This is a genomic window from Sphingopyxis sp. H115 (assembly GCF_001468465.1).
Lineage (GTDB): Bacteria > Pseudomonadota > Alphaproteobacteria > Sphingomonadales > Sphingomonadaceae > Sphingopyxis.
This window is the reverse complement of record NZ_LNSA01000006.1, coordinates 1-113,374: the sequence shown is the minus strand read 5'-3', so window position 1 is coordinate 113,374 and position 113,374 is coordinate 1. Positions and strand designations below refer to the sequence as shown.

At 66.3% G+C, this 113,374-nt stretch carries 107 protein-coding genes and 2 tRNA genes (1 of these 109 cut by a window edge); 66 read left to right on the top strand and 43 right to left on the bottom strand.

Annotated elements, in window-relative coordinates; genetic code table 11:
- Positions 1-283, top strand: partial view of a hypothetical protein gene (locus tag ATE71_RS06660; RefSeq protein WP_058802646.1) — the 3' portion only. It extends 131 nt beyond the left edge of the window; only the last 283 of its 414 coding nucleotides appear in the window; its start codon lies off the left edge, out of view; the stop codon is at positions 281-283.
- A 74-nt stretch (positions 284-357) separates the two neighbouring features.
- Positions 358-816, top strand: coding sequence for a MarR family winged helix-turn-helix transcriptional regulator (locus tag ATE71_RS06655; RefSeq protein ID WP_235587933.1), 459 nt, complete (start codon positions 358-360; stop codon positions 814-816).
- An 18-nt stretch (positions 817-834) separates the two neighbouring features.
- Here ATE71_RS06655 and ATE71_RS06650 read toward each other — a convergent pair whose 3' ends face one another.
- The 6 genes from ATE71_RS06650 to ATE71_RS06625 form a co-directional block, all read right to left on the bottom strand.
- Positions 835-1,581: a sigma-70 family RNA polymerase sigma factor gene (locus ATE71_RS06650; protein ID WP_058802644.1), complete on the bottom strand. Its 747-nt coding sequence runs from the start codon at positions 1,579-1,581 to the stop codon at positions 835-837.
- Positions 1,571-3,694, bottom strand: coding sequence for a flagellar biosynthesis protein FlhA (flhA, locus tag ATE71_RS06645; RefSeq protein ID WP_058802643.1), 2,124 nt, complete (start codon positions 3,692-3,694; stop codon positions 1,571-1,573). The genes ATE71_RS06650 and flhA overlap by 11 nt, the downstream gene beginning before the upstream one ends.
- A complete protein-coding gene (locus ATE71_RS06640; RefSeq protein WP_058802642.1) occupies positions 3,691-4,518 on the bottom strand; it encodes a transglycosylase SLT domain-containing protein in 828 nt (275 codons plus the stop codon). The genes flhA and ATE71_RS06640 overlap by 4 nt, the downstream gene beginning before the upstream one ends.
- Positions 4,519-4,597: 79 nt before the next feature.
- Positions 4,598-4,897, bottom strand: coding sequence for a hypothetical protein (locus tag ATE71_RS06635; RefSeq protein WP_058802641.1), 300 nt, complete (start codon positions 4,895-4,897; stop codon positions 4,598-4,600).
- Positions 4,894-5,193: a flagellar biosynthesis anti-sigma factor FlgM gene (flgM, locus tag ATE71_RS06630; RefSeq protein WP_058802640.1), complete on the bottom strand. Its 300-nt coding sequence runs from the start codon at positions 5,191-5,193 to the stop codon at positions 4,894-4,896. Before flgM ends, ATE71_RS06635 begins: the two co-directional genes overlap by 4 nt.
- A 190-nt stretch (positions 5,194-5,383) precedes the next feature.
- Positions 5,384-5,890 carry a flagella basal body P-ring formation protein FlgA gene (locus tag ATE71_RS06625; protein ID WP_058802639.1) on the bottom strand — a complete coding sequence of 169 codons (507 nt, stop codon included), beginning with the start codon at positions 5,888-5,890 and terminating at the stop codon, positions 5,384-5,386.
- Positions 5,891-6,177: 287 nt separating this feature from the next.
- Here ATE71_RS06625 and ATE71_RS06620 point away from each other — a divergent pair, with 287 nt between their 5' ends.
- The 14 genes from ATE71_RS06620 to ATE71_RS06555 all read left to right on the top strand — a co-directional run bounded on the left by ATE71_RS06620 (position 6,178) and on the right by ATE71_RS06555 (position 16,946).
- On the top strand, positions 6,178-6,516 hold the full coding sequence (locus tag ATE71_RS06620) for a flagellar basal body rod protein FlgB (protein ID WP_058802638.1): 339 nt from the start codon (positions 6,178-6,180) through the stop codon (positions 6,514-6,516).
- A gap of 2 nt (positions 6,517-6,518) precedes the next feature.
- Positions 6,519-6,923, top strand: a complete 405-nt coding sequence (gene flgC, locus ATE71_RS06615; protein WP_414892583.1) for a flagellar basal body rod protein FlgC — start codon at positions 6,519-6,521, stop codon at positions 6,921-6,923.
- Between the two features lies 1 nt (position 6,924).
- Positions 6,925-7,224: a flagellar hook assembly protein FlgD gene (locus ATE71_RS06610; protein WP_058802636.1), complete on the top strand. Its 300-nt coding sequence runs from the start codon at positions 6,925-6,927 to the stop codon at positions 7,222-7,224.
- A gap of 4 nt (positions 7,225-7,228) precedes the next feature.
- Complete coding sequence (locus ATE71_RS06605; RefSeq protein WP_058802635.1) at positions 7,229-8,056, top strand: flagellar hook-basal body complex protein; 828 nt, start codon at positions 7,229-7,231, stop codon at positions 8,054-8,056.
- 35 nt (positions 8,057-8,091) lie between these two features.
- Complete coding sequence (flgF, locus tag ATE71_RS06600) at positions 8,092-8,835, top strand: flagellar basal-body rod protein FlgF (RefSeq protein ID WP_058802634.1); 744 nt, start codon at positions 8,092-8,094, stop codon at positions 8,833-8,835.
- Between the two features lie 12 nt (positions 8,836-8,847).
- Positions 8,848-9,633: a flagellar basal-body rod protein FlgG gene (gene flgG, locus ATE71_RS06595; protein WP_058802633.1), complete on the top strand. Its 786-nt coding sequence runs from the start codon at positions 8,848-8,850 to the stop codon at positions 9,631-9,633.
- Positions 9,614-10,273: a flagellar basal body L-ring protein FlgH gene (locus ATE71_RS06590; protein ID WP_058802632.1), complete on the top strand. Its 660-nt coding sequence runs from the start codon at positions 9,614-9,616 to the stop codon at positions 10,271-10,273. Before flgG ends, ATE71_RS06590 begins: the two co-directional genes overlap by 20 nt.
- Positions 10,274-10,330: 57 nt before the next feature.
- Complete coding sequence (locus ATE71_RS06585) at positions 10,331-11,398, top strand: flagellar basal body P-ring protein FlgI (RefSeq protein ID WP_235587938.1); 1,068 nt, start codon at positions 10,331-10,333, stop codon at positions 11,396-11,398.
- On the top strand, positions 11,395-11,691 hold the full coding sequence (locus ATE71_RS06580; protein ID WP_082665115.1) for a rod-binding protein: 297 nt from the start codon (positions 11,395-11,397) through the stop codon (positions 11,689-11,691). The genes ATE71_RS06585 and ATE71_RS06580 overlap by 4 nt, the downstream gene beginning before the upstream one ends.
- Positions 11,688-13,013, top strand: a complete 1,326-nt coding sequence (flgK, locus tag ATE71_RS06575) for a flagellar hook-associated protein FlgK (protein WP_058802631.1) — start codon at positions 11,688-11,690, stop codon at positions 13,011-13,013. The genes ATE71_RS06580 and flgK overlap by 4 nt, the downstream gene beginning before the upstream one ends.
- Before the next feature lie 15 nt (positions 13,014-13,028).
- Positions 13,029-13,859, top strand: a complete 831-nt coding sequence (locus tag ATE71_RS06570) for a flagellin (RefSeq protein ID WP_058802630.1) — start codon at positions 13,029-13,031, stop codon at positions 13,857-13,859.
- A gap of 102 nt (positions 13,860-13,961) precedes the next feature.
- Positions 13,962-14,825, top strand: coding sequence for a flagellar motor stator protein MotA (gene motA / locus ATE71_RS06565; RefSeq protein WP_058802629.1), 864 nt, complete (start codon positions 13,962-13,964; stop codon positions 14,823-14,825).
- The gene (locus tag ATE71_RS06560) at positions 14,825-15,691 is read left to right on the top strand and encodes a flagellar motor protein MotB (RefSeq protein WP_058802628.1); all 867 of its coding nucleotides are present in this window, start codon (positions 14,825-14,827) and stop codon (positions 15,689-15,691) included. Before motA ends, ATE71_RS06560 begins: the two co-directional genes overlap by 1 nt.
- 181 nt (positions 15,692-15,872) lie before the next feature.
- Complete coding sequence (locus ATE71_RS06555) at positions 15,873-16,946, top strand: sigma-54 interaction domain-containing protein (RefSeq protein WP_058802696.1); 1,074 nt, start codon at positions 15,873-15,875, stop codon at positions 16,944-16,946.
- Between the two features lie 157 nt (positions 16,947-17,103).
- Here the strand turns inward: ATE71_RS06555 and ATE71_RS06550 are convergent, their stop codons facing one another.
- Complete coding sequence (locus ATE71_RS06550; RefSeq protein WP_058802627.1) at positions 17,104-17,466, bottom strand: response regulator; 363 nt, start codon at positions 17,464-17,466, stop codon at positions 17,104-17,106.
- Positions 17,467-17,553: 87 nt separating this feature from the next.
- Between ATE71_RS06550 and ATE71_RS06545 the strand changes: the two genes are divergently transcribed.
- Genes ATE71_RS06545 through ATE71_RS06530 form a run of 4 tightly spaced genes read left to right on the top strand, consistent with a single transcriptional unit; the run spans position 17,554 to position 20,088 of the window.
- Positions 17,554-17,817 (top strand): DUF3572 family protein, encoded by a 264-nt coding sequence (locus tag ATE71_RS06545; protein ID WP_082665114.1) that lies wholly within the window; start codon positions 17,554-17,556, stop codon positions 17,815-17,817.
- Positions 17,814-18,455 (top strand): HAD family hydrolase, encoded by a 642-nt coding sequence (locus tag ATE71_RS06540; protein WP_058802626.1) that lies wholly within the window; start codon positions 17,814-17,816, stop codon positions 18,453-18,455. The genes ATE71_RS06545 and ATE71_RS06540 overlap by 4 nt, the downstream gene beginning before the upstream one ends.
- Positions 18,456-18,468: 13 nt before the next feature.
- Positions 18,469-18,933: a RidA family protein gene (locus ATE71_RS06535; protein WP_058802625.1), complete on the top strand. Its 465-nt coding sequence runs from the start codon at positions 18,469-18,471 to the stop codon at positions 18,931-18,933.
- A 3-nt stretch (positions 18,934-18,936) separates the two neighbouring features.
- Entirely contained in the window at positions 18,937-20,088 is a 1,152-nt protein-coding gene (locus ATE71_RS06530) for a GNAT family N-acetyltransferase (protein WP_058802624.1), read from the top strand.
- A 157-nt stretch (positions 20,089-20,245) separates the two neighbouring features.
- On the opposite strand, the gene ATE71_RS06525 is transcribed toward ATE71_RS06530, so the two are convergent.
- Both ATE71_RS06525 and panC read right to left on the bottom strand, forming a co-directional pair.
- Complete coding sequence (locus ATE71_RS06525) at positions 20,246-20,560, bottom strand: sel1 repeat family protein (RefSeq protein ID WP_058802694.1); 315 nt, start codon at positions 20,558-20,560, stop codon at positions 20,246-20,248.
- 136 nt (positions 20,561-20,696) lie between these two features.
- Entirely contained in the window at positions 20,697-21,539 is an 843-nt protein-coding gene (gene panC / locus ATE71_RS06520; protein ID WP_058802623.1) for a pantoate--beta-alanine ligase, read from the bottom strand.
- An 86-nt stretch (positions 21,540-21,625) separates the two neighbouring features.
- Here panC and ATE71_RS06515 point away from each other — a divergent pair, with 86 nt between their 5' ends.
- The 7 genes from ATE71_RS06515 to ATE71_RS06485 all read left to right on the top strand — a co-directional run bounded on the left by ATE71_RS06515 (position 21,626) and on the right by ATE71_RS06485 (position 28,014).
- A complete protein-coding gene (locus ATE71_RS06515; RefSeq protein ID WP_058802622.1) occupies positions 21,626-22,435 on the top strand; it encodes a division plane positioning ATPase MipZ in 810 nt (269 codons plus the stop codon).
- Between the two features lie 30 nt (positions 22,436-22,465).
- Entirely contained in the window at positions 22,466-23,848 is a 1,383-nt protein-coding gene (gene pgmG, locus ATE71_RS06510) for a phosphoglucomutase/phosphomannomutase PgmG (RefSeq protein ID WP_058802621.1), read from the top strand.
- A gap of 118 nt (positions 23,849-23,966) precedes the next feature.
- Positions 23,967-24,782 carry an LPS export ABC transporter ATP-binding protein gene (gene lptB / locus ATE71_RS06505; RefSeq protein ID WP_058802620.1) on the top strand — a complete coding sequence of 272 codons (816 nt, stop codon included), beginning with the start codon at positions 23,967-23,969 and terminating at the stop codon, positions 24,780-24,782.
- 14 nt (positions 24,783-24,796) lie between these two features.
- Complete coding sequence (gene rpoN / locus ATE71_RS06500; RefSeq protein ID WP_058802619.1) at positions 24,797-26,254, top strand: RNA polymerase factor sigma-54; 1,458 nt, start codon at positions 24,797-24,799, stop codon at positions 26,252-26,254.
- Between the two features lie 245 nt (positions 26,255-26,499).
- Positions 26,500-26,625 carry a type B 50S ribosomal protein L36 gene (gene ykgO, locus ATE71_RS06495; protein ID WP_003046794.1) on the top strand — a complete coding sequence of 42 codons (126 nt, stop codon included), beginning with the start codon at positions 26,500-26,502 and terminating at the stop codon, positions 26,623-26,625.
- 97 nt (positions 26,626-26,722) lie between these two features.
- The gene (locus ATE71_RS06490; protein ID WP_058802618.1) at positions 26,723-27,334 is read left to right on the top strand and encodes an HAD family hydrolase; all 612 of its coding nucleotides are present in this window, start codon (positions 26,723-26,725) and stop codon (positions 27,332-27,334) included.
- Between the two features lie 62 nt (positions 27,335-27,396).
- Complete coding sequence (locus ATE71_RS06485) at positions 27,397-28,014, top strand: phytanoyl-CoA dioxygenase family protein (RefSeq protein WP_235587932.1); 618 nt, start codon at positions 27,397-27,399, stop codon at positions 28,012-28,014.
- A gap of 16 nt (positions 28,015-28,030) precedes the next feature.
- On the opposite strand, the gene ATE71_RS06480 is transcribed toward ATE71_RS06485, so the two are convergent.
- Positions 28,031-30,193: a S9 family peptidase gene (locus ATE71_RS06480; RefSeq protein ID WP_082665121.1), complete on the bottom strand. Its 2,163-nt coding sequence runs from the start codon at positions 30,191-30,193 to the stop codon at positions 28,031-28,033.
- A gap of 82 nt (positions 30,194-30,275) precedes the next feature.
- Here ATE71_RS06480 and ATE71_RS06475 point away from each other — a divergent pair, with 82 nt between their 5' ends.
- The 5 genes from ATE71_RS06475 to ATE71_RS06455 all read left to right on the top strand — a co-directional run bounded on the left by ATE71_RS06475 (position 30,276) and on the right by ATE71_RS06455 (position 34,960).
- Positions 30,276-32,102 carry an aminopeptidase P family protein gene (locus ATE71_RS06475; protein ID WP_058802616.1) on the top strand — a complete coding sequence of 609 codons (1,827 nt, stop codon included), beginning with the start codon at positions 30,276-30,278 and terminating at the stop codon, positions 32,100-32,102.
- A gap of 8 nt (positions 32,103-32,110) precedes the next feature.
- Positions 32,111-32,572 (top strand): acyl-CoA thioesterase, encoded by a 462-nt coding sequence (locus ATE71_RS06470; protein ID WP_058802615.1) that lies wholly within the window; start codon positions 32,111-32,113, stop codon positions 32,570-32,572.
- 315 nt (positions 32,573-32,887) lie between these two features.
- The gene (locus tag ATE71_RS06465) at positions 32,888-33,355 is read left to right on the top strand and encodes a hypothetical protein (protein WP_058802614.1); all 468 of its coding nucleotides are present in this window, start codon (positions 32,888-32,890) and stop codon (positions 33,353-33,355) included.
- A gap of 35 nt (positions 33,356-33,390) precedes the next feature.
- Positions 33,391-34,335 carry a bifunctional diaminohydroxyphosphoribosylaminopyrimidine deaminase/5-amino-6-(5-phosphoribosylamino)uracil reductase RibD gene (gene ribD, locus ATE71_RS06460; protein WP_058802692.1) on the top strand — a complete coding sequence of 315 codons (945 nt, stop codon included), beginning with the start codon at positions 33,391-33,393 and terminating at the stop codon, positions 34,333-34,335.
- A 7-nt stretch (positions 34,336-34,342) separates the two neighbouring features.
- Positions 34,343-34,960 (top strand): riboflavin synthase, encoded by a 618-nt coding sequence (locus ATE71_RS06455; protein WP_058802613.1) that lies wholly within the window; start codon positions 34,343-34,345, stop codon positions 34,958-34,960.
- 3 nt (positions 34,961-34,963) lie between these two features.
- Here ATE71_RS06455 and ATE71_RS06450 read toward each other — a convergent pair whose 3' ends face one another.
- From ATE71_RS06450 to ATE71_RS06425, 6 genes are read right to left on the bottom strand one after another with little or no spacing between them, the layout of a single operon-like run.
- Positions 34,964-35,434 (bottom strand): MmcB family DNA repair protein, encoded by a 471-nt coding sequence (locus ATE71_RS06450; protein ID WP_058802612.1) that lies wholly within the window; start codon positions 35,432-35,434, stop codon positions 34,964-34,966.
- Positions 35,435-35,448: 14 nt separating this feature from the next.
- On the bottom strand, positions 35,449-35,988 hold the full coding sequence (gene ssb / locus ATE71_RS06445) for a single-stranded DNA-binding protein (RefSeq protein WP_058802611.1): 540 nt from the start codon (positions 35,986-35,988) through the stop codon (positions 35,449-35,451).
- 32 nt (positions 35,989-36,020) lie between these two features.
- Positions 36,021-37,880, bottom strand: coding sequence for a ferrous iron transporter B (feoB, locus tag ATE71_RS06440; RefSeq protein ID WP_058802610.1), 1,860 nt, complete (start codon positions 37,878-37,880; stop codon positions 36,021-36,023).
- Entirely contained in the window at positions 37,877-38,125 is a 249-nt protein-coding gene (locus ATE71_RS06435; protein ID WP_058802609.1) for a FeoA family protein, read from the bottom strand. Before ATE71_RS06435 ends, feoB begins: the two co-directional genes overlap by 4 nt.
- 53 nt (positions 38,126-38,178) lie before the next feature.
- Positions 38,179-38,844 (bottom strand): COQ9 family protein, encoded by a 666-nt coding sequence (locus tag ATE71_RS06430; protein WP_058802608.1) that lies wholly within the window; start codon positions 38,842-38,844, stop codon positions 38,179-38,181.
- Between the two features lie 5 nt (positions 38,845-38,849).
- A complete protein-coding gene (locus ATE71_RS06425; RefSeq protein WP_235587931.1) occupies positions 38,850-39,755 on the bottom strand; it encodes a DMT family transporter in 906 nt (301 codons plus the stop codon).
- Positions 39,756-39,868: 113 nt separating this feature from the next.
- Between ATE71_RS06425 and ATE71_RS06420 the strand changes: the two genes are divergently transcribed.
- A complete protein-coding gene (locus tag ATE71_RS06420) occupies positions 39,869-40,954 on the top strand; it encodes an alkene reductase (RefSeq protein ID WP_058802606.1) in 1,086 nt (361 codons plus the stop codon).
- A 39-nt stretch (positions 40,955-40,993) separates the two neighbouring features.
- Here ATE71_RS06420 and ATE71_RS06415 read toward each other — a convergent pair whose 3' ends face one another.
- The 4 genes from ATE71_RS06415 to ATE71_RS06400 are packed head-to-tail and all read right to left on the bottom strand — an operon-like array spanning position 40,994 to position 43,990.
- Entirely contained in the window at positions 40,994-41,620 is a 627-nt protein-coding gene (locus ATE71_RS06415) for a hypothetical protein (RefSeq protein WP_058802605.1), read from the bottom strand.
- On the bottom strand, positions 41,613-42,038 hold the full coding sequence (gene ribH, locus ATE71_RS06410; RefSeq protein ID WP_058802604.1) for a 6,7-dimethyl-8-ribityllumazine synthase: 426 nt from the start codon (positions 42,036-42,038) through the stop codon (positions 41,613-41,615). The genes ATE71_RS06415 and ribH overlap by 8 nt, the downstream gene beginning before the upstream one ends.
- A complete protein-coding gene (ribB, locus tag ATE71_RS06405; RefSeq protein WP_058802691.1) occupies positions 42,038-43,312 on the bottom strand; it encodes a 3,4-dihydroxy-2-butanone-4-phosphate synthase in 1,275 nt (424 codons plus the stop codon). Before ribB ends, ribH begins: the two co-directional genes overlap by 1 nt.
- Before the next feature lie 57 nt (positions 43,313-43,369).
- Positions 43,370-43,990, bottom strand: a complete 621-nt coding sequence (locus tag ATE71_RS06400; protein WP_058802603.1) for an ankyrin repeat domain-containing protein — start codon at positions 43,988-43,990, stop codon at positions 43,370-43,372.
- Positions 43,991-44,077: 87 nt separating this feature from the next.
- On the opposite strand from ATE71_RS06400, the gene ATE71_RS06395 reads away from it, so the two are divergent.
- From ATE71_RS06395 to ATE71_RS06385, 3 genes are read left to right on the top strand one after another with little or no spacing between them, the layout of a single operon-like run.
- Positions 44,078-44,722: an SCO family protein gene (locus ATE71_RS06395; RefSeq protein ID WP_082665113.1), complete on the top strand. Its 645-nt coding sequence runs from the start codon at positions 44,078-44,080 to the stop codon at positions 44,720-44,722.
- A complete protein-coding gene (locus ATE71_RS06390; RefSeq protein ID WP_058802602.1) occupies positions 44,719-45,171 on the top strand; it encodes a YcgN family cysteine cluster protein in 453 nt (150 codons plus the stop codon). The genes ATE71_RS06395 and ATE71_RS06390 overlap by 4 nt, the downstream gene beginning before the upstream one ends.
- Positions 45,152-45,883 carry a M48 family metallopeptidase gene (locus tag ATE71_RS06385; protein WP_235587930.1) on the top strand — a complete coding sequence of 244 codons (732 nt, stop codon included), beginning with the start codon at positions 45,152-45,154 and terminating at the stop codon, positions 45,881-45,883. The genes ATE71_RS06390 and ATE71_RS06385 overlap by 20 nt, the downstream gene beginning before the upstream one ends.
- On the opposite strand, the gene ATE71_RS06380 is transcribed toward ATE71_RS06385, so the two are convergent.
- The 5 genes from ATE71_RS06380 to ATE71_RS06360 form a co-directional block, all read right to left on the bottom strand.
- Positions 45,880-48,069 carry a transglycosylase domain-containing protein gene (locus ATE71_RS06380; RefSeq protein ID WP_058802601.1) on the bottom strand — a complete coding sequence of 730 codons (2,190 nt, stop codon included), beginning with the start codon at positions 48,067-48,069 and terminating at the stop codon, positions 45,880-45,882. The two genes, ATE71_RS06385 and ATE71_RS06380, sit on opposite strands and share 4 nt — an antisense overlap.
- A gap of 54 nt (positions 48,070-48,123) precedes the next feature.
- Positions 48,124-48,531, bottom strand: coding sequence for a peptide-methionine (R)-S-oxide reductase MsrB (gene msrB / locus ATE71_RS06375; protein ID WP_058802600.1), 408 nt, complete (start codon positions 48,529-48,531; stop codon positions 48,124-48,126).
- A gap of 95 nt (positions 48,532-48,626) precedes the next feature.
- The gene (locus ATE71_RS06370) at positions 48,627-49,724 is read right to left on the bottom strand and encodes an NAD(P)/FAD-dependent oxidoreductase (protein ID WP_201022927.1); all 1,098 of its coding nucleotides are present in this window, start codon (positions 49,722-49,724) and stop codon (positions 48,627-48,629) included.
- Positions 49,721-50,434, bottom strand: coding sequence for a methyltransferase domain-containing protein (locus ATE71_RS06365; RefSeq protein ID WP_058802598.1), 714 nt, complete (start codon positions 50,432-50,434; stop codon positions 49,721-49,723). Before ATE71_RS06365 ends, ATE71_RS06370 begins: the two co-directional genes overlap by 4 nt.
- Entirely contained in the window at positions 50,431-51,498 is a 1,068-nt protein-coding gene (locus ATE71_RS06360) for a type III polyketide synthase (RefSeq protein WP_058802597.1), read from the bottom strand. Before ATE71_RS06360 ends, ATE71_RS06365 begins: the two co-directional genes overlap by 4 nt.
- A 95-nt stretch (positions 51,499-51,593) precedes the next feature.
- Between ATE71_RS06360 and ATE71_RS06355 the strand changes: the two genes are divergently transcribed.
- Positions 51,594-52,106, top strand: coding sequence for a DUF4402 domain-containing protein (locus ATE71_RS06355; protein WP_235587929.1), 513 nt, complete (start codon positions 51,594-51,596; stop codon positions 52,104-52,106).
- Positions 52,107-52,262: 156 nt separating this feature from the next.
- Here ATE71_RS06355 and ATE71_RS06350 read toward each other — a convergent pair whose 3' ends face one another.
- Positions 52,263-53,465: a M24 family metallopeptidase gene (locus ATE71_RS06350; RefSeq protein WP_058802596.1), complete on the bottom strand. Its 1,203-nt coding sequence runs from the start codon at positions 53,463-53,465 to the stop codon at positions 52,263-52,265.
- 1 nt (position 53,466) lies between these two features.
- Positions 53,467-54,744 (bottom strand): NAD(P)/FAD-dependent oxidoreductase, encoded by a 1,278-nt coding sequence (locus ATE71_RS06345; protein ID WP_235587928.1) that lies wholly within the window; start codon positions 54,742-54,744, stop codon positions 53,467-53,469.
- A gap of 44 nt (positions 54,745-54,788) precedes the next feature.
- Between ATE71_RS06345 and ATE71_RS06340 the strand changes: the two genes are divergently transcribed.
- From ATE71_RS06340 to ATE71_RS06330, 3 genes are read left to right on the top strand one after another with little or no spacing between them, the layout of a single operon-like run.
- On the top strand, positions 54,789-55,703 hold the full coding sequence (locus ATE71_RS06340; protein WP_058802595.1) for a dihydrodipicolinate synthase family protein: 915 nt from the start codon (positions 54,789-54,791) through the stop codon (positions 55,701-55,703).
- A gap of 17 nt (positions 55,704-55,720) precedes the next feature.
- Positions 55,721-56,719, top strand: coding sequence for a 4-hydroxyproline epimerase (locus ATE71_RS06335; RefSeq protein WP_058802594.1), 999 nt, complete (start codon positions 55,721-55,723; stop codon positions 56,717-56,719).
- A 7-nt stretch (positions 56,720-56,726) separates the two neighbouring features.
- Positions 56,727-57,374 (top strand): GntR family transcriptional regulator, encoded by a 648-nt coding sequence (locus ATE71_RS06330; RefSeq protein ID WP_058802593.1) that lies wholly within the window; start codon positions 56,727-56,729, stop codon positions 57,372-57,374.
- 282 nt (positions 57,375-57,656) lie between these two features.
- On the opposite strand, the gene ATE71_RS06325 is transcribed toward ATE71_RS06330, so the two are convergent.
- The 4 genes from ATE71_RS06325 to ATE71_RS06310 form a co-directional block, all read right to left on the bottom strand.
- A complete protein-coding gene (locus tag ATE71_RS06325) occupies positions 57,657-58,172 on the bottom strand; it encodes a hypothetical protein (RefSeq protein ID WP_058802592.1) in 516 nt (171 codons plus the stop codon).
- A gap of 182 nt (positions 58,173-58,354) precedes the next feature.
- Positions 58,355-58,879, bottom strand: coding sequence for a hypothetical protein (locus ATE71_RS06320; protein ID WP_058802591.1), 525 nt, complete (start codon positions 58,877-58,879; stop codon positions 58,355-58,357).
- A 190-nt stretch (positions 58,880-59,069) separates the two neighbouring features.
- Positions 59,070-59,891, bottom strand: coding sequence for a glycine zipper 2TM domain-containing protein (locus ATE71_RS06315; RefSeq protein WP_058802590.1), 822 nt, complete (start codon positions 59,889-59,891; stop codon positions 59,070-59,072).
- A gap of 120 nt (positions 59,892-60,011) precedes the next feature.
- Positions 60,012-60,701, bottom strand: a complete 690-nt coding sequence (locus tag ATE71_RS06310) for a YggS family pyridoxal phosphate-dependent enzyme (RefSeq protein WP_058802589.1) — start codon at positions 60,699-60,701, stop codon at positions 60,012-60,014.
- Between the two features lie 56 nt (positions 60,702-60,757).
- On the opposite strand from ATE71_RS06310, the gene ATE71_RS06305 reads away from it, so the two are divergent.
- Complete coding sequence (locus tag ATE71_RS06305) at positions 60,758-61,384, top strand: thiamine phosphate synthase (protein WP_058802588.1); 627 nt, start codon at positions 60,758-60,760, stop codon at positions 61,382-61,384.
- Here the strand turns inward: ATE71_RS06305 and ATE71_RS06300 are convergent.
- A complete protein-coding gene (locus ATE71_RS06300; protein WP_235587927.1) occupies positions 61,357-61,983 on the bottom strand; it encodes a hypothetical protein in 627 nt (208 codons plus the stop codon). The genes ATE71_RS06305 and ATE71_RS06300 overlap by 28 nt on opposite strands.
- A 364-nt stretch (positions 61,984-62,347) precedes the next feature.
- On the opposite strand from ATE71_RS06300, the gene ATE71_RS06295 reads away from it, so the two are divergent.
- The 4 genes from ATE71_RS06295 (at position 62,348) to holA (ending at position 67,122) form a co-directional block, all read left to right on the top strand.
- On the top strand, positions 62,348-62,818 hold the full coding sequence (locus tag ATE71_RS06295) for a DUF3576 domain-containing protein (RefSeq protein ID WP_082665110.1): 471 nt from the start codon (positions 62,348-62,350) through the stop codon (positions 62,816-62,818).
- Between the two features lie 53 nt (positions 62,819-62,871).
- Positions 62,872-65,421 carry a leucine--tRNA ligase gene (gene leuS / locus ATE71_RS06290; RefSeq protein ID WP_058802586.1) on the top strand — a complete coding sequence of 850 codons (2,550 nt, stop codon included), beginning with the start codon at positions 62,872-62,874 and terminating at the stop codon, positions 65,419-65,421.
- Between the two features lie 118 nt (positions 65,422-65,539).
- Positions 65,540-66,085, top strand: a complete 546-nt coding sequence (gene lptE, locus ATE71_RS06285; RefSeq protein ID WP_058802585.1) for an LPS assembly lipoprotein LptE — start codon at positions 65,540-65,542, stop codon at positions 66,083-66,085.
- Positions 66,086-66,090: 5 nt separating this feature from the next.
- Positions 66,091-67,122, top strand: a complete 1,032-nt coding sequence (holA, locus tag ATE71_RS06280) for a DNA polymerase III subunit delta (protein ID WP_058802584.1) — start codon at positions 66,091-66,093, stop codon at positions 67,120-67,122.
- A gap of 141 nt (positions 67,123-67,263) precedes the next feature.
- On the opposite strand, the gene ATE71_RS06275 is transcribed toward holA, so the two are convergent.
- From ATE71_RS06275 to ATE71_RS06250, 6 genes are all read right to left on the bottom strand, one after another.
- Positions 67,264-69,993, bottom strand: coding sequence for a TonB-dependent receptor (locus ATE71_RS06275; protein ID WP_082665109.1), 2,730 nt, complete (start codon positions 69,991-69,993; stop codon positions 67,264-67,266).
- 210 nt (positions 69,994-70,203) lie between these two features.
- Positions 70,204-73,035, bottom strand: coding sequence for a TonB-dependent receptor (locus tag ATE71_RS06270; protein ID WP_152998659.1), 2,832 nt, complete (start codon positions 73,033-73,035; stop codon positions 70,204-70,206).
- A gap of 153 nt (positions 73,036-73,188) precedes the next feature.
- A complete protein-coding gene (gene pdeM / locus ATE71_RS06265) occupies positions 73,189-73,911 on the bottom strand; it encodes a ligase-associated DNA damage response endonuclease PdeM (RefSeq protein ID WP_058802583.1) in 723 nt (240 codons plus the stop codon).
- A 50-nt stretch (positions 73,912-73,961) separates the two neighbouring features.
- Positions 73,962-74,999, bottom strand: coding sequence for a retroviral-like aspartic protease family protein (locus tag ATE71_RS06260; RefSeq protein ID WP_058802683.1), 1,038 nt, complete (start codon positions 74,997-74,999; stop codon positions 73,962-73,964).
- A 69-nt stretch (positions 75,000-75,068) separates the two neighbouring features.
- The gene (locus ATE71_RS06255) at positions 75,069-77,480 is read right to left on the bottom strand and encodes a ligase-associated DNA damage response DEXH box helicase (RefSeq protein ID WP_058802582.1); all 2,412 of its coding nucleotides are present in this window, start codon (positions 77,478-77,480) and stop codon (positions 75,069-75,071) included.
- A 279-nt stretch (positions 77,481-77,759) separates the two neighbouring features.
- Positions 77,760-80,852: a TonB-dependent receptor plug domain-containing protein gene (locus ATE71_RS06250; RefSeq protein WP_082665108.1), complete on the bottom strand. Its 3,093-nt coding sequence runs from the start codon at positions 80,850-80,852 to the stop codon at positions 77,760-77,762.
- Positions 80,853-81,015: 163 nt separating this feature from the next.
- Here ATE71_RS06250 and ATE71_RS06245 point away from each other — a divergent pair, with 163 nt between their 5' ends.
- The 5 genes from ATE71_RS06245 (at position 81,016) to ATE71_RS06225 (ending at position 91,678) form a co-directional block, all read left to right on the top strand.
- Positions 81,016-81,348 carry a phosphoribosyl-ATP diphosphatase gene (locus tag ATE71_RS06245; protein WP_058802580.1) on the top strand — a complete coding sequence of 111 codons (333 nt, stop codon included), beginning with the start codon at positions 81,016-81,018 and terminating at the stop codon, positions 81,346-81,348.
- Positions 81,349-81,358: 10 nt separating this feature from the next.
- Positions 81,359-81,736 carry a histidine triad nucleotide-binding protein gene (locus ATE71_RS06240; protein ID WP_058802579.1) on the top strand — a complete coding sequence of 126 codons (378 nt, stop codon included), beginning with the start codon at positions 81,359-81,361 and terminating at the stop codon, positions 81,734-81,736.
- 139 nt (positions 81,737-81,875) lie between these two features.
- Positions 81,876-87,731: an alpha-2-macroglobulin family protein gene (locus ATE71_RS06235; RefSeq protein ID WP_082665107.1), complete on the top strand. Its 5,856-nt coding sequence runs from the start codon at positions 81,876-81,878 to the stop codon at positions 87,729-87,731.
- 145 nt (positions 87,732-87,876) lie between these two features.
- Positions 87,877-90,018 carry a penicillin-binding protein 1C gene (pbpC, locus tag ATE71_RS06230; RefSeq protein WP_058802578.1) on the top strand — a complete coding sequence of 714 codons (2,142 nt, stop codon included), beginning with the start codon at positions 87,877-87,879 and terminating at the stop codon, positions 90,016-90,018.
- A gap of 103 nt (positions 90,019-90,121) precedes the next feature.
- Positions 90,122-91,678 carry an amino acid permease gene (locus ATE71_RS06225; RefSeq protein ID WP_058802577.1) on the top strand — a complete coding sequence of 519 codons (1,557 nt, stop codon included), beginning with the start codon at positions 90,122-90,124 and terminating at the stop codon, positions 91,676-91,678.
- A gap of 180 nt (positions 91,679-91,858) precedes the next feature.
- Here ATE71_RS06225 and ATE71_RS06220 read toward each other — a convergent pair whose 3' ends face one another.
- Entirely contained in the window at positions 91,859-92,341 is a 483-nt protein-coding gene (locus tag ATE71_RS06220) for a flavodoxin family protein (protein WP_058802576.1), read from the bottom strand.
- 99 nt (positions 92,342-92,440) lie between these two features.
- On the opposite strand from ATE71_RS06220, the gene ATE71_RS06215 reads away from it, so the two are divergent.
- From ATE71_RS06215 to ATE71_RS06190, 7 genes are all read left to right on the top strand, one after another.
- Positions 92,441-94,402 carry an alkyl/aryl-sulfatase gene (locus ATE71_RS06215; RefSeq protein ID WP_058802575.1) on the top strand — a complete coding sequence of 654 codons (1,962 nt, stop codon included), beginning with the start codon at positions 92,441-92,443 and terminating at the stop codon, positions 94,400-94,402.
- A gap of 142 nt (positions 94,403-94,544) precedes the next feature.
- Positions 94,545-95,078, top strand: a complete 534-nt coding sequence (locus tag ATE71_RS22820; RefSeq protein WP_235587926.1) for a PH domain-containing protein — start codon at positions 94,545-94,547, stop codon at positions 95,076-95,078.
- Positions 95,075-96,592 (top strand): PH domain-containing protein, encoded by a 1,518-nt coding sequence (locus ATE71_RS06210; RefSeq protein WP_235587925.1) that lies wholly within the window; start codon positions 95,075-95,077, stop codon positions 96,590-96,592. Before ATE71_RS22820 ends, ATE71_RS06210 begins: the two co-directional genes overlap by 4 nt.
- A complete protein-coding gene (gene recJ / locus ATE71_RS06205; protein WP_058802573.1) occupies positions 96,589-98,355 on the top strand; it encodes a single-stranded-DNA-specific exonuclease RecJ in 1,767 nt (588 codons plus the stop codon). The genes ATE71_RS06210 and recJ overlap by 4 nt, the downstream gene beginning before the upstream one ends.
- 114 nt (positions 98,356-98,469) lie before the next feature.
- Positions 98,470-98,545, top strand: a tRNA-Glu gene (locus ATE71_RS06200).
- Between the two features lie 51 nt (positions 98,546-98,596).
- Positions 98,597-98,671 (top strand) — tRNA-Glu (locus ATE71_RS06195).
- A 141-nt stretch (positions 98,672-98,812) separates the two neighbouring features.
- Positions 98,813-99,895, top strand: coding sequence for an alpha/beta fold hydrolase (locus tag ATE71_RS06190; protein ID WP_058802572.1), 1,083 nt, complete (start codon positions 98,813-98,815; stop codon positions 99,893-99,895).
- A gap of 31 nt (positions 99,896-99,926) precedes the next feature.
- Here ATE71_RS06190 and ATE71_RS22040 read toward each other — a convergent pair whose 3' ends face one another.
- Positions 99,927-100,205, bottom strand: coding sequence for a hypothetical protein (locus ATE71_RS22040; RefSeq protein WP_152998658.1), 279 nt, complete (start codon positions 100,203-100,205; stop codon positions 99,927-99,929).
- Positions 100,206-100,277: 72 nt separating this feature from the next.
- Here ATE71_RS22040 and ATE71_RS22455 point away from each other — a divergent pair, with 72 nt between their 5' ends.
- The gene (locus ATE71_RS22455; protein WP_160328016.1) at positions 100,278-100,415 is read left to right on the top strand and encodes a hypothetical protein; all 138 of its coding nucleotides are present in this window, start codon (positions 100,278-100,280) and stop codon (positions 100,413-100,415) included.
- Positions 100,416-100,489: 74 nt separating this feature from the next.
- On the opposite strand, the gene ATE71_RS06185 is transcribed toward ATE71_RS22455, so the two are convergent.
- Positions 100,490-102,058 (bottom strand): aldehyde dehydrogenase (NADP(+)), encoded by a 1,569-nt coding sequence (locus ATE71_RS06185; RefSeq protein WP_058802571.1) that lies wholly within the window; start codon positions 102,056-102,058, stop codon positions 100,490-100,492.
- A gap of 200 nt (positions 102,059-102,258) precedes the next feature.
- On the opposite strand from ATE71_RS06185, the gene ATE71_RS06180 reads away from it, so the two are divergent.
- Positions 102,259-102,912, top strand: a complete 654-nt coding sequence (locus ATE71_RS06180; RefSeq protein ID WP_058802570.1) for a response regulator transcription factor — start codon at positions 102,259-102,261, stop codon at positions 102,910-102,912.
- Positions 102,913-103,080: 168 nt separating this feature from the next.
- On the opposite strand, the gene ATE71_RS06175 is transcribed toward ATE71_RS06180, so the two are convergent.
- Together ATE71_RS06175 and ATE71_RS06170 are read right to left on the bottom strand one after the other, a co-directional pair.
- Entirely contained in the window at positions 103,081-104,133 is a 1,053-nt protein-coding gene (locus ATE71_RS06175; protein ID WP_058802569.1) for a hypothetical protein, read from the bottom strand.
- Positions 104,130-106,331: a dehydrogenase E1 component subunit alpha/beta gene (locus tag ATE71_RS06170; protein WP_058802568.1), complete on the bottom strand. Its 2,202-nt coding sequence runs from the start codon at positions 106,329-106,331 to the stop codon at positions 104,130-104,132. Before ATE71_RS06170 ends, ATE71_RS06175 begins: the two co-directional genes overlap by 4 nt.
- 165 nt (positions 106,332-106,496) lie before the next feature.
- On the opposite strand from ATE71_RS06170, the gene ATE71_RS06165 reads away from it, so the two are divergent.
- The 7 genes from ATE71_RS06165 to ATE71_RS06135 are packed head-to-tail and all read left to right on the top strand — an operon-like array spanning position 106,497 to position 113,268.
- Positions 106,497-107,192 carry a DUF4129 domain-containing protein gene (locus ATE71_RS06165; protein WP_058802567.1) on the top strand — a complete coding sequence of 232 codons (696 nt, stop codon included), beginning with the start codon at positions 106,497-106,499 and terminating at the stop codon, positions 107,190-107,192.
- Positions 107,189-108,424 (top strand): DUF4350 domain-containing protein, encoded by a 1,236-nt coding sequence (locus ATE71_RS06160; RefSeq protein WP_058802681.1) that lies wholly within the window; start codon positions 107,189-107,191, stop codon positions 108,422-108,424. Before ATE71_RS06165 ends, ATE71_RS06160 begins: the two co-directional genes overlap by 4 nt.
- A complete protein-coding gene (locus ATE71_RS06155; protein WP_082665106.1) occupies positions 108,414-109,376 on the top strand; it encodes an AAA family ATPase in 963 nt (320 codons plus the stop codon). The genes ATE71_RS06160 and ATE71_RS06155 overlap by 11 nt, the downstream gene beginning before the upstream one ends.
- Positions 109,373-110,689, top strand: a complete 1,317-nt coding sequence (locus ATE71_RS06150) for a DUF58 domain-containing protein (RefSeq protein ID WP_058802565.1) — start codon at positions 109,373-109,375, stop codon at positions 110,687-110,689. Before ATE71_RS06155 ends, ATE71_RS06150 begins: the two co-directional genes overlap by 4 nt.
- The gene (locus tag ATE71_RS06145) at positions 110,686-111,726 is read left to right on the top strand and encodes a stage II sporulation protein M (RefSeq protein ID WP_235587924.1); all 1,041 of its coding nucleotides are present in this window, start codon (positions 110,686-110,688) and stop codon (positions 111,724-111,726) included. Before ATE71_RS06150 ends, ATE71_RS06145 begins: the two co-directional genes overlap by 4 nt.
- Complete coding sequence (locus ATE71_RS06140) at positions 111,723-112,592, top strand: RDD family protein (protein ID WP_058802564.1); 870 nt, start codon at positions 111,723-111,725, stop codon at positions 112,590-112,592. Before ATE71_RS06145 ends, ATE71_RS06140 begins: the two co-directional genes overlap by 4 nt.
- Positions 112,579-113,268 (top strand): nitroreductase, encoded by a 690-nt coding sequence (locus ATE71_RS06135; protein WP_058802563.1) that lies wholly within the window; start codon positions 112,579-112,581, stop codon positions 113,266-113,268. The genes ATE71_RS06140 and ATE71_RS06135 overlap by 14 nt, the downstream gene beginning before the upstream one ends.
- Positions 113,269-113,374: the final 106 nt, after the last annotated feature.

Below are 113,374 nucleotides of genomic sequence, written 5' to 3'. Positions count from 1 at the left end.
TCCTTTTCCGACCTGGACCGATATTGAACTGAATATCTTCGTCATCGACTTGCTGGTCCTGCTGAGCTTCTGGTTCATCGCCCTGAAGACGCAGAGTTTCTGGCCTTACTGGATTACCGGATGGCAGCTCATCGCCATTTTCGGCCATATCCAGAAATATATGTTCTCGGAGATATTGGCGCGGCCCTATTCGCTCCTTTCAGTTTATATATCCTATCCGATCCTGTTGCTGATCATCTATGCGTCGGGATCGTCCAGCCGTCAGAAGGATATTGCGGCCTAGTGCGTGGCTCTCCTTGGGGGCATCGTCACATGCAGCAATTTTCGAACCAAGAAATTGCCGAACTGAAATCGCGCGTGGATCAGATCCACGACCTGCTGGCGAGCCGCGGCGATGCCGTACCGCCGGCCGCCCCGCGCCCTGCAGCGGCGGCCCAGGGCGACGCATCGCCCAAGCCGGCGTTGCTCGATCAGGTGTCGTTCAGCATCCAGATGCGGCGAATGCGCCGCAGCCATTTCGGCAGCGCCGAATTGTCTGGGCCAGTGTGGGACATGATGCTCGACCTGATGCTGGCGAATACCCACGGCCGTTCGCTCAGCGCAAGCGACCTTGCGACGGGGGCCGCAGTCCCTCTGTCGTCGGGACTTCGCATGATTGCTGCGCTCGAACGGCTCGGCCTCGTGCGCCGCTCGATCGACGAACGCGACCGGCGCCGCACAATCGTCCGGCTGACCGACGACGGGATCGAACGCATGGCAAGCTATTTCGAAAAAATCGATGCGGCGTGGCAAAACAGCCGGCCGCTGGCGGCCTGATCCCCTTGGCCGCACCCTCTATTCGGTCATCGACCGCATCATCCGGTCGACTTTCGCCATCGCCTCGCGCTTGATCTGACAGATGCGCGCGGCGCTGACGTCGAGCGTCAGTCCGATTTCGTGCAAGTTCAGTTCTTCGAAAAAATAGAGCTGTAACACCATCTGCTCGCGCTCCGATAGGTGCGCGACGCACTGGCGCAGCGCGCCCATCAAATCCTCCTGTTCGCATTTCTCACCGGCGCCGATGCTTTCGTCCGCTGCGAGAAAGGCCCCGACGTCGGTCAGTTCGTCGAGCGATGTCGACCGGCCATGCGTTGCATTGCGTTCGAACGCGAAATATTCTTCGGGCTGCATCTCAAGCGCTTCGGCCATTTCCGAGGCGGTCGGCGCCCGCATCAATTGCTGTTCGAGCGCGCCGCGCGTCGCGGCCAGGCGTTTCGCCGCCACCATCGCCGACCGGCCGACATCGGCTTCGCGGCGGAGCTGATCGATCATCGCGCCGCGGATACGCGTCGTGGCATAGGTCGCAAAGGCGAAGCCGCGCTCCTCATAGTGACGGCTGGCCTCGATCAGCGCAATCAGCCCAGTCTGGATCAGGTCGTCGAGTTCGCTTGTCCGCGAGACGCGCGAGAAGACCTGCCAGGCGATCTTGCGGACCAGCGGCGAATATTCCTCGACCAGCACCTCGACGCTTTCGCCATAGCGATGCGGACGCGGCGCGCGGCCGGCGACCCCGGCAAATTGCTCGGCGGGCTCAATTCTCATGCGGTTGGTCCTCCATATGGGCCTCTGGCCCGTTCGCGAGGCGCGGCATTTCGGCGCCGATCGTCGCGACAATCTCGGTTTGCTTGGTGGCCGGAATTTCGAGGTAGGAAATCACGGCGACGTCGGGGAATGTCGCGCGCACGAGCCGCGACAGCGCCGAACGGCATATCGGCGAAGCGACGAGCGCAAAGCTGCGCGTCTGCAGAAGCAGGGGCTCGACGGCCTGGCCAACCTGTTCGATGATCTTCATCGCCATGCCATGCTCGAACGGCCATTCGGCGCCTGGGTTGGCGCGCACCGACTGGTTCAGCAGCATCTCGATTTCGGGGCTGAAGGTGACGACCGGCAGCGGCATCCGGCTAGGCACGATCGTCTGCACAATCAGCGCCCCGATACGCTGGCGTACTGCTTCGACGAGGTCGATCTCGCCGAGTTGCTGGCTCGACAGCGCGACCATCGCCTCGGCGATCTTGCGGAAATCGCGCAAGGGCACGCGCTCGATAAGCAGCGATTTGCACAGGCTCGCGACGCGCGGCAGCGCATAGCCTTGCGGACTGAGATTCTGTGCGAGTTGCGGATAATGCGTCTTGAGATTGTCGAGCAGCGCCTGGGCATCGTCGATGCCGAACAGTTCGGCGGCAGAGGCGACGATGCTGTTGTTAAGGTGCGTCGCGACGACCGTGGCGGGATCGACCACGGTATAGCCCGCCGCGATCGCGTCATTCTGCATGGCTTTCGGAATCCACAGCGCGTCAAGTCCGAAGGTCGGGTCCTTGCATGCCCGGCCCGTCACCTTGGTGACGAGGTCGCCCGAATCGAGCGCGAGCATTTCGTTGGGGAAAACCTCGTCCTCGCCGACGATCACCCCGGCGACCGAAATGCGATAGACATTGCCGGGCAGCGACAGATCGTCGGTGACCTTCACCGGCGGCACGACGAAGCCGAGTTCCTTCGACAATTGCCGGCGGATGCCCGTGATCCGCGTCATGAGCGGCGAGCCCTTGCGTTCGTCCACAAGGGCGACGAGCGCATAGCCGATTTCGAGCTGGCACGCGCTCGCATCGCTGACGTCCGACCATTGGATCAGCGACGGGTCGGGAGCGGGAACAGCCGGTTCGGGCGTGGCGGCGACGGCGGCGGCGGCGCGGCGAAGCTGCCAGCCGACGGTAAATGACAACGCGGCGGCGGGCAGGATCAGCATCTGCGGCATGGCTGGGACCAGTCCGAGAACGAACAGGATGCCGCTCACTGCCAACCAGATCGCGGGCGAGGAAAACTGGCTGCCGATCTGGCCGCTGAGGTCGAACGGCGACGACACGCGGGTGACGATCGCGGCGGCGGCGATCGAGAGCAGCAGCGCCGGGATCTGCGCGACGAGCGCATCGCCGATCGCGAGCGTGACATAGGTGCTGCCGGCCTCGGAGAAGCTCAGCCCATGGCTGAAGATGCCAAGGATCAGCCCGCCGACAATGTTGACGAACAGGATCAGCAACCCGGCGACCGCGTCCCCCTTTACGAATTTCGAGGCACCGTCCATCGAACCGTAAAAATCGGCCTCGGTCCCGACTTCGACGCGGCGCGCCTTGGCTTCTTCGGGGGTCAGCAGTCCGGCGTTCAGGTCGGCGTCGATCGCCATCTGCTTGCCGGGAAGGGCGTCGAGCGTGAAGCGCGCCGACACCTCGGACACGCGGCCCGCGCCCTTGGTGATGACGATCAGGTTGATGATCATCAGCACGAAAAACACGAACAGGCCGACGATATAGTCGCCGCCGATCAGCACCTGGCCGAACGCCTCGATCACATGGCCCGCCGATGCCGTGCCTTCGTGCCCGTGGACGAGCACGACGCGCGTCGACGCGACGTTCAGCGCGAGGCGGAACAAGGTGGCGAGCAACAGCACGGTCGGAAAGGCGGAAAAATCGAGCGGCTTCGACGCCTGCAGCGCCACCATCAGGATCAGGAGGCTGATCATGATGTTCGCAACGAAGCTGATGTCGAGGATCAACGGCGATACGGGGATCACCATCAGTCCGACGAGGATCAGCATTCCTGCGGGTAGCGCCGAGGCGCCGGCAACGCGGCCAACGTTGCCCATATTGAAACCGCCGGTCATGCGGCGCCTCCCGAAAGCGAGGCAAGCCGGCGATAGGCATCGGCGGCAAAGCCCATCGAGAGCTTTTTCGGCATAGGCTGAATATCCATCATCTGAAGCGGCGGACGACCTCCGCCGGCGCCCGCCAACCCGCTCGAACTGCTCGCCTGTGCGTGCCAGCCGGAGGGCGCGAAGGGTTTCATGTTTTCGATCTTGCCGCCGTCCTCGAGTTTCAGACGGAAGCGTTCGCGAATCTCGGCAAGGCTGCGCATGCTGCCGTCGGCCGCATAGAAAATCGAGCGGTTGGCGGCGGCTGCCTCGGGCATCATCGTCGCGCCGGGCTGGTCGGGATTGGCTTCGAGCGCTGCCAGGAATTTGGCGGCACCGCCGCTCCCGAGGAAATGCGCGAGATAGAGATCTACGGGCTCGGCGCTGCGGCCGATCCGGCTTTCGAGATAGGCGCGGTTGTCGCCGGTCAGCGCCGCCGCCATGTTCGACGATGCGGTCGGATCGTCGCGCAGATCGAAGATCTGCTGGCGCAGCGCCGGGTTGGCGACCGACAGCCGCCCCGACGCGTCGCGACCGATCGCGTCGGCGGCCCAGGCGAGGCCATGATCGGCGCCATGCCGATCGAGCGTCGCGAGCCAGGTCTGTTTGGTGAATTGATACAGGCCGCGGGCCGACGAGGTTGGCGCCTTGGCGGTCGGATTATAACCGCTTTCGACGCGTGCGACATCAACCAGATAGTCGAAATCGATCCCCGTGCGCGCCGACGCCTGTTGCACCGCGTCCATCACGGGTGCGGCGATGCGGGTCGAGCCCTGGGGGGTGTTGATTGCGTTCATGGCTATGGTTCCGCTGGTTCAGCAGACCAAAAGCAATCATCGTGCCATTTACAGTTAATCGGTATAAATTACATTTTTATCAGTAACTTATTGCGGCTCCGCGATGCCGGGTGCCACGAACGTCGTGATTTCTGTCAATCCTCTGACGCGTCCAGTCCTTCAGGATGTTGACGCGGATCGCCGCGGCCTCCAGCTGTCCGAGCGTCTTGCCAATCAGCAGCTGTGCGCGATGTTCGCTGCCCGCGGGAATCCCCGCGCCGCGAAACAGGATCACCGCGGTAGCCAGTTCTTCGGTCGCCGCGATAATGGCGCCGGCGTCATGGCCATCGAGCGCGCCGACGAGCGCGTCGAGCCGCGATTGCACTTCGTCGAGCATCATTCGGCCCCGCGGCCGTGGAAGTCGAGCATGGCGCTCGCGATGATCGCGGGGTGGACGCCATAATTGCCGCTGGCGATCGCCGAACGTAGCAACGCGACGCGCGCGACATCGACCGGCGGGGACTCGCTGGCCAGGCTGCCCGCCAGGCGAGTTAGGCGGCCGGCCGGGACGTTGTCCTGCGTCGCCTGCACCGGCGCGGCAGCGCGTGCCGATGCGGCCATGCTGCCGGCCGCGCCGCGGAGCGGGCTCGCGCGGACGATGCCGCCGATTGGGCCGATCTTGCTGTCACCCGACATAATGCCTCCATCCGGTGCCGTCAGAAAAGTGACGGCGCGGTTCACAAAGGCTTTAACGGACGCGGGCCCGCGCCATTAAGGCGGATCGTCGCAAAAAAGAAAAACAATGGCCCGGCGCTGCCGGAAAGTCGACAGCACCGGGCCAGAGGGTGGTTAGGGCAGAAAAAACAGGCGTTTTCGGAGCCAGCGATCAGTCGGCGATGCGGGCACGACCCGCGCCGGTGACGACGGCGCTCAGCATCGATTTTGCGTCGCCGCGCAGCACAATGGTCTCGCCGATGTGACCATCCTCGTTCGCGATCGCCGAATAGCTGATCGCGAAGCTTTCGGTTTCGATCGTCACGCGCACATTGTCGCCGCGGCGAATCACCGGCGCGCTCGCGACCGGGCGGGCAAAGCTGGCCGCGGTGGGTACCGCGCCGACCGGACCGGTCATGGGCACGCGCAACCGCCAGCCAAGCGAGTTGCAGCGGACGGCGAGCGTATGCGCGTCGAGGGCGGTTACCGACGCCTGTTCGGGACAACGCGCCAGCTTGATGCGTCGGTCGATCGGGGTGGCATTGCGGCCGAGGGCGTTGGCGACCATGGCGGTTAGCACGTCGATCGTCTGCCAATCCTCATTGGCCTGTTGGGCTGGCGCCGGAACGGCGAGGCATGTGCCGATCGCGGCGAGGCTTGCGAGAAATTTGCGCGACAAGGTTCCATCTCCTTCGGTCCAAATGGTTGCCCGCAGGAAAGCAGGAAGCGTGCCAGTCGCGGATTGGCGCGCAGTTCAGCGGCGCGGAACGGGCCCTTGTCGGTTTTTTGACGAGCGTTTCCGTTAGTCGGCGGACCCAATATTTAAAACACTGAAAATAATGAGAAAATATAGTTTGGCACACCCATTGCATGCTGCCTTGGTGTTTCCGCGTGTCCGTGGCCGATCGGTCCGGATTCCGGCGAAAGGCCCCGCCGCCGGATGGGGGCAAGGGAAGGAATGAGAAGATGGCATCCGAGAAGCTCTTTGGTCTGCACGCGACGGCGCTCCAGCTGCGCAGCCAGCGCATGATGATGCTCGCGTCGAATATCGCGAACGCTGCGACGCCGGGCTACAAGGCGCGTGATCTCGATTTCGCCAAGGCCCTCGATCTCGCCCGGCAGGGCGGATCGACCGAAGGCGCGATTGCCTATCGCGTCCCCGTCCAGGCGTCGCTCGACGGGAACACCGTCGAAATGGCCACCGAACAGACCGCCTATGCCGAAAACGCGCTCGCCTATCGCTCGAGCCTCGCGTTCCTCAACGGTCGCGTCAACACGCTGACGCGTGCGCTGAAGGGCGAATGACGATGAACGGCAATTTCTCCGTCTTCGACATCAGCGGTCGCGCGATGTCGGCGCAGCTCGTCCGTCTGAACGCGACCGCATCGAACCTTGCCAATGCGGGAACCACCGCGGGTAGCGAGGCCGGCGCTTATCGTTCGCTCAAACCTGTCTTTCGTACCGTGATGGACGATCAGGGTCGCGCGACCGTGGCGGTCGATCAGGTGACGACGTCGAAAATGGCGCCGTCGAAGCGCCACGATCCGTCGAACCCGCTCGCCGATGCCGACGGCAACGTCTGGGAAGCCGCGGTCGATAGCGCCGCCGAGATGGTCGAGATGGTCGAGACCGCGCGCCAGTATCAGAACAATGTCCAGGTCCTCGAAACCGCGAAGAGCCTGATCAACGAAACTCTCAGGATGGGACAGTAAGATGAGCGTCAACAGCATCACCAACAACAATCCCGTGATCTACCCAAAAGGCACCAGCCAGCAGATGGACCAGAGCGACTTCCTGCGCCTGATGACTGCGCAGCTGTCGCAACAGGACCCGTTCAACCCGGTCGATAACCAGCAGATGGTAGCGCAGATGGCGCAATTTTCGAGCCTCGCCGGCATCAGCGAAACGAACACGGTGCTTTCCCAGATTTCGGAGCAGCTCGCGGCGCAGACCCAGCTGCTCCAGGACATCAAGGCCGCAACGCCCTCGACCCCCACCACGCAGGAAGGATAAGTCCATGTCATTTTACACTTCGCTTTCGGGCCTCAAAGCCTCGCAGACCGACATGTCGGTCATCTCGAACAATATCGCCAACGCCGGCTCGATCGGCTTCAAGCGCAGCAAGGCGCAGTTCGGCGACATTTTTGCTTCGTCGCCGACGCAGTCGACCAAGACGATCGCGGGCCAGGGCACGCGCCTCAACGGCATCACCCAGCAGTTCACGCAAGGGTCGTACGAAGCGAGCGAAAAAACGCTCGATCTCGCGATCGTCGGCGAAGGCATGTTCATCGTCAAGGGCGAGCCGCCGCGCGAGCAGGTGACCTACACGCGCAACGGCTCGTTCGAACCGACCCCCGATCGCTATGTCATCGACACGACCGGGGCGAAATTGCAGCTGCTGCCCGTCGATGTCGACGGCAATGTCACCGACAACACGCTGGCCGGCGCATTCGACCTTCGCCTGCCCGAGGGCGCGCCGTCGGACCCGACATCGGCGCTGGTCAATGTGTCGATCGGTCTCGACGGCCTCGTCACCGCGACCTTCGCGAACGGCGAAGACCAGAAGCTCGGCAAGGTTGCGATGGCGACGTTTCCCACCATGTCGGGCCTGCGCCCGACCGGCGACGCACACTGGCAGTCGACGGGCGAAAGTGGCGCACCGACGATCGACGCAGCGACCAACGGTCCGATGGGCGCGATTCGCTCGGGCGCGCTCGAACGCTCGAACGTCGACATCACCGAGGAGCTGGTGATGCTGATGTCGGCGCAGCGCAATTTTCAGGCCAATGCCAAGGCGATCGAGGGCGCGTCGCAGCTGACCCAGACGATCATCGGCATGCGCTGACGCATTGCTGACTGCTGCCTGCGGGGAGATTTCCGATGGACCGTCTCATCTATACCAGCCTCGCCGCGATGCGGGGCAGCATGTCGCGGCAGACGGCGATCGCCAACAACCTGGCGAACGCCCAGACGCCGGGCTTCCGCGCCGACATCGCCAACGCGCAGTCCTTGTGGCTCGACAGCGGCGGGCTCGACGCGCGTGCGCTGGCATCGGAGGAAGTGCTTGGGGCCGACATGCGCGCCGGTACCGTCACCCAGACAGGCCGCGACCTTGATATTGCGATGCAGGGCGATGCCTTGCTCGTCGTGCAGGCGAAGGACGGTGAAGAGGCCTATACGCGCCGCGGCGATTTGCAGCTTTCGCCGAGCGGCCTCCTCACCACCGGCGACGGCAATCCCGTTCAGGGAACGCAGGGCCCGGTCACGATCCCGCCCGCCGACGCGATCAGCATCGACCAGGAAGGCCGCGTGTGGATCGTGCCGCAGGGCGGCGATGCCGAAAATCCGCAGGAAGTCGACCGGCTCCGCCTCGCGACCCCGACGGGGTCGGATATCGCCAAGGGGCTCGATGGTCTGTTCCGCGTGAAGGGGGGCGGCATATTGCCCGACGACCCCGAGGCGCGGCTGCTGACCCGCTCGATCGAAGGATCGAACGTCACCGCGACCGCCGCGCTCGTCGAGATGATCGAAGCGAGCCGCAGCTGGGATACCCAATTGAAGATGATCGGCGACGTGCGCGACATGGACAGCGCGACCGCCAACCTGATGCAGCTCCCCCGTTAAGGAGAATATGACATGAGTATCGGTGCCTTGCACGTCGCGCGGACCGGTCTGGATGCCCAGGGCTTCCGGATGCAGGTGATCGCGAACAACCTCGCCAACGTGAACACCACGGGCTTCAAGCGCGACCGCGCCAGCTTCGAAACGCTGAGCTATCAGATGATGACGCAGGCGGGCGCGCCTTCGACTGCGGAGAATCGCTATGCGACCGGGCTCAACCTCGGCACCGGTGTCGCCCTCAACGGGACCGCGCGCATCGATACGCAGGGCACGTTCCAGACGACGGGCAACGGGCTCGACGTCGCGATCGATGGCGCCGGCTATTTTCAGGTCGAAATGCCCGACGGGCGCATCGGATACACCCGCGCGGGCAATTTCGGCCGCTCGCCCGACGGCACGATTGTGACCCCCGACGGCAAACCGCTGACCCCCGCGATCCAGATTCCCGAAGACGCGAGCAATGTGACGATCGGGCTCGACGGCACCGTCTCGGCGACCGCCGCCGACGGCACCGCGCTCGAACTCGGCCGGATCGAGATCGCACGCTTCGCGAATCCCGCGGGGCTGCAGGCGATCGGCGGCAACATGCTCGTCGAGACGCAGGCATCGGGCGCTCCGCTCGTCGGCGGCGCGGGCGAGGAAGGCCGCGGCACGCTTCGCGGCGGGATGCTCGAGGGATCAAACGTCAATGTCGTCGAGGAACTCGTCGACATGATCGAGACGCAGCGGGCTTATGAGGTCAATTCAAAGATGATCTCCGCGACCGACGAGATGATGAAAAATGCGTCGCAGACTCTCTAGGCTGGCGATGCTGGCTTTCGCGCTCGCGCCTGTCATGGCGCATGCGAAGGACAAGCTGCCCCCCGATGCCTTTTCGGTGTCGATGCCGATGCCGCCGGCGCCGCCGCCGGCGAACGGTTCGATCTTTCAGGGCGCCTACGTGCCGCTGACGTCGGGTGGGCGTGCCGGACAGATCGGCGACATTATCACAATCCAGCTCGTCGAACGCACCGCGGCGACCAAAAGCAATGCCGCGGGCACCCAGCGCGACGGCAGCGTCGGCCTGACGCCGCCGGCCACCGGCCCGCTGTCGCTGTTCAATCCGAGCGATATCGCGATGGGCGGCGGCCAGCAATTTGCCGGCAAGGGCAATGCGTCGCAATCGAATGCGCTGTCGGGCGAGGTCAGTGTGACCGTTGCCGCCGTCTATCCCAACGGCACGATGCTGGTGAAGGGCGAGAAATTTCTGACGCTCAATCGCGGCGACGAGCATGTCCAGATCTCCGGCATCGTTCGCGCGATCGACATCAGCCCCGATAACCGCATCCTGTCGACCCGCGTCGCCAACGCGCACATTCGCTATGTCGGCAAGGGCGAGATCGCCCGCGCGAGCCGGCAAGGCTGGTTGCAGCGCTTCTTCTCGATCATCAGCCCCTTCTAAACCGAGGAATTTTCCGTGACCCAGCGGCCGACCCTGTTCACTCTGTTTGCGCTCCTGATGGCGAGCTTTGCCTTAGCGGCGCCGGCGCAGGCCGAACGTATCAAGGACATGGGCCAGTTCCAGGGCCTGCGCGCCAACCAATTAACGGGCTATGGCATCGTCGTCGGTCTCGCGGGGACCGGCGACGACAGCCTCGATTATTCGACGCTCGGCATGAAGGGCGCGGTGTCGCGCTTTGGCCTGACGCTGCCGCCCGGCGTGAACCCGGCGCTGAAAAATGCCGCGGCGGTGATGATCACCGCCGAGCTGCCGCCTTTTGCCAAGCCCGGCCAGCGTCTTGACGTCACCGTGTCGGCGATGGGCAAGGCGAAATCCTTGCGCGGCGGCACGCTCGTGCTCGCGCCGCTTTATGGTGCGGACGGCCAGATTTATGCGATGGTGCAGGGCAATCTGGTTATCGGCGGGCTCGGCGTCGATGCCGCCGACGGGTCGAAGCTGACCGTCAATGTCCCGTCGAGCGGCCGGATCGCCGGCGGCGCGACGGTCGAACGCTCGGTCGATACCGGCTTTGCCTCGGCGAGCTACCTGACCTTCAACCTCCATCAGTTCGACGCGACCAATGCGAAACGCGTCACCGACGCGATCAACGCGGCGATCCCGGGCACCGCGTCGATGATCGACGGTGCGAGCATCGCGATCCGCGCGGCGGGCAACGGCGACGAACGCATGCGGCTGATGTCGCAGATCGAAAATCTGGGCGTGCAGCGCGCCGAGCCGCCGGCCAAGGTGATCGTCAACGCGCGCACCGGCACCGTCGTCATCAACGGCGCGGTCCGCGTCGGCACGGCGGCGGTCACGCAGGGCAAGCTGAGCGTGTCGATCAAGGAATCGCCGACGGTCGTCCAGCCCGCGCCGTTCAGCCGCGGCCAGACCGCCATCGAACCGTCGAGCGATATCAGCGTCGAAGAAGATTATCGCCCGGTGATGCTGGTGCAGCCGACTGCTTCGCTTTCCGAACTCGTCGATGCGATCAATCGCATGGGCGTTCCTCCCGGCGACCTCGTCGCCATCCTCGAGGCGCTGAGCCAGGCCGGCGCGCTCACTGCGGAACTGGTGATCATATGACGAGCTCCATTTCTTCGATCGGTGCCTCCCCGACGCCCGCCGCCGCCGGCGGCGGCGACGGCGGGCTGCGCAAGGCGGCCGAGGCGTTCGAGGCCGTGATCCTTCGCCAGCTGATGGCGTCGATGCGGCAGGCGAAGCTCGGCGACGACATTTTCGGGTCGAGCGCCACCGATAATTTTCGCGAGATGGCCGACGCGCGCACCGCCGACAGTCTTGCTGCGATGCGCCAGTTCGGCATCGCCGACCTTGTCGAGCGGCAGTTTCGCGGCCGCATCGGCGGAGGCATGCAATGAGCGACCTGCTCGGTATCGGCTACAGCGGCCTCAAGGCCTATTCGCGCGCACTCTCGACGATCGGCGACAATATCGCCAACGCCCAGACGCCCGGCTATGCCCGGCGGCGGCTCGAAATGATGGAGGCCGTCGGTGGCGGCAACTCGATTTTCTATCGTGGCAACACGAATCCCGGCGGCGTCGATATCCGCGGCCTCGACCGGTCGGTCGATGCGTGGCTGATCGAGGATTCGCGCATCACATCGGGCGATTCGGAGCGCGCGGCGGCGAAGCTTAGCTGGCTCGACAAGGTCGAAGGCGCCTTGAGCGACGAGACGAACGGCATCAAGACCGGCCTCACCAGCCTCTATACGACCGCCGACCAGCTGACCGCCGATCCGTCGAACCGGACGCTGCGCGCGCAGTTCCTCCAGTCGGCCGATGATATCGCATCGGGCTTCCGCACCGCGGCGAACCAGCTCGACAAGATGGGCGAGGGGATCGAAGGTGCCGCCGCGAGCGAAGTCGATACGTTCAACACCGACCTGGGCGCACTCGAACAGATCAACATCGGGCTGCGCAAGGCGCGACCGGGATCGACCAACGAGGCAAGCCTGCTCGACGAGCGCGACCGGCTGCTCGACAAATTATCGTCGCAGGCGGGCGTCAGCGCGAGTTTCGATAGCAATGGCGCAGTAACCTTGCGCGCCGCCGGATCGGGCGACCTGCTCGTCGGCGGCGGCGTGGTGAACCCGATTTCGGTGACCGCTGCCGCCGACGGGCGCCTGTCGTTCAGCATCGGCGGATCGCCGCTCGCCATCTCGACCGGCTCGCTCGCGGGGCTGGCGGAGGGCGCCAACCATGTCGCCGACCAGCGCGCCGCGCTCGACACGATGGCCACCGATTTCGCCGCGCAGCTCAATGCCGCGCACCAGGCCGGGACCGATGCCAATGGCAATCCGGGCCAGCCGCTCTTCACAGGCACCAGCGCAGCGACCCTGACCGTGACGGCGCTGACGCCCGACCAGGTCGCGGTTGCGGACGCGTCGGGCAGCAACGGAAATATGTTGGCGTTCGGCACGATGCGCGGGGCGAACGACCCCGAGGCACGCTGGTCGAGCCACATGGCCTCGCAGGCGCAGACAGTGGCGTCGGCGCGTGCGCAGGACGCCGCCGCGGCGACGCGAGCCGACGCGTCGGCGGCCGCGCGCGACGGGGTCAGCCAGGTCGATCTCGACACCGAGGCGGCCGAATTGCTGCGATTCCAGCAAGCCTATTCGGCCGCCGCGCGCACGATCCAGGTCGCGCGTGAAACGATGCAGACGCTGCTTAGCTCGCTCTAGGGAAAGGGCCGGATCATGATCAACGCTGTGGGCAACCGGATGACGCGCGAAATCGCGCGCCAACAGAAACTCGCCGACGCGCTCGAGCGGACGCAGATCCAGATCTCGGGCGGCAAGAAACTTCTCCGCATGTCCGACGATCCGGTCGCGGCGCGCCGCATCGCGACCATCGGCACCGCGCAGGCGAGCATGACCGCCTGGTCGGCGAACGTCAATTCGGCCTCGGCGCTGGTGTCGCAGGCCGATGGCGTGATGAAGTCGGCGAGCGACCTGATGGCGCGCGCGCGCGAACTGACTCTTGCCGCAGCCAGCGATACCGCGAACCCGGCCGACCGCGCGACCATCGCCGCCGAACTGGGGACGATCGCCGACCAGCTCGACGCGCTGGCGGCCACCCGCGATTCGAACGGCGAGCCTGTATTCGCCGCGGGCCCCGCGCGCGTGATGCGCTTCGATTCGGATGTTAGCTTCGCGCCCGTCCCGTCGGCAGCCGACGTGTTCGTCGTCGGTGGCAACAGCCTGTCGACCGGCATTCGCGACGCGGCGGCGGCGGTCGCGGCGAACGACAAGGCCGGGATGAACGCATCGCTCGGCGCGCTCGATACCGCGATCAGCCACGTCGCCGACGAACATGCCAAGATCGGCTTGGCGGGCGGGCGGCTTGACCGCATCGGCGACGGTCTTGCGGCGCGCGGGATCACGCTTAAGGACGAGCGCTCGGTGGTCGAAGATACCAATCTCGAAGAGGCGATCGCCCAGCTGCACGCGCAGGATCTGACGCTGCAGGCGGCGCAGGCGGCCTTCGCCAAGATCAACCGGCAGACCTTGTTCGATATTTTGAGCTGACGGTCCTCAATCTTGCGGGGCCGCTGCCGTTAATCATCATGACGTCCCTGAATTTGCGGGGGCCGGTGTCGACAGCCGGGTCCCCAATGGAGTTTCGCGCACATGTTTCCCGTTATCGGCATCGTCGTTCTGATCCTGCTGGTCTTCGGGGGCTTCGCGCTGACCGGGGGCAACCTCGGCCCTGTCATGCACGCGCTGCCGCACGAGATGCTGATCATCGGGGGCGCGGCGATCGGGTCGCTGATCATCGGCAATTCGGGAGCCGACCTGAAGGCGCTCGCCGGCGGGCTCGGCAAGGTGTTCAAGGGGCCGCAGTATAAGAAGCAGGATTATCTCGATTGCATCCTGCTCGTCTCGACGCTGATGAAGATGATGCGCACCGAGGGGCCCGTCGCGGTCGAGCCGCATATCGAGGATCCGAAAAGCTCGCCGATATTCCAGCAATATCCCAAGCTGCTCAAGGACGACACGCTCGTCCACCTGATCTGCGACACGCTGCGCCTCGTCGTCGTGTCGTCGGGCACGCTCGACCCGCACGCGGTCGAGGACGTCATGGACAATGCCCTGAAAAACCACCGCCACCATTCGCTGAAACCCGCCGAGGGGCTCCAGAGCCTTGCCGACGCGCTCCCCGCGCTCGGGATCGTCGCGGCGGTGCTCGGCGTCGTCAAGACGATGGGTTCGATCGACAAGCCGCCCGAGATTCTCGGCGCGATGATCGGTTCGGCGCTTGTCGGCACCTTCCTCGGCGTGTTGCTCGCCTACGGCCTTGTCGGGCCGTTCGCGACGCGCGCCAAGACGGTGATCGAGAGCGATGCCGCCATCTATCATACGGTGAAGCAGCTGATCGTCGCCTCGCTCCACGGCCACCCGCAGCCACTGGTGATCGAGGCCGCGCGCTCGGGCGTCGACCATCACAACCAGCCAAGCTTCGCCGAAGTATTTGATGGTATGCGAGGTCGCTGATGGCTGCGCGTCCCAACACGCCGCCGCGCCCGATCATCGTCAAGAAGATCGTCGAGGAAGCGCATGGCGGTCATCACGGCGGTGCGTGGAAGGTCGCCTACGCCGACTTCGTCACCGCGATGATGGCCTTTTTCCTCCTGATGTGGCTGCTTGGCGCGACAACCGAGAAGCAGCGCAAGGCGCTCGCCGACTATTTCGCGCCGACGATCGTGCAGACGAAAACCGACAGCGCAGGCTCGACGGGATTGTTCGGTGGCGATTCGCTGGTGGCGGCCGACCGCTACCCGCATGGTGCGGCGCAGACGGGCACGCGGTCCATGACGATCCCGCGCGATGCGGTGGGCGGGCCGCGCGAGGCGTCGGGCCGCGAACGCGATGCCGAGTCGAAGAAATTCCGTCTGCTCGCCCAGTCGCTGAAGGATCGCATCCACAGCAAGAGTGAGCTCAAGCGGCTCGCGGAGAACCTGCGCTTCACCGAAACGCTGGAGGGGCTGCGCATCGACGTTGTCGACGATGCCGATTTCTCGATGTTCGTAATCGGGACCAGCCAGCTGACGCCTGCCGGCGCGCGCCTGTTCGGCGAAGTCGCGAAGCCGATTGCGGAAGTGAGCAACCAGGTGATGATCCGCGGCCACACCGACGCGGCGCCCTGGTCGGCGAAATCGGGGACGAACAATTGGCGGCTGTCGGTCGACCGCGCCGAGGTCACACGCCACTATCTCGAGTATCGCGGCATCGCTTCGCGCCGCTTTGCGCGCATCGAAGGCGTCGCCGATCGCGAGCCCTATGTACCGTCCGACCGATTCGATCCGCGCAATCGGCGCATCTCGATCACCCTCGGGTGGCGCACGGCTTCGGACAATTAGTGCCAATTTGGCGGCATATCGGATGGTGGGTGACGGGATTGCGCCACTAATAGTTCCACTTTGGTAATAACCTTTTATTTTGAATGGCTTAGGTCGGTCGCGATAAGTTTTTGTTTACCAGTTTCGGCAATTTCCGGGTTCATCGAAAAGGCGCCGAACGGGGGGCGCGGTGGAGACCGAAATGACTGTGGGGCAGAATGAAAACGCAGCGCTCGAAGCGCTGATCATCGGCAGCAGCGATGCAGCGGTGCGATTGCGCGAGATGATCCGCCGCGTGGCGCGATCGAACGCTTCGGTCATGCTCTGCGGCCCGTCGGGCTCGGGCAAGGAACTGGTAGCGCGAGCAATCCACGACGAGGGCGCCCGCGCCGGCAAGGCCTTTTCGGCCATCAACTGCGGCGCGATCCCCGGCGAACTCATCGAATCCGAATTGTTCGGGCATGAAAAGGGCAGCTTCACCGGCGCCCATGCCCGTCGCATCGGCCATTTCGAAGCGAGCGAGGGCGGCACGATCTTCCTCGACGAAATCGGCGATATGCGCTTCGACATGCAGGTCAAACTGCTCCGCGTGCTCGAAGACCGGACGATCGTCCGTGTCGGCAGCAGCGATGTGAAGGCCGTCGACGTCCGCGTCATTTCGGCCACGCACCAGGATCTCGGCGCCGCGATCGCCGACGGCAAATTCCGCGAAGACCTTTTCTTCCGGCTCGGCGTGGTTGTGTTGCAGGTCCCCAGCCTCGCCAGCCGCGTCGAGGACATCCCCGCGCTGATCCGTCACTTTCAGCGCAAGATGCCCGCCGATGCCAAATGCCGTTTCGACGATGGCGCGATGACGCTGCTGATGCAGCATGGTTGGCCGGGCAACATCCGCGAACTCCGGAATTTCGTGGAGCGCGCCAGCGTTCTCCACGGCGGCGAAACGCTCGGCATCGACGAGGTCGCCATGCTTTTGAACCCCACCGCAGCGCTGGCGCCGCGGCGGGCTGTCCCCAGCAGCCCCGCCGCGGTGCCCGCCAGTGCGGACGATTTCGCCGCCGCCCCGGTCGTGTCGGCCGCCCCGCACGGCAAAACGCCGGCACCGGGCCGTCCGATCGACCTCAAGCGCGAGATCGAAACGATCGAACTCGAACAGATCCACGTCGCGCTCGACCTGGCCGACGGCATTATTTCGGAAGCCGCGCGCCTGTTGACGCTGAAGCGCACGACGCTGATCGAAAAGATGCGCAAATATGGCGTTCAACAGCAGGCCGCCTGACGGCCGCGCATAGAGTTTTCAGCGAGAGCTGGAAAAGGGGGCTCTGGTCCGCCCCCGCACCGCCCGGCCGCCCGTCCCCACCTAGGGCGGCCGGGTACCCCATCTGATCGGTCCGGTTGACGGGGAAAGCGCGACTGGCATCGTCAGCCCCGCCCGTTCAGGCGAAGGCGCCGACGCTTTCGATAAATTTGATCACCGAAATCGGCTTCGACACATAGGCTTCGGCGCCCGCGGCGCGGATCTGTTCCTCGTCGCCCTTGCCGGCATAGGCGGTGACCGCCATGATCGGCACCGCGCGCAAGCCCAGGTCGTTTTTCATCTGGCCGATCAGTTCGAGCCCCGACACATGCGGCAACTGGATATCCATGATGATCAGGTCGGGCGTGATTTCGCGCGCCTTCGCAAGCGCGTCGCGCCCGTCGCGTACCGGATGGGCGCTATAGCCATGGGCGTTCAACAGGTCGCAGAACAGACGCAGGTTGAGTTCATTATCCTCGACGACCAGGATGGTCTTGCCCATGTGCGTTCCGTTCCCCACCTTGCGTACGCGGCCCGTTTAGGCGAATCGGCCGTACGACACAATTGTATCGCGACGAAGGACTCTAGCTTGCTTGAGGATGATGCCGCGCTGGCGCTTAACGCGCTCGGCTGGATTTTGAGCGACGAACCGCGCGCCGAGCGGTTGCTGGGGCTCACCGGGCTCGCGCCCGACGAATTGCGCGCGTCGCTCGGCGAGCGGGCGACGCTCGCTGCGATCCTCGCTTTCCTCACCGCCCACGAAAACGACCTTGTCGCCTGCGCCGACGCGTTGCAGGTGCCGCCTGCCGGCATCGCCGCGGCCGCCCAGAGACTCGAAGGAACACATGCATGAACCGCCCCCTCGTCATCACCGATTGCGACGAGGTGCTGATGCACATGGTCGTGCCCTTCGCCGAATGGGTCGACACCGAACATGGCGTGATCTTCCGCATCGAGGACGCGAGTTTCGCCAACGCGCTGAAGCGGAAGGAATGCGGCACACCGTTGGAGGCGGCCGAGGTCTGGCCGCTGCTCGACGGTTTCTTCCGCACCGAAATGACGCGGCAATATCCGATCATGGGTGCTTTGACGGCGATGGCGGCAATCGGCGCCGAGGCCGATATCGTCGTCCTGACCAATGTCGGCCCCGAACATCAGCAGGCGCGGATCGACCAACTGGCGCTCCATGATTTCCACGCGCCGGTCATCGGCAGCCGCGGCGGCAAGGGCGAGCCGGTGCGCCGCCTGATCGACGAATATCGGCCATCGGTCGCCGTCTTCATCGACGACTTGGCTGGTCATCACCAATCGGTCGCGCAGGCGGCGCCCGACGTATGGCGGCTGCATCTTGTCGGCGAGCCCGCCATAGCGGGCAAGATCGCGCCGTCGAAACATGCCCATGCGCGAATCGACGATTGGAAAGCGGCGCAGCGCTGGATATTGGCGCGCCTTGCCGAAAATATTCCCGCCCCGGCCCCCGAGCCGGCCTAGAAAAGGATTCCCCATGGATATCGCCGCCAAGATCGCCGAACTCGGCCTTGACCTCCCCAAGCCCGCCGCGCCGGTCGCGGCCTATGTGCCCGTCGTCGAGCAGGGCGGGATGCTTTATGTCAGCGGTCAACTGCCCTTTCGCGACGGGCAGGTCGTCACCGGTCGTCTCGGCGACGATATGGACGTCGCGGGCGGACAGGATGCGGCGCAGCGCGTTGCGCTGATGCTCGTCGCGCAGATCGGGCAGGCCTTGGGCGGCGACTGGTCGCGCGTCGAACGCGTCGTCAAACTGGGCGTGTTCGTCAACAGCGATCCCGGCTTCACCGATCAGGCAAAGGTCGCCAACGGGGCGTCCGAATTGTTCGAAACGCTGTTCGGCGAGGCGGGGCGCCACGCGCGGGCCGCGGTCGGGGTCGCAGTGCTGCCGCTTGGCGCGGCGGTCGAGGCCGACGCGATCGTCGCGGTGCGCCCGGCTTAAGCCATGGCCGAGGCGGACCCGCCGGCGCGCACGATATCGCTCGGTAGCGGCGTCGCGGCGATCGACGCGGCGGCTTGGGACAGCCTGCACGACGGTGGCAATCCGTTCGTGGGTCACGCCTTCCTGTCGCTGCTCGAAGATTCGGGCAGTGTCGGGCCGGGCACCGGCTGGCAGGCGGCACCGCTGATGATCGAGGATGCGGACGGGACGCTTGTCGCCGCCGCGCCGGCCTATCTCAAGTCGCACAGCCAGGGCGAATATGTCTTCGACCACGCCTGGGCCGATGCCTGGGCGCGCGCGGGCGGTGACTATTATCCGAAGCTTCAGATCGCCGCGCCCTTCACCCCGGTGCCGGGGCCGCGCTTGCTGGCGAAGGGCCGGGACGAAGCGCTGTTGCTGCTGCGCGCGGCCGAAGCGGTGGTCCGTCAGAACCAGCTGTCGTCGGCGCATGCGACCTTCGTCGCGCCCGACCAGATGCCGCTGTTCGAGGAAGCGGGCTGGCTCGTTCGCCGCGACATCCAGTTTCACTTCGCGAACAAGGGCTATCGCAGTTTCGACGATTTCCTTGCGACGCTGAATTCGCAAAAGCGTAAGCAGTTGCGCAAGGAACGGCTGCGTGCGGTCGAAGGCTTGCGGGTCGAGGAACTGACGGGCGATGCGATCCGGCCCGAACATTGGGATGCGATGTGGCTCTTCTATCAGGACACGGGCGCGCGCAAATGGGGGCATCCCTATCTGACGCGCGAAGCGTTCGACCTGATGGGCACGGCGATGGCCGACCGGATCATCCTGCTCATCGCCTATGACGGCGACGAGCGGCCGGTCGCGGGGGCGCTGCATTTCCTTGGCGCCGACACGCTCTATGGCCGCTATTGGGGATGCCTCGCCGAAATCCCCTACCTGCATTTCGAGCTTTGCTATTACCGCGCGATCGACATAGCGATCGAACGCGGGTTGGCGCGCGTCGAGGCGGGCGCACAGGGCGGGCACAAGCTTGCGCGCGGTTACGGCCCGGTGGCGACCTGGTCGGCACATTTCATCGCCGATCCGGGCTTTCGCCGCGCGGTTGCCGATTACCTGGAGCGGGAACGGCAGGCCGAAGAAGTCGAAATGGAGTGGCTTGAAGGGCATACGCCCTTCAAGCGTCAGGGCTGAGCCGCCCTTAAATTCCCATCTGTGTCGAGCTCCTTGGCTGCCTTGGCGGGCGCTCGGGATAAACTTCCGCCCTTGGTGGAAGTCGGGACAGGCCAAACACCGGGCGTCCCAATAGCGTCTCGGCTACGCTCGACACAAACGGGAAGAAGGCATTGTATCAGGCGGCGAAGCGGCGGGCGGCCGGACGGCGGGCCGTCTCGTCGAGCCAGGCGCGTGCCTGGCGCTGCGCTTCGGCGATTTCGTCGCGGGTCATCTCGTCGGACAGGTCGGCGCGGCATTGCTGGCCTTCCTTGTTGCCGCCGAGCGCCGCGAGATTGAACCATTTATGCGCCTGGATCAGGTCGACGTCGACACCGCCGGTCCCGGTAGAAAATGCGATACCCAGATCGAAATAGGCATTGGCGTCGCCGCGCGCCGCATCGAGCAGACGGCTTTCGATCAGATATTGGGCAGACTTCAGACTGTTAGCCATGATAACCCCCTTTGCCTCCACCCCACATGGAGACCTCGGGCCCCAAATTTGCGGCTTATGGTCAACAAAGCGTTAACGATGATCCGATTTTTTGTGGATACTGACCGGAATCCCCAGAAATCATGGGTTTCTGGCGTTAACGACCGACCGGGTAATTATCGATCAGCCGCGTTTTTCCGATCCGCGCCGCCGCCAGCAAGCGCGCGGGGGCGCGAAAATCGGCCAGCCTTTCGAGGCTGTCGGCGTCGGCGAGCGCGACATAATCGACACTGTCGAAGCCGCCCTGGACGATCGCCGCCTCGGCCGCCGCCAGCGTCTCGCCGATATCGCCGCCCGCCGCGATGGCTTTTGCCGCCGCCTTCAATGCGTCGGGAAGGGCGGTTGCCGCGCGGCGCTGTTCGGCCGACAGATAGGCGTTGCGCGACGACAGCGCGAGGCCATCGACATCGCGCGCGATCGGCGCGCCCAAAATGTCGATCGCGAAATCGAGGTCGCGCGCCATGCGGCGGATGATGGCAAGCTGCTGCCAATCCTTTTCGCCGAAGATCGCGACATCGGGGCGAACCTGGTTGAACAGTTTCGCGACGACGGTCGCGACGCCGTCGAAATGACCGGGCCGCGCCGCGCCGCAATAATCGGCGCCGAGTTCGGCGACCTCGATATGCGTGCTGTGGCCGCCGGGATACATGGTGCCGACATCGGGCGCCCAGACCACGCTGACCGCCTCCTGCGCCAGCAGCGCCGCGTCGCGCGCCTCGTCGCGCGGATAGGCGGCGAAATCCTCGTTGGGGCCGAATTGCGTCGGATTGACGAAAATCGACACGATCACCTGGTCGGCGACGCGCTTCGCCATGTGGACGAGCGAGAGGTGGCCGTCGTGCAGCGCCCCCATCGTCGGCACCAGTGCGACGCTCTTGCCCCCCTGCTTCAGTGCCGTAACGGCACGGTGCAGCATCGCGATGTCACGGATGATTTGCACGCCCGGTCGCCCTCCGATATTGGCGCGACTATATCATTTCGCGCGCCGGCCGCCCATGCCGCGCCAACAGGAAAATCGCAACGCTCATGACGACCCCCGCACCGCACCGCATCATCTTTGCCAATGAAAAAGGGGGGACGGGGAAATCGACCTGTGCTGTGCACTTCGCTGTGGCCCTGGCGAGCCAGGGGTGGCGCGTTGCGGGGATCGACCTCGACCCGCGCCAGCGCACCTTCCACCGCTATCTGGAAAATCGCGAGAATACCGCGAAGCGCCGCGAGATCGCGCTGCCGACTCCGCGCTTCGAAGTGTTCGAAGGATCGACGATCGACGAACTCGACGAACAGGTCGCGCGGTTGGCCGAGGATGCCGACTATTTGATCGCCGATACGCCCGGCCGCGACGACGTCTTTGCGCGCCACCTCGCGACCAGCGCCGACACGCTGGTGACGCCGATCAACGACAGTTTCATCGATTTCGACCTGATCGGACAGGTCGACCCCGAAACATTCCAGGTCGTCCGCCCCAGTTTCTATTCCGAACTCATCTGGGACACGCGCAAGACGCGCGCCAAGACCGACGGCCGGACGATCGACTGGATTATCTTGCGCAACCGCCTTCAGCATGTCGACGCGCACAATATGCGCCGCGTCGGCGAAGCGCTGACCCAATTGTCGCGCCGCGTCGGCTTTCGCGTCATCCCGGGGCTCGGCGAACGCGTCATCTATCGCGAACTTTTTCCGGCCGGCCTTACGCTGCTCGACAAGGCGCATCTTGGCGGCATGGGCATCGGTCATGTCGTTGCGCGGCAGGAATTGCGTGAGGCGATGGCCGGGCTCAACCTGCCGGCGCGCGAGCGACTCCACCCCGACGGCGACCTGTTCGCGGTCGCCTGACCTCGCTCTCTCCCCCCAGGAGGATCAACAATGACGCATGATTTCCATCCGACGGTGCTTCGCGAATATGACATTCGCGGTATCGTCGGCGATACGCTGTCCGATGCCGACGCCTATGCCATCGGCCGCAGCTTTGCGACGATGATCGGCCGAGCCGGCGGCAAGTGCGTTGCCGTGGGTTACGACGGGCGGCTGTCGTCGCCCATGCTCGCGGAGGCGCTGATCCGCGGGATCAACGAGGCAGGGATCGACGCGCTGAACGTCGGGCTCGGACCGACACCGATGCTCTATTACGCCGCGTCAACGGAGCAAGTGGACGGCGGCATACAGATAACCGGCAGCCACAATCCCCCCGACTATAATGGTTTCAAGATGGTGTTTCAGGGGCGTCCCTTCTTCGGCGCCGATATTCTGGCGATCGGCGAAATGGCCGCCGCCGGGGACTGGGACGCCGGTGACGGCGCGGCTGAAAGCATCGATATCATCGACGCCTATGTCGACCGCCTCGTCGAAGGTTTCGCCGGCGGCGCCTTCCGTATCGGCTGGGACGCCGGCAACGGTGCCGCCGGGACCGTCATCGAGAAACTGACCGCGCGCCTTCCTGGCGAGCATCATCTTCTTTTCACCGACATCGACGGCCATTTCCCGAACCACCATCCCGATCCCACCGACGAGAAGAACCTTGCCGATCTCCGCAAGCTGGTCGCCGAGAAGAGCCTCGATTTCGGCGTCGCTTTCGATGGAGACGGCGACCGGATCGGCGCGATCGACGGCGAAGGCCGGGTGATCTGGGGCGACCAGCTGCTGCAAATCTATGCCGCCGCGGTGCTGAAAGATGCGCCGGGCGCGACCGTCATCGCTGACGTGAAGGCGAGCCAGGCGCTGTTCGACCGCGTCGCCGAACTTGGCGGCAAACCCCTGATGTGGAAAACCGGTCACAGCCTGATCAAGGCGAAGATGAAGGAAAGCGGGAGCCCGCTGGCGGGCGAGATGAGCGGGCATATCTTTTTCGCCGACCGTTATTACGGTTATGACGACGCGCCCTATGCCGCGCTGCGGCTGATCGAGGCGGCGACGAAGCTGGGGCAGAGCGTCACCGAGCTGCGCGGCGGCATGGCGCCGATGGTCAACACGCCCGAACTGCGCTTCCAGGTCGACGAGAGCCGCAAATTCGCCATTGTGGATGAGGTCCTGGAGCGGATCGCCGCTGCGGGGGCCGAGGTCGACCGCACCGATGGCGCGCGCGTGCTGACCGACGACGGCTGGTGGCTGCTTCGCGCGTCGAACACGCAGGACGTGCTTGTCGCGCGCGCCGAGGCGAAGGACGAGGCAGCGCTGGCGCGGCTGCTCGCGGCGATCGACGAACAACTCGCGCTGTCGGGGATCGTGCGGGGCGAGAGCGTGGGACATTAGCAGTCCCGCCTCTTCGAAAGAGGGGTTTAAAGCGCCCTGCAAAAATCTTGCCAGATTGACCTTCGCCGCGTCGCTGGGGTAACGCCGCGCGGGGGATAGAAACGGAACCGATCGATTTATGACCGACGACGAATCCATCGCTGGCACGCTGACCGAGGGCGACCATGGCGTCGCCGAGCACCGCGCGCACGTCCGCGAGGACGCGGCGGCGGGCAACGGGCTCGCGGTCATCTCGATCGCCAAAAGCTATGACAAGCGCGTCGTGCTGTCGGACGTGTCGCTGTCGGTTGGCAAGGGCGAGGTCGTGGGCCTGCTCGGCCCGAACGGCGCGGGCAAGACCACCTGCTTCTATTCGATCATGGGACTGGTGAAGCCCGACGCCGGGCGCATCATGCTCGACGGCGCCGACATCACCGCGCTGCCGATGTACCGCCGCTCGATCCTCGGTCTCGGCTATCTGCCGCAAGAAACCTCGATCTTTCGCGGCATGACAGTCGCGCAGAATATCGAGGCGGTGCTCGAACTCGCCGAGCCCGACAAAATCGCGCGCGAACGCCGGCTCGAGGAGCTGCTCGACGAATTCGGCCTCACGCGGCTGCGCGACGCCGCGGCGATGGCGCTGTCGGGCGGCGAACGCCGCCGCGCCGAAATCGCGCGCGCGCTGGCCGCCAACCCGTCGATCATCCTGCTCGACGAGCCCTTTGCGGGCATCGACCCCTTATCGATCAGCGACATCCGCGACTTGGTCGCCGATCTGAAGACGCGCGGCATCGGCGTCCTCATCACCGACCATAATGTGCGCGAGACGCTCGACCTCGTCGACCGCGCCTGCATCATCTACGACGGCAAGGTGCTGCTTGCCGGCTCCCCGGCCGAACTCGTCGCCGATCCCGAGGTGCGCCGCCTCTACCTCGGCGAGGGTTTCTCCTTGTGATCGACTAGCCGCCGATGGCTCTCGGTCCGCGTCTCGATCTCCGCCAGTCGCAATCGCTGGTGATGACGCCGCAGCTCCAGCAGGCGATCAAGCTGCTGGCGCTGTCGAACCTCGAACTCGAAACCTATCTGGCGGAAGCGCTCGAAGGCAATCCGCTGCTCGACGCGTCGCCCGCCGATGGCGACGGCGGGTTCGGCGACGAACCCGCAGGCGAAACACCCGCCGCCGAAGCGGCGTCGCTCGATACCGATCAGGCGCTGTCCGCCGAGAGCGGGGGGGCGAACGATCTCGACGTCGATCTCGCCGCCGACAGCTTTCATCACGACAGCGCGAGCGACAATATCGGCCTGTCGGGCGGTGGCGAGGATATCGATTTCGACAGCTTCGCCGAGCATGAAGGCACGCTGCACGACCATCTGCTTGCGCAGGTCGGCGAACGCTTCGGCGGGACCGAGGCGATCGTCGCGGGGCAGCTCGTCGCGCTGATCGACGAGACGGGGTATCTGCGCGCCGACCTTGCCGAACTCGCCGCACAACTCGGCGTTCCGCTCGCGCTGATCGAGGCCGTGCTGGGCGTCGTCCAGACCTTCGACCCGTCGGGCGTCGGCGCGCGCGACCTTGCGGAATGTATCGCGATCCAGGCGCGCGAGGCCGACCGCTACGACCCCGCGATGGCCACGATGATCGCGCATCTCGATCTCGTCGCAAAGGGGGCTTTCCCGCAATTGAAGCGCATCTGCGGCGTCGATGACGAGGATCTCGCCGACATGATTCGCGAACTGCGCGGTTACGACCCCAAGCCGGGCCTGAAATATGGCGGCGAAGGTGCGCCGGCGGTGGTCCCCGACCTTTATATCCGCCAGACGGCAAAGGGCTGGGCGGTCGAGATCAACAACGGCACGCTACCGCGGCTGCTCGTCAATCGCCGCTATTACACCGAGCTGGCCGAGGGGGCGGCGGCGAAGAGCAAGGCGTGGCTGTCCGAACAGCTTGCCGGCGCCAACTGGCTCGTTCGCGCGCTCGACCAGCGCCAACGCACGATCGTCAAGGTCGCGAGTGAAATCGTGAAGCAACAGGAGGGGTTTTTCCTGAACGGCGTCGCGCATATGCGACCGCTGACGCTGCGGCAGGTCGCCGAGGCGATCGGCATGCACGAATCGACCGTCAGCCGCGTGACAAGCAACAAATATCTCAGCTGCGCGCGCGGATTGTTCGAACTCAAATATTTCTTCTCGAGCGGCATTTCGGCGACCGAGGGCGATGGCGCGGTGTCGGCCGAGGCGGTGAAGAGCCGGATCAAGGCGATGATCGAAGGTGAGGACGCGAAGGCGATCCTCTCCGACGAGACGATCGCGCAGAAGCTGTCGGCCGAGGGCCACGACATCGCGCGGCGTACCGTCGTCAAATATCGCGAGGCGATGGGCTATGGCTCCTCGGTGCAGCGACGGCGGCAAAAAGCGCTGGCGGGTTAGGATCGGCCGCCATTCGGCCCATGCCGGCCTGCAAACGGCGGCTTCTCGCGCTTCCGGTGCTCACGTACCAAAGTACGCTGCGCTCCGGGTCACGAGAATCCACCATTTTCGGCTCGGCCTGAGCCGAATGGCAACCGATCCTAGGAAATCTGGCGACTTTTGCCTTGGAGGCAGTTGACTTTTTAGCCCCTTCCCCATAGTTGCGCCGCTTCGCGTCAACACGCCAAGATTTACGGAACAGACCCATGAAGATTCGCAACAGCCTGAAGTCGCTGAAGGACCGCCACCGGGATAACCGCGTTATCCGCCGCCGTGGCCGCACCTATGTGATCAACAAGACCAACCGCCGCTTCAAGGCGCGCCAGGGCTGATGGCCCTGTCGGGGCGCTTGCCGCCCCGCGCGCACAGTGAAGTCAGCGTAACGCCGTCGGATGCTTCCGGCGGCGCTTTCGCGTGTCTGGAGTAGCCATGATTCGCCGGAGCGTGATCTTCGACGTCGGCCGCGTCCTGTTCGACTGGGACCTGCGCCACCTGTTCGCCAAGCTGATCGACGACAAGGATCGGCTCGAATGGTTCGTGACCCACGTCGTCACCCCCGAATGGCATTTCCAGCACGATGCCGGGCGCCCGCTCGCCGACATGCTGCCCGAACTCAAGGCCGCATTTCCGGGGCATGACGACCTGGTCGACGCCTATGCGGCGCGGTTCAACGAGACGATCCCGGGACCGATGCCGGGCAGCCTCGAACTCGTCGAACGGCTCGACGCCGCGGGGGTTCCGCTGTTCGCGATCACCAATTTCGGGCATGAATTCTGGGAAGGCTTTCGCCCGACCCAGCCGGTGTTCGACCGTTTCCGCGATATCATCGTTTCGGGCACCGAGAAATTGATGAAACCCGACCCTGCGATCTACCGCCTGGCGATCGAGCGATTCGGCATCGACCCGGCAGGCGCGCTGTTCATCGACGATGTCGCCGCAAATGTCGCGGGGGCCGAATCGGTCGGGATTGCGGGGCACCGGTTCATCGATGCGCCGACGCTCGAACGCGAGCTGGTGGCGCGGGGATATCTGGTGGATTGACGCGGATGAATGGTCGCGCCCTAGACCTCGAGTTCGACGGCGCTCGGTTATATCCGGGCGCTATGGCCGACATTATCGGCGAGTTGCGTGCGCTTTTTGACGACCAGCCCCGGCGTAGCGCAGGGATTCGTCTGCACGGCATCGAGGCTCTTCGGCCGCTACTCGGGATCGAGGGACAGATAGGCGCCATCGCGGCGTCGATTATTGGCACGAACAGCCGCGCAGTTCGCGCAATTCTGTTCGACAAGACCGCCGAGACCAACTGGTCGCTGGGCTGGCATCAGGATCGTACCATTTGCGTTCGCGAGCGGGTCGATATGGCGGGCTACGGACCGTGGACGGCCAAAAGCGGCATGCAGCATGTCGCGCCGCCCTTCGACCTCCTTTCGCGCATGGTGACGCTGCGCGTCCATCTCGACGATGTGCCCGAGGACAATGCCCCTCTGATGATAGTGCCGGGATCGCACAAGCTTGGTCGCATTCCGGAGGTGGAGATCGACGCAGTGGTATCACGGCTCGGGCAGCATCTATGCCTCGCCGAAACTGGCGACATATGGGCCTATGCGACCCCGATCGTCCACAGGTCGAAAGCTGCAACCCGTCCGGAACGCCGACGCGTGCTGCAGATCGATTTTTCGGGCGATGACCTGCCGGGCGACCTCGATTGGCTCGGCGTCTGACGCCGAGCTGGCGTCCCTATTTCTCCACCCCCAGCTGCGTCAGCACAAAGGCGAATTCCTCGGCATCCTCGCGTAGCGCGCCCCAGCGGCCTGACTTGCCGGCGTGGCCTGCACCCATGTTGGTGCGCAGCAGCAGCGTCGCGTCGTTGGTGCGCGTCGCGCGGAGCTTCGCGACCCATTTGGCGGGTTCCCAATAGGTCACGCGCGGGTCGTTGAGCCCTGCCGACACGAGCATCGGCGGATAGGCCTTTGCCGTCACATTGTCATAGGGGCTGTAGCTCAACATATAGTCGAACGCCGCCTTGTCGGTGATCGGATTGCCCCATTCGGGCCATTCGCCGGGGGTCAGCGGCAGCGTCTCGTCGACCATGGTGTTGATCACGTCGACGAAGGGGACGCCAGCGAGCACCGCGCCCCACAACTCGGGCGCCTGATTATAGACCGCGCCCATCACCTGCCCGCCCGCCGAGCGGCCCTCGATCGAAATCTTGCCCGCGCTCGTATATTTCGCCGCGATCAGCCCCTTGGCGACGTCGATGAAATCGTTGAACGTATTCTTGCGCTCGGTCGTCTTGCCCGCGAGATACCAGGCGCGGCCAAGATCGTCGCCGCCGCGGACATGCGCAATGGCATAGATCATGCCGCGGTCGACGAGGCTCAAACGCGTTGTCGAAAAGCCCGGCGGGACGCGATAGCCGTATGAGCCATAGACATAGAGGTGCATCGGTGCACTGCCGTCGCGCGGCGTGCCCTTTTTGTAAACGAGCGACACCGGCACCTGGGTGCCGTCGCGCGCAGGCATGTTTACCAATTCGGTTACATAGTCGTCATGATTATAACCGGAAGGAATCTCCTGCACTTTCAGCGTTTCGAGTTCTCGCTTCGCGAGGTCGTAATCGAACACCGTGTCGGGGGTGACCATCGATTCATAGTCGAGCCGCAGCTTGTCCTGATGATATTCGGGATTGTCCCCGAGCCCCGCGACATAGGTCGCCTCGGGAAATTTGACCCGGCCGGGAGTCAGCGGCGCGTCATATGTGCGGATATCGACCTGATCGACGCCCTTTTCGCGCGATTCGAGCACGAAATAGTCGCGGAAAACCGACAAGCCGGTGAGATAATTGTCGTCCGACCCGGGGATCAGCGTCGTCCAGGTCCCCGGCGCCTTGAGGTCGGCGGTTGCGACGCGGAAATTGGGATGCTCGTCGTTGGTGTGGATGTAGAGCGTGCCCTCGCGCTCGTCGACACTGTACTCGCGGCCTTTCTGGCGCGCCGAGACGAGTTGCATCGGGGCTTCGGGATTGTCGGCGGGGAGCAGGTAAACCTCGCTCGTCTCGTTATCGCCGGTCGCGATCACGATATAATTGTCGGCGGCGGTCTTGCCGATCCCGACGCCGAAACCGATGTCGGGCTCCTTATAGAGCAATTTGTCTTGCGCGATCGGGGTGCCGAGCTTGTGCAGCCTGACATTGTCGGTGCGCCAATTCTCGTTCGCGAGGCCATAGAGGATCGCGTCGTTGCCCGAGGTCCAGACGAGCGACGACAAGGTGCCGGGGATGGTGTCGGGAAGCAGTTCGCCCGTTTCGAGATTGCGAATGCGCGCCTCGAACCGCTCCGACCCATTATCGTCGAATGAATAGGCCATAAGCTTGCCATTCGGGCTAACCGACACTTCGGCGAGGCGGAAATAATCCTTGCCTGCCGCCATCGCGACTTCGTCGAGGATCAGGACGGGCTCGCCGCCCGCGACGGGCCGCCGATACCATTTCTTATACTCGGCACCCTCTTCGAACTCGACCCAATAGACCCAGTCGCCGTCCTTCTGCGGTACCGACGAATCGGCTTCCTTGATCCGGCCCTTCATCTCCTGAAACAAAGTTTCGACGAGCGCGGCGTGCGGCTTCATCGCTGCGTCGAAATAGGCGTTTTCGGCTTTCACATAGTCGAGCACGTCCTTGTCATCGATCACCGGATAGCTCTCGTCCTTCAGCCAGTGCCAGGGGTCGGACAGCGTCTTGCCATGCAGCGTCATCTCGTGCGGACGCTTCTCCGCGACGGGGGCGGCGGGCAGGGCGGGGTTCGGGCTGGTCAATGCGGCGTCTTTCTCTTTGGCGAAAAGCGGGGGGGCAAGCAGGGGCGACGATGCGACAAGCGGGGTGGCAATTGCTGCCAGAAACATCCAAATAGCGCGCATCACGAAAATCCCCCGCGGTGTCGCCCGATTGGGCGGGATCGACCGATGTAGGAATAAGGAACGTCTGATGTCCAGCCCCGTCCATGCAGAACGCCTCGCGCGCGTGCGCGCCGAACTCTCACGCCGCGGTCTCGACGGCTTCGTCGTGCCGATCAGCGACGAGCATATGAGCGAATATGTCGGCGACTATGCGCAGCGCATGGCGTGGCTGACCGGCTTCGGCGGATCGGCGGGGACCGCGGCGGTGCTGCCCGAAAAGGCGGCTGTGTTCGTCGACGGACGCTATACGGTACAGGTGCGCGACCAGGTCGATGGGGCGCTGTTCGACTATGTCGGCGTGCCGCAGTCGAGCGTCACCGAATGGCTCGGCGCCAATGTGAGCGCCGGGCAGAAGGTCGGTTACGACCCGTGGCTGCATGGCATCGACTGGGCGCGGGGGCTGGAAAAGGCAATGGCGGCGAAGGGCGCGACCCTTGTCGCGGTGACGCCCAATCCGCTCGACGCGGCGTGGGACGACCAGCCGGCGCCGAGCAATGCGGTGGTGACCGTCCACGACGCCGCGCTTGCCGGACAGGGTGCGGTCGAGAAGCGCGAGATCATCGCCGACTGGCTGAAGGCGAACGGTCTCGACACCACGGTGATGACGGCGCTCGATTCGATCGCCTGGACCTTCAACATCCGCGGCACCGACGTCAGCCACACGCCGGTCGGGCTCTCCTTTGCGCTCCTTCACGCCGATGCGACCGCCGATCTGTTCATTGCGCCCGAAAAGCTCACGGACGCGGTGCGCGCGCATCTCGGCAACAGCGTGCGGATCCATGACCGCACCGCGTTCGAGGCGGCGCTCGCGGACCTCAAGGACAAGAAGGTGGCGGTCGATCCCGACCGCGCCGTCGCGGCGATCTTTACCGCACTCGAGGCCGCCGGCGCGAAGATCGCCCGCCATCGCGATCCCGCAGTACTGCCCAAGGCGATCAAGAATGACGCCGAATTGAGCGGCACGCGCGCTGCGCATGTCCGCGACGGCGTCGCGGTGTCGCGCTTCCTCAAATGGATGGAAGAGGTGGCGCCCGAGGGCGGGCTGGACGAACTCGGCGCTGCCGCAAAATTGCGCGAGTTTCGCGAGGCCAACGGCGGGCTCAAGGACCTGTCGTTCGACACCATTTCGGCCGCCGGCCCCAATGGCGCGCTGCCACATTACAAGGTCGACGAAACGACCAACCGCGCCATCGAGACGGGGACGCTCTACCTCGTCGATTCGGGCGGCCAATATGCCGACGGTACGACCGATATCACGCGCACGATTGCGATCGGTACACCCACCGCGGAGATGCGCCGCCGCTTCACGCAGGTGCTGAAGGGGCATATCGCGCTCGCGACGGCGCGTTTCCCCAAGGGGACGCGCGGCAGCCAGCTAGACATATTGGCGCGGCAATATCTGTGGGCCGACGGGGTCGATTATGCGCATGGCACCGGGCACGGCGTCGGATCCTATCTTGCGGTGCACGAAGGGCCGCAGCGCATCGCCAAGCCGGCGGGCGGTCAGGCGGGAACCGAGGAACCGCTGCACGCCGGCATGATCCTGTCGAACGAGCCTGGCTATTACAAGGCGGGTGCTTTCGGGATCCGCATCGAGAATCTCGTCGTCGTCACGCCGGTCCGCATCGACGGCGCCGAAGAGGACATGCTGGGGTTCGAGACGATCACCTTTGCGCCGATCGCGCAAAATCTGGTCGATGTGTCGCTACTGTCGGCGGCCGAGGCCGACTGGCTCGACGCCTATCACGCCGAGGTGTTCGAAAAGCTTGCCGGGGGCGTCGAGGGCGAGGAGCGGGCGTGGCTTGAGGCGGCTTGCGCGCCGCTCGATCGCGCACCCGCCGCACTCGCGGCCTGAGCTCGCGTATGACCGAGCATCGCAGCAACGTGCCGCTCGCCGATTTCCGCGTGCAGGAGCGCGTTCGCGTTCGCTTCAACGAGATCGACGGCCAGAATATCGTCTTTAATGCCAATTATCTGGTCTATGCCGATATCGGTGTGACCGAATATTTCCGCGCGCTTGGCGAGGGGCAGCCTGGCCCTTATTTTCACCAATATGGTACAGACATTCGCGAAACGCATTGCGAAATCGATTATCATGCGCCTGCCCGACTCGACGAGCTGATCACGATCGCGGCGCGAATCAGTCGCTTCGGCCGCACGAACTTTACGGTTCATTGCGGCGTTTTTCGCGGGAATGAGCGGCTGACCGACATCGAGATCAGCTATGCGCATCTCGATACCGACAGCGGAAAACCAACGCCGTTGCCTGGAAGCTTTATTGCCGAAGTGCGGCGATTCGAGACCCGAACCCCGACGCAAGACTGACAAGATATTGAGTAGTTTCCGCGATGCGGAAACGTGGGGGCCGGTGCCGCAATCGAACGAAAAGAACCGAATCGACCCTCTCAACCAAAAAAGTCGAAAAAAAAGGGCCACCCGAGGGTGGCCCGTGAAAGTTTTGGGAGAGGATGCCTAAAAGGCAAGTGTGATATTGCACTGCACAATGAATGTTGCAACTGCGAAAAGAGCATCCGCACTTGCATTTTTTGCAATCGATAACGTTCCCAGCGATCATCCGATGCAATCGACCGATGTTCGCGGCCTCTCGCAAAATGGCGCGACATCGCCTAAATTGGCGCGATGAGGATGTTTCAAAAACCCGATATCGGCGGCGGCGTGTCCGATTTCTGGGCCTATATCCGCGAACCCCGGCCCCATCGCTGGGCGATCTGGGGCGTTGCGCTGGCGCTGACCTGGCTCGTTTTCAACGGGGTCGAGCAATATCTGATCCCTTATGAAAAGCCGAAAGCCCAAATCATCTATTTCGAAAACTGGACCGCGAACCGCAGCGCCGCCGAGGTTCGCGCCGACTGGGTCGCGCGCGCCAAGGAAACGACGCTGCAGAATGCTAAGAAGCGCGCCGAATATCAACGCTTCGCCGACAGCCTCGGCATCGAATATGATTCGAGCGAAGCCGACAAGGTGACGCGCGAAACGCTGGGCGAGGAAGCGGCGGCAGCGGCGAAGAAAAAGCCCGAGCCTGTGCAGATACGCTCGACGCTCGCCGAACGCGCGGCGCGCGGCGCGCAGCCCAAGACCGCCGACTGATCGCGGTGAAACGTTCGCCGACCGATGCCGACTGGATGGCGGCGGCGATCGCCCTGTCGCGGCGCGGTCGGCCGGAATCGGCGCCAAACCCCAATGTCGGTTGCCTGATCGTCAAAGACGGCAAGGTTGTTGGACGCGGCTGGACGCAGGCGGGCGGGCGTCCACATGCCGAGGCGGCGGCGCTCGCCGCCGCCGGGGACGCGGCAGGCGGCGCGACCGCCTATATCACGCTCGAACCCTGTGCGCACACGAGCCCGCGCGGCGCGGCGTGCAGCGACCTGCTGATCGCCGCGGGCGTCGCGCGCGCCGTCATCGCCGCGCAGGACCCCGACATGCGCACCGACGGCAAGGGCATCGCGAAGTTGCAGGCGGCGGGGATCGATGTGTTGTTCAATGTCCTGCCCACCGAAGCGCGCGCCGCAATGGCGCCGTGGTGGACGCGGCAACGCGAAGGCCGGCCGTTCGTCACGCTCAAGCTCGCGACCTCGCTCGACGGCTGCATCGCGCGCGCCGACGGGGCGAGCCGCTGGATCACCGGCGAACGCGCGCGTGCGCACGGCCATCTCGAACGCGCGCAGCATCAGGCGATCCTCGTCGGGCGCGGAACGCTCGCCGCCGACGCGCCGAAACTCGACGTGCGCCTGCCGGGGCTGGGGGATCGCAGCCCAAAGAAACTACTTCTCACTCGCGGCAGCGCACCCAAAGGCTGGGTCGCCGTGGCGTCGCCCGAAGCCGTGGGCGATGTCGATTCGCTACTCGTCGAGGGCGGCGCCGGCGCCGCCTCCGCCTTCCTCGCCGCCGATCGCGTCGACCGGCTGCTGCTCTATCGCGCGCCGATTCTGATCGGCGGCGGCAGGTCCGCGCTCGGCGATATCGGCCTCACCGATCTGTCCGCCGCGCACGGGCGCTGGCGGCTTACCGACAGCCGCCGGCTTGGCAGCGACCGGCTCGACGTCTACGAACGCATCAGGATCATTTGAGGGCTTTATGTTCACCGGCATCATCACCGACATCGGTACCATCCGCAGCCGCGAGGATCGTGGTGACGCGCGGCTCGTCATCGGCACCGCCTATGACACCGGCACCGTCGACCTTGGCGCCTCGATCGCCTGTTCGGGCGCGTGCCTGACGGTCGTCGACAAGGGCTCCGACGCCGCCGGCCACTGGTTCGCGATCGACGCGAGCGCCGAGACGATCGCGCGCACCGCGCCGGGGATGTGGGAGGCGGGGCGCCGCCTCAACCTCGAACGCGCGCTCAAGATCGGCGACGAACTCGGCGGGCATATCGTCACCGGCCATGTCGACGACATCGGCCGCATCGTGTCGGTCGAACCCGTCGGCGACAGTGTGACCGTCACCGTCGCCGCGCCGGCGTCGCTCGCGCCGCATATTGCGCCCAAGGGGTCGATCACCGTCGATGGCGTCTCGCTGACGGTCAACGAAGTAACCGACCAACCGGACGGCGAGGCGCATTTCACGCTCAACATCATTCCGCACACGCAGGAGATGACGACGCTGGACGAAGCCGCGGCGGGGCGTCCGGTCAATCTGGAGATCGATATCCTTGCGCGTTACCTCGCACGGATGAAGGCGCGCGGCGCCTAGGCGCTACTGACCTTCGACCCAGTTCGCCGCGAGCTCGGGATCGGCGGCGAGCATCGAGCGGCGCATCGCGAGCCGCCCGATCCGCAGCAGTTCGGCCTTGCGGCGTGCGGGCGCGAGGTTGCAGTTTGCGGCTTCGCGCACCACCGCCGCGCCATAGCGGTCGGCGATAATCAGTCCCGAGCTTTCGGGACGATAGTCGGGGGTTTCGAGGATCGCCGGGTCGAGCCCGGAGGCGAGCGCCCAATAGAATCGGTCGCACCAGTCGCAATAGTCGGGCCATTTGCCGTCGCCGTGCAGGTCGGCGCGGCTGACCTTGATCTCGACGATGGTGATATTTCCCTTGGCGTCGATCGCGGTGAGGTCGGTGCGCCGCCCGTTGGGCAGCGTGACCTCGGGAATCGCGACCAGTCCCTGCTGCGCGAACAGCCGGCACACGCCGCGCGCGACATCGGCGGCGGTCAGCAGGTCGCGCATCGCTCAGCTGGTCCTCAGAAAGGGACGTCATCGTCCAGATCGTCGTCGAACGGCGGGCGTCCGCCGCCCGAGCTGCCGCCACCCTGGTTCCAGCCGCCGCCCGAGCCGCCGCCGCCGGAGGAGCCGCCGCCCTGATCCCAGCCGCCGCCGCTCGACGAACCGCCCCCCCAGTCGCCGCCGCCGCGCGATCCGCCGCCGCCGGGCGCGCCGTCGAGCATGGTCAGCGTGCCGCCCATGCCCGCGATCACGATCTCGGTCGTGTAGCGGTCGTTGCCGTCGCGGTCCTGCCATTTGCGGGTACGCAGCGAACCTTCGATATAAACTTTCGAGCCCTTTTTGAGGTAACGTTCGACGACGCCGACCAGCCCTTCGCCGTTGATCACGACATTATGCCATTCGGTGCGCTCCTTGCGCTCGCCGGTCATCCGGTCCTTCCACTGTTCGCTGGTCGCGATGCGGATGTTGGCGATCTTGCCGCCATTCTGGAACGATTTGATTTCGGGATCGGCGCCGAGATTGCCGATGAGAATTACCTTGTTGACGCTGCCAGCCATCGCCGCTCCGCTCCGCTCAAAAGTTGGGAGGATCAGCCTAGGCCAAAGGCGACGGCTGTCCAGTAAGTCACACCAGCAGCGGCATAGGCGAGCAGGAACAAATAGCCAACCATGAACATCGGCCATTTCCATCCATTGGTCTCGCGCTTGGTGATCGCGATCGTCGAAATGCACTGCGGCGCGAAGACGAACCAGGCGAGGAAGGCAAGCGCGGTCGCGAGGCTCCACTTGCCCTGCAATCGTTCGCCCAGCGTCTCGGCCATTGCATCTTCGTCGCCATCAGCGTCGATCGCGTTCGCGGTCGCCATCGCCGACACCGCGACCTCGCGCGCTGCCATCGCAGGGATCAGCGCGAGCGCGATATCATGGTTGAAACCGATCGGCTTGACGACCACTTCGAGGCCGCTCGCGATGCGGCCGGCGACGCTATATTCGACCTGGCTTTCGCCTTCGGGCGCCTGCGGAAAGGTCAGCAGCAGCCACAGCACGACCGTGGTCATCGCGATGATCGTGCCCGCGCGGCGCAGGAAGATCCATGCGCGCTGCCACAGGCCGAGCGCGATGTCGCGAAGTTGCGGCATCTGGTAGCGCGGCATTTCCATCATGAAACCCGCGCCCGCGCCCTTGGCGACCGTGCGGCGGAGCGCAAAGGCGACGACGAGCGCGCCGACGATGCCCGCGAGATAGAGGCCGAAGAGCACCAGACCCTGAAGCCCGATGCCGGTGCCGCCGACGCCGCGGTTGGGGATGAAGGCGGCGATGATCAGCGCATAGACCGGAAGCCGCGCCGAGCAGGTCATCAGCGGCGCGATCAATATCGTCGTCAGCCGGTCCTTTTCGTCGGGAATCGCGCGCGTGGCCATGATGCCGGGGACGGCGCAGGCGAAGCTGGAGAGCAGCGGGATGAAGCCGCGCCCCGACAGGCCGACCTTGCCCATCAGCCCGTCCATCAGGAAGGCGGCGCGCGTCATGTAGCCCGACGCCTCGAGGAGAAGGATGAAGAGGAAGAGGATCAGGATCTGCGGCAGGAAGACGACGACCGCGCCGACGCCCGCGAGCAGGCCTTCGACGACGAGGTCGCGCAGGAAATTCTGTGGAATGTTGTCGACGACCCACGCCTGCATCGTCCCGACAAGGCTTTCGAGCGCATCGGCGGGCGGTCCGGCCCAGGCGTAGACCGCCTGGAACATCACGAACATCAGCGCGAGCAGAATGACCATGCCGAGGACGGGATGCAGCACGATATTGTCGACGCGTTGCGTCCAGCGGCGCACCGGCGTTTCGCTGACGATCGCGGCGCGCGCGATCGAGCGGGCGCGCTGATGCAGTGCGGCGTCGTTGGCCGGCGCAGCGGCCGCCTCGCGCGGCTGGTGCGACCGGATCGCGCCGTCGACCGCGGCAAGCAGCTCGGCCAGCCCGCGCTTGCGTACCGCAACGGTCGATACGACGGGCACGCCGAGTTCGCGCGACAGCCGTTCGGCGTCGAGCGTCAGCCCGTCGCGCTCGGCAAGGTCGACCATGTTGAGCGCGACAACGGTCGGCAGGCCGAGCGCGAGCAGTTCGAGTGCGAAGCAGAGATGATTGTCGAGGTTCGCCGCGTCGAGCACGACGATCAACGCGTCGGGGCGCGTCTCGCCTTCCTGCTTGCCGAGGATGACGTCGCGCGTCACCGCCTCGTCGAGGCTTGCGGGCGTCAGGCTGTAGGTGCCGGGCAGGTCGATCAGCGACAGCGGGCGGCCGTCGGCGAAGCTGGCGTGCCCCGCTTTCCGCTCGACGGTGACACCGGGATAATTGGCGATCTTCTGCCGCGCGCCGGTCAGCGCGTTGAACAGGCTCGACTTGCCCGCATTGGGGTTGCCGACGAGCGCGATCGAGGGGATGGCGGCGGTCATGCCGCGGGCTCGACGGTGATCGCGGCGGCCTGCCGCGCGCGGATGATCACTTTCATGCGGCCGACCGTGAGTGCGAGCGGGTCGCGCGAAAAGATGCTGCCACGGTGGTGCGGCGTGACCTCGCACCCTTCGATCAGGCCGAATTCGCGCAGCCGCCGTCCCTCGTCGTCGGACATCGCGGTCCAGTCGATACGGGCGATCCGCACCATCACGCCCAGAGGCGACTTGTCGAGCAAAGCAGTCATTTGCGAGCGATTATCAATAACACTCGGCGAGCGCCAGCCCTTATCTTGGGCGATCAGCGTCCCGGATAACGCAGGCGTCCGACGAAACGCGCGAGGCTTGGCCGTTCGCCGCTGCGCGCGGCGCGGCGGTGCTTCCAGCTTTCGAAGCGCATCACTTGGTCGATCCGGCGTGCGAGGAAGGCGCGCGTGTCGGCGAAACCCTCGCTCTCGTCGTTCAGGAACACCGCCATCGTCGAGCCGTAGACGGCGCCGAGGATCGCGCGCTTGCTGTAATGATTATAGTCGGTCGCCGTATCGCCCGCGAGGCGCCACATATGGTCCGCAGCGCGCCAACCGAGCTTCGCGGCGTGCGGCGCATTGGTCGGCAATGCGAGCAGCGCGAGCGCGCGGCGGAGCGATTCGCGGTGGGGGGCAAGCAGCTTGATGCGCGTTTCCACGAGCGTCGCGATGCGTTCGCGGATTTTGAGCGCCGCAAGTTTTTCGGCGGGCCAGCGCGCCTCCATCGCCGCGTCGATATCGGCGAACCAGGCATCGACCATATCGCGCCCGCCGCCGGGAAAGGCGAGCCGCGCAACATCGGGATCGACGCCGACGCGTGCCGCAGCGTCCGCTAGCGCGGCATCGCCGAACCCGTCGAAGGCGGCCGACGCGGCGATCAGCGGCGCGAGCGCGGCGCGAATCTCGTCGAGGGTGGGGTCAGCGGGAAGGATCGAAGCCATGACGTTCAGATAGGCGCCGCACGGCGGCTCGGCAACCTTATCAGGACCAGCGCCGCACCGACCAGCATGCCGCCGAAAATATCGACCGTGCTCAACCGTTCATCGAACATCAGCCAGCCGGCGAGCGCGGCAATCGCAGGCTGAACCAACAATGTCAGTCCGAGAACGAGCGGCGGGAAGCGCGGAAGCGACCAGATCATCAGCCCCTGGCCGATGACCTGACTGGTCAGCGCCAGCAGGATGAGGGGGGTCCAGTCGCGCGGCACGATCGCCTCGCCCAGCGTCAGTGCGGTGCCCAGCAGGACAGGGACGCAAACGACCGAGGCGACGCCGAGCGCGGTCCACGGCGCAAGCGTGCCGCGAACGCGCTGCATCAGGATAACGTAACAGGTGTAGAGCAGGCCCGCGAGCAGGCTCAAAAGATCGCCGAGCAGATAGTCGGGTGACAATTCATAGCTTTGCCCCATGAGCAGCGCCGATCCGGCAAAGGCAAGCAGCACGGCAAGCGCCTGCCAGCCGCGCGGCAGGGTGCGCGTCATGAAGACGCCCCACAGGACGAGCAACAGGCTGGCGCAATTGCCGAACAGGGTGGCGTTGGCGACCTTGGTATGAAGGATGCCGATGTGCCAGGCTGAGAGGTCGAGCGCGAAAAAAATGCCCGCGACCGCGGCGACGAGCACCGCCGGGCGCGGCGGCGTGCGTCGGTCGCTTTCGCGCCAAGCAAACAGCAGGATCAACGGAAGCGCGATCGTCATGCGCCAGAAAGCGGAGGCGGTCGGACCCGTATCGGCGAGGCGGACGAGCATCGCGCCGAGCGACAGCGCGACATTGCCACCGATCAGCGCGGCGAACGCCCAGCGACCGGCCCCCGTGCCGACGCCCGCGTCAATCCTGTCCATCTTCGCTGTCATTTAGATTTTCTTTTGCTACGTACCATTGTGCCGGCACCGCTGCATCCATAGCTTCGCGGGCCATAGCGGCGACCGATGGGGTCGCCCATGAAAAAGTGAAACGTGGAGGAAACATGGCCGTATCACTGTTCGATCCGATCAAATTAGGCGCGATCGACGCGCCGAACCGCATCATCATGGCGCCGCTGACGCGCGGGCGTGCCGGGCCGGGCTTTGTGCCGAACGAGCTTGCGCGCGACTATTACCGCCAGCGCGCCTCGGCCGGGCTGATAATTTCCGAAGCCACAGGCATTTCGCAGGAAGGCCTTGGCTGGCCGAACGCACCGGGGCTGTGGACCGATGCGCAGGTTGAAGGCTGGAAGCCCGTCACCGACGCCGTGCACGAAGCCGGCGGGCGCATCGTCGCCCAGCTCTGGCACATGGGCCGGCTGGTCCATTCGGTGTTCAACGACGGCAAGCAGCCGGTGTCGGCGTCGGCGACGAAGGGCACCGGCCGCGCGCATACGCCGGTCGGGCGGCTCGACCTCGAAGAGGCGCGCCCGCTGCGCCTTGACGAAATCCCGCGGGTGATCAGCGATTATGTCAAAGCGGCCGAAAATGCGAAAAAGGCCGGGTTCGACGGGGTGCAACTGCACGGCGCGAACGGCTATCTGATCGACCAGTTCCTGCGCGACGGATCGAACCTGCGCGACGATGATTATGGCGGTCCGGTCGAGAACCGCATCCGCCTGCTGCGCGAGGTGACCGAGGCGCTGATCGGCGTGTGGGGCAAGGACCGCGTCGCGGTGCGCCTGTCGCCCAATGGCGAGACGCAGGGCGTCGACGACAGCGCGCCCGAGAAATTGTTCCCCGCCGCCGCCGCGGCGCTCGATGCGCTCGGCATTGCCTTTCTCGAGCTGCGCGAACCCGGTCCCGACGGCACCTTCGGCAAGACTGACGTGCCGAAGCAGTCGCCGGCGATCCGGCAGGCGTTCAAGGGCCCGTTGATCCTCAACAGCGACTATGACGTCGCGCTCGCCGAGGCGGCGCTGGCAGGCGGCGCGGCCGATGCGATCGCGTTCGGACGGCCCTTCATCGGCAACCCAGACCTTGTCGAACGGATTCGCAGTGGCGCCGAATGGGCCGCCGACAATCCGCAGACCTGGTATTCACCGGGGCCCGTGGGCTACACCGATTATCCGGCGCTGGTGAACGCCTGACGCAGACGAGCGCCGCTCCCGGTTGTGCGGGGGCGGCGTCTAGCCCTTCTGGGCGAGCGCCTTGTCGATCAGGCCGGCGCCGATCGGGCCGAGGATATTGCCCCCGAAGCGGAACAGCAGGAATGCCGCGGCAAACAGCAGGACCGGGGCGACGAACAGCGCCACGATCGCGGCGATCAGCGCGACGAAAACCAGCGTCATGAAACCGCCGGTCAGTTCGCGCTGGCCCTGCGGCCCCAGTTCGATCGTGCGCGGGCCCTTCGCATCCCACCATTTGCTCGTGACGATCGTCTTGAGGGCGCCCGTGGTCGCGGTCGGCTGCGGGCGCGCCCTGATGCGCGCCGGTTGCGATTGCTGCGCGGCGCCCTTCGGCTTCTGGCTCCAGGGCTGCTTGCGGGTCATTTCGGCCACCGCCGCCGCCATCCGTTCGTTCGGCGGGCGGGACGGCTGGCGTTGCGGCGCCGGCTCGGCGAGCACGGCCGGTGCGGGTTCTGCCGCCGCTGGACGCGCCGCGGGCACGATCCGGTCATTCCCCATCCGCCGGTCATGCTCGGCCATGCGCTCGGCCGCGCTCGGCGGCGTCTGACCGGTGTCGCGGTCGATCACCACCAGCCGCGCGCCGCGCTCGACGACGGAAAAACGGCTGGGGGGTGGGCGGTCAACCAATGCCGAATTGTTCCTTGAGCGCGAGCATCGCGAGCGCGGCCTTCGCCGCTTCGCCGCCCTTATCCTTGCGCGTCTTGTCGGCGCGCGCAAGCGCCTGTTCTTCATTTTCGACGGTGAGGATGCCGTTACCGATCGCAAGCCCGTCGAGCGTCAACGCCATGATGCCGCGCGCGCTTTCGTTCGACACGACCTCGAAATGATAGGTTTCGCCGCGGATCACCACCCCCAGCGCAACATAGGCGTCGTAACGGCCGCTGTCGGCCGCGAGCGAAATCGCCGCGGGGACTTCGAGCGCGCCGGGGACGGTCACCGTGTCATGGCTGTGCCCCTCGGCCTCGAGCGCGCTGCGCACGCCGTCGATCAGCATGTCGTTGAGGTGCGAATAGAAACGAGCTTCGACGATCAGGACATGCGCCATCAGGCTTCTCCGGGAATGGGGCGTTCGCCGACGATCGACAGGCCATAGCCTTCGAGGCCGACGATATTGCTGTGGGTAGGGGTGAGCAGTTCCATCGCATGCACGCCAAGGTCGGCGAGGATCTGGGCGCCGATCCCGTAGGTGCGAAGGTCCATGCCGCCCGACGACGGCGGAATCGCGTCGGCATCGGCCGATCCGGGCAGCGGGCGCATCAGCATCACGATCACGCCGCTGCCCGCCTCGCCGATCGCGTCCATCGAACGTTGCAGGCGACGCTTTTTGGGTCCGGGGCGGCCCATGATATCGTCGAAGATCGATACCGGATGCATCCGGACCAATGTCACGCCGTCGGGGTCGACCGGCCCCTTCTGCAGCACCAGATTGACGCTGCCATCGATCTTGTTGCGATAGGATTTGAGCCGCCAGTCGCCGCCATAATCCGATTCGAACGGCTCGTCCGACACGCATTCGACCAGCCGGTCGGTGCGGTTGCGATAGGCGATGAGGTCCGCGATCGTGCCGATTTTCAGTCCGTGGCGTCGCGCGAAGGGGATCAGATCGTCGAGCCGCGCCATCGTGCCGTCGTCGTTCATGATCTCGCAGATCACACCCGACGGGTTCAGACCGGCGAGGCGCGCGATATCGACCGACGCCTCGGTGTGGCCGGCGCGGACGAGGACGCCCCCGTCGCGCGCGATCAGCGGGAAGATATGGCCGGGGGTGACGATGTCGTCGCGGCCCTTGCCGGCGTCGATAGCCACGGCAACGGTGCGCGCGCGGTCGCCCGCCGAAATACCCGTGGTAACGCCTTCGCGCGCCTCGATCGAGGTGGTGAAGGCGGTTTCGTGCCGCGTGCCGTTGTTACGGCTCATCAGTTCGAGCCCGAGCGTATCGACGCGCGCCTTGGTCAGCGTCAGGCAGACCAGCCCGCGGCCGTGCGTTGCCATGAAATTGATCGCGTCAGGGGTCGCCATCTGCGCGGGAATGACGAGGTCGCCTTCATTTTCGCGGTCTTCGTCGTCGACGAGGATGAACATGCGCCCGTTGCGCGCCTCGGCGATGATCTCTTCCGGCGTCGCCATCGGCGAGATGTCGCTGCCGGTCGCGAGCCAATTTTCGAGCTTGCGCAGCGTTTCGGCAGTGGGGTTCCAGCCGGGCGATTCGAGGTCGCGCAGGCTGTTGGCATGCAGCCCCGCGGCACGGGCAAGGCCCGAGCGCGACATGGAGCCGTCGTCGACGATGGCGCGGATGCGCTCAATGAGCTGTGTAGACATGAGTCGCATGTCTCACATCATAATGTGATAGTCAATCCAGATATCACATTGAGCTGATCAATTGGGTCCGATCCGCGGCCCCAGGTCACGGGTCGGCGCGTCGGGCTTGGTGTCGAGGATGGCCGTAATCTGTCCGGTCCGGTCGTCGCGCTTGGCATAGTCGCGCGCCGACATGCCGGCGACATGGTCGGTCTTGTCGGGATCGGCGCGGTTGCGCACCAGCAATCGCACCATCGCGGCGTTCTTGGCCTGCACCGCCAGGATCAACGCGGTTTCGCCGCGCCGGTTGGTCTGATCGACCGGCGCCTTGCGCTCGATCATTTCCTGCGCGCCGTCGGTGAAGTTGAGCAGCGCCGCGTGCATCAGCGGCGTCATGCCCTGCCGGTCGCCGATCGAGGGGTCGGCATCCTTGCCCAGGAGAAAGCGCAGCCAGGTGATGTCGCGCCGCTTGGTCACGATGGCGAGGGCGGTTTCGCCGTTGTCGGGATGGCGTGTGTTGACGAAGGAGGGGTCGTCCTTCAGCGCTTCGGTCGCCTTGGTCCCGTCGCGGTTGTCGACCGCCTGAAGGAAGGCGTAGCCGCCGCGGAATTGCGCGGCGGCCGGGCCATGAAGCATTCCTGCGACCGCCATGGCGGCGAGAAAGAGGGAGGCGAGGCGAAACTCCGCGCGTCGAAACATGATAGGGCGACCCCTGAGGCGATTTGTCCATCGCGCAGGCGACGACAAGAGTTGATTTTCGGCGGCTAGCCGACCAAGGCTGGCTGCATGATGAATATCGCAGATATCGGACAAAAGCTCGTCCGCGCAAGCCTGATCCTGCTTTTTGGTGCGGCGCTCGCGGCGTGCAACGCCCCGGGCGATGCGCCTTCGGCAAAGCCGCCGCTCGACGGCGCGCGCATCGGCGGACCCTTCACCCTGACCGACCAGAATGGCAAGACGGTGCGCGATACGGATTTTGCCGGCCGCTATCGCCTTGTCTATTTCGGCTACAGCTTTTGCCCCGATATCTGCCCGGTCGACCTGCAAAAGCTGATGCGCGGCCTGTCGATGTTCGAAAAGGCGGACAGCGTGCGGGGGACGAAGGTGCAGCCGCTGTTCGTCACCATCGACCCCGAACGCGATACCCCCGCGGCGCTGGGGCCCTTTGTCGCGCGCTACCATCCGCGGCTGCTTGGCCTCACCGGGACGCCCGAACAGATCGCCAGTGTCGCAAAGGCCTATGTCGTCACCTATAACAAGGTGCCGGGTTCGGCCCCCGACCGTTACCTGATGGCGCACAGCCAGCTCGCTTTCCTGATGGACCCCGACGGCAAGCCGGTCGCGCTGCTGCCGCTCGACGATCCTTCGTCCGACGTGGACGAGGGCGCGCCCGACAAGGTCGCGGCCGAGCTGGCGAAGTGGGTGAAATGATGGCAGCGGGGGCGATATCGGAGCGCCCCTTCTGGGAAGCGCCGCTTGCCAGCCTCGACGCCGGGCAATGGGAAGCCTTGTGCGACGGCTGCGGCAAATGCTGCCTCCACAAGCTGGAGGACGAGGACACGGGTCGCATCTATCCGACCAATGTCGCGTGCCGCCTGCTCGACCTTTCGACCGCGCGCTGTGGTGATTACAAACATCGCCGCCGCCATGTTCCCGATTGCCTGACGCTGACCAGGGCGAAGGTCGACGACCTCGAATGGTTGCCCCAGACCTGCGCCTATCGCTTGCGCGCCGAGGGCGCGCCGCTTCCGGGCTGGCATTATCTGGTCTGCGGCGATCGTGATGCCGTGCACCGCGCAGGCGAATCGATCGTCGGCTGGGCGGTCGGCGAGGAAGTCGCCGGGCCGCTGGAAAATCATCTTGTCGAACGTATCGTTTGATCCGGCGGCGGACGGGCCGCACATATGGGTGGCGGGCGATGCTTGGCCGGTTCGCGTCGTGCGGCATGCACAGTCGCGCCGCTATCGGCTTGTCTTCGACGGCGCACGTGGCGAACTGCGGCTGACGGTGCCGCGGCGCGCCAGCGAGCGCGCGGCGCTCAAATGGGCGGGCGAACAGCAGGCCTGGCTCGTCGAACAGGTCGGCAAGGCGGTGTTGCCCGTGGCCGTCGGACCTGGTGCGTCGATCCCGTTCCGCGGCGTTGCGCGCCACATCGAATGGTCGGCAAGCGCACCGCGCGCGATCCGCCTCGATGCAGGCATGTTGCATGTCGGTGGCCCCGCCGAGACGGTGGGCCGGCGCATCGAACGCTGGCTGAAGTCCGAGGCGCTCGACCTGATGGCGCGCGAAAGCCGCGAAATCGCGGCGGCGGCGGGCCTGTTGGTCGGTCGCGTCGGCGTTGGCGACCCGCGCAGCCGCTGGGGCAGCTGTACGCATGACGGCGACCTGCGCTATAGCTGGCGGCTCGTGATGGCGCCCGACCATGTCCGCCGCGCGACGGTCGCGCACGAGGTCGCGCATCTTCGGCACATGGACCATAGCGCGGCGTTTCACGCGCTGGTCGATCGGCTGCACGACGGCGACGTCGCAGCGGCGCGCGGCTGGCTGCGGCGCGAAGGCCGCGGGCTTCACCGCTATCGTTTTACGGCCTAGTTCGAATCGCCGGACTGATTACGCGCCGGGGGTGTCTTGGCGGGCGGCGGCACGATCTTGGGCAGGGCGGGCGCCTTGGGCGCGGCGCCGTTCTTCGGTGCGCTGACGCTGTCGGCCGGGGGGCGGCGTCCTGTCTGCTCCTCGATCCACTGCTGGTTCAAGATCGGGCCCTCGTCGGCGGGCGGCGGCACATCGCCGTCGTCCGGCACCGGCGGGGCGGCGGGCAGCTCGATCGGCATGCCATTCTCGTCGACGAAACCCTCTTCGCCCGGCTCGCCCAGATAGGCCTCGCCCTCGTCCTCGAGTTGCCATTCGGGCAGCACGACCTCGGTGTCGAACTGTTCGACCGGACGCCGTGCGACCGCGACGCGCATATAATCGGCAAAGGCCCTCGCCGGCGCGCGGCCGCCCTGAAGTCCGCCAACGGCCTTCGCATCGTCGCGGCCCATCCACACGCCGGTGGTGATGCCGCTCGAAAAGCCGAGGAACCAGCCGTCCTTGTTGCTCGACGTCGTGCCGGTCTTGCCCGCGACGGGGCGGCCGATCTGCGCCGCCCTGCCGGTCCCAGTATTGACCGCGGTCTGGAGCAGGTCGGTGATCCCGGCGGCGACCCAGCTGTCGACCAGGACCTGTCCGCGTTCGGCGGGGCGCTGATACAGCAGGCGGCCGTCGGCCGTCGTCACCTTGGTGATTCCGTAGGGCTGCACCGAAACACCCTTGCGTGACACGGCGGCAAAGGCGGCGGTCATGTCGATCACGCGCACTTCGGCGCTGCCGAGCACCATCGACGGATGCGTGTTGATCGGGGTGGTGATGCCGAAGCGGCGCGCCATATTGGCGACCGAGGAAAAGCCGACTTCGTCGCCGAGCTTTGCCGCCACCGTGTTGACCGAATAGGCAAAGGCGCTGCGCAGATCCATTGTTCCTGCAAAGCGTCCCGACGAATTGCGCGGGCTCCAGCCGTTGATCGTCACGGGTTCGTCGACCACCGGATCGTCGACCTTATACCCCGCCTCCAGCGCCGCCATATACACGAACAGCTTCCACGCCGACCCCGGCTGGCGCAGCGCCTGCGTCGCGCGGTTGTAGTTGGAGGCAACATAGTCGGTGCCGCCCACCATCGCGCGCACGGCGCCGTCGCGGTCGAGCGAGACGAGCGCGCCCTGCACCCCGCGCGGGGTATTGGCCTGGATCGCCGCGGTGGCGGCGCGCTGCATGCCGAGGTCGATGGTGGTATAGACGTCGAGCGCCTCGCTGCCCTCGTCGATCAGCATGTCGAGTTGCGGCAGCGCCCAGTCGCTGAAATAGCGCGCGCTGTTCTGCCCTGTTTCCTTGGCGAGTTGGACGTTGGCGGGCTCGGCGGCATCGGCCTGTGCCTGCGTGATGACGCCGGCATCGACCATGACGCTCAGCACCACACCGGCGCGGCCCAATGCGGCCTGTGCGTCGGCGGTCGGCGAATAGCGCGACGGTGCCTTGACCAATCCGGCCACCACCGCCGCTTCGGACAGCGACATTTCGGTCGCGCTATGCCCGAAAAAGCTGTTCGATGCGGCGTCGATTCCATAGCTGCCGCCGCCGAAATAGACCTTGTTCAGATAGAGTTCGAGGATTTCGTCCTTCGAGAATTTCCATTCGAGCGCAAGCGACAGGATCATTTCGCGCATCTTGCGCGCCCAGGTATAGCTGTTCGACAGGAAGATGTTGCGCGCGAGTTGCTGCGTGATCGTCGATGCGCCCTGCATGCGCCGCCCGGTGCCGTAATTTTGCGCCGCGAACACCGCAGCGCGCGCCATACCTACGGGATCGACGCCGGGGTGATAGCGAAAGCGCCGGTCCTCGACCGCGACCATCGCATCCTGCATCACCTGCGGCGTTTCGCGCAGCGTCAGCCAGCGGCCGTAATTGGGGCCGAGCGACAGGAAGACGGTGCCGTCGGCGGCGCGGACGCGGATCGTCTGACCCGCTGGCGATTTCTTGAGTTCCTCGAAACTCGGCATGCGCTGCACCGCGATGCCGACCGCCACGCCGAGCGCGACGAAGGCGACGACCGCGAGGCCGAGGCCCCAGCGGAAAATGCGGCGCAGCCAGACGCGCCAGCGCGGCGGCTCGCCGCCGGGCGTGGCGCTGCGCTTGCTGGACGATGACGATTTGTTCGACGAAGCCTGCTGTCTTTCGCGGCGCAAAGCCCGTATTCCTTCCCTCGCGTCGCCCCTGATGCGTCAGTAGCGGAGGCCGTGTCAGCCTTCGCCGGTTGACGCCTCATCCGGCGAGCGGTCCGCGAAGTCAAGCGCCGCGCTGTTGATGCAATAGCGCAGACCCTCGGGTCCGGGACCATCGGGAAAGACGTGGCCGAGATGGCCTTCGCATTTGGCGCAGCGCACTTCGGTGCGGATCATGCCGTGGCTCATGTCGTGGTGTTCGGTCACCGCATGAGCGCCGGCAGGCGCGGTATAGCTCGGCCAGCCCGATCCGCTGTCATATTTGGTGCGGCTGTCGAACAGGGGCTCGCCGCAGCCGGCGCAGCGATAGACGCCGTCGCCCTTGTGATCGGTATATTTGCCGGTGAAGGCGCGCTCGGTGCCGCCTTCGCGCAGCACGTGATGCGTCATCGGGTCGAGCTTTTTGCGGGTGACGGGATCGGTCATGATAGATCTCCTTCGGGGGCGTGCCGCCGGGCGGGCGCCAGTCATTGTCCATAATATCGGTCGGTGGGGGCGCTGCCGCAAGGGGCGGAGCGGAATCAGCCGCCGCGGATGCGCGTCGTTCGCGACACTATTCGCGCCAACGACGGAAAAAGTGACGCTGCCGCCGTCATCGGCCCGGCGGCGCGCGGATTTTCACCCAGTCGCCAGACGAGGTTCGCGAGCGCGAAGGGGCGCGTCATGCGCGCCGCGAGCCTGCGCTGAAAGCCCGGTGACGCCGAGCCGCCGCCGTCGCGCCAAGCCGCCACGGCAGCGTTGGCGCTCGCGACGGCGAGCCCCATGCCTTCGCCGGCAAGGCTCGGGATGACTCCCGCCTGGTCGCCCAGCCGGAACAGGCCGGGCGCCGTCTCGGCCGTCCGCCAGCCATAGGGAACGTGGCCGATCGCATCGACGCCGCGCGATCCGCCGGCGTGAGCAAGTCGGTCGCCCAGATGCGGCAGGGTGTCGCCCAGCGCGCGGAGCAGCGCAGCCGGATCGCCGCCGACTTCGTCGAGCCGCGATTTATGGACCGCTAGGCATAAATTGCCGCTGCCGCCCTCCTGTTGCACGAGCCCCGCATAGCCCCGGTCGAAGAGGTGCAGTTCGACTGCGTCGCCGACGAGCCGGTCGAGCGCCGGGTGGGGCGGCAAGCGTAGCCGCAGGCCCATCACCGGGTCGGTCCGCTGCCATTTTCCGGGTTCGCGTGGAAAGCCCCGAAAGCCATGCTTGCCTGCGGCGAGAAATATCGCGGGTGCCCGCAATATCGCCCCGTCGCGCGTCTGCACCGCGCCATTTTCGAGCGCGGTTGCGTGGACGCCGCGTTCGAGGCCCGCCCCGGCGGCTATCGCCGCTGCCTGCAGCGCGCCGTCGAGCGTTCGTCGCGACACGCCCATAGCCTCGCCGGGCAGCGGCGTTTCGCATTGCCGCAGTCCCGCGAACAGCCGTACGCGCCGGACCGTCTGCCCGCTGAGCAGCGCGCGGTCGATCCCCAGCGCATCGAGCCGCGACAGCGTCTGCCAGCTCAGGAAACCGCCGCACAGCGCGTCGCCCGTTTCGCGCGCGCGTTCGAGCAGGAGTGGGCTTGCACCGGCGCGGGCCAGCCCGATCGCCGCCGCCGACCCGGCCGGCCCGGCGCCGACGACGATCGCGTCGCTCACCGGATCCGCTCGACGCAAAGCCGGTAGGGGAAACTGCGAAAGATACGGCAGCCGGGCGCCGCTTCGGGTAGCGCTTCGGCCAGCATCGCCCGCCATTCGGAATGGCGGAAGCTGCGTCCGACCGACAATTGCCCGTCGCGCCGCACAATCGGGTCCACCCACGCCAATGTCGCGAGCAGCGGATAACTGGCAAAGGGCAGGCGTTGGCGGTGCAGGTCGTTCACCAGCCAGCCGCGCGCCGCCTCGCGCTCCATGAAGAGGAGGAACTCGCTACGCTGCGCGGGCGTCATATGATGCGTGACGAGGCTGGACAGGATGATGTCCCACCCTTGTCCCGCGAGCGCGCGATAATCGCCGGTGATCAGCCGCGCCCGCCCGCCAAGCCGCACCGCCGCCACCGCCTCGCTCTTGCGATTGAGATCGACGCCGACCAGATCGAGCGCGATCCCTCGCTTATCGCCCCAGCGCGCGATCCGCGCGAGCATGTCGCCGGCGCCGAACCCGACGTCGAGGATGCGCCAAGGCCGTTCGCCAACGCCGCGCTTGCGCACCCGGTCGAGGAAACCGAGCGTCGGACGCGGCGCCATGGTCAGCGCGTTGATCCGCGACAGGTCGGCAAGCACGCGCGCGTAATCTTCAGGCGACAGGTCGGCGGCGTCCATCTCCTCTTCGCGCGCGATCGGGATACGAAGGCTGGCGAAGGGATTCATGCCCGGAACCGGATCGCCTCGGCGGCGAGCCCGGGGCCAAAGGCGATCGCGATCCCGTCGCCGCGCGCGCCGCGTGCCATCATCTCGGCGAGCACAAACAGGATCGTCGCTGACGACATATTGCCGAACCGCGCGAGCACCGACCGGCTGTCGACAAGCGCGTGCGGTTCGGCGCCCAGCGCATGTTCGACCGCATCGAGCACCGACCGGCCTCCGGCATGGACCGCGAGCAGCGGCGGCGCGCCGCTGTCGCCGAACAGCTCGCGCTGGACGTCCGGATTAGCGAGCGCCTCGCGCAGCCGCCCCGGCACCTCGCCCGACAGCGTCATTTCGAAACCCTTGTCGCCGATGTCCCAGCGGATCAACTCGGCGCTGTCTTCGAGCGCGAGGCTCCGTCCCTCGCCGAGTTCGGGGCCGTGCGGCGCGGCCGATACGATCCCCGCCGCCGCGCCGTCGCTGAACTGAAGCATCGCGAGCAGGGGTTCGGGCGCGTCGGCGAGGCTGAGGTGCAGCGTCGACAACTCGACGCTCACCATCAGCACGACCGCGCCGGGTTCTGACCGCACGATATGCCGCGCGCTGCGCAGCGCGGTGACCCCGGCATAGCAGCCCATGAAGCCGATCAGCACGCGCTCGACGGTGGCCGAAAGGCCGAGCCGCCGCGCGATGATCTGGTCGATCCCCGGCGCGACGAACCCGGTACAACTCGCGACGACAAGATGCGTTATGCGCCCCGGATCGAACGCGTCGCCGAGCGCGGTGATCGCCTGCATCGCCAGCCCGGGCGCGTGGCGCGCATAGGCGGCCATGCGCGCCGAGGTCGGCGGCAGGCCGGCGACGTCGTAAAAGCCGCCAGGCGAGACGGGGGAGCCGCCGTCCGCGGTCGGCGGCAGCACCGACCAGCGATGCTCGATTCCCGATCGTGCCGCCATGCGGGTAAAGATCGCGCGCGTCCGCTCGTCGGCGATGCGCGGCGTTGCCCAGTCGATGAAGGCCTGATGGACGTCATGGCCCGGCACCGCAGTGGCGAGAGCGTTCAGTCGGGGGAACGGCGGGGTGTCCATCGCGCACATGTGACCGAAAAGCCGAGCACTGACCAGCGATTAGCGCGCAGGTCGGTTTACGCGGACTTAACCATGACCGGGTTAGCGGAGGAGCGGTGAAACTGCGTCTTGTCCTCGGGGCCATGCTGGCCGTTGCCGGTGCGCCGGTTGCGGCCGCCCAATGCCTGCTCTGCGGGCAGGGCAAGGACGGCGCGATCGCAGCGCGTAGGGCCGAGGTGCCGCTGCGCGTCGAGGTCGAAACCCAGCTCGACCTGGGCCGCGTGGCGGTCGGCGCGATGGGCGGCGAGGTCGAGATCGATCCGATGTCGGGCGCGCGCCGGGTGCGCGGCGATGTCGTCGACCTGGGCGGTTTCGCGCTGACCGGCGTCGTGACCGTGCGGGGCGAGCCGGGCGCGGACGTGCGGGTGATTTTGCCCGCGACGGTCGATCTCGAAGGCGGTTACGGGCGCACCGCGCGCGTAACCGGGCTCGCGACCGACCTGTCGGCGGCGCCGCGGCTCGGCCCCGACGGCCGTCTCGTCTTTCGTTTCGGCGGTCGGCTCCAGGTCGACGGCGCCAGCGACGGCGACTATCGCGGGCGCATTCCCGTGACAGTGGAATATCAATAGGCAAGGACGGGACCAACCCGATCGCCTTCGGCTGGCCCAGCCCAGGCGCCTACCCTATGTGTTCGATTTCGCGACGGGCGCGGTGTTCGACGCAATCACCGGGCAGGGCGCACGGCTGCCGCGTTCGCTCTACGAAGATGTGCGGGCGCTGCTCGGCTAGCCGAACGGCCGGTCGATCGCGGGCGAAGGTTCGGTGAACCAGCGCGGACCGTCCTCGGCCATGTAGAAATGATCCTCCAGCCGGATGCCGAAGCGGTCGGGGATCACGATCATCGGTTCGTTCGAGAAGCACATGCCGGGCGCAAGCGGGGTCGTGTCGCCGCGCACCAGATAGGCGGGCTCGTGGATCGACAGGCCGATGCCGTGCCCGGTGCGGTGCGGCAGGCCGGGCAGGCGGTAATCGGGACCGAGCCCCGCCGCTTCGAGCACCGCGCGCGCTGCGGCATCGACCGCTTCGCACGACAAGCCGGGGCGCGCAGCGTCGAATGCGGCGGCCTGCGCCTCCTGTTCGAGCGTCCACATGCGCCGCTGTTCGGCGTCGGCCTCGCCGAAAACATAGGTGCGCGTGATGTCCGAGTTATAGCCTTCGATGACACAGCCGACGTCGATCAGCACCACATCACCCTCCTGCAAGATCGCGTCGCCGGGAAGCCCGTGCGGGAAGGCGGTCGCGCGGCCGAACTGGACGATGCAGAAGCTGTTCCCGCCGGACGCCCCGATTTTGCGGTGCGCTTCATCGAGGAAACGCGTGACCTCGCTCGCGCGGATGCCGGGGACCAGGATGCGCGCCGCGCGGCGATGTACTTCGAGTGTCATCGATTTCGCCTGCTGGAGCAGCGCGAGCTCGGCGGCGGATTTATACATCCGGCAACCGTGGACGACCGGGCCGCCGTCGATCAGGTCGAGCGACGGCCCGGCGCGGCGGATGCGATCGACGAACAGGAACGCCATCGCGGGATCGATCGCGAGCCGCGTCGCGCCCAATTCACGTAGCGCACCGACGACGAGCGTCGACGGGCTCTCATCCTCTTCCCACAGGCGCAATTCGACCGTGATCTTCAGATCGGCCTCGAGCGTGCCGAGCTCGAAAGCCGGCGCAATGACGATCGGTTTGCCGCGCGCGGGGAGCAGCATCGCGACGAGACGTTCGCTCGCCCCCCATGGGATGCCGGCAAAATAGCGCAGGCTCGCGCCTGCCCCGATCAGCAGCGCGTCGACGCCGTTCGCGTGCATCAGCCGCCGCGCCTTTTCGATACGCGCCTCGCGCTCGTCGGCGGTGATCGGCGCCGCGCGGTCGGCCCAAGGGGCGATGGTGGCAAGTTCCTGTGCGGCGGTCGATCCGCCGATTCCGCTGGTCATGTCAGGCTCCGAAACGGTTGAGGTCAAAGGGGGCAAGGTCGAAAGGCGGGGCATCGCCCGCGACGATCGCGGCGACGGCGTCGCCCGTCGTCGCGGCAAGCGTCAAGCCGAGATGCTGATGCCCGAAGGCATAGAAGAGGTTCGCCGCCCGGTCGCTCCGCCCGATCGCGGGCAGATAGTCGGGCAGCGTCGGCCGCGCGCCCATCCATTCGGCGCCGGGCAAGCCGAAGGACAGGCCGAGCGCGGCGACATGACGGCGCAGCCGTGCCCATTTGCGCGGATCGGCGGGGCTCGCGCCGCGGCCGAATTCGACGAAGCTTGCCGCCCGCAGCCCAGAACGGAAGCGCGTGACGATCATCGACCGGTCCTCGAACACCACCGGCGGCATGTCGCGCGGCCAGTCGGTTTCGGCCGACTGGATATGATAACCCCGCTCGGCGATGATCGGCACCCGGTGCCCGACCGGCCCGAGCAGCGCGCCCGATGCGGCGCCGCCCGCGACGATCATCGCGTCGGCCGCGTGGCGTGTCCGGTCGGCGGCGACGGCGATGGCGCGGCCGTCCTCGACCACCAGCCGGTCGATCCGCGCCTCGATTCGTATGCCCCCGGCGGCGTCGAAGCCCGCGCGCAGCGCAGCGCCGAGCGCATCGAGGTCGGCGATCTGCCCCGACCCCGCGATGTGCACCGCGCCGGCAACCGGCGCCGAGGTCAGCGTCGCGAGTCGTTCGAGTTCGTCCGCAGTCGCGTCGCGCATCGACGCGCGGCCGATATCCGCGGCGGACCAGTGCGCCCGCCCCTTTGCGGCGCTCGCCGCGCTTTCCCACATAATATAATGGCCGTCCTCGATCAGCAGGTCGGGCGCACCGATGTCGCCGAGCAGCCGGCGCCAGGCACCCATCGCATCGCCCATCGCGTCGGACAGTGCCGCGCAGCCGCACGCGAATCGCACCGGACGCGTCGCGGCGACCAGTCGCAGCGCGAAGGGCAGCCACGCCGCGATATCGCGCAGCGGCAGCGACAGCGCGCCGCCGCGCCAGAACAGGCGCCGCGGCATCGACCGGATCGTTGCGCGCGAGGCGAGCGGTTCGATCTGCTCGATGGCGATATGGCCCGCATTGCCCCATGACGCCCTCGGAACCAGCAGGGGCGAATCGATCAACAGGGTAGCAATGGCCCGCTTTTGCAGCGCGATGGCAGTGGCAAGGCCGACTACGCCACCGCCGATGACGACGGCCGTGTGCGGGTCGGGGACGCGCGATGGAAAATCATTTGGCATCATTTATCATATATCGTATACGATCTGAGGCTTCAACGGAGGTATGAATGAGCGTGATAAGGACCCTGTGGGAAGGCGTATATCCCGCAGCTACCACTCAATTCGGCGAAGATCTGTCGGTAGATTACACTGCGACCCAGCGCGTGCAGAGCGCGCTCGTCGACGACGGCGTGACCGGGCTCATCATCCTCGGCACCTGCGGCGAGAATAACTCGCTCGAACCCGATGAGAAGCGCAAGGTGCTGACGGGCGCCGTCGAGGCGATCGCAGGTCGCGTGCCGATCGTCGCCGGGATATCCGAATTGACCACCGCGCGTGCAGTCCAATATGCGAAGGACGCCGAAAAACTGGGCGCCGACGCGCTTATGCTGCTCCCCGCGATGGTCTATGTGCCGACGCCCGAAGAACTGCAGGCGCATTTCCGCGCGGTAGCCGAAGCGACGGCGTTGCCGATCATGCTCTACAACAATCCCCCTGCCTATCGCGTCGATGTCGATTTCGCGACGCTCGAAGCGCTGCGCGACGTGCCCAATATCGTCGCGGTCAAGGAAAGCGCGCCTGATCCGCGCCGCTTCACCGACGTCTTCAACCGCTTCGGCGACCGCTACACGATGATGGCTGGGCTCGATGATGTCGCGCTCGAGGGCCTGTTCCTCGGCGCCAGCGGCTGGGTTTCCGGGCTGACGAGCGCCTTCCCGACCGAATCGGTCCGCCTGGTCGAGGCGTTCAACGAGGGCAAATATGACGAGGCGCGGGCCATCTATCGCTGGTTCATGCCGCTGCTCCACCTCGACGCCGAACATGATCTCGTCCAGTCGATCAAGCTTGCCGAAGCGATCATGGGACGCGGGTCCGAACGCGTGCGGCTGCCGCGCCTGCCGCTCGCCGGCCAACGCCGCAAGGATGTGATCGCGATGGTCGAAAAATGCGCGGCGACCCAACCGAGCAAGCTGGCGGCCTGACTAGGCGGGGAGTTTCCATGCGCCACACCTTTTTCTGCATCGACGGCCATACGGCCGGCAATCCGGTCCGGCTGGTCGCCGGCGGTGCGCCGCTCCTTCGCGGCGGGTCGATGGGTGAGCGGCGCCAGGATTTCCTCGAGCGGTTCGACTGGATCCGCACGAGCCTCTGTTTCGAACCGCGCGGGCACGACATGATGTCGGGCGGCTTCCTTTATCCGCCGACGCAGGCGGACAGCGACATCGGCATATTATTCATCGAAACCAGCGGCTGCCTGCCGATGTGCGGGCATGGGACGATCGGCCTCGTGACCTTCGGGCTCGAGAACGGGCTGATCGCCCCGCGGACCCCGGGCAAGTTGCGCGTCGAGGTTCCCGCCGGCATCATCGACATCGAATATGGAACCGAGGACGAGCGGGTCGCGTGGGTGCGCCTCCGCAACGTGCCCTCCTACCTTGCTGCCGAAGGTGTGGAAATCGATGTCCCCGGTTTTGGCCGGCTCAAGGTCGATGTCGCCTATGGCGGCAATTATTATGCGATCGTCGAACCGCAGGGCCCCTATATCGGGCTCGACGCGCTCGGCGCGTCGCGGATCGTCGATTTGAGCCGTACCGTCCGCGCGTTGATGCAGGCGGCGTGCGAGCCGGTGCATCCGCTCGACGAGCGTATCCGGGGGGTCAGCCATGTGATGTGGACCGACCGGCCCAAGAGTGAGGGCGCCGACGGCCGCAACGCGGTCTTTTACGGCGAGCGCGCGATCGATCGCAGCCCGTGCGGCACCGGCACCTCGGCCCGGATGGCGCAGCTCGTGGCCAACGGGCAGCTCAAGGTCGGCGACCGTTTTGTCCACGAAAGCTATATCGGCAGCCGCTTCATCGGGCGTGTCGACGAAGCCGCGGCGCTCGGCATCACCCCCGCCATCATTCCGTCGATCGAAGGATCGGCCATCGCGACCGGATTCAACACGATCTGGGTCGATCAAGCAGACAGCTTCTGGAATGGATTTTCGGTGCTATGAGGCATGAATGAGCCTCGTCATCCGAAACCTCTCTGACCAGCTGGTGGACCTCGTCCGCGACCGCATCCTTTCGGGTGCCGTTACCAGCGACCATGCCATCCGCCAAGACGCGCTCGCCGCCGAACTCGGAGTCAGCAAGATCCCGCTGCGCGAAGCGCTGGCGCGCCTCGAAGAAGAGGGGCTGGTCCGTTCGCAGGCGAACCGGGGCTTCTTCGTCCGGCCTTTGAGCGCCGAAGAGGCGAGGGAGGTTTATGAGCTGCGTATCAAGCTGGAGCCTGAGGCAACGGCGCTCGCCGCGCTCCGCGCGACCGAGGCCGACCATGGGCATGCGATCGAAACGCTCAAGACGCTCGACCATGTCACCGACGAACATGGCGACGGGGTCGGGGCGTTCAACCGCGCCTTCCACCGCGCGCTGTTCCGCCCGTGCGGCCAGCCGATCACGGTCAGCATTCTCGAACGGCTGCAGGTATTGTCCGAACGCTATGTGCGCGTTCACCTCGAACCCCTGGGGCGTGACGAACGCGCGAACAAGGAACATCGCCAGCTGCTCGAAGCCTGGCTCGCGCGCGACGCGAGCCGGATCACGACGCTGGTCGACGCGCATATCCGCAAGACGCTGGACGACCTCAGGCAACAGCTTGTCGACGATTGACGGGAGCCGGCTACCGTCGGCTCCGACACAAGGGAGGAGCAGGGGCAGCAGGTATTTTCGGGCCGATAAGGCCCATCGCGGTTTCGCAGCAGGAGGCGGGGCATAGGCTGCGCGCCACGCGCTCAGCTCGCCGCATCTCGTGGCGCTGGGCTTCGGCGCGACCGTCGGCATCGGCGTCTATACGCTGAACGGCGTTGGTGCCGAACGCGCGACTCCGATCCCGACGTCGGGGCAGCACCTATGCCCATACCTATTCGGTGCTCGACGAGGCGCTCGCGCGGATTAACGCAGACCCGAGAATTTCACCCGCTGGACACGGCCGTAGCGGATCTCGCAGTTGAACTTGCCGTTGTCGTAATAGCCGCCGCGACCCCAGCGGCCGCCATAACCGTCGCGAACGACGACGCGGCCCTTGACCCTATATCCGTCGCGCTTGCGGTCGATGCCCGTGACTTCGGTCACGTCGGTGCGGCCGTAGCGACGGCTGCCGCGTTCGACGGCGTTGACGCACTGGCTGACCGCGCTGCGGCTATTGCCATAGCGGTTATAGTTATAGCCATAGCCGTAACGCGCATCGTTATAGCGTCCGCGATAGCGGTCGTCGTAACGGTCGTTATCGCCGCTCGACAGGATCGCGGCGAGGCCACCGATCACGACGGCGCCAGCGATGATTTCGCCCGCGCTGATCCCGTCGCGGTCGTACCGGTCGCGCGCGGCGGCGGGGGCGGCGCTCATCAGCATCGCGGCGGTGGTGGCCGCACCAATTGCGGCCTTGGTCAGCTTGGTCTTTATAGCCATGGTTCGGTCTCCTCAAAAGCGCAGGCGGCGTGTCGCGACCTGTTGAGGATGATTTAGCGGACCGGGGGTGACGCCGTGCTGAACCCCGCGCTTATCTGGGGTTCAGCCTTGGTTTTGCTGGCGTTCATAAAGGAAAAGCCCCCCGCCGCTGGGCGGGGGGCCTTGCCTTCGATCCGGCCGGGTCAGCCGAAACTGACGTCGACGACGCGCCCGTTCCGATAGCTGCAGCCAAAGCTCCGCACCTCGCCGCCGAGGCGCGAGGCGGTGCCGGTGACGTACCAGCCGCCGGCGGAGGCTTCGGTGCCGGCAATGCTGTCGACGCGGGCATCCTCGCCCATTTCGCCCTCGACCGCCCAGCTGCATGCGTCGGCCGCACGCGCTTCCGCCTCGCCGCGGCCATAGCGGCCGGTCGCGCCGTCGTCGTCGGGTTCGTATCGTGGCACATCCTGCCGCTCGTCACCACGGTATGGCGGGTCGTAGCGATAATCGGGCGCCCGCTCGCGCCGGTCCTTGCTGGCGGCGCTGGCGATCGCGGCGATGGTGCCGATGATGAGCAGGCCGCCCAGCACGTCGCCGGCGCTGATGCGGTCGTGATGGCGATAACCCCATCCGCCGTGGCGCCCGCGCGCTTCGGCGGGGGTGGCTGCGAACCCGACCGACGTCAGGACGATCGCTGCGGCGGTGGTGGCGCTGGTCAGCTTACGCATCGAGGACAACTCCCCTTCGGCGGGGCCCGGACGGTCCGGCCCCGATATGCCCAGTCTAAGCCGGTCATGCTTTCGCGCCGCTGAACCGTTGCGGATGCGCGGCAAGGCGGGTCCCGGAACGGGCAAGGCCCGCCGTCCTTTCGGACGACGGGCCTTCGACCGGATACAGGTGACCAGACCTATACGGGTATCAGCACACGCAGCGCGGCTTGGGCTTTGGTTTCGGTTTCCACTTTTTCTTCGCGACATGGCGTTTGCGCACCGGCACGGTCTCATAATAGGTGCGGGTCGAGGTCTCGACGGTTTCGGTCACGACCGGCGCGCCGTTCGTGATGATCGTCGTGACAACGACGCCCGGCGTGTAATAGCCGTAGCCATAACCATAGCCGCCGTGGTGATAGGTCGTCGAATAGCCGCCGGGATAATGACCGCCTTGATAATAGCCGCCGCGATATTGCTCGCGACTGGCCAGCCATTCTTCGCACCTCTTCTTGTCGGACGCGTCGCCGATCGCGCCGCCGGCGATCGCGCCGACCCCCGCGCCGATCAACGTGCCTTCGGTCCGGTTGCCACGCCCGGCGATGCGGTTGCCGGCGATGCCCCCTACGAGCCCGCCGACAACCGCGCCGCCCACCGTGTCCCCCCGGCCACAGCGGCGTTCCATGTCTTCGTGATAGCGGGGGTCGTACGCCCCGTAATAGGGATCGTAGGGCGGCGGCGGATACGCTGCGCCATGGCCTTCGACCGTGCCTTCGTATCGGCCGTCGTAGCGGCGGCCATCGGGCGCTTCATATGTGCCGTCCCAGGTGCCGGTCCAGCGGCCCTCGGCGTCGTAGGTTCCGCGGACCGTGCGATAATCGACTTCGCTCGGCACGCGGTCGGGATAGCCGGTGTAGACGCGAACGTCGGGATCGGCCGGCACGCCATAGTCGAGCGCGGGCGCTTCGGCGCGGGCGTGCCCCGCCAGCAACAACGACCCTGCGGCCACACCCAGCAACATGATGGTACGCATGCTAAACTCCCTGTTCCCCGGCCTGAACCGGTTGGTTAACAGCTTGTTAGCAAAATCGGCGCGGTTGGGCGAATCCGTTAACCCTGACAAATCTGTCCCGATTTGGCGCAGAAGGATATTCTATCGGTCGCCGCCGGTGGCGATCGCCGGTTCCCGCGTTCCGAACAGCGCCGTGCCGACACGCACATGCGTCGCGCCCAGTGTCGCCGCGGTCTCGTAATCGCTGCTCATGCCCATCGAGCGCAGTGGCACGTCATGCCGCTCAGCCAATTCGTCAAGCAGCGCAAAATAAGGTGCGGGTTCCTGTGCCGCGGGCGGGATCGCCATCAGCCCCTCGATCGCGAGCCCTGCCGCCTTCGCTTCGGCCAGCAGCGCTGGCAGGTCGGCTACGGCGCAACCGCCCTTCTGCTCTTCGTTGCCGATATTAACCTGTACGAACAGCTGCGGTTGCTTGCCGGCCTTGGCGCACGCTTTGGCGAGCGCCTGGACGAGCGACGAGCGGTCGACCGAGTGGATAGCGTCGAACAGCGTTACCGCTTCTTCGGCCTTGTTCGACTGCAGCTGGCCGATCAGGTGCAGCATGATGCCGGGCGTTTCGGCGCGCAGCTCGGGCCATTTGGCGGCGGCCTCCTGCACCCGATTCTCGCCGAAATGCCGCTGCCCCGCGGCGATCAACGGGCGAATGGCGTCAGCATCGTGCGTTTTCGATACCGCGATCAGGCAGATATCGTCCGCCTTGCGCTGCGCGCGCATCGCCGCGTCGGCAATATTCGCCCGCACATCCGCCAGCCGGTCTGCTGCTTCGCTCATTGTCTCGTTCCATCCTGTGCGTTGCGTGCGCTTGCGACGCGCCTATAGAAAGCGCGATGCGCGCGCGCCACCCCTCGTCCGTCGATTTACCGCGGCAATGGCTGTTCAGCGACGAACGGGCGAAGACGGGTTTGCCCGAGCTTGCGGCGCTACTCCCGCCGGGGAGCGGTATCGTCCTGCGCCACGATGGCCTCGCGCGCGGCGTCCGCTGGCGGTTGTTGCGTCGGCTGATGCGCATCGCAAAGGCGCGGCGATTGGTCGTTCTTCTCGCCGGCCCGCCCGCCGACGCGCGGCGGGCGGGCGCCCACGGCGTCCATCTTCGGCATCATCATGCCGCGCGCGCGAAGCAGGCGCGCGGGCTTGGCCTGTTTGTTACCATGCCCGCCCACGGCGCACGCGAGGCGCGCCGCGCGCGCCGGGCGGGGGCGGACGTCGTGTTCGTCTCGCCGCTGCATCGCACGCGCTCGCATCCCGGCGCACCCGCGCTAGGGCATGCCACGTGGCTGCGTCTCGCGCGACTGTCGGGCACGGCGGCGGTAGCGCTGGGCGGCATGACGCCGAAGCGCGCGCGGGTGTTGAGCCATGCGCGTGGTTGCCGGACCGGATGGGCGGGGATCGATATCTGGGAAGACCGAGCGGCGAAGCGCCGAACGCGTCAGAAGCGGAAAGCCGTCCCGACATAGACCGCCTGGCTGTCGCGCCGCGAATCGGTCAGCGGCTCGACGCGGTCGTCGCTCTTGTAGCGGACGCCTGCCGTCACATCGATATTCTTGGTCAGGCGATAGCTGCTGACGACATCGACGGCCTGGTCGCTGCCCGGCGCGGTGACGCGATCGGTCGCGCCGCTCGGGTCGCTCGGCCGGTTGAGCATGCGGGTCGCGAAACGCGACTTTTTCTCTGCTTGTTCGGGCGCCCTTGCGACCGGCAGGTTGCGAAGGTCGGTGCCGCGCGGCAGCGACGGCGTGACGAATTTTTCGAAGCCGACCGACGCGCCCAGATCATAGGCGACCGGCGTGATTGCGATCGGCGCGGTGCGGCCAGTTGGCAGCCCTGCCGTTCGCGCGCTAGCCGAGGCGTCTTCGCGGGCGCGAATCACGACGGTGATCGCACGGTTCTTGCGGCTTTCGTCGGTCAGCGCCGGCGTGAAGCTGAAATTGCCGCGTTGCTCGGCCGATATCTTGGCATAGCGCGCGATCAGGCGCGGATCGCCCGATGCGGGCGTGAACTGGCCGAGCAAGGTTTCGGAAAGCGAGGTGTCGCGGATACGGTCGGAACGCGACATTGCCGCGAGCGCTGGCGGCAGCGCAAGCGAAGTCACCGCCAAAGCGGTGAGACCTGCTTTCCAAAAATGTCGCGATTTCCGCGCCATTGCTCTGCGACTCCAACCCCAATCGACTCAGGAGATAGGCCCCCTGCCACAATATTTCCAGCGAATCCCGTCAATTCGTCGCAGGGGTTCTGCTTTTCACCGAAATTGTTGCGCGATCAACACAGTCCGGATCGATTCTGACCAGAATCTGAACCGCCGCGGCGCGAAAATTGCCGTGCTTGCGGGGCGGCGACAAGGGCGATAGAGACGCTGGCAATTCCGTCAAGCGCGACCTGGTTTCCGTCCGGGCGTCGCCAAGTGATAAGGTGTTATCGGCATGTTCCAGCTTTCCGCCCCTGCCAGGCTCGGCGCTTCGTTCGGCAGGCCGGCCACGCTCGCGTTGCTCGGGGTCGCGGCGCTCGGCCTCTCGGCGTGCGGAGGCAAGGAGCGGCCGCGCGCCGACCTCGCTGCAAGCCAGGTAACGACGATCGGCGTGAACAGCTATTTGTGGCGCGCTTCGCTCGATGCCCTTTCGTTCATGCCGCTGCTCCAGGCCGATTCGTCGGGCGGCGTGGTCATCACCGACTGGTATGCGAACCCCGGCAACCCGGGCGAGCGGATGAAGGTCACCGTTTCGATCCTCGACCGGGATCTCCGCGCCGATGCATTGCGTGTCGCGGCGTCGCGCCAGGTGTCGCAGGGTGGGGCCTGGGTTGATTCGCCGGTGCAGGCGGCGACCGTGCAGAAGCTCGAGGAGATCATCCTCACCCGCGCCCGCGACTTGCGTCGCAGCGCCATCAGGGACTAATCCGGCGGCGCGGACGCGCGCCTGCCCAGACAGACTAACGGGGTAACCGACGAATGACCCGCGAACCGCGCTTTGGCGCCCTCGCCGCCGACGCCCGCTGGCAAAAGGCGTGGGAGGCGGCGAACAGCTTTGCCACGACCGATAACGAGGATCGTCCCAAGGCCTATATCCTCGAAATGTTCCCCTATCCGTCGGGGCGCATCCACATGGGCCATGTCCGCAATTATGCGATGGGCGACGTGCTGGCGCGGTTCAAGCGGATGACGGGGCACGACGTGCTGCACCCAATGGGCTGGGACGCCTTCGGCATGCCCGCCGAAAATGCCGCGATGGAAAAGGGTGTCCACCCCGGCGGCTGGACGCGCGACAATATCGCCGCGATGCGCGCGCAATTGAAGCGCCTGGGCCTCGCGATCGACTGGAGCCGCGAGCTCGCGACGTGCGAGCCCGATTATTACGGGCAGGAACAGGCGCTGTTCCTCGACCTGTTCGCGCATGGCCTCGTCACGCGCAAGGAAAGCTACGTCAACTGGGACCCCGTCGACATGACCGTGCTCGCGAACGAGCAGGTGATCGACGGCCGCGGCTGGCGTTCGGGCGCGCTGGTCGAGAAGAAGAAACTGTCGCAGTGGTTCCTGAAGATCACCGACTTCGCCGACGAACTGCTCGACGGTTTGGACAGCCTCGACAAATGGCCCGACAAGGTGCGGTTGATGCAGGAAAACTGGATCGGCAAGTCGCAGGGGCTCGAGTTCAGCTTCAAGATGGCTGGCGGCGCGCCGGGGTTCGACGTCTTTACGACCCGTCCCGACACGCTTTACGGCGCGAGCTTCGCGGCGATCTCGCCCGATCACCCGCTCGCCGAGAAATTGGCAAAGGACGCGCCGCGCCTTGCCGCTTTCATCGAGGAATGCCGCCGCCAGGGCACCGCCGCCGAGCAGATCGACACGGCCGAGAAGCTGGGCTTCGACACCGGCCTGTCGGTCGAACATCCGCTCGATCCCAACTGGCACTTGCCCGTCTGGGTCGTGAATTATGTGCTAATGGATTATGGCACCGGCGCGATCTTCGGCTGCCCGGCGCACGACCAGCGCGACCTCGACTTCGCGCATAAATATGAGCTGCCCGTCCACCGTGTGATCGCCGACGGCGACGAAATCGCGCAACACTTCACCGGCACCGAGGCCTACACAGGGCCCGGCAAGCTGGTGAACAGCCATTTCCTCGACGGCATGACCATCGACGAAGCGAAGGCCGCGGTGATCGCGCGCGCAGAGCATGAGGGCTGGGGCAAGGGCACGACCGTGTGGCGCCTGCGCGACTGGGGCGTCTCGCGGCAGCGCTATTGGGGCACCCCGATCCCGTTCATCCATTGCGCGGCGTGCGGAATGGTACCGGTGCCGAAGAGCCAGCTTCCCGTCGTGCTGCCCGAGGACGCCGATTTCTCGGTCCCCGGCAATCCCTTGGACCGCCATCCGACGTGGAAGCATGTCGCCTGCCCGTCGTGCGGCGGCGACGCGGTACGCGAGACCGACACGCTCGATACTTTCGTCGATTCGTCTTGGTATTTCCTGCGCTTCGCCTCGGCGCCGGCGGACAAGCCGTTCGACGCCGAAGTCATCCGCCGCTGGCTGCCCGTCGATCAATATATCGGCGGCATCGAACATGCGATCCTCCACCTGCTCTACGCGCGCTTCTGGACGCGCGCGCTCAACAAGCTCGGGATGATCGACATCGAAGAGCCCTTCGCCAGCCTGTTCACGCAGGGCATGGTGACGCACGAAACCTACAGCCGCGCGCAGGGAGAAGGCCAGCCGCCGGTCTTTTTCACGCCCGACGAGATAGAGCGCAGCGCCGATGGCGCGACCCTCGCTGCCGACGGCGCGCCGGTCGAAATCGGCCGCGTGATCAAGATGTCGAAGTCGAAGAAGAATGTCGTCGATCCCGACGCCATCCTCGATCAATATGGCGCCGACGCCGCGCGATGGTTCATGCTGTCCGACAGCCCCCCCGAGCGCGACCTGCCATGGAGCGAGGCGGGCATCGAGGGCGCGTGGCGCTTCGTCCAGCGGCTGTGGCGCCTGTTCGGCGATACCGAAAATATCGGTGACGGCAGCGAGGACAAGGCCCTCGCGCGCAAGCTCCATCAGGCGATCGCCGGCGTCGCCGCCGATATCGAGGCGCTCGGCTTCAACAAGGCGGTCGCCAAGATCCACGCGCTCGCCAACGAGATCGAAAAGGCGAAGCCATCGGCGACGCGCGCCGAGGCATGCCGCACTTTGATCCTGCTCGTCGCGCCGATGTTGCCGCACCTCGCCGAAGAGGCGTGGGCTGCGCTGCCCGAAAGCCAGCGCACGACGCCGATGGTCGCCGACGCCGCATGGCCTGCCGCCGATCCGGCACTGCTCGTCGATGACGAGGTGACAATCGCGATCCAGATGGCGGGCAAGCTGCGCGACACGATGACGATCGCCAAGGGTCTCGATAAGGCTTCGACCGAAGCCGCCGCGCTCGCGCGCCCACGCATCGTCGAGCTGCTCGCGGGCGCGACGCCCAAGAAGGTGATTGTGGTACCCGACCGTTTGGTGAATATCGTTCCGTAAATGGCATCCCCATTTCCGTTCGCGTCGAGCGAAGTCGAGATGCCCATCGTTCGTTCGTACCGTCGGGATGTCTCGACTTCGCTCGACACGGACGCGATAAGGGTCAATATTGTTTAAGATGCGCAGCCTCCTCGTCTCCTCGCTCGTCGCCGCTTCGCTGATGCTCGGCGGTTGCGGGCTGCGCCCCTTGTACGCCAATGGCAGCAAGGGGCCGGTCGCGACGGTGCTTGCCGACGTCGACGTCGCGCCGATCGAAGGGCATTCGGGCTGGCTTGTGCGCAACGCGCTGCGCGACCGGCTCGAGGCGGCGCAGGGCGGGCATGGTGCGGGCAAGCGGCTGCGGCTCGATGTCCGGCTCGAGGATTCGATTACCGGCTTCGGCGTCCGCGCCGACGATGCGGTGACACGCGAGCGGCGGACTTTGCGCGCGCGCTACCAGCTCGTCGATTCAGCATCGGGCCAAGTCGTGCTCGATGCGACGGCCTTCTCGGACGCCGGTATCGACGTGGTCGGCAGCGAATATGCCACGATTGCCGCTGAATCCTCGGCGCTCGAACGTCTCGCCTCGGCGGTCGCCGACCAGATCGTGACGCGGCTTGCCGTCTTTGCGAACCGTGGTGGCGGCAAGGAACAGGCGATCCCGGCGCCCGCCTCGAACCCCTAGCGGGTATGAAAACGGTCAAACCCGCCGACTTCGAACGCCAGTCGCGGCTTGATCCCGCGGTCCGCTTCGCGTTGCTCACCGGCCCCGACGAGGCGACGATGGAAGCCGTCGCGAGCCATCTGATCGCGCTGGCGGGGCGGGACGCCGAACGCGTCGGTCTAACGGGGGCGCAACTGTCGCAGGATCCGTCGCTGCTCGCGGCCGAAGCCGCCTCGATGTCGCTTTTCTCGTCCGCGCGCGTCATCCGGCTCGAACTCGCGGGCAGCGGCGACGACAGCCTTGCCGCGGTCGAAGCGCTGCTCGCCGCCGAAACCGCGATCAACCCTGTAATCGCGACCGGCACGTCGGTCACCGCCAAGTCGAAACTGGTCAAGATGGTCGAAGCGTCGGACCATGCCGTTGCCGCAATCTGCTACCAGCCCGACCGGCGCGCGCTGGTCGGCATCGCGATGGCGGCGGGTCAGGATCAGGGGCTGCGTATCGCCCATGCCGAGGCGCAACTGCTCGTCGATCTTGTTTCGGGCGACCAGGCGCTGATGCGCCGCGAGATCGAGAAGATTGCGCTTTATCTGGATGCCGCACCCGACCGCCAGCGCCAGGTGACGGCGGCCGATATTGCCGCGCTGGGCGCCGCGACGCACGAAGAGGATGTCAGCGAATGCATCAATGTCGCGTTGGGCGGCAAGGTGCGCGAGCTTCCCGCGATGTTGTCCACCGCCGCGGCGGTCGGCGTCGCCGAAATCCGCATCATCCGCGCGCTGGCGATCCGCGCGACCGCGCTCGCGCGCCTGCGCGCCGAAGTCGACGCCGGCGCACACCCCGCGACGGTCGTGTCGGCGCGGACGAGCGGCATTTTCTGGAAAGAGCGCGATGCGGTGACCGCGCAGCTGCACATCTGGGATTCGCTGCGCATCGCGCGATTGATGAGCCGGCTTCTCGATTGCGAACGCGCGCTCAAGGCATCGGGCACTGCGGGCGCCGTGCTGTTCCGCAAGCTGATGACCGACATAGCGCACCAGGCTGCACGGGCGCGATAAGGTCGGTTTCGACCCACGAATGGCTGGTAACCGAAACCGCCATCCCGTCGCATCAGCCCCAACCCGAAAGGCCTGCCGCGACAGTGCCCGGTCGCGGCAGGCCCCGGTTCCCCTCCCGCAAGGAGGAGGGGGAGAGGTCGATCAGAACTGGCCGCGCAGCGTCACGCCATAGGTGCGTGGTTCGCCGGGGAAGCCGACGAACAATTTGTTCGCGGTCGCGGGGAAGCCCAGCGCCGCCGGGGCCGCAACCGACCGGAAGCTGTTCGCTCCCTGCAGCGGCATGTCGGCGCCGATCTGGTAATAGCGCTTGTTGAAAAGATTCTGTCCCCACAGCTCGATCCCCCAGCGGCGATCGCGGCCGTAAAGGCCGATGCGGCCGTTGAAGACGGCAAAACCGTCCTGGATCTTTTCGACATCGAGGTTCGATCCGGTGTTGGTGTCGCTCTGCAGGCGCGTGTCGAGATAGACGAGTGCGCTCATCCCCGACGATCCGATCGGCGGGGTCCAGCTGACCCCTGCCGTCGCGACATATTTGGCGGCATTCGACACGCCGCGGCCGGGAAGCTGGAACAGCACCGGCGACAGCGGCCGCCCGCCGGTGCCGACCAGGTTGCGGCGATAGAGCGTATCGACATATGTCAGCCCCATATTGACCGACAGGTAACGCGCGGGACGGATGAAGGTCTCGATCTCGAACCCCTTGGCGACAACGCCGGGCTTCAGCCTGTCGGACGGACAGGCGCCGGTCGCGGCGCTATTGTCGATCGGCCCGGTCCCCAGATCGTCCTTGCACGCCTGGATATTCGTCACCTCGAAATTGATGCCGTTGAAGGTGTTGAGCTGGTAATTGCTATATTCCTGCCAGAAGGCGGCGAGGTTGATGTCGACCCCGGGGCCGTCCCATTTGACACCGAATTCATAGGCATCGACCTTTTCGCTCGCGAACTGCAGGTCGCTCGCCTCGGGGCGTCCATTGCCCGGTGTGTTCGCGGGCCGGGCCAGGGCTGCGACACAGGCGGCATCCTGCGCGTCGGACCCGGCGGTCGTGCTGCACGGCCGGTCGAGTGCCGAATAGTCGAGGTTGAAGCCTCCAGCCTTATAGCCCTTCGACGCCGATCCATAGATCAGCCACGCCGGGTCGGGTTTCCAGCTCAGCACCGCGGTGCCCGTCCATTGGCCTTCGCTGAATTTCGTGCCCGGCGCGCCGCGCACAATGTCGGGCGCGGTGCCATTGATCACGCACGCGAGGCTGGCGAGCGCCTGCAAGGACGAATTGACGATCGCCGGGCACAGCGTGTTGGTGAAATTGGCGTCGCCAGCCAGCGTTTTCTTTTCATGCGTATAGCGCGCGCCGATGGTGAAGGTCAGCACATCCTCGACGATGTCGAAGCTGTTGTGGGTGAACACGGCATAGTTGTTGCTGCGCTGCGCAAAGGTCGATCCGTTGTTGCCGGTGCCATTGAGTGGCGTGGCGCCGAGCAGCGCGGCGATCCCCTGGAAACCGGGGAAGCTCGCTGCGGGCAGGTTCGAACAGGTCGCCGACGCGGGGTTCAGCAGCGCCGGTGCAAGCGTCGCCGCCGCCAGACAATTGGCATAGCGCTGGTAATCGGCGCCATATTTGATGTCGTCGTCGACATCGAGTTTCTCGTTCGCGTAATAGCCGCCGACGAGCCAGTCGAGCCGCCCGTCAAAGGCTTCGCCCTGCAGCCGCAGTTCCTGCGTGAACAGGCGGAATCGGCGATCGAGGTCGGTGCGGCGCAAGATATCGAGCGCGCTGAAATCGGCGTCCTGCCCCTGCGCATTCTGATAGTCGCGATAGGCGGTGATCGAAGTCAGCGTCGCGCCGCCGAGATCCCAGCCAAGCTCGCCCGACACGCCCCAATCCTTGGTATCCGACCGGTAGTCGACCCCGGGGGTGGTCACCTGCTGACGGATGAAGCTCTTTCCCTGCGGCGGGACCTGGTGATTGGCGCCGAGTAGTTGCAGCAGCGGGAGCAGCGTATTGGGTGAGGTAACCGGAAAACCGTCGGGGCCGCGGGTCAGGTTTCGAACGGGCCCCAACAACACCCCGCCGCAACAATTTTCCTTGCGCTCGCTATAGTCGGCGATCAGCCGCAACGTGATATTTTCGGTCGGTTCGAGCAGCAGCTGGCCCTTGACCAGCCAGCGATCGCGGTCGTTGATATCGCGCTCGCCCGGGGTGACGTTCCGGATGAAGCCGTCGCGTTGCTGCCACACGCCGTCGATCCGCACTGCGGCCCTGTCGCCTAGCGGGGCGTTGACCATGCCGTCGACGCGCCAATAATCATAATTGCCGTAGGACAGCGATCCCTTGGCGCTGAACGCCGACAGGTCGGGACCTTTGGTGACGATGTTGATCAGGCCCGCGGTCGAATTGCGACCGAACAGCGTGCCCTGCGGGCCGCGCAGCACTTCAACCCGTTCGATATCTCCAAGTTCGGACAGGCCGACGCCCGTGCGGCTGCGATAGACGCCGTCGATGAACAGCCCGACCGAGCTTTCGAGGCCGGGGTTTTCGCCGACCGTGCCGATGCCGCGGATGCGCGCGGTGAAATTGACCTCGCTTGTCGCACCCGAGACGAGCAGCGACGGCGCAACCTGCCCGAGCGCGCGCACGTCGGTCGCGCCGCTTTTTTCGAGCGTCTCGCCGGTAACCGCCGACACGGCGATCGGCACGTCGGACAGCGCCTCGCTGCGGCGCGTCGCGGTAACGATGATGGTGCTGTCGTCGCTTTCGGCGCCGGCGGCATCCTGCGCCATGGCCGGTGCCGCAGCAAGCGCGGCGACAAGCGACAGGCCGGCGGCACCCGAGCGCAGCAGGCAGGCGGCACGATAGGCATGATGGTTCATGAACAGGCCCTCCTCTTCCCATTATATTTGAAGCGGAGGCTATCATGCTGCGGGCATCTGTCACCAGCGCGGGGCCATGCCGTAACGTCATTCCCGAAAGGGCGCGGCTTTTGTGCCACAGCTGTCAGAAATGACGGGTTGACTTTGCCGGCAAAAAGAAAGGGGCGGGACATTGCCTGTCCCGCCCCCAATTTCGGCCAAAGTGAAGGCTTAGAATTTGCCGCGCAGCGTCACGCCATAGGTCCTGGGTTCGGCCAGGAACTGCGAGAAGATCTGGCGGCCGCCCGGATATTGCGGGTCGGCAAAGGCGGCGCCCGACGATGTCGCGCCTTCCTGGAACGGCGAGTTGAACGCGACTTGGGCATATTGCTTGTTGAAGATGTTCTGCCCCCAGAATTCGAGGCCCCATTTCTCGTCGGGGCCGCGAATGCCGATACGCGCGTTGAAGATCGCATAGCCGTCCTGCCCCTTTTGCGGGAACAGGTCCGACCCGGTGTTGTAGTCGCTGGTCATACGGCCATCGAGATAGACGAGGCCGGTCAGCCCGCTGCTGCCGATGTCGGGGGTCCAGGCGACGCTGCCGGTCGCGACCAGTTCGGGCGCGTTCGACAGGTTGTTGCCGGGCAGCAGGCGCAGCGCCTGGTCGAGCGGCGCGCCCGAATTATTGCCGACCAGCTGATCGCGATATTTGGTCTTCGCATAGGTCAGGCCCGCGGTCATGCGGAAGCTGCGCGCCGGGACGAGCGAGGCTTCGAGTTCGAAGCCTTCCGACCGGACGCCATGGCTGACGTCGTCGGCCGGGCAGGCGCCGGTGGTTGCCGCCGCCGAATTGAAGTTCGGCGCACCGGCGAACTTGCTCTGGTCGCGATCGCCGCCGTTCAGGTCGCTGTCGCAGCCGTTGATGTTCTGGACAAGGAAGACGGTGCCGTTGAACGTGTTGAGCTGGAAGCTCGAGAAGTCCGAACGGAACAGCGTCAGGCCGAGGCTGAACGGGCCGGTCGCATATTTGGCGCCGATTTCATAGCTGTCGACCTTTTCGGGATCGAACTGCAAATTGCCGACCAGAGCCTGTGCCCCGCCCGCTGCCGCGAAGGGCAGGATCGGCGATTTGAGCGCCGAGCGATCGAGGTTGAAGCCGCCCGCCTTGTAGCCGCGCGAATAGCTAGCGTAGAGCATCAGGTCGTCGACCGGCTTGTACGACAGGATTGCGGTGCCGGTCCATTCGTCCTCGCTGCGCTTGTCGCGGATCGACACATTGTTGAGCTCGGCGGTCGAATTGCCCTGGCAGGCCAAGCCGATCAGGCCGCCCGCGACGGCGCGCGCCAGATTGTCGGCGGTCCCCGCGATATCGGGTTGGGTCAGGTCGTCGAGCACGAGGCCCTGGACCGTGGTGCAGACCGTATTGTCGTTGGTGAAGGTTGCCGAGAACTTCTTCTTGTCGTTGGTGTACCGGACGCCGAAGGTGAAATCGAGCTTGTCGGTGATGTGGAAGATATTGTGCGTGAACAGCGCCCAATTCTTGCCGTTCTGGCGATAGACGTCGTTGACGCTGCCAAGGTCGCTCAGCCCGTCGAGCGCGGTCAGCGCGGCGACGATATCGGGTCCCGATGCGCCGTTCGCCCCCGCAATCGCGGCCAGGCCGGGTACGCCGGGTGCCGCAAACGGCACGACGCAGGCCGGGCTGGTCGGCGAATAGAGGCCCGACAGCGGGGTACCCGAAATGAGGCGGCACGCCGCGAAACGACCATAATCCTCACCGAAGCGCAGATTGTCGCGCACGCGCAGTTTTTCGTCGGCATAGAAGCCGCCGACGAGCCAGTCGAGCTTGCCGTCGAAGGCTTCACCCTGCAAGCGCAGTTCCTGCGTGAAGGTATGGAACTGGCGATAGGCGTCGGCATCGGGCGCGCGGTAGAGGATGTCGACAGCGCCGTAATCGACGTCGCCCGCCTGGCTCGACCGATATTCGCGGTACGCGGTGATCGACGTCAGCGTCGCGCCGCCGAAATCATAGTCGATCTGGCCCGAGAAGCCGTAATCCTTGGTCTTGCCGGCGAAGCTGCGTCCCGGCGTCACCGAAATGTCGCGGCTATAGCCCTGGTTGAACGCCGATAGCGGCTGGCCGAGATCGTTCAGCACGCGAATGATGTTGTTCGTGGTCGGCGTGGGGGTGCCCGTCGGGCTCGGCGTATTGAGGTTCCCGATAAAGGGATTGACCGTCGGGCCGACATAGGTCGCCGCGCAGCATTCCTCGTCGCGATAGGTGTAGTCGGCGATCAGGCGGACCGACAGCGCATCGGTCGGTTCGAACAAGAGCTGCCCGCGCAGAAAATAGCGGTCGCGATTGTTGACGTCGCGGTCATTGTTGACATCGTTGTAGAAGCCGTCGCGCTTGACCCACACACCGTCGAGGCGCGCGGCGAGCGTGTCGCCGATCGGGCCGGTGACGCTGCCGCCCAGGCGCCAATAATCGTAATTGCCATAGGTGACCTCACCCGTGGCGCCGAACTGGAAATCCGGCTTCTTCGAATAGATGCTGATCAGGCCCGCCGACGAATTGCGGCCGCCGAGCGTGCCCTGCGGGCCGCGCTGCACTTCGATGCGGTCGATTTCGCCGAGTTCGTTGAGGCCGATGCCCGAGCGCGAGCGATAGACGCCGTCGATGAATACCGGGACCGAGCTTTCGAGGCCGGGGTTGTCGCCGACCGTGCCGATGCCGCGGATACGCGCCGAACCATTGGCTTCCGAACCCGTCGAAGAGACGAGTAGCGACGGGGCCACCTGGTTCAGCTGGCGGATGTCGTTCGCGCCGCTGTTCTGGAGGGTTTCGGCGCTGACCGCCGAAATCGCGACGGGGACGTCGGACAGGAGCTGCGAACGGCCCTGCGCGGTGACGATGATCGGGGTATCATCGCTGTCGTCGGCCGCAGTGTCGGCGGGGGCGTCCTGGGCATAGGCGGGCACCGCGATGGCGGCCATGGCGATCGATACGCCGAGTGCGCTACTACGCAGAAAATGGGCAGCACGAAGGGAAGATGATTTCATGTCGGGCACTCCTCTCAACATTTCATTATTTTTGTTGCGGGGCGCAACATAACTCAATTGCGCGGCCAATCCAGCCGAAGCCCCGTATTTGCGTCGTTTTTGGAGAGGTGATGCTTTTTGGCCACAGCCGGAAAAGCGCCTGTTCGGCGAGGCTTAGGCGCCGGCGAGCCCGATGATGCGGCTTGCCGTAGCGTCATCGCCGCCGACGCCGGGGCAGGGAATGCAGAGCCGGCGCCCGCGGGCGACCAGCATCGCGCGGTAGGCGCCGGAAAAATTCGCCGCGATCACCGGGTCTTCGGCGGCAAGCCCTCCCGTCAGGCTCCCGAAAGCCGGCAGAATCAACCGGCGGTCGTCGCCAGCGAAGCAGGGGCGCGACACGGGGCGGCCGCGCAGGCTGAGGCGCAATTTGGGATGGAAATGACCCGATATTTCGGGCCGCGTCTCGCCCCGTTCGCTCTGATGGCGAAAAACGATGCCGTCGACCACCAGTTCGTCGGCAATTTGCCCGCCCCACGCACCGCCGGTCAGCCCGTCGTGATTGCCCGCGATCCATAGCAGCTGCGTCGACGCGGCCTGCCGGTGCAGCCGGTCGGCCACCGCGGGGGCGATCCGTTCGGCCGCGCGGCGGTCGTGGAAACTGTCGCCAAGGCACCACAGCGCGCGGGCGCCCGTCGCGGTGACGAGCGCGGCGAGCCGGTCGAGCGTGTCGTGACTGTCATAGGGGGGCAGCGGCTGGCCCAGCGCCGCATACCAACTGGCCTTTTCCAGATGCAGGTCGGCGACGATCAGCGCGCCGTGCGCGGGCCAAAATAGCGCGCGGTCGGCCAGCATGTCGAACTGCTGGCCCGCGAAATCGAAGGAGACGGCGCCGGACATGCGCCCGCTATGGCAATGCCGCGGCGGCGCCGCAAGCGCGCGCCGGCGGGCTATCCGCCTGCGGCGGCCATGTTTGCGGCGAAGCGTTGCCCGGTCTGGCGATGCGCGCCGTCGGGCAGGTCGAAAACGACGCGCTTGTTCGGGAAGTCAATCTCGACCCGGTCGAACAGCGCCAACGTATCCATGCCGAGCAGGATCGCCGGGCGTTCGTCGAGACCCAGCGCGCGAAAGGCCTGGCTGTCGGCGAAGCTGATCGGCAGGTCGTTGACGTCCATGCCATTGAGGACGATGCGCTTGATCGCGGTGCGCGTCGCCGCGACCGTTTCGCCGGTCACCGCCGACAGTTCCGTCGGGGTGAAGGGCAGGCGATTCTGGCGCGTCCTCGCCACGAGTTTCTGCAGCGCCATATTGCCGATGCTGGTCTGGGCGCCGGTATCGACGATGACGTCGACGCGCTTTCCGCCCAGCCGCGCGTCGGACAGGATCAGCCTGCCAGCCATGTTGCGCGCGGTGACGACGATCGCGTCGTCGTCGCGAATGATCGGCCTCGCGCGCCTGCGCGTTTCAAGGATCGACATGCTTTCCTTGCGGAAATCGATCAGCACCCGCCGCTCTTCGAGCATATCGACGCCGATCAGGCCCGCGGCGCCGATATGACGGCCGGAAAAGGCAGGCGCCTCGACCGCTGCGAGGTGCAGGTCGGACATTTGCAGCGCCGCGATGCGGAAACTCGGGACCATCGCCGACCCGCCGATCGTCGCGAGCCGCAGCTTCGCCCCCTCGGCCAGTCCCAGCCGCGCCGCCAGTTCGCGTGCGATGACCGTTCGTTCGGCGCCGGTGTCGACGAGAAAGGAGAAGGGCCCCTCGCCGCCGACCATGACCTTCACCGCCATACGCCGCGTTGCGTCGAGATCGAACGGCTGGATGAAGGGGGTGATCGTCACCGGCGGGGCCAGCGCTTCGCCGGCCGGCGTGGGCGTGGCGGCCGGCGGCGTGGGCCGGTCGGCGGGCGCCGGCGTCGCGCCGAGCAGCGCGGGGGTGGCGAGCAGCAGCGCCCATGGGACGAACCGCTTGGTGGCTTGGGTCATCGCAGGCATCCTCTGTATATTTTGCCGCAATCTACGCCTCATCGGCTTTGGCAGCAAGCGAAAGGCCGCTCAGCGGTCGGGGGCCATCGCGGCTTCGGCCAACGTGTCGGCAAGTTCGCCCAGCAGCGCGTCGTCAAGGTCCGAAGCCGCGACATTTTCGCGCCCGATCAGCACGAGCACCGGGATGGCGAGCGGGCTGATCCGATCGAGCGCCTTGTGAAGCATCGTCCCCGCTGCGCGGTCGAGCAGGTCACCCAGCCGCGCGACGTCGGTCAGCCGCTCGCGGGCGTCGGCCCAGGCGGCTTCGAGCAGCAGATGGTCGGGCTCATATTTCCGGAGTACGTCGAAGATCAGGTCGGTCGAAAAGGTCACCTGCTTGCCCGTCTTGCGCTTGCCGGGATGCTGGCGCTCGATCAGCCCGCCGATCACCGCAACCTCGCGAAAGGCGCGTTTGAGCAAGTGCGAATTCTCGACCCATTCGACGAACTCGTCCGACAGGATCTCGGCGTCGAACAATGTCTCAGGATGCGTCACGGGTTTCAGCGACCAGATCGCCAGCGCATAGTCCGACGCAACGAAGCCCAGCGGCTGCATCCCCGCGCGCTCCATGCGCTTGGTGACCAGCATGCCGAGCGACTGGTGCGCGTTCCATCCCTCAAACGGATAGGCGACGAGGTAGTGATGACCCTCGTGCGGGAAGGTTTCGACCAGCAGCTCGCCGGGGCGCGGCAGCACCGAATGGAGTTGCTGCATCTCCAGCCAGAAACGGACGTCTTCGGGAAAGCGCGCCCAGCTCACCGGATCGGCCAGGAAGCCGCGTACCCGGTCAGCGAGCCGGGTCGTCAGCGCCATGCGCGCGCCAACATAGGAGGGGATGCGCGCGGGCCGCGTCGTCGCACGGACATACAGGTCGGTGTCGCGGATCGACTCGACCTCGAGGCTGAGCCCGGCAAACGCGAAGGTGTCGCCCGTCACCAACGTGCTCGCGAAATATTCCTCGACGCTGCCTAGGCGCCGGCCGTTCTTGAAGCGCACGTCGAGCGTCGGCGCATCGACGATGATCCCGGCGTTCAGCCGGTGCTGTGCCGCAAGCTTCGGATGCGCGATCCGCCAACCGCCCCGTCCGTCGGGGGCAAGGCGGCGAAACCGGTCATAGCTTTTGAGGGCATAGCCGCCGTCGCGCACGAAGCCGAGCAGGCGGGCGAAGGTTTCGGCATCGATCCATCCATAGGGTGCGGCGCTGCGGATTTCGGCGAGCAGCTCCTCCTCCTCGAACGGCGCGGCGCAGGCGAGCGCCATCACGTGCTGCGCCAGCACGTCGAGCGCGCCGGGGCGGAAGCGGTCGGCGTCGCGCTCGCCGGCTTCGACCGCATCGAGTGCCGCCTGCGCCTCCAGATATTCGAAGCGGTTGCCTGGCACGATCAGCGCCCTGCTCGGTTCGTCGAGCCGGTGGTTCGCGCGCCCGATCCGCTGCAGCAACCGCGACGATCCCTTGGGCGCGCCCATCTGGATCACGCAATCGACGTCGCCCCAGTCGAGCCCGAGATCGAGGCTCGACGTCGCGACGAGCGCGCGCAATCGCCCCTCGGCCATCGCCGCTTCCGCCCGCTGCCGCGCCTCGCGGTCGAGGCTGCCGTGATGGATCGCGATGGGTAGCGACAGGTCGTTGACCTTCCACAGCTCCTGAAAAATCAGCTCGGCAAGGCCGCGCGTGTTGCAGAAGATGATCGTCGTGCGGTTCGCCGCGACCACCTCCATCACTTGATGCACCGCATAGCGCCCCGAATGCCCCGCCCAGGGCACCGCGCCTTCGGGCAGCAGGATGGCGATATCTGGATCGGCGCCGGCCTCGCCCTCGACCAACGTCACCGCGCGCGCATCGGCATCGGGCGCGAGCCAGCCGGCATATTGCACCGGATCGGCAATCGTCGCCGACAGGCCGACGCGGCGCAGCCCCGGCGCGATCCTCTGGAGCCGCGCCAGCGCAAGACTCAACAAATCGCCGCGCTTGCCCGGCGCAAAGGCGTGAATCTCGTCGATCACCACGGTCTTCAAATCGGCGAAGATCGTAAAGCTGTCGGGATAGGAGAGCAGCAGCGACAGCGATTCGGGGGTGGTCAGCAGGATGTTCGGCGGCCGGCTGCGCTGGCGTGCCTTCTTGTCCGACGACGTATCGCCGCTGCGGCTCTCGACGCTGATGTCGAGCTCCATCTCGGCGATCGGGCCGAGCAAATTTCGCTCGACGTCGGCCGCCAGCGCCTTCAGCGGCGATACATAGAGCGTGTGCAGACGGTCGGAGGGGTGTTCGGCGAGGTCGACGAGGCTGGGCAGGAACCCCGCCAGCGTCTTGCCCGCGCCCGTCGCCGCGACAAGCAAGGCATGTTCGCCGCGCTGCCCCGCCGCCAGCATATCGGTCTGGTGCCGCCTGAGGCGCCACCCGCGCGTGGCGAACCAGTCAGCAAAGGGAGCGGGGAGACCCATGCGACCAACTTGGGGCGTGAGCCGAATGCGCGCAATGCCTCTCTGATCGTCGGTTAGGACCGATTGCGGAAATAAGGTCCTCCCCATGGCTGCGCCACAGGGAGGATATTCCACCCATCGTCATCCCGGACTTGACCCGGGATCCAGCGCGGCGTCGAAGTCATCGACCCCGGATCAAGTCCGGGGTGGCGAGGGGGCGCGACCGACGTCCGCTGACCACCCCGAAACCGACATCCGGCAATCGATCCGCCCCCAGGGCAGAAATCCAACCGGCGTGCGTCAAATCTTCCCGCGCACGCCCAGGAAGAAACGGCGGCCCAGATAATCATATTGCGTTCCGAAGGCGGGCGCCTGTCCGATCACCGGCGGCGTCGCGGTGACCACGGTCGACACACGCGGCGGGGGTGTGTCGAACAGGTTGGCGACGCCCAGTGTGATCCGGAAACGGTCGGCGACATCGCGGCTGAGCGACAGCGAGTGATAGAAGGTCGCGGGAACGCTGACGTCGGGGCAGAAGCGCCCACCCGGGCGGAAGCTCGAGGTGCGGCAGGCGTCGCCGCCCTGCGCGCGGAGCAGATCCTCCGCGTTCGATGCCGCGCCGATGACGTCGAGCCCGTAAAAGAGCGTCCAGCCCTCCTTCATCCAGCCGAGGCTGAAATCGCCGACCCATTTCGGATTGCCGATCTTGCCATTGTCGTCGATCGTCGTGCCGGGGAACAGTTCGACCTCATCCTCGAATTGCCAGGTCATCTGCGCGCGCGCGGTCAGCGCGCCGAGCCTGCCAAGATCCTGGTCGATCGCCAGCGACAGGTCGACGCCGCGATTGCGCTGGCGGCTGATGTTGACATAGCGGTCGGTGACGCTCGCGACGCTCTGCGCGTCCGGCCCGGTGGCGGTGCGGGTGAACAGCCCGCAGAAGGGCTCGGCCGCGAAATTGTCCGAATCATAGCAACTGGTCAGGATATTGCCCGCGCCGAGCAATGTGATCTCGTCTTTCACCTTGATGTCGAAATAGTCGACGGCGAGGCGCGTCTTGAGCCCGCCCCACAACGCCCCCGACAAATCGGGGGTAAGGATGACCGACACCGTCTTTGCGGTCGAGGTTTCGGGTTTCAGCTGGCCGAGGCCGCCGCCCGAGGTGATTGTCGCGGGACCGATCCCGCCCGTGAAGTCGGGCGCAATGCCATCGGCGGCGCAATTGTCGAATAGGCGCTGGCTGATCGCCCCCGCCGCGAGCCGCGCTGCGGTCTGGATGCACGGATCGATGTCCTGCTGGCCAAGGAAGCCTGTCTGGTCCTGCAGGAAGAGTTCGAACAGCGCCGGAGCGCGGAACGAGGTGCCCCAGGTGCCGCGAAAGCGCAGCCAGTCGTTGATTGCCCAGTCGGCGCCGACCTTCCACGTCGTGTCGCTGAAATTGTCCCGTGCGCCGGTGCGCGCGGTTGCCTCGACATGCGTATAGCGCGCCGCGCCCGACAGCGTCAGCCGCTCGATCATCGGCACGCCTTCGAGCAAGGGCACCTCGATCTCGCCGAACAGCTCCTTCGACACGGTGCGCCCGGCGGTGATCCCCGACGTCGTGAAATTGGCGACATTGCCCGTCAGCGTCGCTTCGCCCGGCGTGTCGTCGATCTCGTCGCGGCGGATATTCGCCCCGAACGCAACGCCCACCGGACCTGCGGGCAGGGTAAACGGCTTGCCTGTCACCATCGCTTCGGCCGACGTCTGCTTGAACAGTGTCCGCCCGGTCTCGCGCCCCATCAGGAACGCGCGCTCCTCGGGCGTAAAATCGCCGCGCAGCACGCGCGGATCGGTGAAGTCGATGTCGATACACTGTACGTCGCGGATCGCCGTCCGCGTGCCCGTACACGAGCGCGTGCGCAGCGTCTGCGACGCGATCGCATCCTGATAGATGACATCCTGCGTATAGCTGGCATCGGACCGGCTGTGCTGGCCGTGGACATCCCACTTCCATCCTGCCCCGAAATCGCCGCGCAGCCCAAGCACGCCGCGATAATAATCGACGTCGGTCGTGCTTTCGCTTTTCACCAGCACGCGCGGACGCAGGATCAGGTTGCCCGCAAACTCGCCGTTGAGCGGGTCGCCCAAATCGGTGGGGTCGCAATTATAGGCCAATGGGTCGCAGAGGAAAAACGGCAGCATCGATGCGCCGGTGAACTGCTGGAGCTCGATCCGCTGGACGCCATTGTTATGCGACTTGCGGTTGCTGAACAGGAATTCGCCATAGGCGGTGATGCCGTCGGCGATGTCATAGGCGCCTTCCGCGAAGGCGCTGACGCGGCGAACGCCCGAAAATACGTCCGAGTCCCGTTCGGCGGGCTCGAACTGGTTGAGCGCACCCGTCGAGGGGCCGTCGAAATTGATCCCGAAAAAGTCGGCGGGGCCGAACACACCGATCGGGTTATAGGCGTTGATCGGGATGCCCACGCCCGCGAATTCGCTGCCATATTGACCCGCGAAGATGGCCTGTCCATTGGGCGCGATCAGCCCGGGGCCGAAGGTGGGAAAGCCATTCTCGTCGACCCCTGAAAAGTCGCTGAACACGATCATGTTCGCCTGCGTGCTGCTGCACGCTGGCCGACCGGTACGGAAATCGACGATGTCGGCTCGGCTGCCGTCGGCCTCGCGCTTCAGATATTCCTCGGCGCAGAAAAGGAAATCGCGATCGCGCCGCGCCAGATTCTGCTGGCGGAAATAGTCGACCGTCGCAAAGAAATGCCCGCGGTCGAATTTTTTGCCGAAGCTCACATCGGCGCCATAGCTCTCGCCGCCGCCATCTTCGGTGATCGACGAGAAACCGCCGCCCTCGAAGCCGTCGAGGTCGTCGCGGGTCAGGATATTGACCACCCCGGCGACCGCGTCCGAACCATAGATCGACGACGCGCCGGTCTTGAGGATCTCGACCTGCCGCACCACCGACAGCGGCAGCACGTTTAGGTCGAAGGGCGCCACCGACCCGCGAATGCCCGCGGGCCCCGCGCGGCGGCCGTTGATCAGCACCAGCGTGCGCTCGGCGCCCAGCCCGCGCAGCGACAGCGATTGCACGTCATTGCCGCCATTCGCGACGAAACGGTTCGAAATCGCCGAGGTAACCTGGATCGATCCCTGCGCAGCCGGCGCTTGCCGCAGCATGTCGGCGAGCTGGACCTGGCCTTGCAATTTCGCGGTTTCGGGGTCGATGACCTGGATCGGGTCGGCGCTGGTAAACTCGCTTTTCGCGATGCGCGATCCGGTGACGACAATCTCGCCCCCGTCCTGCGCCATCGCGGGCGACGCCGCAAGCGCGGTGACCGAAACTGTCGTCGCCAGCAACGCCTGGGCCAGCAACACCTGAGAATGGGTGCCTGATTTCATTGTCTATTTCCGACCTAATAGTTGATCACGCCCCCCGGCGCGTCGGAAATTACGCCACAGGGCGTTTCGATATGGTTACCGGGACGGTAAGTTTTCGCGTCCGAACGGGCCGCTTGTCGCGCCCGCACGGCGCGGCTAGGCAGGCTCGCGAAAGGATCGCGCGATGAGCAAGGCAATGGGCGAAACGCTGGGACGGCTCGAAGCGGTCATCCACGACCGGCTCGCCGCGGGCGAGGCCGACGCCTCTTACGTCGCCAGCCTCGCGGCGAAGGGCCGCGGCAAGATTGCGCAAAAGCTGGGCGAAGAGGCGGTCGAGGCTGTCATCGCCGCAGTCAGCGAGGACGACCCTGAACTGATCGGCGAAGCGAGCGACCTCGTTTTCCACCTTTCGATCCTGCTCGCCGAGCGCGGCCTGACTTGGGACGCGATCGCCGCCGAACTCGACCGCCGCCACGGCACTTCGGGCCACGCCGAAAAAGCCAGCCGGCCGCAATAGGAGCTTTCCCATGCCGATCGACGCGACGCTTCCCTATGACGACAGCAACATCTTCGCGCGCATCCTGCGCGGCGAGCTGCCGTCAAAGACCGTCTATGAGGACGAATATGCCCTCGCCTTCCACGACATCAATCCGCAAGCGCCGCTCCATATCCTCGTCATCCCCAAGGGCGCCTATGTCAGCTGGGACGATTTTTCGGAGCGCGGCAGCGATGCCGAAATCGCGGGCTTCGTCCGCGCCGTCGGCCATGTCGCGCGCGACCAGGGCCTTGTCGCGCCCGGCTACCGCCTGCTCGCCAACACCGGCCTCGACAGCCACCAGGAAATTCCCCACCTTCACGTCCACATCTTCGCGGGTCGGAAGCTCGGCCCGATGCTCGCCCGCTGATTTCCAGTTTTGTCTGTGACTGCGGTCACAGCTTTTTCCTCAAGCGCGACTAACCGGGTGCAAGGCGCGGCGACGGGTGGACTCTGTCCCCTGTTTCCAGCAGGATAGGCATTCGGGCGGGAACCGGGGAGACGAGGCGATGAAAACGGGATGGCGCGCGCTGGCTACATTGCTGGCCGGCAAGGCGAAGCTGGTGCTGCTCGTCCCCCTCACCCTCGCGATGGCCGCGACCGCGACCGCGGACACCGTGCCGCAGGTCACGCTGGCGACCCCGGGCAGCAGCGGCACCGGCGACGGCACGATCACCCGCTTCACGCTGCGCTTTTCCGAAGATATGGTCCCGCTCGGCGATCCCCGCGCTCCCGCGCCCGCGACCAACGACTGCAAATTGCCCGCGAGCGGCCGCTGGGTCGATACGCGCACCTGGGTGCTCGAATTCGACAAACCGCTCCCCGGCGGACTCGCCTGCCATGTCGAGCTGCGCGACGGGCTCAAGACCGCACGCGGCGTGTCGGTCGCGGGCAACAGCCGCTTCGCGCTCGACACCGGCGGCCCCTCGGCGCGCGCCGTGCTTGCGGGCGGGATCGACGGGGATATCGAGGAAAACCAGATATTCCTCGTCGCGACGAATGTCGCCGCCGACCGCGCCTCGGTCGGCCGCTTCGCCTATTGCGCGGTCGACGGCATCGGCGAAAAAATCCCCGTCGACGTGCTGCCGCGCGCGACCGCAACCGAGATTCTGACCGGGCTCGGCGACAATAATTGGTCGCGCCAGTCCTTCACCTATGATGCGGGTTTGCCGCAGCGCCTGCCCGTCGCGGGCCCCGACCGCGAAGCCGCGCTAGACCGCGTCGTCGCGGTCAAATGTCGCCGCCCCTTGCCCCCCGGCCGCGAGATGGCGCTCGTGTGGGACGCGCGCATTTCGCAGGCGGGTGTGCCGAGCCGCACCGCCGGGCGCGACCAGCGCTTCGACCATGACGTGCGCCCCGCCTTCACCGCCAAGATGTCGTGCAGCCGCGTCAACCCGCAGGCGGGGTGCAACCCGATCAAGGATGTCGTGCTGAGCTTCGCCTCGCCCGTGCCCCGCGAAACGATCCTCGCCGCGACGCTCAACACCGCCGACGGCAAGAAACTGACGCCGAAGATCGACGCGGACGACAAGAACGACGCCTGGCTGACACAGGTCCGCTTCGCCGGCCCGCTGCCGCAGAATGTCGACGCGACGCTAATCCTGCCCGCCGATGTCACCGACCAGAGCGGCCGCAAGCTGCAGAACCAGTCGAACTTCCCGCTGAAATTCCACATCGACCGCGCGCCGCCTTTGGTGAAATTCGCCGCCGAATTCGGGATTCTTGAAGCCGGCGAGGGCGGCGTATTGCCCGTCACCGTGCGCGGGGTCGAAAGCAGCCTCGTCCAGTCGAACCTCAAAATGCCCGCCGCGACGCTCAAGGTCGGCGACGACGACGCCGCGATCGCGCGCTGGCTCAAACGCGTCGAGGACGCTGACGACAGCGACTATCGCGAGGAAAAGAACGCCGCGGGCAAGGATGTCACGGTCAACTACACGGGCACCAAGTCAGTCTTCGACGGCGCGCCATCGGGCGGCGAACGCCGCAACCTTCAGCTAACCCCGCCGGGCGGCGGCAAGGAGTTCGAGGTCGTCGGCATTCCCCTGTCGGAAAAGGGCTTCCATGTCGTCGAGATTGCGAGTCCTGAGCTCGGCGCCGCGCTGCTCGGTCGCAAATCGACGCGTTATGTCGCGACCGCCGCGCTCGTCACCAATATGGCGGTGCATTTCAAATGGGGCCGCGAAGGTTCGCTCGCCTGGGTGACATCGCTCAATACGGGGCTACCCGTCGCGGGCGCCGAGATTCGCGTCTCCGACAGCTGCACCGGCCGCCTGCTCGCGCGCGGCATCGCCGACAAGGCGGGCCGCCTCGCCTTCCCCGGCGGCCTGCCGCAGCCCGAAACCTATTCGAGCTGCCGCGAAGACGCCGACCCGGCGAGCAGCGAAGGCCACGCGTTAATGGTCAGCGCGCGATCGGGCGACGATTTCAGCTTCACGCTCACCGACTGGGGCCGCGGCATCCGCCCCTATGACTTCGACTTGCCCTATGGCTGGTCGGAACGTGAGGATATCCTTCACACCGTTTTCGACCGCGCGCTCGTGAAAGCGGGCGAGACGGTCCACATGAAGCATATCCTGCGCCGCCCGGTCGGGCTCGGCTTCCGCACGCCCGAAGCGATGGCGGGCAAGCTCCGACTCGTCCACCGCGGCTCGGACACCGAATTCGAAATGCCCTTCGCGATTGCCGCGAGCGGCAGCGGCGACACGGTCTGGAATGTCCCCGCATCCGCCCCGATGGGCGATTATGAGCTCGTCTTCGTGACGAAGGACCCCAAAGGCGAAGGGGATGGCGAGGACAAGACGATCTGGTCGGGCCAGACGGTCAAGGTCGACGAATATCGCCTGCCGACGATGAAGGCGACGATCACCGGGCCAAAGACCGCGCTCGTCCGCCCCGCCGCAGTGCCGCTTAACCTCTTCGTCGGCTATCTCTCGGGCGGTCCCGCGCCGAACTTGCCCGTCGAACTGCGCACCAATTTCCGTGCGAGCTGGTCCCCGCCGGAGGATTATCGCGACTGGGATTTCGACGGCCAGCCGGTGAAGGAAGGCGTCGTCCAGCTCGACGACAGCGGCGACACCCCCTCGGCAGACCTGCCGCTCGCGCGCTCGGTGCCGCTCAAACTCGATGCCAATGGCGCCGCGACGACGAGCGTCACGGTCGATCAGCCGATCACCGAACCGACGCTGATGGCTGCCGAAATGGACTATGAGGATGCGAATGGCGAGACGCTGACGTCGAGCCGCCGCATCACCCTCTACCCCTCCGCGGTCCGGCTTGGCCTCAAGACCGACGGCTGGCTGATGCGCGACAATGACCTCCGCCTCAATTTCATCGCGCTCGACCTCGACGGCAAGCCGATCGCCGGCAAGCGCATCGCTGTCGCACTTTACAACCGCGAGATCATCACCGCGCGGCGCCGGCTGATTGGCGGCTTCTACGCCTATGACAACCAGATGCGCACGACACGGCTCGGAGCGACCTGTTCGGCGACGACCGACAAGCTCGGCCGCGCAAGCTGCGCAATGGCGCCCGGCGTCTCGGGCGAGGTCACCGTCGTCGCAACGACGCAGGATGCCGACGGTAACGAGGCGCGCGCGGTGCGCTCGGTCTGGCTCGCGGGCGACGACGACTGGTGGTTCGGCGGCGACAATGGCGACCGCATGGACGTGATCGCCGAAAAGCCGCGCTATGCTGCGGGCGATACCGCCAGTTTCCAGGTGCGCATGCCTTTCCGCGAAGCGACCGCGCTCGTCACCGTCGAACGCGAAGGCGTGCTGTCGAGCTTCGTCGTGCCGCTGAAGGGCACCAACCCCGTCGTGAAGGTCAAGCTGCCCGACACCTACGCACCCGACGTCTATGTCTCGGTGATGGCGGTGCGCGGGCGCGTGACCGGCGAAGAAAGCTGGTTCCGCAAGATGAAGCGCGCCGTCGGCTTCAAGATCGAAAATAGCGAGGGCGCTCCCCCGACCGCCCTCGTCGACCTTGCCAAGCCGGCCTATCGGATGGGCATCGCGCGCATCAAGGTCGGCTGGGAAGGCCATCAGCTCGGCGTCAAGGTCAAGGCCGACAAGGCGAAATATTCGGTTCGCGAAACCGCAAAGGTCGGCATCGAGGTCAAGACTCCCGACGGCAAGGCACCGAAAAACGCCGATGTCGCCTTTGCCGCAGTCGATGAAGCCTTGCTCCAGCTCGCCCCCAACGACAGCTGGGAACTTCTTTCGGCGATGATGGGCGAACGCACGCTCGACGTGCTCACCTCGACCGCGCAGATGCAGGTGGTCGGCAAGCGCCACTATGGCCGCAAGGCGCTCGAACCCGGTGGCGGGGGCGGTGGCGACCTGTCGGGGCTGACGCGCGAGGATTTCCGGCCCGTGCTGCTCTGGAAGGGCAATGTCCCGCTCGACAATAAGGGCCGCGCGACCGTCGACGTGCCGCTCAGCGACAATCTGTCAGGTTTCCGCCTCGTCGCGATCGCGACCGACGGATCGCAATATTTCGGCACCGGCGAAACGAGCGTGCGCACCGTGCAGGATCTCGGCGTCTTCGCGGGCATGCCCGAACTCGTCCGCACCGGCGACACTTACGATGCGCGCTTTACACTGCGCAACGGCACCGACCAGCCGATGGAGGTCACCGCGACCCCGACGCTGTCGCCCGCCGTCGCCACCGCCCCGCCGCTTACCGTCACCATCCCCGCCGGCGGCGCGGTACCGATCAGCTGGTCGATGACCGCGCCTGAACAAACCGGCCCGATCGAATGGACCGTCGATGCGGTGGCGAAAGGCGGCAAGGCGCGCGACCGCCTCGTCTTCGAACAGGTCGTCGAACCCGCGGTACCCGTCGAGACCTGGGCCGCCAGCCTTTTCCGCGTCGGCCCCGCGACGACGCTGCCGATCGCGATCCCCGCGGGCGCGCTGCCCGGAGGCTATGTCGATATCGCGCTTGCCGGCACGCTCGCGCCGCCGCTCACCGGCGTGCGCGATTATATGGCCGCCTATCCCTATACCTGTTTCGAGCAACAGACGTCGCGCGCCGTGGCATTGGGTGATGTCGGACGGTGGCAGGCGCTCGCGGGTGCGATGCCGACCTATCTCGATGACGACGGGCTGCTCCGCTACTGGCCGAACGAAAATCTCACCGGCTCGATCGAACTCACCGCCTATGTCATGAACGTGACTGCGGCGAACGGCTTCGCGATCCCCGAGGCATCAAAGGCGAAGATGGTCAAGGCATTGCAGGCGGTCGTCGAAGGGCGGCTGACGCGCAAGGGCTATGGCCCGTGGGATATCCGCCCCGTGCGGATCGCGGCGCTCGCCGCGCTCGCGCGTAACAATGCGTCGAGCGCCAGCCTCGCCGCCGCGATCGACGTCGCGCCCGCTGACATGGCGACGGGCACGCTCGCCGACTGGCTCGTCGCGCTCGAAAAGACGCCGGGCGTGCGGAACGCCCCCGCTCTGCGCACTGCGGCCGAGGCCGAGCTGCGCAAGCGCCTCGTCTACGAAGGCACGCGGCTCGACCTTGTCGACGACGCACGCGCGCCCTGGTGGATGATGACCAGCGGCGACGAAATGGCGATCAAGGCCTTGGAAGCCGTGCTCGGCCGCAAGGGCTGGGAGGATGACGCAGGCAAGCTGATGGTCGGCGTCGCGCAGCGCCAGCGCAAAGGCCACTGGGACACCACCCCCGCCAACGCATGGGGCGCGGTCACCGTCCGCCGCTTCGCCGAACTTTATCCGGCGAGCGCGATCACGGGTGTCACCAATGTCAGCCTTGCGGGCGCCACCGCGTCGCAAAGCTGGCCGCTTCCCGCCGAACCGGTTTCGCCGCTGCGCGTCGCGCTGAACGCCGCGACGATGAGCCTCGGCCACCAAGGCACCGGCACGCCCTGGGCGACCGTCAGTGTCAAGGCCGCGGTGCCCTTGAAGGAACCGCTAAACGCCGGCTACCGGATCAAGCGTTCGGTCAGCATCGTCAAGGCGGCGAACAAGGACCGGCTGACGCGCGGCGACGTGATCAAGGTGCGGATCGAGGTCGTTGCGGCCGCGGGCCGGACGTGGGTCGTGGTGAGCGACCCCATCGCCCCCGGCGCGACGATCGTCGGCAACCTCGGCGGCCAGTCCGAAATGCTCGGCAGCCAAGCCAGCGGATCGGGCGCGCAGCCGAGCTATGTCGAACGCGGCAAGGACAGCTGGCGCGGCTATTTCGGCTGGATGCCCGCGGGCACGCACGCGGTCGAATATGTCGTCCGCCTCAATGGCTCGGGCCGCTTCACCCTGCCGCCGACGCGCGTCGAGGCGATGTATTCGCCCGCTATCCGCGGCCAGTGGCCGAACGCGCCGATGACGGTAGCCAGCGTCGGGCAGTGACACGCATCCGCCCCTCCTTCCGCCGTTCGTGTCGAGCGAAGTCGAGACACCCCAAAGGCGCACGCGACCGATGGGCATCTCGACTTCGCTCGATAAGAACGGGAATTGAAGGGCCGGCGCGGTTTCTCCTCGAATAGAACGACCGATGGAATCTTCTCGCAAACGCCGCTGGCTTGACGCGCTGGCATGGGTGGCGCTCGCGGCGCTCATCCTCGTCACCGCCGCGCACCTCGCAACCAAACCGCCCGCGATGCCGGCATACGCCGACGTCCGCGCAAAATGGCAGCCCAGCGAAGCCTGGCTCTACGACCGTGACGGCCGCCTGCTCGACAGCGAGCGCGTCAATTTCGAGCGCCGCCGCCTCGCATGGGTGCCGCTGGACGATATCAGCCCCGCGGTCCGCGACGCCGTCGTGCAGAACGAAGACCGCCGCTTCTGGTCGCATGGTGGGGTCGATTGGCTCGCGGTCGCGAGTGCGGTGCGCACGCGCCTAGCGATAGGCGGCGGCGGCGACCGTTCGCGCGGCGCCTCGACGCTCGCGATGCAGCTTGCGGCCTTTCTCGACCCAAGCCTCGCGCAGCCCGGCCAGCGTGACTGGCGCACCAAGATCCGCCAGATGCGCGCCGCGCAGGCGCTCGCGGCAAACTGGTCGCACGAACAGATGCTCGAGGCCTATTTCAACCTCCTCCCGTTGCGGGGCGAAGCGCAGGGCATCGGCGCGGGCGCGCAAAGCCTTTTCGGCAAGACACCCGCCCAGATGAGCCGCACCGATGCCGCTCTCTTCGCGGGGTTGCTGCCCAGCCCCGCCGCGGGCGCCGAGGCGCTCGGCCGCCGCGCCTGCCGCATCGCGCACGCCAAGGATTGCAGCGCGATCCGCGCTGCCGCCGCGACGCTCGTTTCGGGTGAGCATGCTGCGCGTTTCGACCCTGCGCTCGCGCCGCACCTTGCCGTCCGCCTGCTCGACCAGCCCGGCAAGCGTGTCACCACCACCATCGACCGCCGCATCCAGACCGCGGCGATCGTCGCGCTGCGTCGCCAGCTTTCGGGGCTCGGCGCGGCGCGCGTGCGCGACGGCGCGGTCGTCGTGCTCGACAATGCCACCGGCGAAGTGCTCGCCTATGTCGGCGGCGTCGGTTTGAAATCGACCGCTGCGTCGGTCGACGGCGCCAATGCGCGGCGGCAGGCGGGATCGACGCTGAAACCGCATCTTTATGCGCAGGTGATCGAGCATGGCTGGCTCACCGCCGCATCGATCCTCGACGACAGCCCGGTCCAGCTCGACACCGCCTCGGGGCTCTACGTCCCCAAAAATTACGACCGCAGCTTTAAAGGCCCGGTCAGCGTCCGCCACGCGCTCGCCGCATCGCTCAACGTCCCCGCGGTGCGGGCGCTCGTCATCGACGACGTTCAGCAGTTCCGCGACCGCCTCTGGGCCCTCGGCTACCATGGCTTGGTCGAGGACGGCGAATATTACGGCTTCAGCCTCGCGCTCGGATCGGCCGAAGTGTCGCTGGTCGAACAGGCCAATGCCTTCCGCACGTTCGCCAATCAGGGTCGCTACTCTTCGGTTCGTTTTACACCGAAGGAAAAGGCGGGCGCCACGCACCAGATCGTCTCCCCCGCCGCCGCCTTCATTGTCGGCGACATCCTCGCCGACGCCTCCGCCCGCGCCGACGCCTTCGGCGCCGATAGCGCGCTCCGCCTCCCTTTCTGGGCCGCCGCCAAGACCGGCACCTCGAAGGGCATGCGCGACAATTGGTGCATCGGCTTCACCGACCGCTTCACCGTCGCGGTGTGGGTCGGCAATCTCGAGGGCGATTCGATGCGCGCCGTCTCGGGCACCTCGGGCGCGGCGCCGGTGTGGCGCGATGTGATGATGGCTCTCCACGCGGGCAGTCCCGGCAGGTCCCCCGCGATACCCGACGGGGTCGAGGCGCGCCGGATCAGCCTCCCCGGCACCCGCGAGCCCCCGCGCCGCGAATATTTCCTCGCCGGCACCGCGCAAAGCGAAATGGCCGCCGCGCCGCAAGCCGCGCGCCGCCCGCGCATCACCAGCCCGGTCAGCGGCAGTGTCTATGCGCTCGATCCCGACATCCCGTTGGACCGCCAGCGGCTCGCCGTCACCGTCAGCGGCTCGGTGACGGGATACCGGCTGATTCTCGACAAAAAGCCGCTCGGCGATGCCGATGGCGGTCAGCAAATCTTGCCGCGCCCGGGCAGCCATATGCTCGCGCTCGTCGATCCGGGCGGCCGGATGATCGACCGCGTGCGCTTTACGGTGCGATAAACTGCGTGTCACAGGTCTGAAATTAAGTTGCGCTGACGTGCAGAGCGGCTAGTCTACCCCGCCAGGAGAAGGGCCCGCACCGGGCCCCAAAGGGGACATCTACATGATATTTGGCCGCGTCAAACCACTCGACGCCATCTTGGCGACTGCCGAGAAAAAGTCGCTCCATCGAACGCTCGGAGCCTTCCAGCTCACCATGCTCGGTATCGGCGCCATCATCGGCACCGGTATCTTCGTCCTGACGGCCGAAGCCGCGCAAAAGGCAGGCCCCGGCATGATGTGGAGCTTTGTGATCGCGGGCCTCGTCTGCGTCGTCGCAGCGCTCTGCTATTCGGAGCTGGCCTCGATGGTGCCCGTTTCGGGCAGCGCCTATACCTATACCTACGCGGTGATGGGCGAACTGCTTGCCTGGACGGTCGGCTGGGCGCTCATCCTCGAATATGCGGTCGCCGCATCGGCCGTGTCGGTCGGTTGGTCCGGCTATTTCGTCGGATTGCTGGCGAATGCGGGCATTAACTTGCCGATGGAGCTGACGGTCGGGCCCTATGCGGGCGGCATCGTCAACCTGCCGGCGCTCGTCATCGCACTGCTCGTCACCTGGTTGCTGATGATTGGCACCACCGAAAGCGCGCGCGTGAATGCCGTACTTGTGGTTATCAAGGTCACCGCGCTGACCTTGTTCATCATCCTGACGCTGCCCATGATGAAGGGCCAGAATTTCGATCCCTTCATGCCCAACGGCTGGTTCGGCCAGATGGCGGGGCTCGGCGCGGTCGGCGCCGCGGCCTCGATCTTTTTCGCCTATGTCGGTTTCGACGCGGTCTCGACCGCTGCCGAGGAAACCAAGAACCCGCAACGGAATGTCCCCATCGGGCTCATCGCCTCGCTCGGCATCTGCACCGTCTTCTACCTCCTCGTTGCCGCTGGCGCGATCGGCACGATGGGCGCCCAGCCGGTGAACGGTGCCGCCGGCGAGATTCTCTCGCCCGGTTCAACGGCGCTCGCCGAGCGCTGCGCTTCGCTCGCCGCTATGGGCCAGGAGCCTCTGGTCTGCTCGCGCGAGGCGCTGGCGCACGTCCTGCGCGAAGTCGGCTATCCCGCGATCGGCAATGCGATCGGTATCGCCGCCTTCCTGGCGCTGCCCTCGGTCATCCTGATCATGCTGTTTGGCCAGACGCGGATTTTCTTCGTGATGGCGCGCGATGGGCTGCTGCCCGAAAAGCTCGCGACGATCCATCCGAAGTGGAAGACTCCGCACGTCGTGACGATGATCACCGGCGTTGCCGTCGCTTGCTTCGCCGCTTTCCTGCCGGTCGGCAAGCTTGCCGACATTTCGAACTCGGGAACGCTTTTCGCCTTCTTCATGGTGGCGATCGCAGTGCTGATCTTGCGCATCAAGGATCCGGGCCGCCATCGGCCGTTCCGCACGCCGCTGGTCTGGGTGGTTGCGCCGCTCGCCGTCCTCGGCACGCTCGGCCTTTACCTGAACCTGCCCTTTGATGCGAAGATGGTTCTGCCGGTCTGGGGCGCCATCGGCCTCGTTCTCTATTTCCTCTATGGCTACCGCAAGAGCCACGTCGGCCGTGGCATCGTCGAGGTCCACGAGGACGACAGCGACGCCCCGCCGCCGCCGGTCCCACCGGCACCGTCGTTCAACTGACGGCTCGGACGATCAAAAAGGGAAAGGGGGCTTCGGCCCCCTTTCTTTTTTGCCAAGTGCGTGAAACGGTTCGCGCCGGCTAGCGACCGATTGCTGCCGTTCCTCCCCGGCTGGGGAAGGAAAGTCCGCTCATCACCACCCCAATGCCGCCGGTCACCGCTTGACCGACCCGCGCACCGCTCAAAAAATGCCCGCCGCTATGCCCTCGGCCAGTGCGGCGCCAAGGTCGCGCGCTTCGGCGAGGCGATTTTCGGCGATCGTCTTGGGCGCGAGGATCGCTTCGGGTGTCTGCGCGGCGGTGTTCACGATCAGCGGGTCGGCGACGCGCTTCAGCCGCCAGCCGGTCGCGATACGGTCGAGCTGGCGCTGGGCGTTCTCGCCGTCGGAACCGGCGCAGATGATCGTCGCATAGGGTCGGCCTTCGAGCCTGCCGAGGCAGGGGTAATAGCAGCGGTCGAACATCTCTTTCATCGTACCCGACAGCGCGGACAGATTTTCGGGGCCGACGAAGAGATAGCCGCCGGCGGCGCGCAGCAGCTCCGGGGTGACATCGTCCGCCGCGACAAGCCGGGCGCCGGCCGCTCCGTCGGTCGCCGCCTCCGCCAGCGCGCGGCTGCCGCCGGTGCGGCTGTGCCAAATGACAAGAAGTTTACATTCTTCCATGCGCCGATCCTCTATCCTGCCTCCGCCGGCATCGCCGACCCCTCGCTTGCCAAGCCGCGCGGCGCGGCGCAAGCTGGGCGCCAACAGGGGAGAGAGACGATGCAACGACTGACCACCGTGATGCTCGCGGGTTGCCTGCCGTTCGCGGCGCTCGCACAAGATGCCGCGAGCGAGGCGACGCGGACCGCGCAGGCGGAAGTCGCTGGGCGGCTGCCGCTAGGCGATCCACGCGACGAGGCCAATGCCCGGCGCGGAAAGCTGGCCGAAATTCCAGAAGGCGTGATCCTCGACAAGAATGGCAAGACGATATGGGACCGGCGGTCCTACGCGTTTCTCGACGCCCCCGAGGCGCCCGACACCGTGAATCCGTCGCTGTGGCGACAGGCGCGGCTGAACGCGGTGCATGGTCTGTTCGAAGTGGTGCCGGGCAAGATCTGGCAGCTGCGCGGCTACGATCTGTCGGTGATGACGATCATCCGCGGCAAGACGGGATGGATCGTCGTAGACCCGCTCTTGTCCGAAGAAGCCGCGGCGGCGAGCTGGAAGCTGTTTGCCGACACGGTCGAGGCGAAATCGGGCAAGCTGCCGATCCGGGCCGTAATCTTTAGCCACAGCCATAGCGACCATTTCGGCGGTGTCGGCGGGATCGTCAGCCCCGAGCAGGTAAAGAAGGCCCATATCCGCATCATTGCGCCGCACGGTTTTTCGGAGGAAGCGACGTCGGAGAATATTCTTGCCGGCACCGCGATGGGGCGGCGTGCGCTCTATATGTTCGGGTCGATCCTGGCCCCCGGACCCACCGGGCAGGTCGATACCGGGCTGGGGCCAAAACTGTCGTCGGGAACGATCGGCTATATGGAGCCGACCGAAACCGTGCCCGAACAGGGCGGGACGCTGACGATCGACGGGCTGGAGTTCGATTTCCTCGACGCGGGCGGGACCGAGGCACCCTCGGAGTTTGTTTTCTATATCCCCGCCTACAAGGCGCTGCACACGACCGAGGTGGTGACCCACAATCTCCATAATATCCTGACTCTGCGCGGCGCGCAGGTGCGCGACGCGCTGCGCTGGTCGAAGGTGATCGACGCGATGCTGCTCAAATGGGGCGGCTCGGCCGAGGTCGCGATGGCGTCGCATCATTGGCCAACCTGGGGCGCAGGCGAGGTGACGGCGCTGCTCGCGAACCAGCGCGACGCATACCGCTATGTCCACGACCGCACGCTGTTCCTCGCGAACCGCGGCGCGACGTTGCACGAATTGGCCGATCAGACGGCAGAGGCGCCGGTGCAGGGGCGGGATTTCTCGACGCGGGGCTATTATGGCACGCTCAACCACGACATGAAGGCGGTCTATCAGCGCTATTTCGGCTGGTGGGACGGCAACCCGGCGAATTTCAACCCGTTGCCGCCCAAACAATCGGCACCCAAATATGTCGCGCTGGCGGGCGGCGCGGATAAGCTGCTCGCGGCGGGGCAGGCGGCGGTGGCTGCGGGCGATTATCGCTGGGCGGCCGAGCTGCTGAACAAGCTGGTGTTCGCCGAACCCGATAACCGGGAAGCACGCGCCGCGCTCGCATCGGCCTATGACCAACTCGGCTACCAGGCCGAATCGGGTGCGTGGCGGAACTATTATCTCGCCGCGGCCGCGACGCTGCGCGGTACCGCGATCGAAAGCCTGTCGGGCAACGGACAGAGCCGCAGCTTCGTCAGCGCCATCCCGACTGCCGTCTTCTTCGACGCGCTCGCAACGCGCTTCGACGCCGCGAAGGGCGCGGCACTGAAGGGGACGTTCCAGTTCATACTGCCCGACAGCAAGGAGACGGTCGCCGTCGTCGTGGGCGGCGGGGTCGAGGTGCCGCGCCACGGCGTCACCGATGCCGCACCGACGGCGACGATCACGCTCGACCGCAAGACGCTCGACGATGTGATGCTGGGCGCGGCGCAGTTCCCGGCGCTGATGCAGTCGGGCGCGATCCGCATCGATGGTGACCGCGCGGCGTTCATGTCATGGTTCGCGCTGCATCCGCCCGCCGACCCGCGCTTCAATGTGGTTGTCCCATAGGGCAGCCAGCTCTCGAATCCGCTCGCATCGAACGAAGTCGAAATGCCGGTCGTCGGCACACGACCTCACGGTGTCTCGACTTCGCTCGACGCGAACGGAATTCTAGGTGTCAGTCGCCGGCGATATCTTTAAAGACAAGCTCATGACCGATACCGCCACTGCCGCGCACCCGACCGATCCCTTCGACGCAGAGGCGATCAACGCCGCCGAAGGGCTCGACCACGTCGATCCTGCCTATGCGCAGGTGCTCCGCATCACGACCGCGCTCAACCTGATCCCGCTTGCGATCGCGGCGAGCGTCTTCGACTATCTGCTGATCCGCCATATCGAGGGACCCTATGGGTTGATCACCGCGCTCGCCTGGCTGGCCGCGATCGTGATGATCGTCAGCTTTCCGTCGCGGCGCATGCAGCGCTGGGGATACAAGATCGGCGAGGGACAGCTCCGCGTCGCGCGCGGCTGGCTGTTCCGCACCGACACGATCGTGCCCTTTGTGCGCGTCCAGCATATCGACGTCGGGCAGGGGCCGGTCGAGCGCCTCTTCGGCCTGTCGCACCTGATCGTCCACACGTCGGGGACGCACAACAGCACGGTGACGCTGCCCGGCCTGCGCAGCGACCTCGCCGCCGCGATGCGCGAGACGATCCGCCGCCATATCCAGACCGACTTCGCATGAACGACGCCGCCGCGACAACGACGGTCGAAGCCGAGCCGGACTGGCAGCGGTTGCACCCCGCGACGCTCGCGCTCGCGGTCGTCGAGCTGGGGCCGCGCTCGCTGCAATTCCTCCCCGCCGTCGCCGCCTTGGGTTTTACCGGCAACTGGGTCTGGATCGTGCCTGCGATCGGCGCCTTTCTCCTCATCTCACTCGCCGCGGCCTGGTTCCAGTGGCTGCGCTTCCGCTTCGTCGTCGGCGACGGTGAGGTGGTGATCGAAAGCGGCGTCTTTTCGCGCCAGCACCGCACCATCCCGTTCGACCGCATCCAGGACGTCAGCATCGAACAGGGGCTGGTGTCGCGCGCTCTCGGCATCGCCAAGGTCGGGTTCGAAACGGGCGCAGGGGGCAAGGAGAATGACGCGAGCCTCGACGCGATCGCCCTCGACGCAGCGCAGGCGCTGCGCACCACGATCCGCGCGCATCGCAGCAGCGCGGTTGCCGCGCCCGCCGCCGCTCCCGATTCGCCCGAGGCGGCGGGGCCGGCCGACGACCGGCTGCTCTTCGCGATGGGGCCGGGGCGGCTGCTGATCGCCGGCCTGTTCAATTTTTCGCTCGCGGCGCTGGCGGTGGTCGGCGCGGGCATGCAGTTTTTCGACAACCTGCTGCCGTTCGATTTCAACATCTTCAACCCGATGGACTGGATCGACATCGCCGAGGATTACGGGCTCGACCAATGGCTGCTCGCGCACCGCTGGATCGCGGCAGTGGGCGGCATCGTCTCGCTGCTGCTGATCGGTTTCGCGAGCGGGATCGTAACGATGGTCTTTGCCAACTGGGCGTTCCGGCTGACGCGCGAGCCGCGCGCTCTCCGCCGCACGCGGGGCCTCACAACGCGCACCGACGTCGCGGTGCCGGTGAAGCGCGTGCAGGCGGCGATCTTGGTCACCGGGTGGCTGCGCCAGCGTTTCGGTTGGCACGAACTGCGCCTGCAAAGCCTTGCCAGCGATGGCGAGAAGGAACGCGATCATCAGGTGGTTCCCTTTGGCAAGCTGGGCGAAGTTGACCCGGTGCTCGCCGAGGTCGCGATCGCGCGGCCCGATGCCGACACCGCCTGGCAGCACAGCCACCGGATCATCGCGCTCGGCGGTCTGGTCGGCGCGCTCGGCGCGACGACCGGCGGGCTAGTCGCGGTCTCGCTCGGGCAGCCGCTCGGCTGGTTCGGCCCGCTCGCAGGTCTGTTGATCGCCGCCGGATCGCTGGTCGGCGCGCGCTTCCACCGCTGGACCGACATGGGCGATCAGGTCGCGATTCGCCGCGGGCTGTGGACACCCAAGATGACCCTGCTGCCTCACGCGTCGGTGCAGAGCATCGACCTCAAGACCGATTTCATCCTCCGCCCGCTCGGCCTCGCAACGCTCGTTTTCGGCGTTCCCGGCGGCAGCTCGCTGGCGAGCCACGAAATTCCCGCGATCCCGATCGAAACCGCCCGCAGCCTGCGCGACCGCATTCTCGCGGCGAGGGCCCGGCGATGACCGACGCGGCGCTGGGTATCACCCGTTCGATCCTCGGTCAGCCGTGGCATTGGCGGCGGATGAGCGCCGACACCGGGGCAGAGAATCTCGCGCCCGACGACCTCGTCACGCAATTGCTGCTCGCGCGCGGGGTGCCGCGCGACGACCTCGACCGGCAGCGGACGCCGACGCTGCGCGGGTTCATGCCCGATCCGTCGTTGTTCCGCGACATGGACGCCGCCGCCGCGCGGCTGGCCGACGCGGTCGAAAAGGGCGAAGCGGTCACCATCTTCGGCGATTATGATGTCGACGGCGCGACCTCGGCGGCGCTGCTCGTGCGGCTGCTGCGCGCGCTCGGCCTGCCCGCGGGCGCTTATATCCCCGACCGCCTGATGGAAGGCTATGGCCCCTCGGGCGCCGCGCTGGTCAAGATCGGCGAGGCTGGGTCGAAGCTGGTCGTCACCGTCGATTGCGGCGCGCAGGCGTTCGATGCGATCGCCGAGGCCAATGCCGCCGGGGTCGAGGTGATCGTCGTCGACCATCACCAATGCGCGACCACGCTTCCCGCGGCGCTGGCGCTGGTGAACCCCAACCGGCTCGACGAGGACGCGGACGCGGCGATCCACGGCAATCTGGCGGCGGTCGGGGTCGCCTTTCTGCTCGGCGCGGCGCTGCTCCGGACGCTTCGCGCGCGCGGCTTTTTCGCGAATCGCGACGAGCCCGCGCTGATCGACCTGCTCGACCTTGTCGCGCTCGGCACCGTCGCCGACGTCGCGCGGCTGACCGGGTTCAACCGCGCACTCGTCACGCAAGGGCTGAAGGTGATGGCCCGACGCGGCAATATCGGCCTTGCCGCGCTGATGGACGCCGCGCGCCTCACCAAGCCGCCGGGCGCGAGCGATATGGGCTTTGCGCTCGGCCCGCGAATCAATGCCGGCGGCCGCGTCGGCAAATCGGACCTTGGCGTGCGGCTACTGACGACTTCGGACCCGCAGGAAGCGGCCGAAATCGCGCAGGAACTCAACCGGCTCAACGAGGAACGGCGCGCGATCGAGGCTGCCGTGCTCGAACAGGCGATCGACGCGAGCGCGGCGTGCGGCAATGCCCCCGTCGCGATCGTCGCGGGCCAGGGCTGGCACCCTGGCGTGATCGGCATCGTCGCCGGGCGGCTGAAGGAGAGGCTGCACCGCCCCGCGATCGTGATCGCGCTCGACGAGGATGGCGTCGGCAAGGGGTCGGGACGCTCGATTGGCGGCGTCGACCTGGGCGCCGCGATCCTTGCTGCGAAAGAGAGCGGCCTGCTCGTCGCGGGTGGCGGCCATGCGATGGCGGCGGGGTTGACCGTCGCCGCCGACAAGGTCGACGCGCTCGGCGCCTTCCTGAACGACCGGCTCGCCGCCGACGTCGAGCGCGCGAGCGGCGACAAGCCGCTGCTGATCGACGCGGTGCTCGCGCCGAGGGGCATTAATCCGCTGTGGTGCGACGCGATCGAAAGCGCCGGGCCCTATGGCGCCGGCTGGCCCGCGCCGCGCGTCGCGACCGGGCCGGTGCGAATCGTCGAATCGGGGATCGTTGGCACCGACCATGTCCGGCTAATTGTGTCGGGCGACGATGGCGCGCGGTTCAAGGCGGTCGCGTTTCGCAGCGCGGAGACCGAGTTGGGGCAGACGCTGCTGAACGCCCGCGGGCGCAAGCTGTGGCTCGCGGGCCGCGCGAAACGCGACGATTGGGGCAGCCGGCCCGCCGCCGAACTACATCTGGAGGATGCAGCCTGGGCCGATTGAAGGCGGGTCGCCGGCCGGTCGGCATGCCGCGACGCAACATTTTTGCGTGCGACCGCGCCACCGCGCTTGACCGCACCGGAAGGCCCGTCTAAGGCGCCCGCTCACCGATCAGACGGCCCCTTCGTCTAGCGGTCTAGGACGTCGCCCTTTCACGGCGAAAACACGGGTTCGAGTCCCGTAGGGGTCACCATCGGTCACGGGAGCGGTCGGCTCCCCGTTCTGCAAAATCTCCGACCCTCAAGGCCCCTTCGTCTAGCGGTCAGGACGCGGCCCTCTCACGGCTGAAACACGGGTTCGATTCCCGTAGGGGTCACCAGTTTCGCATATTCGTCGCATCATCGATTGACGCGCCCGCTCCGGCATTTAGTATACGATATGCGCCGGCGCCGTGCGGCGCCGTCCGCCCCGAAATGCCGATCACTGCGCGGGCGGATCGCGACATGCCGAAGGAAAAGCGATGACGTTTCTGACCCTGGCCCTGCTCGCCATGCAGCCGGCCACCCCGGCTACGCCTCCGGCCGCCGCGCCGCCGAAATGGGCGACGAAGGAAAGCGACGTCACGATCCGCGATGTCCGCTTCCGATCGGGCGAGGCGATGCCGGCGGTGCGAATCCATTATACGACCCTCGGCACGCCGCACCGAAATGCCAAGGGCGAGATCGACAATGCGGTGATGATCCTCCACGGCACAGGCGGCAGCGGCAAGCAATTCCTGCAACCGCAATTCGCCGACGAACTCTACGGCCCAGGCCAGCCGCTCGACATCGATCGCTATTATATCATCCTGCCCGACAATATCGGTCATGGCGCCTCGTCGAAGCCGTCGGACGGGCTCCGCATGAAATTTCCCCGATATGATTATGCCGACATGGTCGAATTGCAGCACCGGATGCTCACCGAGGGACTGGGTATCACGAAGCTGCGCCTGATCATGGGTACATCGATGGGGTGCATGCACGGTTTCATCTGGGGCGAGGCCTATCCCGATTTTGCGCAGGCGCTGATGCCGCTGGCGTGCCAGCCGGTCGAGATTGCGGGATTGAACCGCATGTGGCGCCAGATGCTGATTGACGGGATCAAGGCCGACCCGGCGTGGATGGGCGGCGAGTATAAAAGCCAGCCACATCTGGGCTTGCGCACTGCGGCGTCACTGTCCGTGGTCGCGGGCGGCGCGCCGCTGAACCTTCAGAAAAATTATCCTACGCGCGATGCCGCAGCCACCTATGTGCGCGAACGGGTCGCGCGCGATATCGCGAACCGTGACGCCAACGACATGATCTATCAGTTCGAATCGTCGCGGACCTATAATCCCTGGCCCCATCTCGAAAAGATCACCGCGCCGATGACGTGGATCAACTCGGCCGACGACTTCATCAATCCGCGCAACCTGGACATTCCGCAGCAGGCGCTAAAACGGATGCCCAATGCGCGCTTTCGCCTGATCGCCGAAAGCGACGCCACGCGCGGCCATGGCACGCACACCTGGGCGGTCCATTGGAAGGCCGACCTGATCGACCTCCTTGCGCGGAGCGGCGGCTAGAGCGCGGAAGAAAGCGACCGATTGCAGAGGTTTATCCTCCTCGCGGCGAAGCCATGGAGAGGGGGGCGACGCCGCAGGCGCCTCGAGAGCGCGGCGACGTCGCGCTGGTCGCTCCTCCGTCAGCACTCCGCGCCTGCACGTCCTGATTGTCGTCCATCGCCTCGAGCCGCCGCCAGCGTTCGGCATTCGCCGCCGCCGCTGGCATTTTCGCCTGCCGCGCCTCGACCTCAGCACATTTCGCCAGATGTTTCCGCCGATAATCGCCGATAATGTAATTTGCGCGAACGCTGCGCAGTACATCCTTCTCCACGATCAGCGCGACCAGCTCGTCGGGCAGGTTGCGGCGTAATCACGAAGATCTGGCGATGCGCCGTCGCGCCGCATGTCCGCGGTCCGGTGCCGCTTCCCTTTCGCTCGCTTCCCTTTCGGCGAAGCGCGGCTCGACCAGTTCATCGCCGGCGGCGGGGTCAGCCTCCCGGGTTTCAACGCCGCGCTGCCCGAAATCGCTGCGGCGCCGTAAGATTTTCCGTCATCCTGACCACTGGGGCGGCCGTAGCGATATGGTCACCCCCCTTTCTGGGCCGGGATGTCCCTTCAATCGCCCGCGATGCGCACACCGTCGACGCGGCGCGCGATGTGCCACGGGTTGGCGGGCTTCAGCGCCGCCGGCAGCAGGCTTTCGGGCAGGTTCTGATAGCTGACCGGGCGCAGGAAGCGTTCGATGGCGAGCGTGCCGACCGAGGTGCTGCGACCGTCGGACGTCGCGGGATAGGGCCCGCCGTGCACCATCGCGTGACACACTTCGACCCCCGTCGGCCAGCCGTTGGCGAGAATGCGTCCGACCTTGCGTTCGATTAGTGGCAGCAGCCGCGCCGCCAGCACCTCGTCGTCGGCGTCGAGCTGGAGCGTGGCGGTGAGCTGGCCCTCCAGCCCCGCGACGACCGACGCCACCTCGTCGATATCGCGGCACCGCACGATGATCGAGGAAGCGCCGAACACTTCATGGCCAAGCGCGGCATCGCCGCCGAAGGTCGCCGCGTCGGTGACGAACAGCGCCGCGCAGGCGCCGGGGCCATCGGCGCCGCGGGCGGCAAGCTGCGTTCCCTGATGTCCTTCGAGCGCCGCGACCCCGCTTTCAAAGCTCGCGTGGATCGCGGGGGTGAGCATCGTCGCCGGCGCAATGCCCGCCAGCGCCGCGCCTGCCGCCGCGACGAAGCGGTCGAAGTCGGGGCCGCCGATTGCGACCAGCAGCCCGGGGTTTGTGCAAAATTGCCCCGCACCCATCGTCAGCGACTGGGCGAAGGCTTCGCCCAGCGTGTCGGCGCGATTTTGCAGCGCGGCAGGAAACAGGATGACGGGGTTGATGCTGCTCATTTCGGCATAGACGGGGATCGGCTCGGCGCGCGCGGCTGCGATGCGCATCAGCGCAAGTCCGCCGCTGCGCGACCCGGTGAAACCGACCGCCCTGATCCGCGGATCCGCGACGAGCGCGGCGCCGAGCGCGTTCGACGGTCCGGGGAGATAGGAAAAGACGCCTTCGTGTAGGCCGCAGCTTGCGACCGCCGCGCGGATCGCGCGCGCGACCAGTTCGCCCGTGCCGGGATGTGCGGGGTGGCCCTTGACGACGACGGGACAGCCGGCGGCAAACGCCGACGCCGTGTCGCCGCCGGCGACCGAGAAGGCGAGCGGGAAATTGCTCGCGCCGAACACCGCCACCGGGCCGAGCGCGACATGGCGGCGGCGCAGGTCGGGGCGCGGCAGCGGCGCGCGATCGGGCATCGCCGGGTCGATCGTCGCATGCAGCCAGTCGCCCGCGCGCACGAAGGCGGCGAACATCCTGAGCTGTCCTATCGTGCGGCCGCGTTCCCCTTCGAGCCGCGCGCGCGGCAGGCCGCTCTCGGCCATCGCGCGCTCGATCAGCGCGTCGCCGATCGCGGCGATACCGTCGGCGATCGCCTCCAGAAAGGCGGCGCGTTCGCCAGGAGCGGTTTCGGAAAAGCTCGCGAAGGCGGCGTCGGCGAGTACGCAGGCACGGTCGACATGTCCAGGATCGGCCGCGGCGAACTTAGGTGCCATCGCCTCGCCGGTCGCGGGGTCGACCGCGGCAAAACTTTCCGCCGCGCTATCTTCGGCCGCGCCGATCAGTATCGAACCAGCAATCATATATCGTCCTTCATCGTTCCCGGGGGAGGAATGGGGTCGGCGAGGCCCTGGCTGTTTTCGTCGTGGTGGGCGATTCCGCGGAGAGTGTCTCGTCGCATCGTATACGATTTTGGTCAAGTCGCGGCGACTGTTTCCGCAATGGCGCGAAAACCGATCGACCTGCGCTGGGCCTGCGGCGTCGCGTACGGCAGCATCGCCCGGTGAGTGACGCCGGGGGCCATATCCATCTCGTCCTGCCCGACCCGATCGAGCGTGCAGCCTGTTTTCGCCTGCTCGCGGGCGGCGGCGGGCGCATCGTTCGCAGCTTTGCAAGCGCCGACGACTGGATCGACGCCGGCGCCGACCGCGACGGCGGCATCCTGCTCTTTCACTGGCGCCAGCCGGGCCGGATGAGCGGTGCGGCGCTGCTTGAGCGCGTTGCGGGACGCGCGGGAACGACGATCTTCGTCGCCGCCGATCGGCTCGATATCGTCGAATCGCGCGCGATCCTTCGCGGCGGAGCACAGGACCTGCTGCCCGCGCCGCTCGATCCGGGCCTGGTTCGCCGGGCGATCGACCGGTCGCTCGGCGACTGGCGTCTGCGGCAGGACCGGCTGGCGCGGCATCGCGAGGCCGAAGAACGGCTGGCGGCGCTGACGCCGCGCGAACGCGACATATTGGACGCTATCGCGGCGGGGCTCGGCAACAAGGCAATCGCTCGGCAGCTCGCGCTCAGCCCGCGGACGGTCGAGGTGCATCGCGCGAATATCATGCGCCGCGCGGGCGCGGGCAATGTCGCCGAATTGCTGCGCCTGCGCTTCATCGCCGAATATGCCGACGCCCCCCCGGCCAATCCGGTCCGTTTCGGTGCATGATCGCGGTGTCCCCCGGCCGATGCGGCTGCAAAGCTCCTATAAGGATGATGAACGGCGCACCGCCTTTGAGTTGGTCCCCATGGGCGCTGCCGTTCATCCGCGCGGGGTCAACCCCACCTGACCCCGCGCCACCGACAGGGCCGGCGGAGACGTTCCTCTCCGTCGGCCCTATTGCAGTCCGGTGACGAGCCCGCGCTGTTCGGCACGGCCCATCGACAGCAGCACGGGGTCGGCCGCCTGCCGCGCGGCGAAGTCGGCCTTGCTCGCGATCCCCTGCCAGCCGATACCGATCAGCGACTGCGCGATCGCGCCGCCCAGCGTGTCGCCCGGGCCGGGCAGGATCACGACGTCGGGCGCATATTCGCGCATCGCCACCTGCACCGACAGCGCGAAATCATAGGGCGCGAGGATCTGGTGCCCGAAGCTGTAATCCCACAGGTCGGCGGAGTCCGACGAAAAGCGGCGCCAGACGTGGCCGCGGCCGTCGACCATCGGCAGCGCGGGACGCCCGAACAGCGAGGGCGGCAGTTCGGCCTTCGCCTTGTCCGAGCTGCCGAACATCAGCGGCGTGTGGAAGGGGCCGTGCCCCGCAAGGCGCAGCGGATCGCGCCCCGGCGTCGGCGGCGCTTCGGCGAGCAAGGCGGCAAGGCCTTCCTCATTGCCAGCGAACACCAGCATCCCGGCGAGATCGATCGACAGCGCCAGCGTGTGGTTCGCGCGAACGTTGATATCGGCGACAAGGTCGAACAGCCTCTCGCGAAGGCCGGGGACCGGACGCCAACCCTCGTCGACCACCTGCAGCAATATCTGCCCGCCGGGGCCGTGCGTCTGGCTGTTAAGCCCCATCGCGTTCGCGATACGGAACCCGTCTTCGATCGATACCGCGCCGCCGAGCGCGAGCGCGCTGTACCAGCCCATCGAATTGCCCGCCACGGCAACTACGTCGAACGTGTCGCGGTCGATACTGAGCCAGTCGAGCGCGGTCGCAGCATAGATCAATGGCGCCGCCACATCGCCGCGCATATGCGTCGAAACGCTGAAGCGGTCGGCGCCGTCGAGCTCGGTAACGGTCGGCTGGCCGCGGTCGCGGCGCTGGGCATCGAAGTTCGCGATCTGCGCGGCGAAGCGCGCGCCGTGCAGCCGCCCGATACTGCCGAGTTCGCTCTTGCCATAGGTTCCGCGCCCCGGCGCGACGACCAGCGCGGTCTTGCGCGCGCTCATGCCAGAAGCTCCTTCGCGGCGGCATAGATCGAATCGCGGCTCGGCAGCGTCAGCGTCGCCGCCTTGCCGAGCGGGATGAAGCTGTCGTCGGCGGCAATCCGCTTCAATTTCTTCTCGGGTGTGCGTTCGACGAAGGTCGCCATCAGCGCCTCGCTCTGCGAGCCGGTGATGCGGCATTCGTCGACGATCAGGATGCGCTTCGCATCGCCGACGGCCGCCACCAGTTTCTCTTCGTCGACCGGGCCGAGCCAACGCAGATCGATGACGCGCGCTTTCACGCCATCGGCGGCGAGCAATTTCTCGGCCTGCCGCGAGAGATAATATCCATTGCCATAGGTGACGATCGCGAGGTCGCTGCCGTCGCCATGGACACCGACGTCGCCGAAGGCGATCGGCGCGCCCACGCCCGGCGCCTCGTAGACGCTGGTCCACAGGCCGTCGCCCTCTTCGTGGAGGTCGCGGGTCATATAGAGCGCGATTGGTTCGACGAAGACGACGACGCGCTGCTCCTCGCGCGCCAACCGTACGCATTCGCGCAGCATCGCCACCGCATCGCGCCCGTTCGACGGCACCGCGAGGATGACGCCCGGAATGTCGCGAAAGACCGCGAGGCTGTTGTCGTTGTGGAAATGCCCGCCGAACCCCTTTTGATACCCCAGCCCCGCGATGCGGATCACCATCGGGTTGGTATATTGGCCGTCGGAAAAGAAGCTCAATGTCGCTGCCTCGCCGCGGATCTGGTCCTCGGCATTGTGGACATAGGCGAGGAACTGGATTTCGGGCATCGGCACGAACCCATTGTGCGCCATGCCGATCGCAAGCCCGAGGATCGCCTGCTCGTCGAGCAGCGTGTTGATCACGCGCGACGAACCGAAGCGCTGGTGGAGCTTGGCGGTGACGTTGTAGACGCCGCCCTTGGGCCCGACATCCTCGCCCATCACGGCGATTTCCTTGTGCGCGAGCATCAGGTCTGCGAGCGCCCAGGAGAGCAGCCGCGCCATGTGCATCGGCTTGTCCATCTGGCCCGCGTCGCTGCCGAACATTGCCTTGCGGTCCTCGCCCGACGGCGTGTTCGCGCGCGTCAAATCGCGCTTCGGTGGGATCAGGCTTTGCATAACCTGCGCCGGCGTCGTGATCTTCGGGCGCAGGATCGCGGCCTCGGCCTGTCGCGCCAGCGTCGCGCCGATCTCCTCATAGGCTTCGGCGATCTCGCCGGGCGTCATCCAGCCCTGCTCGGCCATCAGCGCCGCGCCCTTCAGCAGCGGATCGCGCGCTTCGTCGGCCTCGATCAACGCCTTGGGAAGATAGGCGCCCTGCACGTCAGAACCGGCGTGACCGTAAAGCCGCACCGTCGCCATGTGCAGGAACACCGGCTTGCGCGTGCGCCGCGCATAGTCGGCGGCTTCTTTCGCGCCGGAATAGGCCGCGGCGAGGTCGGTGCCGTCGCACTGGATATAATGGAGCCCCGCGCGGTGGCGGAACTGCGCCTCGATCCAGCCCGTCGGGGTGCGCGTCGAAATGCCGATGCCATTGTCCTCGCACAGGAAGATCAGCGGCATGGGAGAACCCTGGAACGCCGCCCAACCCGCGGTGTTGAACGCCCCCTGCGCGGTCGAATGGTTCGCCGAGGCGTCGCCGAAGCTGGTGAGCACCACCGCATCGTCGGGCAGCGGCAAATCCTTCATCCCTTGCCGCCGCGCAATCCCGATCGAAAAGGCCGCCCCGACCGCCTTGGGAAGGTGTGAGGCGATCGTCGAGGTTTGCGGCGGGATGGCCAGCGGTTTCGAGCCGATGACCTTGTGCCGGCCGCCGGAAATCGGATCCTCGGACGAGGCGGCGAAGCTCAGCAACATGTCCCATGTCGGGGTACCGCCCGGAAGCTGGCGTGCGCGATGGAGCTGAAAGGCGTTCGAGCGATAGTGGAGGAACGCCATGTCGGTAACGCGCAGCGCCGCGGCGACCGCGGCATTGCCCTCGTGCCCCGACGATCCGATCGTGTAGAAACCCTCGCCGCGCGCCTGAAGGTGGCGCGACAGCCGGTCCATCTGGCGGCTGGTGAGCTGCGACAGGAAGATATCGGTTGCCTCGGCGCGCGACAGGCCCGCTGCCGTCGGATCGGGCGCGTCGGCCCGGCCGGGCAAGCGTCCCGCCGCCAGCGCCGCTAGGAATTTTTCATGTACCGCTTGCGCCGCGTCCACCTGTCTCTCCTATATCGCGGCGCTGGTTACGAGCGTAACGAACCGGCCGATTTCGCCGCGCGCTAGAACGGGGCCGCCCGGCGCGCAAGCATCTCTTGCCTTGCCTCACCCGCTCGCGCTACCACCATTGCCGATGAACGACCGGGGCGGGACCACAATTTCAACATGATATCCTTGTGGATCGCACAAGCCTCGACCGCGTCGGACCCGCACAGTGCGGGATGGCTGGTCGATCCCGAACTGGTCGATCCCGCCTATAGTCAGACGATCGCGGGGGGCGAGATCCAGACCGGCTTCCCCCCGCCACCGCCACCGCCAGACGTACCCGAATGGCTGAAGTCGCTGACCGAGGCGATCGGAAGTTTTTTTCGGTGGAGCGCGCCGGTGGCCACGCCGCTGTTGTGGATCGCGGTGACCATCATCGCATTGCTGCTGCTCTATTTTTTCGTTCCTGGCTTCGCCCGCTGGATCGACGCCCTCCGCTTCCGTCGCAAGGCCGAAGGTGACGAGGAACCCGACGGCGTTGGGCTGGCCGAGGCGGGCGCGGCGCGCGCGCTGCTCGCCGAGGCCGACGCACTCGCCGCCGAGGGCCGCTTTGCCGAAGCGGTCCACCTGCTGCTCTATCGCAGCGTCGAGGATATCGAGGGCCGGCGCCCGGGGCTGGTGAAGCCCGCGATGACCTCGCGCGAACTCGCCGAAGCGCGCGACCTGCCCTCGGTTGCGCGCGACGCGTTCAGCCGTATCGCGCGCGCGGTCGAAATCAGCCTGTTCGGGGGGCGCGCGATCGACAGCGGCGCTTGGAGCCAGTGCCGCGCCGCTTACGCCGAAATGACGGTGCCGCAGAATTGGGCGCGGGCATGAGCGGCGCCGACACCAGCGATCACGGGTTTAACCCACGGCTGATGGCCGGACTGGTCGCGATCGGCGTGATCGCTTTCATCGCGCTCTGGGCGCTGATTGCGCTCGGCCCCCAGCTTTCGAGTGGCAATGACGGCGGCGGCCATGCGCTGTCGAAAGCCGCGCCGGGCTATGCCGGGATTGTCGACTTGGTCGAACGCGCCGGGGCTAGTGTCGAACTGCGGCGCAGCGAAGAGGCGCCCTTCTACGACGGCGAGTGGCGCGAGCTGCTCGTCCTGACGCCGACCCATCGGACCAAGCCCGACGAGATTGCCCGTATCCTCAAGGGGCATCGCGGCGGGCCGGCGCTGATCGTCCTGCCCAAATGGCAGACGGGCAAGCATCCCGAAAAGCCCGGCTGGGCTGCGGGCGGCTTTCCGTTGACCCCCTCGCCCCGCCTGCTGCCTCCGATCGCTGGAAAAGTCGAACGGATCGCCAGCGAACCGCATGCGCGGGGCGTCACCGCGACGGGGACCATCGCCGGGCACCGCCTGTCGGTCCCGCTCCGCGGTCTTCGCTCGCAAATCCTCGTCGCCAACGATTTCGATACGCTCGTCGGCTTTCCGCACGGCGGGGCGCTGCTCGCGAAGCATCGCCGCGATAATATCTATATCCTGTCCGAGCCCGACCTTGTGAACAACCTCGCCTTTGCCGATCGCGACAGCGCGCGGGCGGCCGCCATGCTGATCGACGCCGTTGCTGAGGATGCCGAAGCCGACGCGTTGGCGTTCGACCTGACGCTCAATGGCTTCGGCAGCGGGCGCTCGCTGCTGCGTTTCGCCTTCGTCCCGCCATTCATCGGCATCACGCTCTGCCTGATCGCGGCCGGCCTGCTGGCGCTGTGGCAGGCATGGATGCGCTTTGGCCCGGCGCTCCGCCCCGGACGCGCAATCCCGGTGTCGAAGGCCGCGCTGATCGCGAACAGCGCCGACCTGATCAAGCAGGCGCGGCGCGAACTCGACGGGGCGGACGCCTTTGTGAGGAGCCAGCGCACCGCGATCGCCCGCCGCCTGCACGCCCCCGCCGGATTGGGCGATGCCGAAACCGATGCGTGGATCGACCGGCATCTGCGCAAGGACAGCGAGCTTTTTTCGAGCCTTGCGCGGCGCCTGCCGCTCGCGCGCAACACCCATGAGTTTCTAGAGGGCGCACAGGCGCTGCACGACATCAGGAAGGATCTACTCCGTGACGGCTAATATCGAGGACGTGCGGGCACTCGGCGCCGCGATCGAGGGCGAGGTCGCCAAGGCCGTGTTCGGGCAGGGCCCGCTGACCCGCATGGTGACCATCGCGCTGCTCGCGGGCGGCCATGTCCTGCTCGAAGGTCCGCCGGGAACTGCGAAGACCCTGCTCGCCCAGGCCTTCGCGCGGGCGACTGGGCTCGATTTCGGGCGCATCCAGTTCACTCCCGACCTGATGCCCGGCGACATTTTAGGATCGAACCTGTTCAACTTCCAGACCTCGAGCTTCACGCTCACCAAGGGCCCGATCTTCACCGAACTGCTGCTCGCCGACGAAATCAACCGCACCCCGCCCAAGACGCAGGCGGCGCTGCTCGAGGCGATGCAGGAACGGCGCGTGACGATCAATGGCGAACCGCACGCGATGAGTCCGCGCTTCACCGTGCTCGCGACGCAGAACCCGATTGAACAGCAGGGCGTCTATCCGCTGCCCGAGGCGCAGCTCGACCGCTTCCTGTTCAAGCTCGTCGTCGATTATCCCGACGCCGCCGAGGAACGCCGCATCGTTGCCGATCATGGCGGGCGCTTCAAAAGCCCGGTGGTTGGCGATTTCGGCGTCGCGCAGGTTGCCGATGCCAAGACGATCGAAGCCGCGATCGATACGATCGCGTCGGTCCGGCTCGCCGAGGAGATCGTCGATTATATCGTCCGGCTCGTCCGCGCGACGCGCGAGAGCGCCGACCTCGAATGCGGCGCCAGCCCACGCGCCGCGACACTGCTCGCCCGCGCGGCCTGCGCTGCGGCGGCGCTCGACGGGCGCGACTATGTGATCCCCGATGATATCCAGCGGCTCGCCGCTGGGGTGTTGCGCCACCGCGTCATCCTGTCGGCGGCGGCCGAGATCGAGGGCCGGAATGTCGAGCAGGTCGTCGCGGCGCTGCTCGAACGCGAGGAAGTCCCGAGGTGATCTATCCGACGCGGCGGGCGATATATCTGCTGCTGCTGGGCGCCCCGATGGCGCTTGCGCTCGGGCTCGTGCGGCCCGAATTGTGGCTTGTCGCGCCCGGCTGGATCGCCGTCATCCTCGCCTGCCTGTTTCTCGACGCCATCGCGGGAGCGAGCCCGCGCCAGCTCAGCCTCGACGCGCGCTTTCCGCATCAGGTCGGCGTCGGCGATCGCTTCAACCTGTCGCTCGCCGCCGGCGGTGCCGCAGTTCCGCTGCGCGCCGAGATCGCACTCGCACTCGACGAGCGGCTGGTGGAAGGCGGGCGGCTTGCCGGCGACATGCGCCGAACCGACGCTGGCGACCGGCTGCTGCGCACCATCCCGCTTGCCGCGTCGCGGCGCGGACAGGCGCGGGTCGAGGCGCTGTGGGTCCGCTGGGCCGGGCCGCTTGGCCTGCTTTGGAAACAGCGCAAATTCCCGATCGACGGCGCGATCAATATCGTCCCCAGCCTGCGCGCGGTCACCGAGGAGGGGAGCCGTCTGTTCCAGCGCAACAGCTGGTTCGGGCTGCGCCAGCAGCGCCTGCGCGGGGAAGGCACCGAGTTCGAAGCGCTCGCCGAATATCAGCCGGGGATGGACCGGCGCGCGATCGACTGGAACGCATCGGCGCGCCACGTCAAGCTGCTGGCCAAGGAATATCGCGTCGAGCGCGACAATCGCGTCGTCCTGGCGATCGACAGCGGGCGCACGATGGCCGAACCCGTCGGCGACATGCCGCGCGTCGACCGCGCGGTGTCGGCGGCGCTGCTGCTCGCCTATGTCGGGCTGAAGATGAACGACCGGATCAGCCTGTTCTCCTTCGCCGCCAAGCCGCAGGCGCTAACCCCCGCCTATATGCACACGCAGGATTTCCCGGCGCTGCAGCGCGCTGCCAGCCTGATCGACTATGCGCATGTCGAAAGCAATTTCACCCTCGCGCTGACCACCCTGAGCGCGCAGCTCAACCGCCGCTCGCTGATCATCCTGTTCACCGAATTCACTGACGCGACGAGCGCCGCCCTGATGATCCGGGCGGCCGGGCGGCTGGTCAAGAAACACCGGCTGCTGTTCGTGGTGATCCGCGACGAAGAAGTCGAGAGCGAGGAACGCCGCCGCCCGGAAACCGGCGCCGACGTCACCCGGTCGAACGTCGCGGCGGCGATGCTGCGCGATCGCCAGCTGGTGATCGCGCGGCTCCAGCGGCTGGGCGCCGACGTCCTCGAGGTGCCCGCCGACGCGATGGGTGCGAACGCGGTCGAAGCCTATCTCGGCATCAAAAGGGCGGGCAGCCTGTGATCTCGCCCGCGGCCCCTTCGCGCACGATCGAAGCACCGAGCTTTTCGACCAGCCGGTTCCGCGCCGAACGCGAAGCCGACTGGATCGCCTTCGACCTGCTGCTCGGCAAGCTCGAGAAAAAGGGCGCGAAGGCGCTGACCAGCGATGAGTTGCTGCAGCTGCCCCTGCTCTATCGCGCGACATTGTCGTCGCTGTCGATCGCGCGCGCCACCAGCCTCGACAAGGCACTGCTCGATCATCTCGAAGCCCTGTCGATTCGCGGCTATTTCCTCGTCTATGGCGTGCGCGAGAGCCGCTGGAGCCGGATCCGCCGCTTTTTCCTTTACGATTGGCCCGCCGCGGTGCGATCGGTGTGGAAGGAAACGATCGTCATCGCGCTGATCATCCTGCTCGGCGCGCTGACCAGCTATTCGCTCGTCGCGAACAATCCCGAATGGTATTTCAACTTCGTCGACGAAGACATGTCGGGCGGACGCGACCCGCGCGCCACCGCGGAATTCCTGCAATCGACGATCGGCCACGGCAAAGCCGCGGCCGACGAGAGCGAAAGCGCGCTGCACATCTTCGCGACCTATTTGTTCACGCACAACAGCCGCGTGTCGATCCTGTCCTTCGCGCTCGGCTTTGCCTTCGGCGTGCCGACGATGATGCTCGAATATTATCAGGGGATCGGTCTCGGCGCGATGATCGCGGTCTTCTCGGCGAAGGGGCTGGGGTTCGATTTCGGCGGCTGGCTGTTCATTCACGGCACCACCGAATTATTCGCCGCGGCCCTGTCGGGTGCCGCGGGGCTCCGCATCGGTGCCGCCGTCGTCTTTCCCGGCGCGAGGGGGCGATTGCAGGCTGCGGCTGACGCCGGACGAACCGCGGGCAAGGTGATGGTCGGGGTTATAGTGATGCTGTTCGTCGCGGGGCTGCTCGAAGGATTCGGGCGCCAGCTCATCACCGATACCATGCTGCGCTATGCCATCGGGTCGTTGATGCTGCTGTTCTGGCTCGCATATTATTACATTCCGCGGCGCGAGGACGTGGCATGACCGCCGCCGCGACCCATGCGAAGCATCGTGAAGCCGACGCGAAAAAAGTTCGCCAGTTCATCACGCCCGAAGGCGTCGACCTCGAACTGAAAATCGCGAGTTCGGGGCTGCGTCTTGGCGCGCTGATGACCGACGTCATTCTCATCCTTGTGACGCTGATCCTCTTCACCCTGCTGATGATCTGGATCGGCTTCGGGTCGCAATCCGACATGACGGTGGTCATCTGGATGCTCGGCGCTTTCCTGCTGCGGACCTTCTGGTTCATCGGTTTCGAGCTCGGGTCGCGCGCGGCGACGCCGGGGAAAAGGCTGATGGGCATTCGCGTCGTCGCGCGCGACGGCGGCCGACTGACCGCCGACGCGGTGGTCGCGCGCAACCTGATCCGTGAACTCGAACTTTTTCTGCCGCTGATGATGATGGGCGTTGCGGCGGCCGAAGACATGGCATCGGCGTGGACGATCATCGCGGGTCTTGTCTGGTCGCTGACGCTCAGCCTGTTCTTGCTGTTCAATCGCGACCGAATGCGGATGGGCGACCTGATCGCCGGCACCTGGGTAGTGATGGCGCAGCGCGTCAAGCTCGACGCCGATATCGGCGTCGATGCCGCCGCCGACGCAATGAGTTTCACCGAAGCCGAGCTTTCGGTCTATGGCATTTTTGAACTGCAGGAACTCGAGCGCGTGCTGCGCGGGCGCGACCCGCGCGCGATGCGCGAGGTGGCCGATGCGATCCGCGCCAAGATCGGACGCCCCGTGGCCGAAGAGGATGACGCTTTCCTCCTTTCCTACTACCGCCAGTTGAAGGCCCGGCTCGAACGCAAGCTGCTGTTCGGCAAGAGGCGAGAGGATAAATATGCCAGCGACTGACCCGCTTTCCGTTACCGAGGCTCTGCACGCGCGTCGGTCGGTGCGCGCCTTTACCGATACGCCGGTCGACCCGGCGCTGCTCAGCGATATCTTTGCCGCGGCGCAGCGCGCCCCGTCGGGCGGCAATCTCCAGCCCTGGCAGGCGACCGTGGTGACCGGCGACCGCTGGGCGGCGGTGAAGGATGCGGTCGCGGCACGGATCGCAATGGGCCGCGACGGTTACGAACCCGAATATGACATCTACCCCAAGGGCTTGACCGAGCCCTGGGAAGCCCGCCGCTTCGGCGTCGGCGAGGCGCTGTATGGCGCGCTCGGCATTCCACGCGACAACAAGGCCGGACGGATCGCTCAGTTCGTGGAGAATTATCGGGGGTTCGGCGCACCGGTGATGCTTTTCCTCCATTGCTCGCGCATCATGGGTCCGCCGCAATGGTCGGACATGGGCATGTGGTTGCAATCGGTGATGCTGCTGCTCGTCGAAGCCGGGCTTGCCAGCTGTCCGCAGGAATGCTGGGCGATGTACGGCAAGACGGTCCGGGCCGCGCTCGGGCTGGACGAAGGGCAGATCTTATTCACCGGGCTTGCGATCGGCTATGCCGACCGGGATGCGGCGGTGAACCGGTGGCCGGTGCCGCGCGCCGAACTCGAAGAAGTGATCGATTGGCAGGGATTTTGAGGATGAACGGCAGACTTGGGGTTTTTCGCTACGGCGTCGTCGGCACGCTGATGCTGGCGGCGGCGGGTTGCGCGGCGATCCCGCGGACCGAAGCTCCGCCGCCGCC

Coding starts and splice junctions, on each gene's coding strand:
- ATE71_RS06420 (WP_058802606.1), top strand. CDS start 39,869: ATGGCCGTATCACTGTTCGATCCGATCAAATTAGGCGCGATCGACGCG.
- ATE71_RS06335 (WP_058802594.1), top strand. CDS start 55,721: ATGCGCCACACCTTTTTCTGCATCGACGGCCATACGGCCGGCAATCCG.
- rpoN (WP_058802619.1), top strand. CDS start 24,797: ATGGCTCTCGGTCCGCGTCTCGATCTCCGCCAGTCGCAATCGCTGGTG.
- ATE71_RS06610 (WP_058802636.1), top strand. CDS start 6,925: ATGAGCGTCAACAGCATCACCAACAACAATCCCGTGATCTACCCAAAA.
- ATE71_RS06350 (WP_058802596.1), bottom strand. CDS start 53,465: ATGACCAGCGGAATCGGCGGATCGACCGCCGCACAGGAACTTGCCACC.
- ATE71_RS06650 (WP_058802644.1), bottom strand. CDS start 1,581: ATGAGAATTGAGCCCGCCGAGCAATTTGCCGGGGTCGCCGGCCGCGCG.
- ATE71_RS06275 (WP_082665109.1), bottom strand. CDS start 69,993: ATGAACCATCATGCCTATCGTGCCGCCTGCCTGCTGCGCTCGGGTGCC.
- ATE71_RS06330 (WP_058802593.1), top strand. CDS start 56,727: ATGAGCCTCGTCATCCGAAACCTCTCTGACCAGCTGGTGGACCTCGTC.
- feoB (WP_058802610.1), bottom strand. CDS start 37,880: ATGACCGCCGCCATCCCCTCGATCGCGCTCGTCGGCAACCCCAATGCG.
- recJ (WP_058802573.1), top strand. CDS start 96,589: ATGACCGACGCGGCGCTGGGTATCACCCGTTCGATCCTCGGTCAGCCG.
- ATE71_RS06135 (WP_058802563.1), top strand. CDS start 112,579: ATGCCAGCGACTGACCCGCTTTCCGTTACCGAGGCTCTGCACGCGCGT.
- ATE71_RS06345 (WP_235587928.1), bottom strand. CDS start 54,744: ATGATGCCAAATGATTTTCCATCGCGCGTCCCCGACCCGCACACGGCC.
- ATE71_RS06470 (WP_058802615.1), top strand. CDS start 32,111: ATGACCGAGCATCGCAGCAACGTGCCGCTCGCCGATTTCCGCGTGCAG.
- ATE71_RS06515 (WP_058802622.1), top strand. CDS start 21,626: ATGACGACCCCCGCACCGCACCGCATCATCTTTGCCAATGAAAAAGGG.
- pgmG (WP_058802621.1), top strand. CDS start 22,466: ATGACGCATGATTTCCATCCGACGGTGCTTCGCGAATATGACATTCGC.
- ATE71_RS06225 (WP_058802577.1), top strand. CDS start 90,122: ATGATATTTGGCCGCGTCAAACCACTCGACGCCATCTTGGCGACTGCC.
- ATE71_RS06160 (WP_058802681.1), top strand. CDS start 107,189: ATGAGCGGCGCCGACACCAGCGATCACGGGTTTAACCCACGGCTGATG.
- ATE71_RS22820 (WP_235587926.1), top strand. CDS start 94,545: ATGACCGATACCGCCACTGCCGCGCACCCGACCGATCCCTTCGACGCA.
- leuS (WP_058802586.1), top strand. CDS start 62,872: ATGACCCGCGAACCGCGCTTTGGCGCCCTCGCCGCCGACGCCCGCTGG.
- ATE71_RS06580 (WP_082665115.1), top strand. CDS start 11,395: ATGACGAGCTCCATTTCTTCGATCGGTGCCTCCCCGACGCCCGCCGCC.
- ribD (WP_058802692.1), top strand. CDS start 33,391: ATGGCGGCGGCGATCGCCCTGTCGCGGCGCGGTCGGCCGGAATCGGCG.
- ATE71_RS06570 (WP_058802630.1), top strand. CDS start 13,029: ATGATCAACGCTGTGGGCAACCGGATGACGCGCGAAATCGCGCGCCAA.
- ATE71_RS06590 (WP_058802632.1), top strand. CDS start 9,614: ATGCGTCGCAGACTCTCTAGGCTGGCGATGCTGGCTTTCGCGCTCGCG.
- ATE71_RS06485 (WP_235587932.1), top strand. CDS start 27,397: ATGGCCGACATTATCGGCGAGTTGCGTGCGCTTTTTGACGACCAGCCC.
- ATE71_RS06250 (WP_082665108.1), bottom strand. CDS start 80,852: ATGAAATCAGGCACCCATTCTCAGGTGTTGCTGGCCCAGGCGTTGCTG.
- ATE71_RS06525 (WP_058802694.1), bottom strand. CDS start 20,560: ATGGCTAACAGTCTGAAGTCTGCCCAATATCTGATCGAAAGCCGTCTG.
- flhA (WP_058802643.1), bottom strand. CDS start 3,694: ATGACCGGCGGTTTCAATATGGGCAACGTTGGCCGCGTTGCCGGCGCC.
- ATE71_RS06175 (WP_058802569.1), bottom strand. CDS start 104,133: ATGAGCGCGCGCAAGACCGCGCTGGTCGTCGCGCCGGGGCGCGGAACC.
- ssb (WP_058802611.1), bottom strand. CDS start 35,988: ATGGCTGGCAGCGTCAACAAGGTAATTCTCATCGGCAATCTCGGCGCC.
- ATE71_RS06325 (WP_058802592.1), bottom strand. CDS start 58,172: ATGGCTATAAAGACCAAGCTGACCAAGGCCGCAATTGGTGCGGCCACC.
- ATE71_RS06240 (WP_058802579.1), top strand. CDS start 81,359: ATGCCGATCGACGCGACGCTTCCCTATGACGACAGCAACATCTTCGCG.
- ATE71_RS06475 (WP_058802616.1), top strand. CDS start 30,276: ATGTCCAGCCCCGTCCATGCAGAACGCCTCGCGCGCGTGCGCGCCGAA.
- ATE71_RS06490 (WP_058802618.1), top strand. CDS start 26,723: ATGATTCGCCGGAGCGTGATCTTCGACGTCGGCCGCGTCCTGTTCGAC.
- flgF (WP_058802634.1), top strand. CDS start 8,092: ATGGACCGTCTCATCTATACCAGCCTCGCCGCGATGCGGGGCAGCATG.
- ATE71_RS06360 (WP_058802597.1), bottom strand. CDS start 51,498: ATGGACACCCCGCCGTTCCCCCGACTGAACGCTCTCGCCACTGCGGTG.
- holA (WP_058802584.1), top strand. CDS start 66,091: ATGAAAACGGTCAAACCCGCCGACTTCGAACGCCAGTCGCGGCTTGAT.
- ATE71_RS06365 (WP_058802598.1), bottom strand. CDS start 50,434: ATGAATCCCTTCGCCAGCCTTCGTATCCCGATCGCGCGCGAAGAGGAG.
- ATE71_RS06315 (WP_058802590.1), bottom strand. CDS start 59,891: ATGCGTACCATCATGTTGCTGGGTGTGGCCGCAGGGTCGTTGTTGCTG.
- ATE71_RS06260 (WP_058802683.1), bottom strand. CDS start 74,999: ATGACCCAAGCCACCAAGCGGTTCGTCCCATGGGCGCTGCTGCTCGCC.
- msrB (WP_058802600.1), bottom strand. CDS start 48,531: ATGACCGATCCCGTCACCCGCAAAAAGCTCGACCCGATGACGCATCAC.
- ATE71_RS06235 (WP_082665107.1), top strand. CDS start 81,876: ATGAAAACGGGATGGCGCGCGCTGGCTACATTGCTGGCCGGCAAGGCG.
- ATE71_RS06390 (WP_058802602.1), top strand. CDS start 44,719: ATGATGGCAGCGGGGGCGATATCGGAGCGCCCCTTCTGGGAAGCGCCG.
- ATE71_RS06585 (WP_235587938.1), top strand. CDS start 10,331: ATGGCGAGCTTTGCCTTAGCGGCGCCGGCGCAGGCCGAACGTATCAAG.
- ATE71_RS06455 (WP_058802613.1), top strand. CDS start 34,343: ATGTTCACCGGCATCATCACCGACATCGGTACCATCCGCAGCCGCGAG.
- ATE71_RS06530 (WP_058802624.1), top strand. CDS start 18,937: ATGGCCGAGGCGGACCCGCCGGCGCGCACGATATCGCTCGGTAGCGGC.
- ykgO (WP_003046794.1), top strand. CDS start 26,500: ATGAAGATTCGCAACAGCCTGAAGTCGCTGAAGGACCGCCACCGGGAT.
- ATE71_RS06640 (WP_058802642.1), bottom strand. CDS start 4,518: ATGAACGCAATCAACACCCCCCAGGGCTCGACCCGCATCGCCGCACCC.
- lptB (WP_058802620.1), top strand. CDS start 23,967: ATGACCGACGACGAATCCATCGCTGGCACGCTGACCGAGGGCGACCAT.
- lptE (WP_058802585.1), top strand. CDS start 65,540: ATGCGCAGCCTCCTCGTCTCCTCGCTCGTCGCCGCTTCGCTGATGCTC.
- ATE71_RS06245 (WP_058802580.1), top strand. CDS start 81,016: ATGAGCAAGGCAATGGGCGAAACGCTGGGACGGCTCGAAGCGGTCATC.
- ATE71_RS06300 (WP_235587927.1), bottom strand. CDS start 61,983: ATGTCGCGTTCCGACCGTATCCGCGACACCTCGCTTTCCGAAACCTTG.
- ATE71_RS06320 (WP_058802591.1), bottom strand. CDS start 58,879: ATGCGTAAGCTGACCAGCGCCACCACCGCCGCAGCGATCGTCCTGACG.
- ATE71_RS06165 (WP_058802567.1), top strand. CDS start 106,497: ATGATATCCTTGTGGATCGCACAAGCCTCGACCGCGTCGGACCCGCAC.
- ATE71_RS06465 (WP_058802614.1), top strand. CDS start 32,888: ATGAGGATGTTTCAAAAACCCGATATCGGCGGCGGCGTGTCCGATTTC.
- ATE71_RS06215 (WP_058802575.1), top strand. CDS start 92,441: ATGCAACGACTGACCACCGTGATGCTCGCGGGTTGCCTGCCGTTCGCG.
- flgK (WP_058802631.1), top strand. CDS start 11,688: ATGAGCGACCTGCTCGGTATCGGCTACAGCGGCCTCAAGGCCTATTCG.
- ATE71_RS06310 (WP_058802589.1), bottom strand. CDS start 60,701: ATGAGCGAAGCAGCAGACCGGCTGGCGGATGTGCGGGCGAATATTGCC.
- ATE71_RS06425 (WP_235587931.1), bottom strand. CDS start 39,755: ATGACAGCGAAGATGGACAGGATTGACGCGGGCGTCGGCACGGGGGCC.
- ribB (WP_058802691.1), bottom strand. CDS start 43,312: ATGTCTACACAGCTCATTGAGCGCATCCGCGCCATCGTCGACGACGGC.
- ATE71_RS06185 (WP_058802571.1), bottom strand. CDS start 102,058: ATGATTGCTGGTTCGATACTGATCGGCGCGGCCGAAGATAGCGCGGCG.
- ATE71_RS06605 (WP_058802635.1), top strand. CDS start 7,229: ATGTCATTTTACACTTCGCTTTCGGGCCTCAAAGCCTCGCAGACCGAC.
- ATE71_RS06560 (WP_058802628.1), top strand. CDS start 14,825: ATGGCTGCGCGTCCCAACACGCCGCCGCGCCCGATCATCGTCAAGAAG.
- motA (WP_058802629.1), top strand. CDS start 13,962: ATGTTTCCCGTTATCGGCATCGTCGTTCTGATCCTGCTGGTCTTCGGG.
- ATE71_RS06400 (WP_058802603.1), bottom strand. CDS start 43,990: ATGTTTCGACGCGCGGAGTTTCGCCTCGCCTCCCTCTTTCTCGCCGCC.
- ATE71_RS06450 (WP_058802612.1), bottom strand. CDS start 35,434: ATGCGCGACCTGCTGACCGCCGCCGATGTCGCGCGCGGCGTGTGCCGG.
- ATE71_RS06210 (WP_235587925.1), top strand. CDS start 95,075: ATGAACGACGCCGCCGCGACAACGACGGTCGAAGCCGAGCCGGACTGG.
- ATE71_RS06540 (WP_058802626.1), top strand. CDS start 17,814: ATGAACCGCCCCCTCGTCATCACCGATTGCGACGAGGTGCTGATGCAC.
- ATE71_RS06140 (WP_058802564.1), top strand. CDS start 111,723: ATGACCGCCGCCGCGACCCATGCGAAGCATCGTGAAGCCGACGCGAAA.
- ATE71_RS06190 (WP_058802572.1), top strand. CDS start 98,813: ATGACGTTTCTGACCCTGGCCCTGCTCGCCATGCAGCCGGCCACCCCG.
- flgG (WP_058802633.1), top strand. CDS start 8,848: ATGAGTATCGGTGCCTTGCACGTCGCGCGGACCGGTCTGGATGCCCAG.
- ATE71_RS06480 (WP_082665121.1), bottom strand. CDS start 30,193: ATGTTTCTGGCAGCAATTGCCACCCCGCTTGTCGCATCGTCGCCCCTG.
- ATE71_RS06220 (WP_058802576.1), bottom strand. CDS start 92,341: ATGGAAGAATGTAAACTTCTTGTCATTTGGCACAGCCGCACCGGCGGC.
- pbpC (WP_058802578.1), top strand. CDS start 87,877: ATGGAATCTTCTCGCAAACGCCGCTGGCTTGACGCGCTGGCATGGGTG.
- ATE71_RS06535 (WP_058802625.1), top strand. CDS start 18,469: ATGGATATCGCCGCCAAGATCGCCGAACTCGGCCTTGACCTCCCCAAG.
- ATE71_RS06430 (WP_058802608.1), bottom strand. CDS start 38,844: ATGGCTTCGATCCTTCCCGCTGACCCCACCCTCGACGAGATTCGCGCC.
- ATE71_RS06635 (WP_058802641.1), bottom strand. CDS start 4,897: ATGATGCTCGACGAAGTGCAATCGCGGCTCGACGCGCTCGTCGGCGCG.
- ATE71_RS06305 (WP_058802588.1), top strand. CDS start 60,758: ATGCGCGCGCGCCACCCCTCGTCCGTCGATTTACCGCGGCAATGGCTG.
- ATE71_RS06550 (WP_058802627.1), bottom strand. CDS start 17,466: ATGGGCAAGACCATCCTGGTCGTCGAGGATAATGAACTCAACCTGCGT.
- ATE71_RS06620 (WP_058802638.1), top strand. CDS start 6,178: ATGGCATCCGAGAAGCTCTTTGGTCTGCACGCGACGGCGCTCCAGCTG.
- ribH (WP_058802604.1), bottom strand. CDS start 42,038: ATGGCGCATGTCCTGATCGTCGAAGCTCGTTTCTATTCGCACCTCAAC.
- ATE71_RS06270 (WP_152998659.1), bottom strand. CDS start 73,035: ATGAAATCATCTTCCCTTCGTGCTGCCCATTTTCTGCGTAGTAGCGCA.
- ATE71_RS06340 (WP_058802595.1), top strand. CDS start 54,789: ATGAGCGTGATAAGGACCCTGTGGGAAGGCGTATATCCCGCAGCTACC.
- ATE71_RS06255 (WP_058802582.1), bottom strand. CDS start 77,480: ATGGGTCTCCCCGCTCCCTTTGCTGACTGGTTCGCCACGCGCGGGTGG.
- ATE71_RS22455 (WP_160328016.1), top strand. CDS start 100,278: ATGTCCGCGGTCCGGTGCCGCTTCCCTTTCGCTCGCTTCCCTTTCGGC.
- flgC (WP_414892583.1), top strand. CDS start 6,519: ATGAACGGCAATTTCTCCGTCTTCGACATCAGCGGTCGCGCGATGTCG.
- pdeM (WP_058802583.1), bottom strand. CDS start 73,911: ATGTCCGGCGCCGTCTCCTTCGATTTCGCGGGCCAGCAGTTCGACATG.
- ATE71_RS06295 (WP_082665110.1), top strand. CDS start 62,348: ATGTTCCAGCTTTCCGCCCCTGCCAGGCTCGGCGCTTCGTTCGGCAGG.
- ATE71_RS06555 (WP_058802696.1), top strand. CDS start 15,873: ATGACTGTGGGGCAGAATGAAAACGCAGCGCTCGAAGCGCTGATCATC.
- flgM (WP_058802640.1), bottom strand. CDS start 5,193: ATGTCGGGTGACAGCAAGATCGGCCCAATCGGCGGCATCGTCCGCGCG.
- ATE71_RS06395 (WP_082665113.1), top strand. CDS start 44,078: ATGATGAATATCGCAGATATCGGACAAAAGCTCGTCCGCGCAAGCCTG.
- ATE71_RS06435 (WP_058802609.1), bottom strand. CDS start 38,125: ATGACTGCTTTGCTCGACAAGTCGCCTCTGGGCGTGATGGTGCGGATC.